The organism is Lacticaseibacillus zeae subsp. silagei (assembly GCF_030770335.1).
GTDB lineage: Bacteria > Bacillota > Bacilli > Lactobacillales > Lactobacillaceae > Lacticaseibacillus > Lacticaseibacillus zeae.
This window is the reverse complement of the sequence record NZ_CP132484.1, coordinates 1325827-1441169: the sequence shown is the minus strand read 5'-3', so window position 1 is coordinate 1441169 and position 115343 is coordinate 1325827. Positions and strand designations below refer to the sequence as shown.

Below are 115343 nucleotides of genomic sequence, written 5' to 3'. Positions count from 1 at the left end.
GTAGGCGATTTGGAGCTCAGCCGTGGAATTGTTGTTGGTGGGGCGCTCTTTGCCCCGCCTACAACAAGGCCGAGCTTCGAAACCGCGGGCTTTGCGGGTTCGAAGTCGTGCCCACAGCGTTCCAGCCCCAAATCGCCGGAGATTGCGGAGTTTGACACGACGTGGAACTTATTGTCTAACCTTTTTTCTTCATTAGTCGAAGTTCGTTAAAACTTGAACATCCTTAATGGAATTAAGCCCCAGCCTCGTCTTTTGTCAACTCGTCACGCCTCAATCAAACAACACCGCCATCACCGATCAAAAGCATGCCGATACGCTTCTTCAAACCACTTCGCCTGCTTTTCATCGGGACTGATGACCACGATGGTATCATGGCCGGCAATGGTGCCGACGACCTGATCAAAATCGATATCGTCGATGATGGCCGCCAGCAAGTTGCCATTGCTCGGCAGTGTCTTGATGACATTCATAAACTGAACCCGGGTGATCGACAAGCCGACTTCACGGATCGAACGGCCTAGACGCTCGAGTTGGGATTCCGCCGAGCCACGAAAAATCGTATACCGCAGTGTTCCTGTTGCATCTTGCGCCTTCACGATTTTCATTTCGCGAATGTCGCGGGAAATCGTTGCCTGCGTGGCATCAATGCCCGCCGCTTTTAAAGCTGCCAGCAGCTCTTCTTGGGTGGCGATTGGCTTTTGGTTAATAATTCGCGCCAACGCTGCCTGCCGTTCATTTTTGTTCATCCCAATACCTCCACCATGACGCTGTCGTTAATAGCGATGGTATGACGGACTACATCTCTTCCGGTGCGGCCACACCGAGCAAATGCAAGGCATTCTCCAAAACCTGCGTGGTCGCCTTCACCATCGCGAGCCGGGCCGGCAATTCACTGTCTTCAACCAAAACTTTGACGTTGGCATAATACTGATTAAACGCCTTGGCCAAGCGCAAAGCATACTTGGCAATCACGGAAGGCTCATACTCCTTAGCGGCCCGCACAAGAATGGCCGGGAAATCACCCAATGCCCGCAAAACATCCCATGCAGCCGGATCACTCAAAGCCACTTCCGGTGCTGGCGCAATGTCGGCTTTCCGCAAAATGCTATGCGCCCGGGCATTGGTGTATTGAACATAAGGACCGGTTTCGCCTTCAAACCGAACAACCTCTTCCAAATTAAAGTCGAAGTTATCTAACCGTTCATTTTTCAAGTCATGGAAAATAACCGCGCCGACGCCCACTTCATGAGCTACCTGTTGGGCATTCGGCAAATCCGGATGTTTTTCGGCAATTTGCTGCTTAGCTAGATCAACCGCATCGTTTAAAACTTTTTCTAGTAAAATAATGTTGCCGCGGCGGGTTGACAATTTCTTGCCATTTGCCGTAATCAGACCAAACGGAATATGGTGAATATCATTGGCCCAGTCATAACCCATTTCCAGCAAGACTGCTTTCAGCTGCTGAAAATGCTCGCGCTGTTCGTTACCAACCACATACAGGCTTTGGACAAAGTGATAATGATTCTTACGGAAAATTGCCGCAGCCAAGTCACGCGTCATGTAAAGCGTAGCCCCATCGGACTTCTTAATCAGTGCCGGATTAAGGTTGTACTTGCTTAAATCGACAATTTCGGCCCCTTGACTGGTTTTGAGCAAATGTTTGTCTTCAAGCGTCTTAACCACGCTGTCCATTTTGTCGTTGTAAAAGGCTTCCCCGTTATAGGAATCAAAATCCACTCCGAGAATCTTGTAAATGCGATTGAACTCGGCCAACGACACGGTTCGGAACCACCGCCATAACGTGAGCGCTTCGTCATCGCCATCTTCAAGGCGTTTGAACCATGCCCGCGCTTCTTCTTCCAATTCCGGATCCTTTTCGGCTTTCTCATGAAACTCCACATAATACTGAAGCAGATTTTTGATCGGATCGGTTTTCACCGCTGCTTCAGAGCCCCATTTCTTATAAGCCACAATTAACTTGCCGAACTGGGTGCCCCAGTCGCCGAGGTGATTGATTTTAATCGGGCTGTATCCGACTTTTGCCAAAATATTGGCCAGCGCATTCCCGATAACCGTCGAACGCAGATGACCCATTGACATTGGCTTGGCAATATTCGGGCTACTCATATCGATCGGAACATTGCCTTTCCCCATTTTGGCATTGCCGTAATGGTCGCCTTCTTGGGCAATGGCTTTCAAGACTTCGTGGGCAAAACTAATCTTGTCCAAATAAAAGTTGACATAACCGCCTACCGCTTTAACCTGTTCAAATGGCGCCGCATCGATTTTTTCAACCAAATCGCTGGCGATCATTTTGGGTGCCCGGTGCAGGATTTTGGCTAATGAGAAAGTGGGAAAAGCATAATCACCTAAGTCAGATGATTTAGGCGTTTCGACTAACGCGGCAATCTTTGCTTCATCCAGTTGACCCGCCAAGGCTGGCTTAAGGGCATTGACAACAAGTTCTTTGAAATCCATAAGTTCCTCCTAAAATGATGATGCCACGAAAAAAGACCCATCTCCCCCTTATCGAAGAGACGAGCCTTTGCCCGCGGTACCACTCTACTTGACATATGTCCACTCAAAATACTGATCCTCAAAAGCGCGCCGCCTGGTCTGACGTGATCGTTTGCACTAGCCGATCTCACTGTTAAAACGCCGATTGACCTGACATCCTCTTTCTCTTCGGACCTATACAGCGGTCGACGAGAATCGAACTCGCGACACCAGCTTGGGAAGCTGGAGTTTTACCACTAAACTACGACCGCAAATCAACGCATATAAGTGTATCACGGCAATGCACATTTGCAAAGCCACAATCGGTCTTTTTTTCTATGATTTCAATGAGAAAACATCTTAAAAATGAGTACGCGTAATTTTTTTGTTAATCTTTCTCACCGTGTTATAATAATAGGAAAGAAGAGGAGTGGTCGAGATGGCAAAAACGGGACGTCACTATTACTTCGTGGCGCGCAACGAGAAAACCAAAACTGGTTATCGCATTAGTTTCCCTAATATCCCTAATGCTGAGGCAGTCGGGACAACGTATGAAGAAACCGTTTATTATTCATATCGGGTCTTGGCTGATTTCTTAAGCCATCTGCCAAAAAAAGAAGCCGAGATCCGCGCCTATACACTGTCAGATATTCCGGATACTGTTTCAAGTAACGTTTTCTACTCGTTAGTGAGCGTCACGCCAGACTTTGATCCCCACAAGATGGAGACACACTTTACCTTACCGCAAACGCCGCCAGACGATATTCGGCAAAAAGCCGCCAAACTAGCGGGATTGGTAACGCCGAATGACAATGTTGCTTTATAGGACACAAATAAGATGCGAACTTTTCAAATGATCTTGTTGGCAATCTTTGTCATCGGGGTTCTAGCGGCTTTTATCGGTTTATTGAGTTGGTTGATGTTAATGCTTAGGCATCAGCCGCCTGATCGCGCTCGTCGTTTAACGCTGATGAGTGGTGCGGTTGCTTTAATTGCTTTGATTTTAAACGCCTTCACTTAATGATTAACGCTCCGTACGCCATCTTTTCCGCGATGCCGGGGCGTTTTTGTTTGGCTGGCGAGCCAGTGACTGGTTTCTGGCGCTTTTCTATGCTTAAATGGGAACAGCAAATATTGAAGGAGTGGGCACATGACTGATCTGCATACAAGTATTGATGAGTTTCAATTTGACAACGTGTTTATGAATGCAAGTGGCGTACGCTGCTACACCAAAGACGAACTGGATGAACTGGCAGAAAGCGATGCCGGAACTTTGGTTACCAAGAGCGCGACCCAGGCAAAGCGACTTGGCAATCCCAGCCCGCGATATGCCCGCTTAGAACTAGGATCGATTAATTCCATGGGGCTGCCTAATGAAGGTCTCGAGTATTATTTGGATTATGCGTTGAGCTTTCAAAAAGCCCATCCGGACAAGCCGATTTTTCTTTCGGTTGCCAGTCTTTCCATGGAAGAAAATCTGGCGATGGCCCACACCATTGAAGATTCAGACTTTAACGGGTTGGTTGAGTTCAATTTAAGCTGCCCGAATGTTCCCGGCAAGCCGCAGACCGGTTATGACTTTGACCGGACACAGGAAGTTTTGACCAATCTCTTTAGCTTCTTTACCAAACCGGCCGGTGTCAAGTTGCCGCCTTATTTTGACCTCGCGCAATTTGACCAGATGGCGGCGATTCTCAATCAATTCCCGCTTAAATTCGTCAATTCGATTAACAGCCTCGGCAACGGCCTTATGATTGATCCGGAAACCGACACGGCGTTGATCAAGCCTAAAGGTGGCTTTGGCGGCATCGGCGGTGCCTACGCCAAACCAATCGCGCTTGCTAACGTCCGGGCTTTTGCGCAGCGCCTCGATCCTAAGATTCGACTGATCGGTACCGGTGGCGTGACCAACGGCCGGGATGCTTACGATTTGATTCTAGCCGGCGCAAGTCTTGTCCAGGTAGGTACCCTCTTGCAAGAAGAAGGCCCAGCTGCGTTCACGCGGCTTACCCGCGAGTTACGCGCTGTGATGCAAACTAAAGGCTACAATGCCATTAGTGACTTCAAAGGGCAATTAAAAGTCTTATCATGAATGAAAAAATCAGAGTCTGGACTTACTTCAAGCACAACACAAAAGATTTTGCCCGGCACTGGGGCGCGTATTTTCTACTCATTAGTGTGACCAACTTGGTCGTTGGCCTCGCGATCATCCCGTTGCTGACTTTCGGTGCCCAGCAAGTCTTGCGCTTGGGAAAAGTGCCTTACGTGACGTTGACTAATTTAGGCCAGATCGTCACAACCAAACCTGTGACGGCGCTCTGGTTACTTTTGATTGGATTATTGCTGTTACTGTTTGTCTACTGGCAATTCGCATTCTTGTTACTCGGCATTCAAAACATTCATCGCCAGACGCGCTTAAGCTTTCGCCAACTTGCTAGGGTTACGCTCAGGAAAACTCGGCGGTTGACGCCAACAACGATTGTCATTCTGATTGCCTATTTTGTTTTAGTCTTTCCGTTTTCGAGTATTGTTTTTAAAACCAGTCTCTTGGCCAAATTGACCATTCCTGACTTTATCATCGATTATATTTTTGGACACTGGTATTTGACCGTGTTGATCATTGTGCTTTATTTGTTAGGCACTTGGTTAGCCATCCGACTTCTCCCCTTGTTGCCAGCGTTAATTCTCAATGATCAACCTCCGCGGGCGACGGTGGTTCGCAGTTGGCGGGCCACTCGGGGACAAGCATGGCGAACCTTATGGGCAGTTTTACTCATTGTGATCCCGGTTCTAATGCTTTCGATCTTGTTGGTTGCAGGTTTATATGCATTTCAAACCTATCTAGATCAACAATGGCAGCAATGGGCGCTGCTTGGTGCCACGATCAATCTCGGTTTTTTACAGGTTGCCATGCTACTAATCACGGTCTTTTTCACCGTGATGCTTTATCAATTGGCGACATCGCAAGCGGAAACTTTTCACTTGATTGGTAATCAAGACCGCATTGTCCAAGCGCCAAAACAGCGACGTACCCTCCTTTTCCGAATCAGTGCATTTGCATTGATCTTGGTCATTATCAGCGGCACTAGCCTGTTCTATCATGATTATCTGACCGGAGCATTAACTACCCAGCCATTAACGATTTCCCACCGCGGCGTCGATGATGGCAACGGCGTTCAAAATACGATTCCCGCACTTTTGGCAACCGCCAAAGAAAAACCGGATTATGTCGAAATGGATCTTCATGAAACCAAGGACCATCAGTTTGTCGTCATGCATGACGAGAATTTAAAGGCGTTAACCGGCAAAGACGCCACACCGCATCAACTTACGCTGGCGGAAATCACGCAATTGACTGCGCGCGAAAACGGCCACGCTGCCAAAGTCGCTAGCTTTGACCAATATTTGGCGGCCGCTGAGAAAGTGAATCAAAAACTACTAGTGGAAATCAAAACCACGTCACAGGATAGTCCGCAAATGATGGATCGGTTCATCAAACGCTATGCGCAACGCTTATTGGTCGACCGCGATCAAGTGCATTCGCTTGATTATCGCGTGGTGAAAACGCTACGCCAACGGGTACCAAAGCTTAAGACGTTCTTTATCCTACCGTATACGTTGGTTTTCCCGGAAACACCGGCTAGTGGCTATACGTTAGAAACGACCACACTTTCAAGCACCGTGACTGATCAAGCGCACGCCCACCATCAAGCCATCTATGCCTGGACTGTTAACGATCCTGATGATATGCAAAAAATGACGTTTATGGATGCGGACGGCATTATTACCGATCAATTAGGTACGTTGAAAGCAACGCTGCGTGAGATGAATGATCACCCCACCTATGCTGATCAGCTTTTGGATTATTTGAATGGCTACTCAACAGAGGACAATTCGCCGTTTTAAGTCATTGAGTCATGTGTCACCCTTTCTCAAAGAACAAGCAAAGTAAAAGCCGGCACCATTTCTATTTTGGAAATGATGCCGGCTTTCTTTAACCGATCAATATTGGTCAGTCACTGAAGCTATTTTATTTATTTAAAGTAATAACGTGCCGTCTCTAAAGCACTGGTCTCCATCAAACGCTTACCATATTCTGACAGAACCGCAGATGACAATGGTGAACGATCGCCAAATTCCAAGGCAACCGCCATTTCGTCATGGGCTTCGTTAGAGGAAATCTCATTGGGATAGAACGTTAATACGAGGTAATAATTTTGCTTATACCGGTAAAGATCGCTCTTTCCGCCTTCCAAACGCAGCGTCTGCGCAAGGCTGATAAAGTCTTCAAAGTCCTTTAATTTCAATACGAGTTCGGTTTGCGGAGCTTTTTTGGCGTCAATATAACCGCCTTCGTCGACTACCTGTTGATCATGTTGATCGTTGGCGTCTAAGCCTTGCAGCTGCTGACGAATATAATCCGGTACTTGGGTGTCCGTACTGTCATCATCAGAACCGGTGTCGCTATCATCGTTCTTTTGACCATTCTTACTGATCAACAATTCGAGCCCGGATTGACTCGGCATGACCTGAAACGTCACGGCCTCGTTTGTGGCAAACGTATGGTCTTTGTCGACTTCATCGAGGATGCTGTAAAAGAAGCTCTCAATCTGCTTGTGATTGCCAAGTAGATCCAATACCGTAATTCCCCGCTGCGCTAGATCATCGTTGCCTAACATGACCCGGATCGTATTTGCATTAATCCGTTCCATTTCCATGATTGCTGCACCTCACTTTAGTCACGGAACCCTGAGTTCTGTGGTTCATCACATGACCACTTACTACATTATAGCAGATTTACTACGTCAAGGCATTCTACCGCACGTAAACGCTATGATCAAGTCTGGTGCCCAGAGTGTGAACTGGCGCGCTTAGAAGTCGGAGTATAAGTGGCCTTAGACGTGATGGCCCGGTTTTGGCCATTGCGCCTAAGGTCCTTATACGTGCAGACTTCTGCGCCAGTGAACGCGTTTCAGAGCGTGAGCAAGGCCGGTTGTAAGCGGCCTTGGGCGTGCCTAGCCATCACGTCTGAGGCCACTTACCCGCAGACTTCTGCGCCAGTGAACGCGCTTCAAAGCCCAAACCACCCCAATAAACACGCTTTCAAAACCCGCTCCTGTCTAAAACCTTATCCTTCAAGCCAAAATAAAAAATGCCCCAACACTTCTACACGTGTCGAGACAATTTATTTTATGATTAATGACCAATTGGCTGTTAGCTTGTTTAAGTACAACAGTCACGCGGGTAAAAGACCACGACTTATCAAATTAAAATCCTGCCAATAATTGCGCCTGTTGAAGTTCCAAGGTACGCACAGACCGCGGCAAAAAGCGCCGGATCTCATCTTCGTTATATCCAACCTGAAGACGCTTGTCGTCCATCATGATCGGCCGCCGCAGTAAACCCGGATATTTTGCTACCAGTTTAATCAGCGTGCCAGTCGATAACTCATCGATGTTAATCCCTAGCTCCTGGAAGATCTTCGAACGTGTTGAAATAATTTCTTCGGTACCCTCTTCGGTCATCATCAATAACCGCTTGATTTCATCAACGTTCAATGGATCAGAAAAAATATTACGTTCTTTAAAAGGAATCTTATTTTCCTTTAACCAGGCGCGCGCCTTCCGACAAGATGTGCAACTTGGGGACGTGTATAAAATAACCATGAGCGCTCGCTCCTTTTTCTTTGACGAGGAATCCTTCTCAACTACAGGTATAGTATACGAGATTGCCTCGAAGCGGCGCAATCATATTCAGAAAAATAATTTTTTAAAAATTGAAAATCCAATTTTGAAATCTCTGTAGATCTCTGCACAATCAACGTTTTTATAAGTTTTCTTGTGAAAAATAGCTCAAGTTATAATAACTAATTTTTTAACATTTAGTTCTCATTTTAAGTGAACATTTATGATCACTATCAGACATTAATTGTCAAGTCATCTGCCGCTAACAAAATTGGTATGCCCACTGCTTGTTTTGCAGCCTGCTGTTTTAAGGTATCAAGGTCGAGTTGTTGCGGCAAATGTGTCAACAAGAGTTGCTTGACGCCGGCATCCTTTGCTAACTGGCCGGCCTCAGGTGCGGTTAAATGCCACCGTGGTGACGGTTGATCTGCCAGAAAATTGGTATCTGCCATTAAGAGATCGGCATTTTTTGCAAACGGTACCAATCCAGAAAAGTAACGGGTATCACTTGTGTTGACCAGCACTTTATTGGTCCCTGATTCAACAATACGCACCGCAAAGGCTGGCACCGGATGCTGCGTCTCAAGAAATGTTATTGTGAAGGGTCCCAGATGCAAGGTACTGTCAGCGGAGTAGCCCATGCCTTGCGTATACGGGCCAAAGGTTAGACTGCCAAAGTTTAACGGATCCATCGTATGGCCGTAAATTGGCAAGGGCGAGACTTTTTTGTCACCCTTACGCAGCTGATAGTAATATTGCAACACGCCGACATCCGCCGTATGATCGTGATGATAATGGGTTAGCAAAACCGCATCTAGTTGCAATGGATCAAAAACCTTCTCCAAGGCAAGCAAACCGCCACTGCCTAAATCCATTAATAAATGATAATCACCACTTTCAACTAAGTACGTGCTGGTTGCGTGGCCGGCATCTGGATAACCGCCGAGATAACCTAAAACTGTCAATTTCATTTAGTTTTTCCTCCCTTTCAACCTGAAAAGCCACTAAGAAGTTTATAATAAGTGTGGAGGTGGTCGGTATGTCCACAATACAAACAGTCTTCGGTAGCAAGTCGTTCCTTGTCAAATTGCTCGATGAGCGCCATGATCCCCAACTAAAATTGCTAAAACCGGCACAAAGCGGCTTGGATTACATGATTTATGATCCGAGCGGCCGGGCGACATTCAGCGCGCCATTGCGTTACGACGTCATTACGAGCTTAGGTCCAACCGAACAAAATGGCTATGTGCAGTTCATGTATTTTAATTTGGACACGGACGATGTTAAAGTGTTCTTATCAAAAATCAAACAATTGATCGATAACCATGACATCTTGCTTGGGGAAAATCATATCCTGTTGGCGCAAGAAGTCAAACACCCTGATAATTTTCTGATGGTTTCTGTCTGGCAATCCAGCAATGACTACTACGAGTTCAAGAATACCCCAGCGCTCTCGTCAGTCAAGGAATTCATTCGCCGCGCCGCTTCGGCCAATGGCTTTCATGAAGCGGGTTATACCGTCATTGACCCCCATCAAAAAGATTAAACCGAGCCGGCCATGTAACCGGAAAATTTCTAACATGTCAGTCCTGTGAGCCGGCAAGTATTCGTCTAACATCAAAGCACCAGAATTCGCCAGAACCGATCTCCAATAACAAACCACCGTTATCGCTGATCTTCGCTGGTCATTCTGGTGCTTTTTGATGCATTTTCATTAGTCGCTGACCCACCGGCTAACCGGCCCGTCAACCATGCGAATCATGACATGCACAGTCGCCTGATAAAACAACCAGTCAATCCCGGCATAAATGGCAATCATCAGTCCTAGATAACGCGATGGCGGATTATCAAGATAATTGGTCATCACACTGATCACACACAGTGCCATCATAATGCCGAATACAAGTGGGACCGCAAAAACCACCGCAGCCTGACGGTAAATCGTGTGCCGAATCTGTTGCGGATCCATCCCCAAATGCTTTAATATCTGAAAATGCCGCTTCTCCTGACGCACGGCGATGACTTGTTTGAGCAATAAGATACTGCCTGTCGCGACCACAAAAACACCGCTTAGCAGCAAGATCAAAAATAGCAAAAAGCCATATAACGTACTGACAAAATTCTGTTCCGACGCTTGCAGCCCGATCGGATTACGCCAGAAGTTCATTTTGGCGCTCACCCGATTAGTGACTTTCAGATCGTTGCCTGCCCGTTCATTGGCACCAATATTGACGTACTCCTGCAGATTCTTGCTATTGTCCAAATGCTGCAGTTGTGTCAGTGCCCGGCGTGCAGATCTTGTTTTAGGCAGCTTAGCCATATATAACCGGTCCGGAGTGCCTTCTAACATGTCAAAGGTTCGATCACTAACCAGTAATCCCCGGTCAAAATAATTATTACTCCCGGTTGGAAAAAGATTAGTCGTTCGGGTGAGCCGAAGTGACGTGTCACTACCTGGTAACATAATCGCTCGATCCGGATTACGCCGCGCGCCAACCGGTCGAAACCCGGTTCTGTTTGGCAACATTAACTGAGCTTCCTGTTGTCGTAATCGAACTGGGGGTAAACTCTTTTGCAGTCGCGCTACCCGACGATAATCACGCATTGCGACGACATTGTAAACACTAGGCTGATCGCGAATCTGGCCAACTTGATTCCTTAACCTAATCTCGGCATATAATAATTTAGTCGACATGGTGACCGCGTGCGTCGGCTTGACCTTGGCTTTTTTTAAAACGTCCGTCACATTATCAACGCCGATTCCGGAGGCTACGACAGTCGTCGGAATTTCACGTAACACCAATTCTTGTTCGTATTGAAACAACATGACCGAACTGCCAAGCATCGTGATCGTCACAGCACAAAGCAGCGTCGTCAACCACAATGAGTGGGCATTGCCTTGCAACCTTTTGATAATCAGATGGCGCGAAATGCCACTTGCATTGCGGGTCTGCATCTCATGACGACGCTGATACCACGCCACCAATCCGGGCAAAAAGTCGGCAAAAACAAGAAAAAGTCCCAGCAGCAGCGCTGTCACAAGCACAACTAAGAGAATTGGGAGTATCATTCGGCCCGGAATCCATGGTAGTAATCGCATTAAACTACCACTAATTGGCAACAAGCGCAGCATCGTCAACAGACTACCAACCAATAACGCAAAGCCGCCTACACCAAGCCAAAAACGCCACCAGGTTTGCGGCTTGGGCGGGGCAGGCACATCTTGTTGCCGAATGAATTGGCGAAGTGGATTTTGAACATAAATGGCATTAACGGCGCCAACTAACAGATAAACCACGCCCATCAATGTCAAAACGTCCAGCAACGCTGATGGGGACACCATAAAACCAATCGGAGTATGCAAAGCCATCAAGCGGATCAACACCATGCCTAACAATGGCGATAGAATAAATCCAAGCAAGACCCCGGTTATCAATCCGATCGCACCGACAATCAGACTTTCAATAAACACCGTCACTCCCAGTTTGGCACCGGATAATCCCAAAAGTCGGTATAAGCCGATCTCCTGATCACGACGGGCAATTAACAGGCTATTTAAATACAATAGGAAACTGATCGAAAACAAAGCCAGCAGGACCATGACAATCATTAGCAGGCTGGGTACAATATCCAAACTGCCTAATCGTTTGCTGGCATCACTTAAAATCGACCGATTATTCGCAACCGCGCCAATCGCATACATAATCGCGTTGATCAATGCAGCAATCATGATCTGCAAGCCATCTTCGTGCCGATGACGCACAAGGTTGGTCTTAATCTGTTGCCACACGTGAATGGCCTCCTCCGCTTACTGTCGCTTCCATATCAATGATGCGATCAAAGAACTGCTCACGGGATTTGCCGCGGGTTACTTCAGCAAAAAACGCCCCATCTTTAATGAAAATAATCCGACTGGCAAAACTGGCCGTAAACGGATCATGGGTAACCATCAAAATCGTGGTTTTCTCTTGCTGATTTAACTGCTGGAGATACCGCAAAAAATCTGTTGCTGCCAATGAGTCGAGACTCCCGGTCGGTTCATCGGCCAACAGTAGGCTCGGCTGTGTGATCACCGCCCGCGCCGCCGCTACCCGCTGACGCTGACCCATGCTTAACTCGCCCGGGAACGCCTTCAATAACGGATCTAAATTGAGATGCTGGGACACCGTCCGGAGACGTTCAGCGCGATCTGGTTGAACATGACGCTGTAACGTCAGTGGTAAAAGGACATTTTGCGCGACCGTCATATCGTCTAACAAATTAAAATCTTGAAAAACAAAACCCAGATGATCGCGACGGAATGCAGCTTGTTGACTTTCATTCAAAGCTTCCAGATCATATCCGGCAATTTTGACCTTACCTGTGCTAGGCGTTTCAATCGTTGCCAAAATATTCAGTAAAGTCGACTTTCCCGCACCACTTGGCCCCATGATGCCGATGAATTCGCCGGCTGCAACCTGAAAACTGAGGTCATTTAAAGCGCGAACCCGATCATGTCGCTGTCCAAAGATTTTACTTAAATTAGATACTTCTAAAATTGCCATGGCTTACCTCCGTCATCATTCTACCAAAAACCAGTGGTGACTGCTGTTCATCGTCCTCCCTGACAAATTGCCATGTCGGCGACATTTTCTTATTAATCAACTGTTCTCGCGGCTTGTGCTTCCTGGCCAAAACTTATACGATAAGTGCAGGAATGGAGTTGATCACGTGTTTAAAATCATGATCGTGGAGGATGATCAGACCATCAGCGGCCTGATCGCTGACAACCTAAAAAAATGGCAGTTCGAACCAGTCGTTGTGACTGATTTTAACGCTGTCTTCGATGATTTTCTGCAAGAAAAGCCGCACTTGGTTTTATTGGACATCAATCTGCCGGTTTTCGACGGTTATTATTGGGTCCAAAAGATTCGCGAAGTCTCTAAGGTGCCGGTTATCTTTATCTCAAGCCGCAACACCAATATGGACATGGTCATGGCCATGAACATGGGCGCCGATGATTTCTTAAATAAACCGTTTGCGATGGAAGTTTTGATCGCCAAAATCAACGCACTGTTGCGCCGAACCTATAACTACGCCGATCAAGGAACGGATGTTTTGGAACACAACGGCCTTATGTTGAACCTGAAAAACGGGATGGCCCAAGTTAATGATAATGAAATCAACCTTTCAAAAAACGAGTACAAGTTACTACAGATTCTCATGCGCCAACATGGGCAGATCGTCAGCCGGTCCCGTCTTCTGAAGGATCTCTGGCAAGATGAACGTTTTGTTGACGACAATACGCTAACGGTTAACATCAATCGGTTGCGTAAAAAAATCGAAGAAGCCGGCTTAAAAGATTATATCCAAACTAAAGTCGGTCAAGGTTATATCGTTCCTTAGGAGGCCGCTATGCGTTTTCGCGATTACGTCAAAGACCACCTGTGGCCTATTGGCGGTTACATTTTATGTGTGGGGTTAGCGGCCATGATTATCTGGCTGGATCCCCAACATCGAGTTAAAATGTCAACACTCTGGTACGCAGTGTTATTAGTAACACTTGTTGCGAGCGCTTTTTTTGTGGCCCACTTTGGCCGGATTCGGCGCTTTGCGGCCCAACTTCATGACCGTCAAGAGGCCAAAGATGCGGCGCTGGACTGGCCGCTGCCTGGTGGTGAATCAGGCCTCGAAGAAGTCGTTGCCGATACGTACAATCAAATGCTGACGCTGCATCGCCAACAGATTACTGCCTTATTGGCCCAGCAACAGGATCAAAAAGATTTCATTGATTCCTGGGTCCATGAAATTAAAGTGCCGTTAGCAGCAGTTTCGCTTTTGGCTGAGAGTTTTGAAGGCCAGGTACCCGACGACAAACTTGACAATCTGAATTTGCAGTTAGACCACATCGAATTTTATGTCGAACAAGTTTTGTATTATTCCCGACTCGACAGTTTTTCCAAAGATTATCTTTTGCACAATACGCCACTAAAGCCGCTTGTAAATGATGTTGTTGCCAGTCAGCGGAATGGATTTATCAACAAACGCTTGTCATTTAAGCTCAATGGCGAGGATCAAACCGTACTAACCGATAACAAGTGGCTGCGCTTTATTTTGGCGCAACTGATCTCGAATGCCGTGAAATATACACCTGAAGGCGGCCGCATCAGTGCCACCATTCGCAATACCGGCAAAGAAACCCAGCTCATGATTACCGACACTGGCATTGGCATTCCTAAAGATGAACAGCATCGGGTTTTTGAAAAAGGCTTTACCGGGAGCAATGGGCGAATATCGAATCACAAATCAACCGGTTTGGGCCTCTTTTTGGCGGAAAAGCTATCCGAAAAGCTTGGCCATCATTTGACACTGACATCTGTGATTAACCAAGGGACCACGGTTACCATTCATTTTCCATATGTCAGCTATTACAGTGATCCCAGCCAAACAGTCCATCATCCCAAAACAAACCACGAGCACTCCTCTAATAGCTAAATGCGTCTTTTAGTCAGCAAAATCCAACAAAAAAGAACGAGTGACTTCTGACATGCAGTTTCCTGCAGCAAGCCACTCGTTCTTTTTGTGATGTTACCGAATAAGATTCTTCCAAAGCTTAATCTCGCCAGCCGCTTGGGTTGCCGGCACGTCAATAATGCGCTGATTGGCGCTGCCGCGAAACTGTAAGGTTAAATCTTTTTGCGCCAATAAGAAGCGGCCATCGACCAAGATGTCAATGAGTCCTAATAACGTCAACTTATCTTCGGAATCCTGCATCAGTTCCTCGTATGTGTACCCGCTCCAACTCCAGATGTCTTTGTCGTGGCCAAATTCTTGCCGAATCCGGCGGCACAGCCGAATGCATACCTGCGTGTTCAAAAACGGTTCGCCGCCTAATAACGTCAGCCCTTGGACATATGACTGACTAAGATCTTCAATAATCTGATCTTCTAACTCCTGAGTGTAAGGTTTCCCATATCGAAAATTCTGGGCAACCCGATTGTAACAGCCGGGGCAGGCAAACCGGCAGCCAGATACGTATAAACTACACCGCACGCCTTCGCCATCCACAAAGTTAAATGGCTTGTAATCCGCAATGCGTTGCTGGGAAAGGTCGCTAGCGAGCCATTCCTTAGGTTTAGGATTCTGTGGTAAGCGATTGGTGGTCATAACAATATCTGCCTCTTTCTGAAGTCATTGTAGTGATGCTGTGTAAGCCTTGATTTCTAACGAAGTGTTGGTCGGTAAACCGGCACCTTGCTTGATAAGTCTTTTTTATCGTATCATCTTTTAACCCCAATATATAGTATTGGTTGTACACAAAATACCGGCTTGTCATCTATATCTTGATGGCGAGCCGGTATTCATATCAGAGCTTGATTATTCTAAGCACGGTTCAAATGCAGCGTCATGGCATTTAACGCAACCACGATCGTCGATAACGACATGATCGCCGCGCCGACTGCCGGACTGAGAACGAAACCAATCGGCGCCAGGATACCAGCTGCCAACGGAATGGCTAAAATGTTGTAGCCAGCGCCCCACCAAAGGTTCTGTACCATTTTGCGGTTTGTCGCCTTTGCCAGCGATAAGAAGTTAAGAATATCAGCTGGGTCGCTGTGAACCAGAACCACATCGGCCGTATCAATGGCAACATCGGTACCAGCACCGATTGCTACCCCGATATCTGCTTGGGCTAGACTAGGCGCATCGTTGACACCATCGCCGACCATCATCACAACGCCAAGCTGCTGATAAGCCTTGACCTGAGCAACTTTATCTTCAGGCTTGAGCTCTGCCTGAAAATCGGTTAACCCCAGCTGGTCCGCAACCTTCTTGGCGGTTTCATGATTGTCACCAGTCAACATAACTGGTGTGATACCTTGGCGCTTCAAGGCCGCTACGAATGGCTTGCTTGATGGCTTCAACTGATCGCCTTCAGCTACCATCCCTAAAACCTGATCCTTCTGTAGCAAGAAGGCCAATGAATTCCCCGCAGCCGCCAGTTGATCGGCTTGGGCCTGATCATAACTTAACTGATGGTCTTTCAAGTAACGCGCGTTGACGATGGTATAAGCTTGGCCATCAACTTCGCCTTGAAGACCAATACCCTTGAGTATCTGAACATTTTGAGCAGCAGGTACGTTTAATTGCTGTTCCTTAGCCGCGGCTTTAATACCGGTTGCCAGTGGATGCTCTGAATGACTCTCAAGTGCGGCCATTAAGGCTAAGACTTGAGCTTCATCATGATTGGCAAATGCAACGGTTTTGGCAACGGTAAATTTACCTTCAGTCAACGTACCGGTTTTGTCCATTAAAATAAATTTCGCATGTTTGGCAGTTTCAAGTGCCTGACGATTACGAATCAATAAGCCATTGGTTGCGCCAATACTGGTGCTGCGCGCGATGACCAAGGGAATTGCCAGCCCCAGTGCGTGCGGGCAGGCAATGATGAAAACGGTGACCATGCGTTCAAAAGCAATCGCCGCTCCGTCTGATAGCCAAATGAAGAATGCCAGAATACCGACTGCTAATGCTGCGTAGAAAAGCCAGCCAGCAACTTTGTCGGCCATCCCTTCCGCCTTACTTTTATTGGCCTGGGCACTTTGAACCAGCTTCATCACTTGCGACAGGTAGCCGCTTTCGCCGGTACCGGTGACGTTGATTTCAATGACACCATCACCATTGACTGATCCGCCAATGACGCGATCGCCTTCAGCTTTATGAATGGCCTTGGCTTCACCGGTAACCAGTGATTCGTTCACGCTACTACTGCCACTGACAATCTGGCCATCAGCCGGCATCTGTTCACCTGCCAGGACGCGCAAACGCGTGCCGACCTGAACTTCTGCTAACGGCATATCCATCACGTGATCGCCATGCACGACATGCGCTTGGCTTGGCAGCAATGCCGCGAGCTTCTCGACCGCATTGCCCGCTGCCATGACCGCATTCATTTCGATCCAGTGCCCTAACAGCATGATCACGATCAATGTTGCCAGTTCCCAGAAGAAATCCATGACCATACCATTCGGCGCGATAAAATGATTCATCACAAACGCGTAAAGTGAATAACCATAGGCAACGGTAATGCCCATTGCAATCAGCGTCATCATCGCTGGCTGCCGCTGTTGCAATTCGGATTTTGCTCCGGTCAAAAATGGCCAGCCACCATAGAAGAACAGAAATGACGATAAAATCAGAACCAGCCAATCAGATCCGGGAAATACGATCGGTAGTTGCAAAGCCCCTAGATGGATATTCATCCCCATAAACTGGGAAAGCAATAGCACCGGAATCATCACAATCAGGCTGACCCAGAACTTTTGCTTGAGATTACCCATATGCATCATATGGCCACCACCGTGATCCATGTCCATATGCGACATATCGCCGTGATGCATATCGATATGGCTCATGTCACCATGGCTCATATGCATGTCACCATGATTCATTTGCCCATGAGCCATAGCGCCCTGGTCCATGGCCATGGTTTCCATACCAGCTTGATGCCCCATCTGGTCATGATCCATTGGCATATCCGCCATATCATCATGTTGCATCTCACTGGTTTTTCCAGTCGCTTCGTTTGCATGTTCCATCTTACTATCCTTCATGAACTTCCTCCTTACACCCTTCTGGCAAGCAATTGCAGCTGACTATTGCCGGTGCATCCGGTAACTTGGCTGTCAATGTTTGTTGTAGGTCGTTGATGTCTTGTTTTGATAAGGTCACGTGCGTTATCAAGTGATCCAAGGTCTTGCCTATTTTCATCTGGCATAAATGGCTAAATAACTCAGTCGCTGCTGCATCCATGGATGCTTGCTCGCCGACCGTAGCATGGTACAAAAATTCACGACCTTGTTTTTCCGTTACAAGTGCGCCTTTTTTAACCAAGCGTCCTAAAAAGGTTTTGGTAGTTGCAACCTTCCAGCCCATCTTATCCGCCAAAATAGCGGCAAGCGTGCTGCTTTTTAAAGGTCCGAGTGTCCAAATAATACGCATGACCTCCCATTCCGATTGGGAGATGTCGACTGTTGGTGTTTCCATAATTGCCTCCGTTTACACTTGTAATCTTTCAACACTTATAATTTACAACTGTAAACGATGAATGTCAATATCAATCTTTTAATTTTATTTGGAAGTGCCTGCGCATACTGAAAAAATGAACATACAAATAGGCACCGCAACAAGAAACTGTCACAGTGCCTATTTCGTAAATGCTATTCGTCAAAATCAGGTTTTAACGCTGACTGTTTTCCTCAGGATTTGACCGCATGGAAGCCAATGTCGGTGCGATAATCCAAAACTCCTTGGATACTTTCCATGGCCTTTTTAGCCTTCATAACAGCTTCAGAAAGCGTTGATGCCGCCTCTACAACCGAGAAAATTCGGCCTGAACTGCTAACCCAGCCGTTTTCCGTTTGGTTAACGCCTGCTGGCAACCAGGTGCCAATAGGCCAGTCTTTTGGCACAATCACCGGGACCTGCTTTAATTCTGAACCGGGATAATCCGGATTCACCGCAACAAAGCACGCGTAAGCTTGGCCATTCAACTTCAAATCCGGTTGTTGGCCGTTCAACAAATCCGTTACCAACTGATAAAAATCATTTTCTATCTGAGGTAACAACACCTGCGTTTCCGGATCGCCGAAGCGCATGTTGTATTCCAGAATTTTAGGACCATCAGCGGTAAAAATCAGGCCGATGTACATCACACCTTGTCCACTGAGACCATCCTCCTGCATCCCTGCCAACGTCGTATCAACTAATGCCTCAGCTGCCTGTACTTGGTCGGTAGTGAACTGTGGTAGCGGGCTAATGGCGCCCATGCCACCTGTGTTAGGCCCACGATCGGCGGCGAACCGGCGTTTATGATCCTGTGATAATGGTAAAATCACGCGGTTTTGACCGTTGAAAAGCGCCATTACCGATGCTTCTTCGCCGTCGAGGTATTGTTCAAGAAGCACCGTTGCATCTGGGTGCCCCTCATAAAGTCGATCAATCGCATCGTCCAAGGCAGCAGCGTCTTGGGCAATGATGACCCCTTTTCCGGCGGCAAGGCCATCTTTTTTAAGAACAACTGGTAATCCCATCAGCGTTGCCTCGGCATGCGCTTCCAGTTCACTATGGACGGTTTTGCTGGCAGCAGTCGGAAGATGGTGGCGGTGCATAAAGTTTTTGGCAAATGTCTTACTGGACTCGAGTTGAGCGAGTTTTTTTGTCACCCCAAAAATCGGCAGATGTGCTTCTTGGAATGCGTCGACAATCCCTGCCGCCAGTGGTACTTCAGGGCCAACAAAGGTTAGATTGATTTGATGGTCCTGGGAAAATTTAATCAATTCCGGCACCTGGTCTTCTTTAATGCCAACTGGCTCAACGCCTAAAATCGTCATGGCCGGGTTACCGGGTGCCACGTAGACATGGTCAACTTGTGGCGACTGGTGGAATTTTAGCGCAAGGGCACTTTCTCTGGCACCGCCGCCAATGACAAGAACGTTTTTCATAGAACCTCCTCGCGCGTATGGGCGCATATTTGTGGGTGATGAGGGTGGCATTTACGCGTTTGCTGGCGTAAAAATTTTGTGTGAGGGTGTTGAGCATAAATGACCCAAAAATCGCACTGCAGCTTTCTGGCGCCAAAACGCGTTCGCCAGCCCAGAAACCTGCGTGTAAGGACCTTGACCGCAATGGCCAAACCCGGGCCATCACGGTCAAGGCCACTTACACTCCGGTTTCTAACCGGGCTGGCTCACGCTCTCCGCTCTAATGTCTAAAGTGCCGCACTCCCGTTGTGACCATGGCGATGCCGTATTCATCTGCTTTGGCGATGGAGTCTTTGTCGCGGATGCTGCCGCCTGGTTGGATGATGGCTTTGATGTCGTGTTTCGCGGCGTAATCGACGCAATCGTCCATTGGGAAGAAGGCGTCACTGGCCATGACGGCGCCGGCAAAGTTTTCGTTTTGTTGCGCCTGCGTCAGTGCCAATTCGACTGACCCGATCCGATTCATTTGACCGGCGCCAATGCCTAACGTCTGATCCGCTTGGGCAACCACAATGGCATTACTCTTTACGTGTTTAACCACCGTTTGGGCAAAGGCTAAAGCTTTTAATTGATCAGCAGTCGGCTGCACCTTGGTCACGACAGTCATGTCCGCCGGTGTTTCGGTTTTATCGTCACGCGTTTGTACCAGTAAGCCGCCAAAAATCGAAACCGTTTCGGTGCCCAGTTCTTCCGGTGTATCGGCTGTGTTAATCGTCAGCAGACGCACATTTTTCTTTTTGGCCAGAACCTCGTAGGCATCGTCGTCAAAGGCCGGCGCCATAATAATTTCAAGAAAGAGCTTGTGCATTTTTTCGGCCGTTGCTAGGTCTACCCGGCGATTTAGCGCGATAATGCCACCAAAGATCGACATCGGATCTGCCGCATACGCCTTGTCCCAGGCAGCTTCAATCGTTTCGCCCAAGCCAATGCCACAAGGATTCATATGTTTAACTGCCACAACTGCCGGCTGCTTGAACTCACGCAGCATCGCCAAGGCAGCATCCGCATCTTTAATATTGTTGTACGAAAGCTCTTTACCGTGCAACTGCTTGGCAGCTGCCAGACTCGTCGGATCCGGATCCGGTTCAACGTAAAACGCCGCTTGCTGATGACTATTTTCTCCGTAGCGCAGGTCTTGGCGCTTGTGGTAAGTCGGGGTGAATTGCTCCGGGAATGGTTCAGGATCTAAGTAATGAACGATTTGGGCATCGTAAGCCGCCGTTACTGCAAAAACCTTAGCTGCCAGTTTCTGCCGCAACGCCGCATCATCTTGATCAAGGCCGGTCAAAACTGCTGAATAATCAGCCGGGTCAACCACTGCCCAGACACTATCGCTATTTTTAGCCGCAGCGCGCAAAGCAGAAGGCCCACCGATGTCGATTTGCTCGATAGCTTCGGCGCGGGTCACGTCAGGCCGTTTAATGGTTTCGGCGAATGGATACAGATTCACACACACCACGTCAATCGGCTGGATGTGATGATCGGCCAACGCCTGCATATGCTTGGGATCATCGCGGCGCGCGAGGATACCGGCATGAATTTTAGGATGCAGTGTCTTAACCCGGCCATCAAGCATCTCCGGAAAACCGGTCACATCTTCAACACTGGTCACGGCCACACCTGCTTCGGCCAGTTCACGATGAGTGCCGCCAGTTGAAATCAGTTCAAAGCCTCGTTCAATCAATCCCTTAGCAAAAGGTACCAAACCGGTTTTATCAGAGACGCTTAACAATGCTCGTTTCACTTAAATCGCTCCTTCTTGAATGAGTTTCTTGACAGTTTCCGGAAAAGTGTGATGCTCCTGATGGTGAATGGCGGCTTCCAATTCGGCTAATGTCATGCCGGGCAGTACCCGGACAGGATCCTGGGCAATGATTTCGCCGGTATCGATACCCGCATCAACGTAATGGACGGTCACACCAGTTACTTTCACCCCATAATCAAAGGCATCCTTGATCCCTTGGCGCCCGGGAAAACTTGGCAACAGTGCCGGATGCAGGTTGATAATGCGCCGCGGAAATGCATCTAACAAGGTCGGGCCGATAATGCGCATGTAGCCTGCCAGAATCAACGCGTCGACCGGCGGAAGCTCCGTCAAAATGTGAGCTTCGGCTGCCGCTTTATCGGCATAGTCCCTGAAATTCACGACAATGGTTGGAATCTGATGATGAGCTGCTTTGCGAATCACCGGGGCACGTGCCCGATCACAAACCACCACCACAATACGAAAATTGCTATCCTGCGCCTGCGAAGCCGCAAACAATGCTTCAAAATTAGTTCCGTTCCCTGATGCAAAAACAGCTAATGCCTTCATTCGCCTGCCACCTGCCAGTGAATCTTTTCCGCTGGATCTGCGACAACTTCGCCGATCACTTTACTGCTTGGCAAGGCTGTCTGTACTGCGGAAACCGATTCCTTGGCGACCACCAAAATCATACCGATACCAAGATTAAACGTCATCCGCATCGTAGTTTCACTCAAATGACCGGCATGCTGCAATCGATCAAAAAGTTCCGGCCGATGCCAAGCTTGCGGATCAACGTGGGCACTTAAGCCATCAGGGATCACCCGCGGTAGATTCTCGGTAATCCCGCCGCCGGTAATGTGCGCTGCCGCATGGATCAGGCCCTGCTGCATCAAGGGCAGCACCTGTTTAACATAGATTCGCGTCGGTCGCATGAGCGCTTGCATCATTTCAGAGCCGTCTTCCAGTGTCTGACTGCCCAAATCGGTTTCGGCCAACAATTTCCGCACCAGCGAATAGCCGTTACTATGAACCCCGGAACTTGGCAACCCAATCAGCAGGTCTCCTTCAGCGACATGCTGTGGTAATCGCTTCGGTGCCGAAACAACCCCAACCGCAAACCCAGCCAAATCGTAATGATGTTGCGGATACATATCCGGCATCTCAGCAGTCTCACCACCGATGAGCGCCATCTCTGCCTGTTGACAACCAAACGCAATCCCGCGAACCACGGACTCGGCCCGCGCAACATCCAAATGATCCACCGCCATATAATCAAGGAAAAATAACGGTTGCGCTCCTGTCGCCAGCAAATCATTGGCCACCATCGCCACCAAATCAATGCCGACGGTTTCGTGGGCATCGCATTGTAAGGCCAACAATAATTTGGTTCCCACGCCATCGGTAGCGCTAATCAAGGTCGGCTGTGGGACAGACGGCAACCGATATGCCGCTGCAAAGCCGCCAACACTAGCTAACACATTTTCGTTCGTTGTTTCCTTGGCTAACGCGGCAATTCGCTGCACCGCTTCGTCACCAGCTTTAATATCAACGCCAGCGTCTTTGTAATCTGTCATGCGCTAACCTCCGCAACATTAACTTTGAGTGACGCAACTTCTTTATTCAGGTCGGATTCATAATCGTCAAGCGGCGTTGGATATTTTCCGGTGAAATAAGCGACGCATAACCCGCCATTCGGAGCCGTGGTCGGTAACCCGATACTATCTTCAAGCCCTTGAGTCGAAAGAAATCCAAGTGATTCAACATTCAACAAATCACGCATTTCCGGAACCGTGTGATTGGCCGCAAACAACTCGCTGGTCGTTTGAAAATCAATGCCATAAAAGCATGGAAACCGCAACGGCGGACTGGCGATGCGCAGGTGAACCTCCGCAGCGCCGGCTTCTTTGAGTAATTTAACGATTTGTTTGGAAGTGGTTCCGCGCACAATCGAATCATCGACCAAAACGATCCGTTTCCCGGCAACGACCGGTTTGATGACGCTCAGCTTCATTTTGACGCTTTTTTCACGCAAGGCCTGTGTCGGCTGAATGAATGTCCGCGCCACATACTGGCTCTTGACCAGCCCCATTTCATAGGGAATCCCGCTGGCCTTGGCATATCCGATCGCGGCTGACAGTGATGAATTAGGCACCCCGACAACAATATCGGCGCCGGCCGGTTGTTCCTTGGCCAAACGCTCACCCATGCGTACGCGCGCCTGGTGAACGTTGATGCCATGAATGTCAGAATCCGGCCGGGCAAAATAAATATATTCCATCGAGCAAACAGCCAGCGTGGTATCGGTCGTGAAATGATTAAGGTGCAACCCGGCATCGTCAATTGTAATTAATTCACCAGGTTGAACATCGCGAACAAAGTCGGCGCCCACTGCATCCAAGGCAGCCGTTTCACTGCAAACGATGTAACCACCATCTGGCATCACGCCGACCACCATCGGCCGAAAGCCATGGGGATCAACGGCTGCATACAAGCCATGCTCGGTCAGCAAAACAAACGCAAAACCACCGTGTACTTCATTCAGTGCCGTTTTTAGCTGAACCAACCAAGGCTTGCCGACTTGGCGCCGAATCAAATGCATGAGCACTTCGGTATCCGAAGTCGATTGAAAAATGGCCCCTTGATCTTCGAGTTCCCGCCGCAAGCTAATCGCGTTGGTCAAATTGCCATTGTGCGCTAAGGCAATTGACTCATCAGAAAACCGGAAAAGCAGCGGCTGGATATTTTCCAAAACGCGACCGCCCGCCGTCGAATACCGAACATGACCTAAAGCAGCCCGACCCATCAATGGCCGTAACTGATCGGTGTTAGTAAACACTTCACTTAACAGTCCCAAACCATAATGGCGCCGCATGCCTTCTTTGGTAAGGCCAACGATACCGGCACCCTCCTGTCCACGGTGTTGCAGCGTGTGCAGGCCTAGATGGGTAATACTGGCAGCGTTGGGGTTGCCCCAAATACCAAAGACGCCGCATTCTTCATTTAAGCCTTTTGGTTCATGTACCATGGGAGTGCCTCCTCAAATGCAGTTTGCAGCTGGCTCAAGGCCACCGAAAATTGATGACTGACGGTTGTGACGTCAAATTCCGGTGCTGCTTGGACATGGCCGATCAGTTTTGCTGGCCCGTTTAAGGCTTCAAAGGCTGCCTGATTTTCTGGTGCCACCGTCATCAAGAAGCGGCCTTGGGTCTCGGAAAATCCCCAGCTGGTTGGCAGTGTCACCTTAATCTTGGCACCTAGGCCATTGGCAAAGCCCATTTCTGCAAGTGCCACCAGCAAACCGCCGTCGCTTAAATCATGGGCAGCAGTGACCAAATGCTGGCGAATTGCGTTTAAAACAAACGCCTGATTGGTCTGCTCTGCTTCTAAATCAAAGTCGAATAATCGACCGGAAACGCCGCCGGTTTGCAGTTTTTGTAACTCACTGCCGTTAAAGTCGCCATGCGTTTCACCAACCAGATAAATCAAATCATCGGCGTGCTTAAAGGCTGCTGTCGTGATGGTGCTGAGATCTTCAATCAGCCCAACCATTCCGATCATCGGCGTCGGATAAATCGCGTGCCCATTCGTTTCGTTATAAAGTGACACGTTACCGGAAATCACCGGTGCGTTAAACGCTTTGGTAGCTTGAATAATGCCTTTAGCTGCCTCGGCAAGTTCGTAAAATGCCTCCGGTTTGGTTGGATCGCCAAAGTTAAGGCAATCGGTAATCCCCAATGGCTCTGCCCCGCTGGCAACCAGATTCCGCGCGGCCTCGGCGACACTCATTGCAGCACCGACTTGCGGATCGAGATAAAGATACCGGCCTTTGCTGTCGGTTGTCATCGCTAATGCCCGATGCGTCCCGCGCACGCGAATCACTGCGGCATCACTGCCTGGCCGCACGACCGTATTGGTTTGCACTTGCGCGTCATAGCGGCGATACAAAGACGACTTATCGGCAATGGTTGGCATCGCCATCATCGCTTTCCAGGTTGCGACCGGATCTGTCACAATCGGATCAAAATCAGGCGCCGGGTTAGCCAGACGCTCCGGCTGCTTAGCCTCTTGTTCATAAACCGGTGCATCATCGGTCAAAGAGCTAACCGGCACATCACAAACCAATTTGCCATGGTGATAAAGTTTGTATTGATGCCCTTCAATCACATGGCCAACAACTGCTGCATCCAGATCATAAGCTGCAAAGACATCCAAAACTTCTTGTTCAAAACCGGCGCGAACACAAAGCAGCATACGTTCTTGAGACTCGGATAACATAATCTCAAATGGGGTCATGTTGGCTTCACGCTGCGGAATTAAATCAAGATCCAAGGCCATCCCGCTATTGGCTTTACCGGCCATTTCAACACTGGACGAAACCAACCCTGCCGCACCCATATCCTGAATGCCGACAAGTGCCTGCTGATGTTGTTGGGTAATCTCAAGGCACGCGTCCATCAGTAGTTTCTCCATAAATGGATCGCCGACTTGAACGGCTGAGCGATCAGCTGCCTCATCGTCGGAAAATTCACTGGACGCAAAGCTGGCACCATTAATGCCATCCCGCCCGGTCTTAGCGCCGACATAAATCAAGGCATTACCGACGCCGGCTGCTTTGCCTTTTTGAATCTGATCCTTATCCATGATGCCCACACACATCGCATTCACCAGCGGATTGCGCGTATAGCTACCATCAAAATTGGTTTCGCCACCCACTGTCGGAATGCCGATCGCGTTGCCATAACCGCCAATGCCGGCAACAATCCGGTCAACCAGATGCTGGGTGTGTGGCTGAGTGAGGTCACCAAATGCCAGTGAGTCCAACATGGCCACCGGCTTAGCACCAATGGAGAAAATGTCGCGGATGATCCCGCCGACACCGGTTGCGGCACCTTCATAAGGTTCAACCGCGGAAGGGTGATTATGGCTTTCGGCTTTAAACACCACCGCTTTGCCTTCACCGATATCAATGACGCCGGCACCTTCACCCGGCCCCATCAAAACCCGTTCGTTCTTGGTCCAGAACTGACGCAGGATCGGTTTGCTGTACTTATAAGCACAGTGTTCACTCCACATGCCACTTGCCAAACCGATTTCGGTATCATTGGGCTGATGGCCGATTAATTCGGTAAAACGTTCGTATTCTGCTTCGGTTAATCCCAAGTCAAGATAGGATTTCTTTTCGGCAATGGCCGTTGGACTCATTTCAACGTGCGCCACGAATGTCGGCTCCTTTCGTTTGTTGGATAAGCGAATGAAAGACGCCTAATCCATCAGTACCGCCAAGTAAGGCTTCAACTGCACGTTCCGGATGCGGCATCATCCCTAAAACATTTCCCGCCGCATTGGTCACGCCCGCAATGTCATGAACACTACCATTCGGATTGTCGACGTACCGAAACACCACTTGACCATTAGCTTCGAGCTTCGCCAACGTTTCCGGATCGGCATAATAATTGCCTTCACCATGGGCAATCGGCAACGTCAATTGTTCACCAACCTGATATTGATTGGAAAACGCCGTGTCCGCACGATCAACGGTTAACGCCACCGGCTCGCAGATAAAGTTTAGATCGCGATTCCACTGCAACGCGCCAGGCAACAAACCGGCTTCAGTTAAAATCTGAAAGCCATTGCAGATACCAAGCACATAACCGCCGGCATCCGCAAAATCTTTTAGCGCCGTCATGACGGGTGAAAAGCGGGCAATAGCACCACTCCGCAGATAATCACCGTAAGAAAAACCGCCGGGTACCATCACGACGTCGTAACTGCTTAAATCGGTTTGATCCTGCTTGATCAATTCACAATCAGCACCCGCAATTTGTTGAACTGCCCATTGCAAATCCAGGTCACAATTGGATCCGGGAAAAGAAATAACAGCCGCTTTCATGCCTCATCCTCCGTGATTGGCTCCAAGTCAAAGCGATAGGTTTCCATATTGACGTTGGCAAGCAACTGATCACAAATCGTATCGACTTGCTTGCGTACCGCTGCTTCGGTGCCGCTAAGTTTTAATTCAAAATATTTGCCATACAAGACATCAGCAACATTGTGATAATCCATCCGGCTTAAGGCTGTTTTAATGACTTCGGCCTTGGGATCCAGTACAGAAGGTTTATAGGTCACGTAAACTTTAGCTTTAAACATGAGCAGCTCCTTTTTCTTGTAGTCGATTAAGCACTTCTTGATATACCGGTGTTAGTGGACCCCGATTTTGGCGAAAAACGTCTTTATCAAGCGACGCGCCTGTTTGTTGATCAACCAAGCGGAAATTATCCGGTGACAATTCATCGGCTAATACCAATGTGCCGTCTTTTAACGTTCCATACTCAAGCTTGAAATCAACCAAGGTGATGCCAACTTCATTGAAGCGTTTCGTGAGATAGGCATTAATGCGGTCGGTTAATGCACGAATTTCGCGTAACTGTTCAGGCGTTGCTTCATGTAAAGCAAAAATCTGGGCCTCATTCATGAATGGATCGCCGAGTTCATCGGACTTGTAATAATATTCGTGGATCGGCGGGTCGAGCTTCATCATCGGCTTCACATTGAACTTCGTGACAAAGTGCCCTGATGCATAATTACGCACCACCACTTCCAGCGGCAGCATCGTCGCTTTTTTGACGATCATTGTGGTGGCATCCGGTGAATCAATGTAGTGGGTTGGGATACCGGCGGCGGACAACTCCTTAAACAACAAGGTTGAAATGGCCCGATTCAGCTCACCTTTATGATCAATCTGCGCTTTCTTCTCCCCGTTCAATGCCGTGGCCTGATTGGTGTAAGCCATCCATAAAACATCCGGATCTTCGGTTGCAAAAACCTGCTTGGCTTTGCCGGTATACAGTAACGTTGTCTTCTTCACCATGCTGCCTCCATTTGTTTGAGTATGTCCAAAACATTGCGATCATCGGTCACCGTGATATGCCCCATCTTGCGGCCAGGGCGAATCTCGGCTTTGCCATAATCGTGCATGTGCCACTCGGGATGTTGCGGCCACTTGGCTTTTGCTTGGGTTAAATCATCACCGAGCAAATTGCGCATCACCGCTGGCTGCTTCAATTTAATTGGCGGAATCGGCAGGCCGCAGATACTTAGAATGTGCGCATCGAATTGGGAAAAGTTACATGCTTCGATCGAATAGTGACCAGAGTTATGTGGTCGCGGTGCCAGCTCGTTGGCAATCACGTTATCCCCTTCAAGGAACAGCTCAACGCCCAGCACACCGCGTAAATCAAGTCCTAAGGCAATTTTGGTCGCTAGGTCATCGATTTTGTGGGCCAAAACCGGGGAAATGTTCGGTGCTGGTGCTAAAGTGAGATGCAAAATGTGGTTTTTGTGGCGATTTTCGACAATCGGGAAAACTCGGACTTGATCGCGACCATCACGCGTGATCATCACGGAAGCTTCACGGTCAAATTGCTGCCGTTTTTCCAAAATGCAAGGGCCATGCGCAAGCAACTTTTCTGCCACCGGTACATCTGCCAGTGTGTTGATATCCTGTTGGCCGTGCCCGTCATAACCGCCTGTTGTGGTTTTCAGAATCGCTGGCAAGCCGATCTTGGCAATCGCGGTTTTCAATGTTGTCAGTGAATCAACTGCCGCAAACGGGGTCACCGGAACGCCGTGGGTTTCAAGAAAACTCTTTTCCTTGATGCGGTCCCGAGTCGTTGCCAAAATTGCCGTGCCTTGAGGGATCCGAGTTAAATGTCGAACAGCCTCAAGTGCAGCTAAGTCAACGTTTTCGAACTCATAAGTTAAAACATCGGATTCCTTGGCTAACTTGGTCAACGCCGCTTGATCATCGTAGGGCGCCGTAATTTGAAAGTCAGCGACCTGCCCTGCTGGTGAATCAGGTGTGGGCTCGAGAATGCCGACACTATAACCCATCGTCTTGGCGCTTTGGGCTAACATCCGACCAAGCTGGCCACCGCCGATAATGCCGATTGTTGCCGGAGACGTCACCACATCAATCATTTGAGTGCAGCCTCGCTTTCTTCGGCGCGTTTGGTCTGCTCGGCGCGAAAGGCTTCGAGACGTTGGGTTAATGTCTCATCCGTCAACGCTAGGATTGAAGCGGCAAATAAAGCAGCGTTGACAGCACCGGCATCACCAATGGCCATGGTTCCGACTGGCACTCCGCCGGGCATTTGGACAATCGATAACAAACTATCGACGCCATTTAATGTTCGTGTTTTAATTGGAACTCCGATGACAGGCAAAAGGGTGTTGGCTGCAAGCATCCCCGGTAAATGGGCCGCGCCGCCTGCTCCAGCAATAATCACTCCAAAGCCTTGATCAGCCGCTTGTTTACCGAATTCCGCAAGCTTATCCGGCATCCGATGAGCCGAAATAACGTGCTTTTCATAAGGAATCGCCAACGCCGTCAATTGCGTCGTAACCTGTTGCATCGTCGGCCAATCCGAGCTTGAGCCCATGACCACAGCTACTTTCTGCATCTTGTTCCCTGCTTTCTTTAAGATATTTTGAGAATAGCACGTTCAGAAACAACATTCAACCGTAAAATGGAACTATATTTGACTATCTTCAAATTAATGTTCGTGTTTAGAGAGAATTATTTGTGCTGCCTACGTCTAAAAACGGATCCTCGTTCAGCCCAATGGGAAAATTTGGATCGGTAATGTGCTTCAAATTCAGCAACTGCCGCGCTAATCATCTTCAGTTTTCTTGAAAACAAAAAAATCGGCTCCAAAGATTTGTTTCATCTTTGGAACCGATTTAAGGCCTAGATGCCTAGCCCCTTACAATGCGGGGAGACAAGAAACGGCCAGTCATTTTTATGAATGATGCAACGGCTTAAGCTGCTTTGGTAGAAAGCGACTTGCCGTCTTTGGCGATAAAGAGTTGTGGCGCGACTGTTAGCAAAATGCCGACAACGACAATGGCCAATACGGTACTGAACAGCGCAGATCCGCCGTTAACGATCAACGAATAGATCCAGGCATTCATGCCTTTTGGTGCATAACTGCCCCAGAAAACAACGCCAGCGATAAAGTGAATGAAGTACTTAGCAAAAGTACCGATGATAATACCGGCGAAAGCATAGCCGCTAGCCTTTACCTTTTCACCGCCGCGAACGTTCTTTTGAAAGGCAGCATAGGTCAATCCCATCAAACCAACCAGCGTGAACGCGATTGGATATTCAAGGAAGCCCTGAATCGGGTTCAGGACACTGCCACCGCTCAGGCCACGTAGAATCAAATCAAGAATGCCCCAGACAAAGCCAGCCCATGCGGCAGGAATCGCCCCACGCCGCATCGCCAGCACCGCGATCGGAATCAAGCCATAATTCAACTCAATCGCCGAAACCCCGGTGGTATGCGGAATATACGTCAGCGCCATCGCAAACGCGGCAATAATCGCTGTTTCCAAAATAACAACCAGACGCTTATGTTGTTGCATAAAAAAAGCCTCCTAGTGAATCCCCACTCACAAAGAAGGTCGCTTCCGACCGTTCACAAATCCCTACGCTCGCATTAACGAACAGGTTCGAAGGGTCCGGGTCTCCCCGATCTCAGCCAATGGCTCCCCTTTGTGAAGGTTCATCGAATTAATTGATACAACTTTATCCTACCAGACTTTGGAGAAAGGGCAAATATTTTACCCAGAGCAGAGCGTGAACCAGCCCGGTTAGAAACCGGAGCATAAGTGGCCTCAGACCTAAATGGCCGGGCTTTGGCCATTTAGGTCTGAGGTCCTTATGTGGAGGTTTCTGGGCTGGTGAGCGCGTTTAAGTGCATCAGGAACTGATCTGTCTTTTACCATTTATGCTTGAGAGGTCCTTACACGCAGGTTTCTGGGCCTGCGAACGCGTTTTTGGAGCGTGAGCGTACTTCAGAATAGCTGCTATCTTGCAACACGAATTTTCTCACTCACCGACTCAACCGCGTCTTTTCCTCCCGGTGCAAAGCCTCCAACGACTTCCCTGCCGTTTCCGGGACAAAGATAATGACAAACAGCAAGGACACAATGTTCGTCACAATGAAGCAAACGAAGGTCCAAAACATCCCCATTTGTGCCAAGCCAATCGGGAAAAGCACCCCGACCGCAAAATTACCTAACCACAGGAAGAAGGTCGCTGTGCCCATACCGAGTCCACGCAACTGCTCCGGGAAAATCTCCGACATAAGCAACCAAGTCATCGGGCTAATCGCTCCTTGGAAGAAGGCTAGAAAGAGCATCATCATCAGAATGGTTATAAAGGCACGCATTGGCGATCCTGCGGGCAAACGGGTAGCGAACGTGACGCCGGTAATCGCCAGTGACGTACCGATTAAACCAATAATCAGTAATGGTCGGCGCGGCACATGTTTAAGTAATTGCATCGTCACAATTGTGGCAACAACCGCCGTGACCCCATTGGCAATGTTGGCAACCAAAGCACTGTTGCGGCCAAATCCGGTCATCTGCAAAATTGACGTTCCGTAATACATCATGACATTAATCCCGGCAATTTGCTGGATAACGCCTAAACTGATACCGATCATCAACAGTCGCCGAATCCACTTAACCTTAAGTGCATCAACCGGCTTAACTTTTTTATGTTCTGCACTTTTCGCAATCGTCTGTTTTAAATGTTCAAGCTCATTTGGAACCTCTTGTGGCGTTCGCAAAACCGCGAGACTGTTTTCAGCATCCTTTTGACGGCCCTTCATCATTAACCAGCGTGGCGATTCAGGAACAAAATGGGTGCCAACACCCAAAAGGATAGCCGGGATCACGGCTAAGACGATCATCCACCGCCAAATACCGTGAACATTACCAAAATTCGTCCCTAAAACGGCATTCAGGATGAACGCAAGCAGTTGACCCGAGACGACCATTAATTCATTTTGGGTCACAAGTCGACCGCGCCGATTCGTTGGCGCAATTTCGGCCAGAAAACTAGGAACCAAAACTGAAACACCACCGACTGCCAGCCCCAAGACCATCCGGGCGCCAATCAACCAACCAGCACTAGGCGCTAGTGAAGAAGCGAGTGTGGCGAGAAAAAATAAACCGGCTAATCCGGTAATCAAACGTTTACGCCCGTACCGGTCACTGACACGGCCGACCAACACCGCACCAAAAGCCGCGCCTAACGTTAAACTACTGGTAACCCATCCCTGTAAACCAGGTGCTAATTTAAGTTCACTGGAAATAAACGGCAAAGCGCCATTAATGACGCCGGTATCATAGCCAAAAAGAAGACCGCCCATTGTCGAAATGAGCGCCACTAGTCGTAACCGAACACGCGCAGTGGAAAAAGCACCGGCCCTGCGCTGCAAGCCTGTTTTTGTTTGATGTTGTAAATACATGCAATTCCCCCTCATTCGGTGAACCACCATACTTACTATCACAGATCTGCATCGCGGCTCGACCTTTTTAGTTTACATAATAACCATACCACTTTTCTGAAAATGCTGCATGCGCGCCAAGTGAATACGACCAGCGCATGCATTACTGTCTGCTTATCAAGCTGCCCTTAAAAGAAATGACAAAGCTATCTCGCCAAAGCTTTAAAGCAATTAAAAAAGACCGCCACCCTGTTTGGGATGACAGCCTTCTTCAAATCATGACGTCATTACTGACCGGTTGTTTTTTTAACCAAATCTGCATTTTCGTCATTTGAAATATTTTCATTTAGAGCAACATCGGCCATCTTAGCCATGTCCTCAGTGGATAGCCGCTTCATCAAGCTGCGCACCTTAAGAACAGAAGTTGCAGACATGGAATATTCGTCAAGTCCCATACCAAGCAGCAGCGGAACCATGATCGGATCACCAGCAGCTTCACCACACATGCCAGCCCATTTGCCTTCCTTGTGGGCTGAGTCAATCACATGCTTGACCAGCCGAAGGATCGATGGGTTGTATGGTTGATACAGGTAAGAAACATGTTCGTTCCCACGATCAGCCGCCATGGAGTACTGAATTAAATCGTTAGTCCCGATCGAGAAGAAGTCGACATACTTAGCAAACTGATCAGCCAAAACTGCCGCAGCAGGAATTTCGATCATGATGCCAAGTTGAATGTTGTCGGATACCTTAACGCCATCCTTAACCAGCTTGTCTTTTTCTTCTGTGAAGATCTGCTTAGCCTGTTTGAACTCGGAAATGGTTGCGATCATCGGGAACATGATCCGCAGATTACCGAATGCAGACGCCCGCAACAAAGCCCGTAATTGCGTACGGAAAATATCCTGACGATCAAGACTGATCCGGATCGCACGATAGCCTAAGAATGGGTTTTGTTCTTGCGGTAGTGGCAGGTATGGCAAATGCTTATCCCCGCCAATATCCATTGTCCGAACAACAACCGGCTTCGGATTCATGGTTTCAAGAACCTTCTTGTAAGCCTCGAACTGATCGTCTTCAGTCGGCAATTCGGAAGAATCCATGTAAAGGAATTCGGTACGATACAGGCCGATACCTTCAGCACCATTTGCCAGCACACCATCGAGATCCTTAGGGGTCCCGATGTTAGCCGCAACATCAAAATGCTTGCCATCAGCCGTCACGGATTTCGCCGTCTTCAGTTGTGCCCATTCAGCCTTTTGCTTGGCAAATGCTTCAGCAGCTTGCTTGAACTTGGCAACTTCATCCGTCGAAGGATCAATGACAACTTCGCCGGTAAGACCATCAACGGAAATCAATTGACCATTTTTGGCCTTTTTGGTGACGTCATCGGTTCCGACAACAGCAGGAATTTCCAAAGAACGCGCCATGATCGCACTATGGGCCGTCCGACCACCGATGTCGGTGACGAATGCCTTCACATACTTCTTGTTGAGCTGTGCCGTGTCAGAAGGGGTCAAATCGTGAGCCACGATAATGACTTCTTCATCAATCAATGCCGGATTCGGCAATGTACGACCCAACAAATGCGCCATAATACGCTTTGTTACATCGCGAACATCGGCAGCACGTTCCTGCATATACGGATTATCAGTCATGCCCTCAAAGGTCTGAATGAAGAATTCGGAAACTTCTTTCACAGCTTGTTCGGCATTTACTTTTTCGTCCTTGATCTTGGATTCGATCTGACCGGTAAAGTCAGGATCAGCCAAAATCATCATATGGGCATCAAAAACTTGAGCCTCTTCTTCGCCAAGCGATTCAGCGGCCTTTGCACGGATAACCTTTAACTCATCATTACTTTGATCAAGTGCCTGCTTCAGCCGATTGATTTCCTTTGAAGGATCATCAACCGTTTTTTTGTCAAATGATAAATCAGGTTGAACCAGTAAATAGGCCTTCGCTGTGGCGATCCCATCACTAGCAGCGATTCCCTTCAAATGTTCAGCCATTATTCAGCCAAGCCTTCTTTTTTCATAGTATCGGTAATAGCAGCAATTGCGTCTGCTTCGTCAGCACCTTCAGCAGAAATGGTAACATCGGCGCCTTGGCCAACACCCAAACTCATAACACCCATAATGGACTTCAGGTTAACGCTCTTACCTTTATATTCCAAGTTGATGTCTGAGTTGAACTTGCTGGCTGCTTGTACCAACAAGGTTGCCGGACGTGCGTGGATCCCGGTTTCTGCAATAATGTTAAATTCACGTTTTTCCATGACTGATCTGCTCCTTCATATTAACTAGATTTCTAGTGTTTTTCCGAATAGTTTATAGGCACACTAACACCTAAAACAATTCATGTAAACCTTACCATTTTTTGTAGCTTGCCACAAGCGTCACATGAGATTTGACGCTTATTTAGCGGGAATCAACTGACCGGTAATGGTATTCGATGACACCATCGCGTTTGGCCGTCCCCACAATTTCTTCACGATCGGGATAATTTGTCCATGCCGCCCGAAACGCCATGAATGTTTCGGGCGTCACCGTGATCTTGTCACGCTGACCAGTCTTTAACTCATCCATTAAAGCGACATAATCCTGAGTCATCTATTTGCCTCACCTCACTCCATAAGGTTAGCATAAAAGTAGGCATTGAAAAAGCGCTAATGCCTGATATCACTGAAATATTTGGAACTTTTTAGCACTCTTGTGTGTCGAGTGCTTGCATTCTCGCTATGAGGGTGTATACTATTGCCATAGGTCAAGAAAGGTCAAACCTTTTTCGACTATATGTGGCACCTATTTAGACAGGAAGGTTGTGACAAAATGTTATGTGAAAACTGTCATAAGAATCCAGCCACTATTCATCTTTCAACCGTTGTTAACGGTACGCGGCAGGAGATCAATCTCTGCCAAAACTGTTATCAATTACTCAAGAAACAAGCAGGAGGAAATATGAATCCAACAAATGCTACTGATCCGTTTGGGTTCGGGAGCTTAGATGATATCTTCCGTGCGATGAATCAGGGAATGGATCGGCCGCAACAGCCCAACGCGCAAATCCCGCCTACTCAGGCAGGACGCGGCGGCAATGGTAACAACGGCCGCAATGGCAATGGTGGTAAGGGATTACTGGGTCAATTCGGTGTTGATCTGACCGAACAGGCACGCAAAGGCCAAATTGATCCGGTCATCGGCCGCGACAAGGAAATTTCACGGGTGATCGAAATCTTGAATCGCCGGACGAAGAATAATCCGGTTCTGATCGGTGAAGCCGGTGTCGGTAAAACCGCTGTCGTCGAAGGCTTGGCTTTGAAGATTGCCAATGGCGACGTACCGGCAAAGCTCCAGGATCGTCACGTTATTCGCCTCGATGTCGTTTCCCTCGTTCAAGGAACCGGTATTCGTGGTCAATTCGAGCAGCGGATGCAACAATTGATCGACGAACTCAAACAAAATAAGAACATTATTCTATTTATTGATGAAATTCACGAAATTGTCGGTGCCGGCAATGCTGAAGGCGGCATGGATGCAGGCAACGTTTTGAAACCTGCCCTCGCTCGTGGCGAATTGCAGCTGGTTGGCGCAACCACCAGCAACGAGTATCGGCAAATTGAAAAAGATTCCGCGCTTGCTCGGCGACTCCAGCCAGTCATGGTTGAAGAACCTAGCGTTGACGAAACCATTAAAATTCTGAAAGGCTTGCAGCCGCGTTATCAAGACTTCCATCATGTTAAGTATACGGAAGCCGCGATTGAAGCCGCAGCTACACTCAGCAACCGCTACATTCAGGATCGCTTCTTACCTGACAAAGCCATTGACCTGTTGGATGAAGCCGGTTCTCGCAAGAATTTGACGATTGCAACCGTTGATCCTGAAACGATCAAAACCAAGATTGCGGATGCCGAGAATCAAAAGCAGGCAGCGCTTAAGCAGGAAGATTACGAAAAAGCCGCCTTCTATCGCGATCAAGTCACGAAATTAGAAGACATGGCCAAGAAACAATCAAATCTACCTGAAGATGAAGTGCCAACCGTCACCGAAAAAGACATGGAAAAGATTGTCGAAGAAAAGACCAACATTCCTGTCGGTGAATTGAAAGCACAAGAACAGGCACAGTTGAAGAACCTCGCGAGTGATCTTGAAAAACATGTCATCGGCCAAAATGAAGCAGTTGACAAAGTTGCGCGGGCCATTCGCCGTAACCGGATTGGCTTCAACAAGACGGGCCGGCCAATCGGTTCCTTCCTCTTCGTTGGGCCTACCGGTGTTGGTAAAACGGAACTGGCCAAGCAGCTTGCCAAAGAGCTGTTCGGTTCGGAAGATGCCATGATTCGGTTTGACATGTCGGAGTACATGGAGAAATTCAGTGTCTCCAAACTAATCGGTTCACCGCCAGGCTATGTTGGCTACGAGGAAGCCGGTCAGTTAACTGAAAAAGTTCGGCGCAATCCTTATAGTCTGATTCTGTTAGATGAAATTGAAAAAGCCCATCCAGATGTTATGAACATGTTCCTGCAGATTCTGGATGATGGCCGCTTGACGGATTCGCAAGGGCGTACCGTTTCCTTCAAGGATACCATCATCATCATGACGTCCAATGCCGGATCAACCGATGCCGAGGCTAATGTTGGTTTTGGTGCAACCTTGAGTGGCAAGACGCACAGCGTTCTGGATCAGCTTGGCAATTACTTCAAGCCGGAATTCCTCAACCGTTTTGATGACATTGTTGAATTCAAGCCACTGTCCAAAGATGACTTGTTGAAGATCGTTTCCTTAATGATCACTGACACCAACAATAATCTCAAGAGTCAGGGCCTGACGATTCATGTCACCGATCCGGTCAAAGAGAAGCTGGTCAGCCTGGGTTACAATCCATCCATGGGTGCGCGGCCATTACGGCGGGTTATCCAAGAACAGATTGAAGATCGGGTAGCCGACTTCTATCTGGATCATCCGGATGCCAAGGAACTTGAAGCCCGCATCAGCAATGGTGAAATTACGGTTGGCGAACCAGCCAAAGCCGAAACGCCTTCAAAAACCAGCAAAAAGTAAACACCATCAGTCATCAACCGATCATCGCGATCAAGATGAGTGATGCAAAGACAGAAAGCCCGCGGACAAATTGTTCGCGGGCTTTCGATTGTACATAATATTATTTTTCCTTAAATTGTTTTATAATAAAACCAGTAGGAAGAGAAATGGAGGGCCTGACCATGCGACTGATTAATGTCACCAACAGCTTTAGAAATTTGGTAAGCCAGCAACTAAGCGGCACTGATGCCCGACTTGTCAAAGTTTTTTCACTCGGTCAAACCACCGTTGTTTATACAGAGGCACCTTCGCACATCGAGATATTGTTCACCAACGAACGCCGCAACATTCAGCGTGAGGAAATTGCTTACACGCTTGATCGACTGCTCAAAAAGTCCATTGACGATGTTTCGCCAATCATAGGCCACCACTTAGCCGAGATAACGATCCCTAAGTTAGAACGTCAGGCTGAATAAAAGAGGCATTTTGTTCATTCGATAGGCAATCAAACGATGTTTCGTAACGGTTATCATGTATAAGCAAAAAGGCGCCTCGAAATCCAGAAACAAAAAAGCGGCCAATAGCCGTTTTTTTTGTGCCAAGATTAAAGCTTAGCCGTCAATTTCACATCCGGATACTTGTCCGCAAACCACCGCTCGGCGTATTGGTTTTCAAACAAGAACAACGGATCGCCGTGAATATCCTGCACCAGCAGGTTACGCGAACTGCTCATCTTTTCGTCCATCTGATCCGGATCAATCCAGCGGGCAATGCGCGAACCGATCGGGGTCATCACAACCTCGGAGTGGTATTCATGCAACATCCGGAACTGGAAAACTTCAAACTGCAGTTGCCCGACCGCACCGAGAATGTAGTCATTTGTATGATAAGTCTTATAGAGCTGAACTGCCCCTTCCTGGACCAGCTGCTGCATGCCCTTATGAAATGACTTTTGTTTCATGACATTTTTGGGGGTAACGCGCACGAAGATTTCCGGGGTAAACTGCGGTAACTTTTCGAATTGAATAGGCGTTTTTCCTTGATAAATGGTATCGCCAATCTGAAAATTACCGGTATCATATAAGCCGACGATATCTCCTGCAACCGCAGTCGAGACGGTTTCGCGGCTATCGGCCATAAACTCGGTCGAATTGTTCAGCCGCATCGTTTTACCGGTACGATGTAAGACGACATCCATGCCGCGCTCAAATTCGCCGGAAACAATGCGCACAAACGCAATCCGATCGCGATGAGCCGGGTTCATATTCGCTTGGATCTTGAAGACGAACGCTGAGAATTCCGGATTGGTCGGCATCACTTCGTCACCTTGCTCGGTTTTTTTAGGTCCCGGCTCAGGCGCATATTTAACAAAGCTATTCAGAAAAGTTTCGACGCCGAAGTTAGTCAGGGCTGACCCGAAGAAAACCGGCGTCTGATCACCTGACATGATTTTCTTGAGGCTAAATTGATTACCCGCATCGTTCAACAGCTCAATGTCATCCATTGTTTGCGTGTAGATAGAGTCTTGAGTCAATGGTTCACTGGCATCCAGTTCACCTTTGTCATCAAGCGCCAAAAACCGATCGTCACCTTCTCGTCGGTACAGTTCGATCCGGTTATTTACCCGATCGTATAGACCTTTCAAGCCTTTGCCCATCCCAATCGGCCAGTTCATCGCATAGCCTTCAATACCCAGCAGGTCTTCTAATTCAGCAATCAAATCCAACGGTTCGCGCCCGTCACGATCCAATTTATTCATGAAGGTAAAAATAGGAATACCACGCTGCTTAACAACTTTAAACAGCTTCTTAGTCTGGGCTTCGATCCCTTTAGCTGAATCGATCACCATCACGGCAGCATCGACAGCCATCAGTGTCCGATACGTATCTTCGGAAAAGTCTTCGTGCCCGGGGGTATCCAAAATATTAATACGTTTGCCTTGATAATTGAATTGCATCACCGAACTCGTGACCGAAATACCACGTTTCTTTTCGATTTCCATCCAATCCGATTTGGCAAAATGTCCGGACTTTCGGCCTTTAACCGTCCCGGCTTCACGGATGACACCGCCAAACAGCAATAGCTGCTCGGTAATCGTCGTCTTCCCGGCATCCGGGTGAGAAATAATCGCAAACGTCCGCCGTTTTGCGACTTCTTGTGCTAATTCCTGTGGTTTCATTATCTGGTTCCTTCCAAAATGTTCAAAGTTACTGCCAGCATCTGCCCATGTTATCTTGAGCCGAGCTAGCTATCGGTCTCCTTGGACGATACTTCTGTCGATGTCTCTAACGTCGGCATATCAGTTAAATGAATGTGAACGTTGACAAGCCGTGACCCTTCTACTTTGCCGGTCGACAAAACAACCCCCGGTGCTAGCTCAAGTTTTTCGCTATGATGCGTCGATGGAATCGCGCCAAGCTGCGTCAACACATAGCCGGCGATCGTATCAACATCCGGCACATCCAGACTGGTCTTGAATAAATCATTGAACTCGGAAATCGGCATCCGCCCAGAAACGACATAGTCATGCTCCGTTTGTTTCGTATAAAGCTGCTCCGCCTGATCCGATTCATCATCAATATCGCCAACGATTTCCTCAAGTAAATCCTCAATCGTGACAATGCCAACAACACCGCCATACTCATCCAAAAGAATGGCGATCTGCTGTTGACGAGTTTGCATTTCCTTTAGCAGTGCATCCACGGTAATGGTTTCCGGCACAAACACCGGTTCCGTCATCACCGATTCGATTTTAACATGCTCAAATCCAACTCGCCGCGCCTCTTTGAGTAAGTTCTTGATATGGACAATCCCGATAACATGGTCCTTATCCTCTTCGTAAACCGGGATTCGTGAGTAAATATTTTTTAAAATCGCGTCGATTGCTTTTTGATCAGGCTCTTCGGCATCAACCATGAAGGCATCCGTTCGTGGTACCATCACTTCGCGGGCCATTGTGTCTGACAACGAGATAATGCCTTCAAACATTTGATATTCATCAGGATCAATGGCACCGGCATTCCGACCATTTTCGATCATGGCAACCATTTCTTCGCGCGTAACCGATTCGCCTTGATGAGTAAATTCCATTGGGGTCAGCTTCATCAGCAGTTGAGTCGATGCTGACAAAAGCCAAACAAACGGACGCATTAACGTTGCTAACCAACTGATCGGCGTCACGCTCAGCTTGGCCACGCGTTCTGCCCGTTGAAGCGCCACCTGCTTGGGATAAAGTTCACCGAAGACAAGCGAAAAATACGATAAGATCAACGTGACTAAAATCACCGCTGCTTCATGCGCAAAAGACCAGTTACCAAAAATCGGCGCAATCCGATCAGCCAACGTGGTTGCGGCCGAAGCTGACGCAAAAAATCCGGCAAAGGTAATGCCGACTTGAATTGTCGCCAAAAACCGGCTGGAATCCTTCATAATGGCAACCAACTTAGCTGCTTTTCGATCACCCTTGTCTGCCTGTGCTTGCATTCGGGTACGTGAGCTTGAAACGACCGCAATTTCTGCGGCAGCAAATCCTGCATTAATTAAAGTCAAAAAGATAATGAGGATTAACTGTCCCCATATCTGACCGTCTGGGTCACTGCCCATTCAAAAACACAACCTTTCGTAAAAAAAACGGGGACTCATCCCCGTAGTTCGATCACTTCAGTATAGCAAGTCCTTATTTCTTTTTCAATTCAGAATCGTGCTGCGCGCCGTCCTGTGGGGTCGGCTCGGGTAGTTCGCGCTCATCATCAAAATCTTCGTCATCCTTATGTTCTTGATGGAACCGATATAGTTCGTATAAGTAAGTAATGACGGTTTTGATCACGGCATAAGTCGGTACAGCCAAAATAGTGCCCAGTAGCCCCCATAAATTGCCCGCCACCATCAGCAAAATGATGATGGTCAACGGATGAATGTCCAAAGACCGCCCGATGACATTAGGATAGATGAAGTTCCCGTCAGTCATCTGAATAATGACGACGACCAAGACAACCAGCAAAACTTTGGTCCATCCCTGGGTTGCAGCAATGACCAGCGCTGGGGCAATGCCAATATACGGTCCCAAATAAGGAATGATGGTGACCACACCGGCAATGAAACCCAGCAGATACGCGTATGGCATGCCAATGATCAGATAGCCAATAAACGTAAAGGTGCCAACGAATAAACATTCAATTGCCTGACCACCGATATAATGCGATAGTGTGGCATTCAAGCGTGTGAACACTGTTGCCACCTCCGCATGATACCGCCGCGGTAAGAGTCGCTGAATACTTGGCACGAAGTTTTCGCCGTCTTTAAGGAAGTAAAAGAGCATCACCGGAATCGTAATAATGCTGACCACAATACTTGCCAAAGAACCGATCATACCCGGCAATCCACTTGAGAAGCTGCCTAGCACCTGACTCAGCAATTTGCTTGGCGATATTTGTAAGCTTGCCACATATTTGCCAATGTTAAGCCGCTGATACCAAGTGTAGTGCGAAGCCTTACTGATAAAGGAACGCAACCCCTTTAAGAAATCCGGAATATTGGTAATGAATTGGGTGACCTGGTAAATCAGATTCGGCAGGACCGCCATGACAATTAAGACGATGGCGCCAATAACCACCAGGAAAATCAAAAGAATCGAAATATTGCGACTGATATGCAGCCGTTGCAACAGCTTCACAATCGGATTAAATAAATAGAACAAAAATCCAGCCGACAGAATCGGGATCAGCAGCGTTGAAAAGAACGTTGCAACCGGCGCAAATAAGAACGAGACCTGGGTTAAGCCGATCACCACGAAAATCAGTACCAATAACTCGACTGACCAGAACATTAATTTTGAATGGCGTAACTTATCAAACATAATTGGCCTCCCCAACCTCTTCTCGCTAGTGTTATAATAGCAAACAATTTATCAAAACGGAAAGAAGGTTCGCACTTTGGAATTAAAGACAACAACTGCTTTAGATTCAGCGATTCACCAAGATAGCGTTCAGATCCGGACACATGTTTTCGTCAAGGAACAGCACGTCCCGGCAGATCTGGAAGTCGACAGTGATGAAGGAAAAGCCACCTACTTTGTCCTTTATGACGCTGGCTTGCCTGTGGCTACTGCTCGAATTTTACCGGAAGCAAACGGCTATCACGTTCAACGCGTTGCCGTGGAAAAGGTCTACCGCAAGCATGGCCTTGGCAAAATGGTGCTAACCGCCATCATCAAATATGCCCGCCAGCATCATGTGGCGTTTCTCAAACTCGGCGCCCAGATTCAGGCAGTTGGTTTTTATAAAACTTTAGGATTTGAATTAACGAATCGACCGGAATTCCTAGATGCCGGCATTCGCCATCGTGAAATGATACTGAAATTAGATTAAGCGGTGCTTCAGGTTAGTCCGATTAAACCATTCAAATTTGAAAAAAATACGCTTCTAATTTGAATTTATTAGAAGCCCATCACTGCAAGCAGGTCATGCCGCGCTTGCTTTTTTATTCATATTCGTCAACCCCGGTCAACTGGTTCGGATCAATATAAAGACGATAAGCCACCGTTTTGACCGCCGTTCCATCAAGCAGGTAACTTTCCAGATAATAAGGATGATCCGTCTGGCCTAAACGTTCGGGCAGTGGATACCCTGCCTGTTCGATGATCTGTAAGCCTTTATTAAAGCTGGTAGCCAACGGTAATTCTTTTGCCAAAACTTGACTGGCCGGTTGCTTCACTTGCCCGGCCGTCGCTGCTGGCAGCGAGAAGCAATCATAGGCTTTTGGTACATCTGTCCCCGCCGGCAATAAGCTGCCAATCCAGTACAGAAAGGTATCATACGGCGAAAAGATCACCATCGCCGTTCGGTTAGGCGTTTTGGCCAACTGATCAAGCGATTTAAATCCCAGTCGCTGTTCGAAATCTGTCCACGCAGGGCGAAACGTGCCGAGTTGATCGCTACTTTCGGTTGTATAAGCATGACCTGCAAATAATTGTGCAGGTTGTTGCGGAATTTGTTTCATATTGCCTCCAACATTCATACCGTCTTCAGATTCGATGGGCCAATTGTAAGTACCGGCGATACCACAAATCTACATAGGCTTGGCAAAAGGGCCCCTTACCGTGGTTGATCCAATCGACCAGCACTTTAACGTTGGCTTTCAAAATACGATCCGTCGTGGCGGGGTACTGCCACATTTTGCGGTGGGCTTCATATTCATCAACATCCAGCAGGCGCTTTTCCCCGTCCGCAAACACTTTGACATCTAAGTCGTAATCAATATATTTCAGTGCTTCCTGATCCATGGTAAAAGGAGTCGCCAAGTTGCAATAATACGAAACGCCACCTTCACGAATCATCGCAATCACATTGAACCAGTAATGCTTGTGAAAGAAAATAATTGCCGGCTCCCGCGTCAACCAGCGACGCCCGTCAGACTCGGTGACCAAGGTATGATCATTGCAGCCGATCAAGGCGTCTTCACTCGTTTTAAGCACCATCGTGTCACGCCAGGTGCGATGCAAACTGCCATCATGTTTATAACTTTGAATGGCGAACGAGTCGCCTTCTTTAGGGATCAGCATACAAAACCCGCTTTCTAAAATTCCGATTTTCATTATAACAAAGCTTATCGGATACCGCTAAAAAACTAGAGCTCTAGTTCTCTTCTGCCAAATCCGCCAAAACATCATCGATGGCATCCAAATCGAACCCCTTGCGAAATAAGGCCGACTTGACCTTTTGCTTACGAATTCGCGCTTCGTAATGTTGTTTTAACCGCCACTGTTTCGCTGCCTCGGCTTTTAAAAGTGCCAGCTCACTTTCTGCATCCGGTTGCGGATCGAGAATTTCAATCGCAGCAGCAATCGTTGCTTCATCAAATCCTTTTTGTATCAAGGCAACCCGCAGTCGCTGTAATTGATCCTTAAATGCCCGGTTTTGATGGTGGCGCAGATTTTTTTGACCCGCACGCACCGCTGCTTCAGTCCATGTTGCTGAAGGAATGGTGGCCAGTTGCTCGGTTAACAAATCGGCCGTAATGCCTTTCTGCTCGAGCTTATGACGCACCATGCGTGGTCCGGCTTCGCCCATTTTGCTATTGGCTTCTAAATAGCGCTGAACATACTCAACATCGTTTAAGAACCCCAGCTCCGTTAAACGCTGTAGGATTTGGCCGATGACGTCTTCCGGAAAATCTTCTTTCGCCAACCGTTCCTTGACTTCATGGCGAGTGCGACTTTGATGGTTGATATAATTCAAACCGATTTCCAAACCCATGGCAACGACTTCGCTGTCCTTGATCTGGGCCTCCTCCGCTGGTGTGAGTGTCATCCCTTTGGCGAGCTGATAATTCACCAACGTCGTCTCACTGACCGGAAAGGCATACTCACCGTCCAGAAAAATATTATAGCGTCCCCGCCGTTTTTGCGCTGTTATCTTTGTAATTTGCCCCATGCGCTTTTGACCACCTTTCTAATCATGCCATCACTTATGTTATACTTTTCATAAATAAGATGGAGGTCTGTTATGTTTGAAGCTAGTTTTTTTGACCGTCATAGTTTGATTAATTATCAACTATTTCGGGCAATGAAGACCTTGCCACAAACAACCATATCGATCAATGCACTTAGCCGCACAACAGGTTTATCATACTCGCAAACCTACACGGCATTTCAGACCGTTTTGGTTCAGCTTAATAAAATCATTCCTGACGAAGCCGTTGACGAGGCAAATTTTACCCAATTTTTAAAACGGGTCACGCTCAACCAATACCGCTTTGCCTTGCTTAAAGACAGCCTGCCGTTTGAATTCTTTGATGACGTGTTTAAAAATCCGCATCCTGATTTTCACCGATTTAAAGAAAATCACCAGACAAGCGTTTCAACCTTGCGACGCCGCATCACCCCATTTCGGGATTACTTGGCGGACAATGGCGTTAATCTCAACAGCACAACTTGGGCAATCGAAGGTGATGAGCTACATATCCGCTTGGCGATGTTTACTTTTTTTATGCTCGCTTATCGCGGTGCCGGCTGGCCATTTTCGGCTGCCCAAGAGCAACAGGCAAAGACGCTTTTGGCTGAGATCAATCAGGTTGCGCCAACATTTTTGCTGGTACCGGTGCAACCGATGTCCAAAGAAGCATTGGTCATTCTTGCCATTCAGCTGATGCGGATCAAAGCAGGCCATGCCCTATTGCCGAATCGCCGCATGCAGCTGCTTTTTTCCGGACACGATGACCTGCCGGATTTGATTTTTACCCAATCACGGTTTCCTAATCTGTCAGCGTCAGAACTAAAGGCGGAAAAACAATTTTATTATTTTATGCGCATGTATTTTATGACCGTGACTCGGCAACCGCAAACGCTTGATCGGCAAATCATCGAACATTTCGATGAAACCGATAACCTCGTGAATCGATTTGTTTTTGGGTTGCTCAGCCACTTGAACGATCAGCTGCAAGAAACGGATCGCCAGCTGATTGCCGAAAGCCAAGTCATGATTGCTAATTTATACCGCCTTAGTTTTAACGAATATGTACTCGATGGACGATTTAGCCAGCGCATTGATTTTGCCCAGTCACCTTATGAAGAAGCCGACAGCAGTCAATTAGCTGCGGAAATTCAGCGGTACCTCAAAAAAATTCCTAAATCGATGCCTGAATCCATTTTTGCTGACTTTCCCGAGCCCTTCATCAGCGGCTTATATCTTTTGGTGAAAGACAATTATCCTGAACTTAACCGAGACATGCAGATGGTCGTTAACGTTCTCATCGAGCATGACTCGTTTGCCAAACGGGATTTGCTCAACTTTCTGGATGATTTGGGCTTTATCCGGGTTGTGCCACCTGATACAGCAGTCAAACCGGATTTGATCATCACCAGCCTCACCAAACCAAAACGGGTGATCCCGCGTTTGGGCCACCCGTTTGATCCCGCAACCCCGCTGATTACTTGGATGCCGGAACCGACTGATTTAGATTATTTCAATCTTTATCGCCGACTCAAACAATTACAGCGTCAACACGGCTCATCGGCGCAGGCCTAAACCTTTTTATTTTAGTGAAACGGTTTGGCGGTATAGCCGACAAAATAAACCAACGCCTCATATCCGGCCAATCCCAGAACGACCGCGGTAACCAGCATCGTGTTGTTCAGGTTACTATTGCGGTTAAACCACAAAAAAACCACCATCAGAAACATCACAACAAAATAAGCATTTTGCAGACTACGATTGATCTGAATTTCAAACTTGGCTTCCGGACTTTGGTAATCAATCGCATGTACCTTGTTTAATCGGCCAACTTTATAGGTTATTTTGTCACCGCGTTGAACTTTAAGATCTAGCGTTTCGCCAACGTGTATGACATGTGGCGTGTCGTTTTGCCAAACGGTCGCCGTCATTTTTTTGCTCATGGTATTCGAATAAGTAATTTTCACAGTCAATCCTCCTGAAAGTACATTATACTAGAATTTTTCAGGGATCGTCACCATTTGTCAGCGTAAAGGAGTATTTCATGGCAACCACGGTTAAAATCAGACAACGTTTTCCATTAACTATCAAGCGTTTGGATATCAACGGCGCAGGTATCGGGTACTATCAACGCAAAATTACTTTTGTTACCGGTGCGCTCCCCGGCGAAATCGTTGTTGCTGAAGTGACGGCGATTCATGACCGCTATCTTGAAGCCAAGGTCCACAAAATCCGTTCGGCCTCATCTGATCGAGTGAAACCCACGGAACCGCTCTATGGACAAATTGGCGGCGTTGAATTAAACCACCTTGCTTATCCGGCTCAATTGCGCTTCAAACGGGATGTCGTCGCACAGGCCTTAGCCAAGTTCAAACCAGCCGGCTGGCAACATTATGACTTAAAACCAACCATCGGCATGACGCACCCGACGCATTATCGCAACAAAGCTCAGTTCCCGGTTCGAGTCATTGACGGTCATGTTCGCGCCGGTTTATACGCCCCTGGATCACATCACCTTGTCCCGTTAACCCATTTTTTGACACAGGCGCCGTTGACCATGAAAGTCGTGACTGTTTTGTGCCAGCTGCTTGAAGAGCTCCAGATTCCGATTTACGAAGAAAAAAAGAACGCTGGCATTGTCAAAACGTTGGTCGTTCGGGAATCTTTTGCAACTGGTGAAGTACAAGTCACATTCATTACCAACAGCGCTAAACTGCCCCAGCAAACCAAATTGGTCGCGGCCATTGCAACGCGTTTGCCTATGGTCGTCAGCATTGCCCAAAATATTAATCCTGGCAACACTTCAATTATTTGGGGCAAGGAAAGCCGACTTTTGGCTGGCCAACCTTATATCCATGAGACGTTGTTAGACCGCACTTTTCAGGTTTCACCGCAAGCCTTTTTACAACTTAACCCGGCGCAAACTGAACGGCTCTATACCATCGCAAAAGACGCCCTTGAACTGGACCGAAGCGATACACTGGTCGATGCGTATTGTGGGATCGGCACTGTCGGCATCAGCCTCGCCGACCAGCACCAGACCATCTACGGCATGGACACGGTGCCTGAAGCGATTGCCGACGCGAAGTCCAATGCGGCTCATAATGGCTTTACCAAGGCACATTACTTTGTTGGCAAAGCCGAGGCCCTGTTTCCTAAGTGGCTGGCAGAAGGGATTCACCCTGACGCCGTGATTGTCGACCCACCGCGTGCCGGCCTTGAACGTCCTTTTATTAATGCCTTGCTGAACCTTAACCCTAAGAAGTTTGTTTATATTTCCTGCAACCCCTCAACATTGGCGCGTGATCTCGTTCCGCTGGCCAAACATTACAAGGTTGACTGGGTCCAGAGCATCGACATGTTCCCGCAAACTGCCCGCTGTGAGGCAGTTGTCAAGTTTACGCGACGCTAATCGCGTTAAATGAAGCAGCGTCTTCACTATCCGCATTCTTCCCCCAATTCATCCATCCAAAGCGAGGTCCCTGCCATGAAAATTTATTTTGCCAATGCGCTTTTCAGTCACGCCGATTTTGACTACAACGCAAAATTAGCCGCGCAAATTCGCGCCGCCGTGCCTGACGTCGATCTGTATGTGCCTCAGGAAAACGCGGCAATTAACAATAAAGAAGCTTATGCCGATTCCAAAATGATCGCCCAAGCTGATACTGATCGCCTAGAGGCTGCTGATTTGTTGGTGGCAATCTTGGACGGTCCGGTCATCGACAATGGCGTGGCCACTGAAATCGGGGTCGCCTATGCCACCAAAATCCCGATACTCGGCCTTTACACCGACAGTCGGCGTCTCGGCGCTACTAATCAGCAAAAGCTCGACGCCTTGCAACGGGTTGCCGAAAATCAATTTCATTATCTGAATCTTTATACACCAGGGCTAATCAAACTCAACGGTGCCATCTACACCGATGAAGCAGCGTTGGTTGCGGCCATAAAAGTCCGGGCAAACGCTTAAATCAAAAAAGCTTCCGCCACCAGATAACAATCTGATGAACGGAAGCTTTTTATGACTCACCTAAACATTCGCAGTGGTTTTTTCTGCATCTTCAAGCAATTGCCGGAATGGGATCAGACTCTCAGCATGATACTTCTTCACGAAAGCATCGACTGCTTCGGGATCCTGGGTTTGCTTGTCGAGAACCAATTGCTCGACCGGAATCGGCCGCAAATTTGAAATCTTCACATCAATCACAACCGGGCCCTTGCGATCCTTCGCCTTGGCAAAGGCATCCTTGAGTTCGTCCAAGGTGTGGACTTCAAAGCCCTGCGCGCCCATTGCTTCGGCAGCTTTGCCATAATCGGCACCGATCAGATCAACTCCTGAGTGTGGCTGGTGCGTATCATCCTGCTCTGCTTCGATGAACCCTAGGCTTTGGTTCGTCAAAACCACGTTAATGATCGGAAGGTGATACTTCACTTGTGTCATAATGTCTTGGATCACCATCGCAAAGCCACCATCACCAGAGATTGACCATACCTGACGATCCGGGAACTCTGATTGTGCCCCAATCGCTGCTGGCAAGGCATAACCCATCGTCGCATACCAGCCGGACGTAGTGAATGCCTGATCGTCGTTAGCCTTAAGATAGCGCATTCCGTTAATCGTCACGTTACCAACGTCGACTTGGAAAATGGCATCCTTTTCCGCCATCTCGTTGATGAGCTTGAAGATTGGCTCAACCCGCAGTGGCGTTTCAGCGCCATCTTCAAAGGACTTCATCCAATCAACCCAGTTTGCCTTATTAGCTAATGAAGCGCGATACCAAGCCGTTTCCGGTAATGGCTCAGCGACCGTAGTCAATGCTTTGATGAACTTCTTGGCATCAGCCAGAACCGCTAAGTCAACGGTGTGACGCCGGCCAAACTTGCTGGCATCAATATCGACTTGAATATATTTGGCATTCGGTGCGATAAAGTATGGCTGGAATGGAAAATCCGAACCAAGGAACAAGACCATATCGGCACCACGGGCGACCTCAACGCCAGGTTTGGACGCGACCCGTCCGGCAGAACCCATATTTGCCTTGTAGTCGTCAGGAACAACGCCTTTTGCCAAAGCCGTGGTAATGATCGGAACATGCGTTTTCTCGGAAAAAGCAATAATCTCGTCCCGAGCACCACGCGCGCCATTACCAACGTATAAAATCGGCTTCTTGGCACCTTTAATAATGCTCCAGGCTGTTGCTACCTGTTCCGGATCCGGCTCAGGTAAAAGCGGCTTCTGGTAGAGATTGGCTGATGAAACATAATTGTCGTCAATCTGTTCCCAACCAAGATCTTTAGGAATCGTGACCACTGCCACACCCTGATGCTTGTATGCTTGGCGAATGGCCTCGTCAACCACATGTGGCAACTGAGCAGCCGTCATCGCCGTCCGATTGTAAACCGAAACATCGGCAAACATCGGATTCTCGTTCATTTCCTGGAAATAGTTGGTGTTCATGGCAGCAGTCGGCACCTGCCCGACCAAAGCCAAAACCGGCACATGATCGTATTGAGCATCATACAACCCATTCAGCAGATGTACTGCCCCAGGCCCAGCAGAACCAAACGTTGCGCCAATGCGGCCAGTTACTTTAGCTTCACCGGCTGCGGCTAACGCACCGACTTCTTCATGCCGAACCTGAACATAGTTGATCGTGTGACGCCGATTATAAAGTGCATTCATCGTGCTATCAAAAGAACCACCAGGCAACCCATAAATGTTATGAATGCCCCAGTCTTCGAGCACCTTGATCATTGCGTCTGCAGCGTTGATTTTTTCTGTCATGACACTTGCCTCCATTATTACTTACATTTTGTAAGTTCATTACAAAAGTGAGTATAACAATTAATCGTCCGCAATGCAAGCCTTTTCATCTCAATCAATCTTGCAAAAACGCTAAAAATCCAGAAATCGCTTCCATGACCGGCATAATAAGCCCATGGGAACCATAACAGTCAACCAAATTGACTAATACAGATTGGTAGATTCTTCACCGCTCGCCGAAAATAACCGTCATAAAATAACCAGCTGCAAATCAGATTAATGTGGCAAAGTCGATGAATCAGCCGGCTGCTTTTCGTACAAGCGCTCTTGCCCGACGACACCGGTCAATACAAATTGCCCCCGGAAGTATGCCGGATCCGGCCGATAATCTTCGGGATCATAAGGTACCTTGTCGCTAAACAGTGCCTCGTATTCCGGCACCGTCAACTGTTGCCGCTCATCTAACTGACGCGCGTGGGCGGCCGAGTTTAGTTGATCCTTAAAGCCCGGCTGCAAAATCCCGCTGAAGAACTCCGCCACGGCACCCGAGCCATATGAAAAGAGCCCGATACGGTCGCCGGCCTGCAGTGTTGCATCGTGATCCAATAAGGAAAGCAGACCCAAATAAAGCGAACCCGTATAAATATTGCCAATCCGGCGGCAATAGCGGGTGCTAGCGTCAAACCGTTTCCCTAACCGCTTCACAGTCTGGTCATCAGCTTTGGGTAAGACTAAATCCAACGCCTTTTTGCCCATTTTGGTGTAAGGCAAATGGAAGGTCATCCCCGCAAAATCAGCTGCGGTTAAATGGTTTTCAGCCTGATAACGATCCCAGACCGCCTGAAAGAAGGCCAAATACTGCTCGGTAGAATATTTTCCTTGAGCAATCGCTGTATCCTGGTAAACCGGCCGCCAAAAATCATTAATCGATGCCGAGCGATAAACCGAATCCGACTCAATCGTGATGAGTCGCGGATCCGCCTTGACGATCATCGCCACGGCACCGGCGCCTTGGGTGACTTCACCTGCTGTCGCCAAGCCGTACCGGGCAATATCAGCGGCAATGACCAGCACACTTTTGTCTGGGTGTCCGGCCACGTAATCCCGTGCCATCATCAAAGCCGCGGTGCCGCCATAACAGGCTTCTTTTAATTCAACTGCGCGCACCCATTCAGGCAAGTCCAGCAACTGATGAATAAACAAAGCAGCCGACTTGCTTGCATCCACGCCACTTTCGGTTCCGACCAGCACCATTCCCAGGCTGTCCCGGACTGCCGGGGTCACCAATGACGCTGCAGCATTGGCGCCCATGGTCACAATGTCTTGACTTGAAGGCGGTACCGCCTGTTCATCTTGGCCGATGCCGATGGTGTATTTGTCCGATTCATCTCCCCGAACCTTTGCGAGTTCCACTAAATCGACGTAAAAGCCCGGTGTATCCATTGCAATGGCATCAATCCCGATTTTCATTTTTTGATTGGCCTACTTTCTGATTTGATCGAATGTTTGCTAAATAAGTTTTGGCATGTGCCAGGTCCATTTGCCCTTCCCGTAATGCGGCGACCAGCGCCGGAAGTTCATGTTCGTCAGCACCAGCCGCAATCGCTAAGGCATTGGCTTGCAACTTCATGTGCCCGGCTTGAATCCCTGGACCGGCCAGTGCCCGCAATGCCGCAAGATTCTGGACCAAGCCTAATGCCGCAATCACCTGCTGCATAGTGGCTAAATCGCGATAACCACCAAGCCGGCGGGCAGCTTGTGCCAGTGGCAAGGCACCGATTGCGCCACCGACCGCTCCAAGCGGCAACGGCATTTGCAAGGTTCCTTCTAACTTACCGGCATGCATCACCCAGCGCGACAAAGGTTGGTATTGACCGCTGGCAGCCGCAAAAGCTCCCGCACTCGCAGCAACTGCCCGCGTGTCATTGCCAGTTGCCAAAACTGCTCCAATAACGCCATTAAGAATCCCTTTATTATGCGTCACGGCCCGTTCCGGATCGACAAAAGCCAATTCGCTAAGTTGCACGATTTTTTTGGCAATCACCTCACCTGGCACTGTCTTCGTGGCAAGGGTCGTCGGATCCAGTTGCACCGTCGCGGTCACTAACTCGGCTGGGGCATTTGTTAAAATACTGACCAAAATCGTTCCATCGAGCCAGGTTTTAATCACTGCTGCAACTGCTTCGGCTACCGTATTGGCATAATTGGCGCCCATCGCCTCTTTAGGATCAAGGGTTAAACGAATCTTCAAAAAACGTTTGGCTAACACTGACACGGCAACTGCAACTAACCCGCCACCACGCTGAATCATGGAAGGATGGGCGGCTGCCGCGACCGCTTTGATGTCTGCTTGATGGGCCAAAACCGTTTGCTTGGCAGCTTCCAAATCGGCTAAGTCTGTCAAAACCACCTCAGCGACTACCTGATGCGGATCAACCCGTGCCGCGATCCCGCCATTTTCCGCAGCAATCCGCGCACCATTACTGGCAGCTGCTACAACAGAAGGTTCTTCGTTGGCCAGCGGCACCTGATGCAATTGGCCATTCACTAACAAGTTGCGTGCGACTCCTAAAGGTAGTGAAAATTCACCGATTGAATTTTCGATCAACCGTGCTTCGGTCGTGGCAGGAAGTGAAGATGTTGCTGCGAATAAACGGGCATCCGTCTGCGTCAGTGAACCTTCGCGAATCAATTGCGCACGCCTTTCTTCAGGCATTTTTTCATAAAATTTCATCACGTCCTCCTAAACCTGCCGGACGATCTGCATCGCAATGCCGATACCACCGCCGACACACAAAGCCGCGATGCCGGTTTTTTCATCGCGTTCAGCTAGGTTATAAAGTAATGAAACCATAATGCGCGCACCGGAAGCTCCAAGCGGATGCCCTAACGCTAAGGCACCGCCATTGATATTCACCTGTTCATCGGTTAAGCCCAAGTCACGCATCACCGCAACGCTTTGGGAGGCAAAGGCTTCATTAAGTTCTACTTGATCAATAGACGCGATCGAAGTGCCATTGGTCTGAAGCAATTGATCAATCGCCAATTTAGGCGCATAGCCCATGATATCCGGATCAATGCCGACTTCAGTATAATCGGTAATCGTCGCTAAATAATGTAGTCCTAGTTGCTCGGCTTTACTTTTGGCCATCAAAACCAAAGCCGCCGCACCATCATTAATGCCGCTTGCATTGCCGGCCGTCACCGTACCACCCACTTCAAAAACCGGCGGCAGTTTAGCTAGCTGAGCCAGCGAAGTGTCTGGACGGATGGCGGAATCCGTTTCGACGGTGACATCGCCATGGCGACCGGCAATCGTGACTGGCGCCATCTGCGATTTAAATCGACCTTCAGCCGCTGCCGCTGCCGCGCGTAAATGTGAGCGCAGGGCAAACTCATCTTGGTCGCGACGGCTAATCTCAAAGCGCGTGGCAATATTTTCCGCGGTGATCCCCATAGGTTGCTGACTGAAGGCGTCATTTAGACCATCGCGGCTGAGTCCGTCAACAAATGCCGTGTCGCCAAATTTATGACCGGCACGCATGGCTTCTGCGTAATAAGGAACCTGGCTCATACTCTCTGTGCCGCCAACCAACACGGCGGTGGCTTCGCCTAATTGAATCGCCGCCTGCCCCAGTCGAATCGCCTTCAATCCGGATCCGCACACTTCATTGACCGTCATGGCCGTGGAACGGTTTGCCATCCCGCTTTTTAACGCAATTTGCCGCGCCACATTCTGACCGGAACCGGCCTGTAAGACATTCCCGAAAATAGCCTGATCCAATTGCTCAGGGTCAACCCGCGCCGCTTTAATAGCTGCCTGTGCCGCTGCAACACCCAAATCGACCGCACTGGCACCAGCAAGCTCGCCGCCCAACTTCCCAATCGGCGTTCGCTTGGCACTGAGAATGACAACTTCTTCCATGATGACCTCCTAAAATACAAACAATTCAACACCATCCGCCTGGAGAAAATTCCCTGTTCCAGTCGAATCGTGCTCTTCAGACAAACCGTTATAGTTTATCACAGTCTCAAAAGCAAAACAGTGAGCTATAATTTAGAGAGCGTGAGCAGGAGCGCTTAGAAATCGGAGTGTAAGTGGCCTTGGGTGCGATGGCGCTCTTTGCCATTGCGACCAAGGTCCTTACACGGAGATTTCTGCGACTGCGAACGCGTTTATGAGCAGAGCGCGAACTGGCGCGGGTAGAAGCCGAAGTGTAAGTGGCCTTGGGCGTGATGCCGCTTTTTGCCATTGCAACCAAGGTCCTTGTCCTTACACGTAGATTTCTGCGACTGAAAACGCGTTTTATGAGACATAGGCAGAAGCTCGCACCCATAAAACCTGCGCAAGTTCTTCTAAGTTCATCAAACTAAGCTTGCTTAAATTGTATGCGATTGTTCTGATAAGCACCAACCGTCTTCATGAATCCTTAACTTTTGCTGTCAGAAAGGAGGCATCATCATGCGAGTGATTGATTTACTCGCTTTGTTAGCCGACCAAAACAAAAACGCCTCTGTGTTGCTGGACACGCAACCGACACCGAGCCGTTTTGATGATTTTATCCTGACAACCGCGGACGATCAGCCACAACTGATTTTTAAACCCAACTTGACCCGCAAAGCGCCTTTACGAGTCTGGGAATTGCAACTCTTGTTGAAAAAGCCGGACCTCCAAGCGCGATTTTTGTATTTGACTGACGCAAATGGGCCACGCGCTCTTTTTGGGTTCATCAAGCGCCAGAACGGTTTAATACTTAATTAGGCTGGATGCTTGGCTGCGGCTAATTCCTCGGCCACCTTTTCTAAATAGTGATGGCTGGCAATCATTTCTTCGCAGTTGAATTGATCCTTCAATCCGATTTCATAAATCCGACTGGCCTTAGGGTTGAGCAGCGGCAAAACCCGCGCCCAGTCAATCCGGCCTTGCCCCAGTGGCAGGCTGTCATGCGTTTTGCCCATCGAATCGACAAGATGATAGTGCCGAACCAAAGGCTTTAGATTCGCCAGACTGGCCATGAGCCGATCATTATCGCCGTGAAGCGTGATGAAGGTGTGGCTGGTATCATAAGCTAGCGGTAGTTGCCAACGCAATATCCGTGCCTCAAAATCAGGATCACCATAACGAAAAATGGGGGACATGGAGTTTTCAAAGACAACGTGTCCCGGTGCCTCCTGAGCAAACGCAATCATCCGCGCTAAAGCAACATCCTGCGCTTTGGCAACATCCGTCCACCCGGCATAATCGCCTGGTGTATCCACGCGATAACCCCCATGGATCAACGCCGTCGCATTCACCTTTTTGGCCAGATTCATGAGTTTAATCGAACTAGTCATCATAAAATCATAACGCGTCGGATACTTGGTTGGATTCATGGCTAATTCATTGCGTTGACCACGGAATCGCATCGGATGATGGAAAACCACTGTAGGCACCTGGCCGCGAACCCAAGTCACCATTTTTAAAAAATGGGCCCATCCTTCAGCCGAAAAATCATTTTCAGTTAAGTGAAATTCAAATACGTTAGGATGGTACTGTAACCGATCACGAATCTGACGTTCATCTGTACTAGCTTTTAATCCCAGTAACATTGATTATCCGCTGCCTCCTCAAACTGATCACACACAGTTGCCAACTTACCATAACGTCATAACGCGTTCGCCGGCGCAGAAGTCTGCGTGCAAGGACCTTGGTCGCGATGGCCTAAGCCCGGGCCATCACGCCCAAGGCCACTTACACTCCGACTTCTAAGCGCGCCGGCTCACACTCACCTCAACTTGGCAGTCTTCTCATAAGTCGCTTGAGTTTTTTACGATCAATCAGCATGACCCCCAGATCATCTGCTAAGGCGATTGCCGAATCGGAAAAATCGCTATTGGTGATCACCGCAGCTTGATCAAGTTTATAAAATTGATGGCCAGCCCAAACCTCTTGCACTGCCTTGTTACCGACAAAACCGGTATACCGCTTGCATTGAAACCCAATGGACTGCCCCTTCTTTCGGGCGATAATGTCGATTCCCTGATCACCGGAAGCTTGTGTCAGTTGAATATGTTTAAACCCGTTTCGCTTCAACAAGTATGCACAAAACTCCTCAAATTTCTCGCCTTCCATGATGTCGACATTTTCCATTTTCAAATCACGGAAGCGAAAATGATGATGGTAAAGCAAGATGGCATTCACCACCACAAACAGACTAATAATCACAAAACTTGCCGGATCACCATATGGTCGCAACTGCCGGGGCAGAATGTCGCGAGCCCAAAAACTGTAAGCAAGTGCCAGAATAAACAGTGCCCACAGTAATTGATAGGCCTTCTTAAGTAACGTTCTCATGGTTCCACCCTTCTCTTTCCTTATCAAGCCTAGCAGATTCAAGTCATGATTGCATTGAATCTGGAGCAATTTTTCTGTAGGCTTAAACTATTGAGAGAGGAAGCGTTTTCGCCATGAAACTAAGTGCCAAAATTTTTGCCAAAGTCGGTCAGGAACGGATCACCCAATATACTTTGGTGAATGATCATCACATGACCTTACGCTTTTTAACGTTCGGTGCCCGGGTTCAACAGGTTCGTCTGCCTAATGCAACCGGGTTCGACCCTAACTTACTGCTTGGCTTCGTCACTTTAGAGGACTATCTGCATCAGCCAGGGTTTTTCGGCGCCATGACCGGTCCGCTACAACCAGCCGAAGCCAATGTCTCTGGCGCATGGCAAAACTGGAACTGGGCGGTGAAAACCAGTCAGGATCCTGATTTAGTCATCACGTTCTCGCTAGACTTGCCAGAAGGTGCCGATGGCCAACCTGGCACGCGTCAACTTAGCGTTACCCACCGGCTCAACAACGCAAACGTCTGGACAATTGACATGGCGATCCAAACCAGCGCTTCAATTCGTTTACATCCCCGCCTGGTATTGCCTTGGTTGCTCACGGCTGATCCCGCGCAAACGATGATGCAGGCTAAATTAACAATTGCCTCTCAGCCAACCGCAATTGGAAAGCAACCAAAAGTTTATTCCGAGCAGGACTATGGTTTGGCAGCCGCTGACTGGCAACTCCATTACCTGACTGATGCGTCAGCTACCCGAATCGATCCGTTCGCCGACATTGGTACGCAAAACAACTTCAACGGCATTCTCGGACAGCCCCATGTGGCAATCGGCTTTGCCCCTGAAGCTAATCTGCAGGCACAAGCCTGGGAACTTCCGGCAGGTGCGACATGGCACCATCATGCTGAATATCACCTAGGCATTCGGCAGAAGTCGTAAACCAGACTCAATTGCAAACAGCCAACGCATTTAGTTAATCAAAAAACCTTGTACGCATGCACGCACAAGGTTTTTTGATTGCCAATATTCTGATTAATAGTTCAGGAAAACATCTTTATAAACTTTCACACTGTCAAAAACATCTTGAAGCGCCACATATTCGTTGGTCTCATGTGATGTATCATTTCCCGGCCCATAAATTGCCAGATCCAACCCATCGTGATGGAACAAGGCCGCATCCGTAATCCCGGTCCGATACGCCACTGCCCCGCGATCGAGTCCGATACGTTGCCGTGCCTGCTGAACTGCCTCAATCAAGGCATTGTCAGGCGAAGCAGCAGCCGCGCCCAGTACTGAGTCAATTGAAAGTGACAGATGCACACCTTTTGGCACAGGCGTTTTCGCTGCTTGTTTTAGCGCCTGAATAAACGCATCATTGTCGGCAATCATGGTTGTGCGAATATTGCCACGCAGATAGGCAGACTCAGGGAGCGAGTTGATCTGGTTCCCGCCATGAATAATATCAATATTGTGCGTAGCATGTCCCAAAATCGGATCATCCTTGGCCTGCAACGGCGCTGTTGCGGTCAATGCCGCATTGGCAAACGCAAACAGACCGTGAATCGCATTGGCCCCAAGATCCGGTCGCGATGAATGGGCCGCTTTACCATGCGCCGTCAACGTATAATCGATAATCCCGCGCTCAGCCGCATCCACGTTGCTATTGCCAGGCTCTGCCACTAAAAGACCATTAAGGCGGTCGCCATAACCCGCTGCGGCCAATTGCCTGGCGCCATAATTATCGATTTCTTCACCGACCGTGGCCATCAACTGAATGCCGTGATCCAAGTGCGTATGCGCAACCTGTTTCAAAGCAACAACCACCGCTGCCAGACCGGATTTCATATCCGTTGCCCCACGGCCATATAACTTGCCGTCTTTTACCTGTCCTGAAAACGGCGGAAACTGCCACTTGGATTCATCGCCAGCATCGACGACATCCATATGCCCATCGACACCTAGCCACCGTTCGGCATTTGGATCGCCAACGGTCAAAACCAGATTATCGCGTCCGGGCGCATACGTGATCCGCTCCCGTTTGATCAAACCTGCCTGCAATTCAGGAGCCAAATAAGTTTCGATTAAATCGGCAACTTGGCCTTCTCTTGCGCCGACACTCGGCACTTGTACCATTGCCTTCAATAAATCAACGACTTGCTGCTCTTCATCTGTCAATCCAAAACCTCCGCTTCTCAAAACTCATGATTACCGATTCTAAAGCTATTTTCGCCGAAAACGTAGTAACGCATGCCCTAAGATTGGTGTGACAATACCACCTAGCAAAGCTTCAGCAACTGCGTTAATGGCCAGCGCCGTGATCAACAGCCACCCGAGATTGGAGGCGTTGGCACCTGGTACAATTTGCGCGGCCTTGCTCGAAAAAAGCAACCAGGTAAACCCGATAACTAAAAGTGTGTTGGTCAGGGCACCGGCCACGCCGGCAAATACCATTTTGACGGTTTGCGCCAACGCACTTTGGTGACGCTTAAACATTTGGTGAAAGATAAACGCCGCCACAAGACCAACCATGACGCGCGGCACCAATGCAATAATCGGATTACGAAAAAGCAATAAAGTCACGGGATCGGTTGCTGATGTGTAAGCACGAATCAGGCTCGTCAATCCCCATAATAGGCCAAGACTGGCACCGCCGCCATATCCTAGAACAATGCCACCAATAATGACGGTCAGATGAATCGTTGAAATGGCAGGCCAAGCTGGAAAAATCTGAACATAACCCACCATCGGAATATAAGCCTGGAGGATAATTAAAGCACCGAGAATTCCAATAATAGCAATGTTATACGCTTTCCCTCGACGCGTCATGCTGGACACCCCCTATTTGTTTACAGTTAGCTCTATCAGATTATACACGTTCCAAGCAGCACCAAACAAGTTCAGCTTTCAGTCAGGACTTGTCAACTTTTCGCCACTCTGCGGGTTGAACCGAATAGTAAATTTTTGTTGACTTTGATCATCTGATTTTCTATAATATTTCTTGTGTTTAAATAGCCATGCGGGCATGGCGGAATTGGTAGACGCGCAAGATTAAGGATCTTGTGAGCATTTTTGCTCATGGAAGTTCGAGTCTTCTTGCCCGCAGCGTAAAAAGATCCGACCAACAACGATAACTTGTTGATCGGATCTTTTTTAATGATTGGTTATCCGTAACCGCTTAATTCGAATGGATAGGAGTAACTTAAAATGCTTCGTGAAGCCCAATTTGTTGATCTGTCTGCAATCGTGGATCTTTACCAACAGCTTACAACGGAAATGGCGACATTGGCGCCGGACACGTATCGACCATTAGCCACTGATAACCGCCAATATTTTGCCGATTATCTGCAAAACGATCTTGCCCGGTTATTTGTGACCGAAAGTCAGGGGAAACTTACCGGTTTTGCCTTGGTTGTCTTAGCACAAACCAGTGCCAGTCCTGAATTCGTGCCGCAACATTTTGCCCAACTCATCGATCTCTTCGTCATCCCTGATCAGCGTCATCGCGGCTTGGCGAAGCAGCTGATGGCGGCGGTTGCGGCTTTTGCCAAAAGTCACCAGGCATCTTTTATCCAACTTAATGTCCTCAGTGCTAATAAGACGGCTCGTGAAGTATACGCCAAGGCCGGTTTTGAACCAGTCAATTTAACGTTACAAAAGCCACTCAGTTGATCACCGTTTTTTGTAGTCGTAACTTACCTCGGCAGTGGCCACAGGCATACCGTCTGACGTCAATCCGGCGACGACGAACGAACTGCCGGCCGCATTGCGTACAAACATAGATGTATTGCCGACCAGTCGTGGGCAGCGGCGGTGCAAAGCGGGAGCCACCAACTGCTGCCAGTAATTGGCGGAAATCATGATCGCGGTGTTGGTACCCGCGATGCTGGGCGTACAAATGATAATGCACCAGTTCATGCTTGATGATGCCATCGGTGATTGCCGAGGGATAAGCGGCAAAGAGTTTGGGGTTAAAGTCCAAATTCATGTCAGCTGGATGAAACCGGCCACCAGTTGTTTTAAGCCGCGCATTGAAAATGGCACGGTGGCGGAACGGTTGGTGAAATGCCGCCATAGAAATAGCTTCCACGCGTGCCTGCAGTTCTTGGTTTGTCATCGTTGAACATTACCTCCGAGCCAACAGTGTACATCAAGTCATGCGCGATTGCACGATCGACACTGACCGCTAACCTGCTCACAAACAATCTATACCAACAATACAAAAATCGGTTCCAGATGGATTGGTTCGTGCATGATTAATGTGCACGATCATCCGGAACCGATTTTTTCGTCATTCTAAAATTGAATCTGACTCACGCGCCCCGCATTCATAATGCGCCGAGACGAACTTACTTGAATGCTTCAGTTAACTAAAAAATATTCTTTAGCTAAAGAACGCCAAAACATCGTCACGAGTTAGCGCGGCTTTTCTCTTTTGATCAAAATCAGTCACAATTTGGCCGGCATCCAAAACAATTAAGCGTGTGCCATAACGTAACGCATCTTCGACTTGATGGGTAATCATCAAGCAGGTTAATTGTTGATCCGAAACAATCTGATTGGTGAGTGCCATGATTGATTGACTCGTGTGCGGGTCTAACGCTGCCGTGTGCTCATCAAGTAATAGCAGATCAGGCTCGCGCATGGTGGCCATTAACAGACTCAGTGCCTGCCGTTGCCCGCCGGAAAGCTGTTCAGTCGGCTTATCAAGCGCTTCAGCCGGACCGTTGCCGGTTGTGGCCGCAAGCTCTTTTAGCCGATCCTTTTGCGCATTAAGTCCCCGCGAGCGCAAACTTAAGCGCTGGCCACGGTGACTGGCTAATAGCAGGTTTTCTGCAACTGTCATCCGCGGGGCCGTGCCCATTTTCGGATCTTGGAAGACTCGGGCAATGTGACGCGCCCGTTGCTCCGGACGCTGCCCATTCAACTTTTTACCCGCTAAGGTCACCGTTCCTCCACTCACCGGCAAATCACCGGTAATGGCGTTAAACAGCGTCGATTTTCCGGCGCCGTTATGGCCTAAGACCGTTACGAAATCACCGGTCTTGACCGTTAACGTGACGTCTTGAAGTAACGTTTTTACTTCCGTTGCGACCGGGACGTTGACTGTGACGTGATCCAATATTAATTCAGCCATGTGCCTGCACCCCTTTTTGTAAGACTCGCCGTAATCGCAGTTGATGATCGATTTGCGGCACCATGATGGCAATAGCTAGGACTACTGCCGAAATCAATTTCAGGTCGTCGGCGTTGAATCCCAGCGCCAAAACCACTAGCAGGACAAATCGGTAAAGAATACTGCCCAGAATCACGGCCACTAACCGTTGCGACAAGGTCAGCTCGCCGAAAACGACCTCACCGATGATGATGGCGGCAAGACCGATAACAATGATCCCGATGCCCATATTGACATCCGCATAGCCATTGTTCTGTGCTAACAAGCCACCGGCAAGCCCAACGAGTCCATTACCAACCATTAAGCCAAGCACCATTTGATGATCAGGGTCGATCCCCAAACTACGCGCCATGTTCGGATTATCTCCGGCAGCAATGAAGCCTTGGCCCAACTGCGTGTTTAAAAACAGCATCAGTAATCCGACTACAACGACCGCAACCACCAGCCCAATCACAACGCTGTTAAAGTATGGCGGCAGATCCTTCAAAAACGATTCCTGAAAAAGATTGGCTTGGTGCAACAAGGATAAGTTCGCCCGCCCCATAATTCTTAAGTTAATCGAAAACAAACCGGTCATAACCAAAATACCAGCGAGCAAGACCGGAATCCGTCCCTTTGTGGTTAATAAGCCTGTTGCTAAGCCCGCCAGCATCCCCGCTCCGGTAGCAAGCAGTGTCGCAATGATCGGCGAAATGCCATGGGTAATCGCGCTGACCGCGACTGCCGCACCAAACGGGAAAGTCCCTTCAACCGTCATATCAGGAAAATCAAGCACACGGAAAGTCAAAAACAATCCCAAACCAATTAATCCATAAAGTAATCCTTGACCAATTGCCGAAACGCCTAAACTCATTTGATCACCGTTCCTTTCGTCTCTGCCTGTTTGACTAACGCACTAGGTAAGGTCAACCCTAACTGTTTTGCTTGTTTCTCGTTTAAAATAAGCTCGCCAGTTTTTTCAAAATGAATAGGCGTCGTTGCGGGTTTGGCTTTGCCTTTTAAAACATCCGCCAACATGTGTCCGGTTACGACACCTAGATGAAACTGATTGATCCCGATCGTGGCGACCCCGCCTTGTTTAACCATTGTATCGACAGTCGGGAAAATCGGCACTTTACGCGCATTGGCCGCCGCAACCAGCGTTTGCATGGCACTGGCGACCGTGTTGTCAGTCGGTACGAAAACCGCATCAACTTGGCTGACCATTTGGCTTGCCACCTGGTTTAAATCATTGGTAGAACTAATCGCATACCGTTTTACCGTAAAGCCTTCTTTGGGCCCGAGTTTTGCGACCATTTTAGCCTGTGTCTGAGCCGAATCGTCACTAGAGGTGGCAATGACACCCAGCGTTTTAGCATCCGGCATGATTTGCCGAATCAGCTTTAGTTGGGCTGCAATCGGCGCCTGGTCCGAAACGCCGGTTATATTGCCACCTGGTTTTTTGACATTTTTGACCAATTTAGCCGCCACAGGATCGGTAATGGCCCCAAGAATGATCGGCGTTTTCTGGTTAACATTGGCCAGTGCCTGAGCCGCCGGTGTTGCAATTCCCACAGTGGCCGCCGCATTTTCTTGGGTAAACCGTTCCGACATTGACTTCAGATTGCTCTGATCATTTTCAGCATTCTGGAAGTCGATCTTAATGTTTTTTCCGTTAACGTAACCCTTATCTTTTAGTCCTGAAATAATGCCTTTATGAATCGCATCTAACGCCGGGTGAGTCGTCAGCTGTAAAATTCCTACTGTTGGCTTTGTTTGCGTCCGTTGCGTTGTCGTACCGCTTTGAAAATAGGCAATGCCTAAAAAGCCGAAGATGATGATGATCAATCCAAGCATTCGCTTCATGCGGGTTCCTCCAATTGTTGTGATTTTTTGGTGTGGTGGTGATGTGGTTGTGTCCGTGAGACGTTTATCGACATGTAAGGGCCTTGTGGTCGCCATGGCTCATGCCTTTCCAACCATGGCAGCTAGTTCTAATGACGTCTAGTCGATAAATCCTGCTTCCACTTTCTATAACGCGTTCGCAGTCGCAGAAACCTGCGTGTAAGGACCTTGGTCGCAATGGCCAAAGCCCGGCCAAGGCCACTTACACTCCGGTCCCTGAGCGCGCCGGTTCACGCTCAGCTTTCCATAACGCGTTCGCCAGCCCAGAAACCTGCGTGTAAGGACCTTGGTCGCAATGGCCAAAGCCCAGCCATCACGCCCAAGGCCACTTACACTCCGGTTTCTAACCGGGCTGGCTCACGCTCACACAAAAATTGCCGCGGCAGGTTTAGACCTTCGCGGCAAATAAAAAACCGCATAGTCCCGTTGTGGGGTATCTATGCGGACAAATTGATCAGAAGCCAACATAGACACAACCTGCGCGTCTGGCAGGTTGCGTCTGCAACCTACCTAAAGTTGGCTTTGCCAAGTTTTTAAGGTAAGCAGTGCTTTCATGTTGGTTTCCTCCATTCGTTTAAACTTGAAATAAGTTGGTAAATTAAAGATACGTGAGCAAACTTCTCATGTCAAGCGAAAATGATCCTTTTCACGAAGAAAAATCACTGTAAGATCGCTGAAATCTTTTGAATTTGCTTGGTGAATTTTTGGATCGCTTCGTCTTGCGCTTTTTCGGCTGCATTAAACGCTGTGACATCCACTTCTAAGTCAGACTTGAGGCTTTCGGTCATAGCTTCACACGCCTCCGTGAAGGCCGCAAAGTTGTGAATTAGTGTACGGTGTGGCCCGACCAACCGTGCAGGAACCGCGACTTCTTGTAATCGAGTGAGTAACTTTTTGTATGCATCGGTACCCTCACGAAACACGACCCGCGTGTCATCATAGGTGTCCTGATCATAATCGGCCAATTTGCCCGCATCAATCGCTTCACGTAATGGCTCAAACAAAGGCGCCATCTTTTCCTGATTGTCCTGGGTTTGTTCCACCACATCATTGATCGTGGTACCATAGTGCGCCATTTTAATTTGTTGCTTGTTCATGAAAAGCACGAATCCTCTCTTGAAAACTAATCCATCAATTTTTTCCGAATGCTGAAGATTTACAGACCGCGCCGCTTACGCCGAGCACGTTCGAAGATCTTGACGATTTCGACGAGCACAATCATGGTAACCCCGGCACTTAAAACCGTTAACCATTGGTGCCAATCCAGCGTTGTTACGTGGAATAGTCCATTGAATCCCGGTACCAGAATGGTGACAGCCAACAACACAAAGGAGGCAAGGATCGCCCAGTTGAAAGCTTTATTTCTGAAGGCACCGACTGTGAAGAGGCTTTGATGAATGCTTTTGACGTTAAAGGCATGGAAGAGCTGAATCAAGCCCAAAGTAGCATACGCCATCGTCAAAGCGTCCGCATGCATCGCTGCTTGACCACTGTGAACCGGATACGTGATGGCAAACCAGTAAACGCCTAAGGTCAATAGGCCTTCAAGAATACCCTGCCAGATGACCGCTGGACCGACGCCGCCTGAGAAGAAGTTGGATTTGCGACCGCGTGGCTTTTGCTTCATGATCCCCGGCTCTGTCGGTTCAACCCCAAGAGCAATCGCGGGGAAGGTATCCGTCACCAGGTTAATCCAAAGAATGTGCACCGGTGCCAGGATATCCCAGCCAAGCATGGTCATCATGAACAACGTCAACACTTCGCCAAGGTTGGCAGACAACAGATACTGAATCGCCTTTTGAATGTTGGAAAAGACTTTTCGGCCTTCTTCAACGGCCACAACGATCGTGGCGAAGTTGTCATCGGCTAGCACCATGTCAGAGGCACCCTTGGAAACTTCTGTGCCGGTGATCCCCATGCCAATGCCGATATCGGCGGCCTTCAAAGCAGGCGCATCATTGACACCGTCACCGGTCATCGCAACAACTTTACCTTTTTTCTGCCAGGCGTTGACAATACGAACTTTATGCTCTGGTGCCACTCGTGCATAAACGCTGTAATTACCAACATTTTTGGCAAATTCTTCGTCACTTTGCTGATCAAGTTCGGCGCCGGTAATGACAGCATCATCATCGCCTTGATCAATGATCCCCAGCCGAACCGCAATTGCTTCAGCAGTATCGCGGTGATCGCCGGTAATCATCATTGGCCGAATCCCGGCTGATTTTGCTTCTGCAACCGCTGCTTCTGCTTCAGGCCGCTCCGGATCGATCATCCCAACCAAACCGGCGAAAATCAGATTATTTTCAACTGTCTCCGAATTGACCGGTTCAGGAACTGCATCAATGACCTTATACGCCATGCCTAACACCCGCAAAGCCTGGGTAGCCATATCTTTATTGGCCTTTAAAATGGCATCACGTTCGCTGTCAGACATCGGTGCTGCCTGATCACCGGTGGCCAATTCAGTCACCCGCTTGAGCAATTCATCCGGCGCACCCTTGGTTGTCACCAGAATCTTGCCATCTGCCCGCCGATGAAGGGTCGACATCAATTTACGTTCAGAATCAAATGGTACTTCATCGATCCGCGGTTCGTCTGCCAAGGCGTGATTCAGATCAAACGATTGGGTCTTCCCATATGCGACCAGCGCGGTTTCGGTTGGATCCCCCAGTAATTTACCATCATCCTGAACCTGCGTATCATTAGCAAAATTCATAATGGTCATCAGCGGATTGCCGCCGTGGATGCCGTCACTGGCATTATTTAGCTGACCGTCGTAATAAACCTTTTCAACGGTCATTTTATTTTGCGTCAGCGTTCCGGTTTTATCACTGGCAATAATATCGGTGCTACCTAAAGTTTCCACAGCTGGCAGCTTGCGGACCAAGGCGTGGCGCTTGGCCATTTTCTGGGTTCCCAGTGCCAGAATAATCGTTACAATTGCTGGCAGTCCTTCAGGAATAGCCGCAACCGCTAAGGACACCGCCGTCAGGAACATTTCCGGCAGACTTGCCGCATTCCGCCAAATACCGACTGCAAACACAATGACTGCAATGACCAGAATCATCACGGTCAGCGTCTTACCCAGACTCTTAAGGTTTTCCTGCAGCGGGGTCGTGGTTTCTTCTGCAGCATTGATCATCCCGGCAATCCGGCCGACTTCAGTTTTCATTCCGGTGGCAACAACGACGCCGACACCACGTCCGTAAGTGATATTACTGTTCATGAAGGCCATATTGGTTCGGTCACCGATGCCAACGTCATCAGCGTCCAGTGGTGCCGTGGATTTATCAACCGGCACACTTTCACCCGTTAAGGCACTTTCTTCGATTTTTAGATTGGCGCTCTCCACCAACCGTAAATCGGCCGGAACCACGTCACCGGCTTCCAGCAACACGATATCGCCGAGAACCAACTGACTGCTTGGAATCGTCAAAACCTGATCGCCACGCCGAACGTGTGCATTCGGCGTCGACATCTCCTTGAGGGCATCGATCGCTTCTTCGGCCTTACTCTCCTGAAAAACGCCGAAAACGGCATTCAGTAACACAACAGCCAAAATAATCCCGGCATCTGCCCATTCGCTCAACAGGAACCCGGCAATCAAAGCAGCAGCAAGCAAAACAATGATCATGAAATCCTTGAACTGATCCAAAAAGCGCGCCAACATGCTCTTTTTTTCGGCCTGAGCCAGTTCATTCGGCCCGTTTTCACCCAACCGGGTTTGTGCCGTTTCTTTAGATAGTCCAGTCAATTGGGTTTGTTCTTCTTGCAAAACTTCTTGACTGCTTAATGCATATGGCGGTTTCTTTGCCAAGATAGTGCCTCCTTCTTTGTTTGGGCCGGTAGCCAAAAAGAGACTTATGGCCTACCAGCAGTAGATCCATAAGTCTCACTATTTAAGACAACACCAGACATAGCCTTGTTGGTGATGTTGTCGCAGAAAAGCTCTGCTAGTTACTCCCCTATGTTGCTTCAAGTATATCAGGTCAAAGCAGCCTTGCGCAAGCCCAAGAGCGTGAACGGGCGCGCTTAGAAGTCGGAGTGTAAGTGTCCTCAGGCGTTATGGCCCGGGCTTGGCCATCGCGATCAAGATCCTTACACGCAGACTCCTGCGCCAGTGAGCGCGTTTTTTCAACAAGCCGAACTAATTCACAAACAGGGCGGCCTATCCCTTTTGCCGCAACGTTTGGAACAAGCGAACGGCTTCATCGTGAAGATTGAGCGCATGTGAATTATAATTGCTCAACAAAATCACCGCATCTTTGCCATCATGGCTAATAGCAGTTGATGCCATTTGCCCGGCCACAGTGCCATTCGTTGAGTAAAAATCGCTATGATTATAAATGCCTGCCGTATAAACCCCGTCATCGCGATTGCGCAAGGTCTTTAACGCTGATAATGGCAAAACTTTTCCATCATCGATGCCCCGCAGCAATCGATACAAATCAGCAACAGTCGTATACATATTGCCGGTACCCAGCTCGCGGTTGTACCACAGTTCTGGTTCGCCAATGGAGGTTTGATAAGGATTCGTTACCGGCCCCGTGTACGTCAATGAGCGGTTGGTATCTGTCAGCATTCCCGGCAAGAATCCGGTGTGTCTAAGCCCCAATCGGTCAATAATCGTCTTTCTGATCTGCTGCTCATAAGAACGGCCAGCGACTTTTTCAACCACACCGGCGAGTAATTGGTAATTAACCGCCTGGTACGCGTAGTTTCGCTGCGGTAAATAGGTCATATTGCCGATTGCCCAGCGAATAATACCGGCATCGTCCATAACGGAAGGCTGATACTTTTTAAGCGCAAAACCACTACGCATATCGATCATCATGCGCAATGTTACCTGATCACCGGTTTTGATGCCGGATAAATACTTGCCAACCGGATCATCCAAATGCAACTTGCCTTCTTCAGCCAGCTGCATGACGGCAACTGCAGTGACCGCTTTTTGGATCGATCCGATCTGGAACAAAGTCGTTGGCCCATTAACGCGTTTCGCTGCGGCATCGGCGTAACCCACGCCGCCATTGAAGATAATTTCACCCTGTTTGATGATCAAAGCACTGCCAATAAATTTATCGTTTGTTAAGGTTTCTTTGAACGATTTGCCTGCCGATGTGTCGATCGGCCGGTCCAGACGCTCATCAAAATGCGTTGCTGCTGTTTGCACGGCTTCACGGTGAGTCGCCTGCTCATGCCGCTGCGACGACAAAACCTTAGCCTGTCTATCCGGAATAGCTATCTTCTTCTGCCAAACAAAAGCCACAGCGCCTAATAAAAGTGCACTTAATGTCACAATGCCTAACCAAAGAGCCCAACGATGACGCACTGCGTTTCAACCTCCTACTGCCATGTGTACCAAAGCATACCTTAAACCAGCGCAAAAAAACAGCCATAACACCTTTGAGCGAAACTTCGCCGATGTTGGCTGTTTGCCATGCTTATTTCCAAAAAGTATCAAAAACCGTAATCGGCAGATGGCGCTTATGTGCGGTTTTCTGGTACCAACGTTCGATCGTCTCGGCAGCATGGTCACTCACTTGCTTACCTTCCAGATAATCATCGATGTCCTTGTATTTAACGCCCAGGGCAACTTCATCTGGCAAAGCCGGCCGATTGTCTTCGAGATCGGCAGTCGGCGCCTTCTGATAAAGATGTGCCGGTGCGCCTAACGTCTTCAACAACGCCGCACCTTGGCGTTTGTCCAAGCGATAAAGCGGCGTCAAATCAGCACCACCGTCACCAAATTTGGTATAAAAACCAGTGACAGCTTCCGCGGCATGATCCGTACCAATGACGGCACCGGACATATTACCGGCAAGCGCATATTGAGCAATCATCCGCATCCGGGCTTTGATATTGCCCTTGTTAAAATCGGAAATGGCTGATCCGTCGGCTTCCACTGCCGCGACCATGGCATCGACACTAGGTTTGATATTGACCCGTTTAACCACGTCTGCCTGCATGAAGTCAATCGCTGCCATGGCGTCCGCCTCATCGGCTTGTTCCCCATAAGGTAGACGAACGGCGACAAATTGATACGCTTGATCGCCAGTCTCGGCGCGCATCTCCTGCATGGCTTTTTCCGTCAACGTCCCGGCAAGCGTCGAGTCTTGGCCACCTGAGATTCCCAACACATATGTTTTCAAAAACGGATTTTTCTTTAGATAGTCTTTTAAAAAGTCAACACTCCGGCGAATTTCCGTTTCAGGATCAATCGTTGGCTGTACGCCTAATGCTTTAATAATCTTTGCTTGTAATGGACGCATTACTTCACTCCCTTAATCATGTCATGATAAAGTGCTTGTGCTAGATCCCGCGTCACCTGATCCGTATTTGCCAACAGCACGACCGCATTTTGACCGCTGTTATCCATGACAGTTGCGGCTGATTGTGCGGCAACAACGCCATGTGTCAGCGTGTAGTCGCCAAAATTATACACACCCGCCGTGTATTGGCCTTGATTCAGATCACGCAACGTGGCAACCGATGAGCGCCGGATAATCTTGCCTTGATTGATGGCCGCCATAATCTGGTATAAATCACCGGCACTCGTGTAAATATTACCAGTCCCCAATTCCCGATTATAATTCAAAGACGGCTCGACGTAACGGCGCGAATAAGGATTCGCCTTGGGACCATTATACCCAAATGATTGATTCGGTTCACGATACAATTCAGGCATAAATCCTGAATGTGTCAATTTTAACTTTTTAAATATTTCCTGCTGAATTAAGTCGGCATATAAATGACCGGTCACTTTTTCAATCACTCCGGCTAATAAAACAAAATTAACCGGTTCATACGCGTACTGTTTCGCACCATAATTCAAATTGGCAATTGACCAGCGCACAATTCCAGCATCTGATAGTCGGGTCGGTTGATTACGCTTCAATGAAAAGCCACTTCGCATATCCAGCATCATCCGCAACGTTACCTGTTTGCCTGTGCGAATGCCTGGCAAATAACGACTAATCGGATCCGTCAGGTGCACCTTGCCTTGTTCCACAAGTTTCATGAGCAAGACCGCAGTGAACCCTTTTTGAATCGAACCAATTTGATACAGACTCTCAGGCCCGTTCAAACGACCAGATTCAGCGTCGGCATAACCCAACCCCGTGTTCAGGATCACTTTTCCCTTGCGCACCATTAAAACGGTACCGCTAAAATGATCGGCTTCCAGTTTTTTTAAAAAAGGTTGCGCTTCTGAAGGGATAACCTGTTGCATCAGCCGATCAGTGGTACTCGTTGCCTGACGGGTGGCATTTTGTAAACGCTGCTCGATTGCACGATGCCGATTCAGCTCAGTTTCATACTTGCGCCGGGCGCGTTCTTCTTTGACTTCGGTTTGCGGGCGGAGATAAAAGTAATCATAGCTGCCATAAACCGCGATGCCGATGACGAGGCCGGCGAAGAGTCCCAAAATCAGCCAACGCTTCCAACCCCATTTTTTTGCGTGTTTCATATTATTCCTCGCGGTCAGCAACCGCCGATTTCACTTTTTTAATTAAGTCCATCTTGTTATCCCACACCCGCTGCGATAAGTCGACCGGATAGTCTTGCGGATTCAAAATGCGCCGATATTCATCCCACAAGGCATTGGTGCTGCGGGTGGCATAGGCCTGGACCTCGGCGAGCGGCGGCGTTTGATAAACCTGTTTTCCTCGATCATAAATCAGCTGCAGCAATGGCTTGGCTTCAAAGTTTTTAACTGTTTTATTGATGTACGGGAAGTTGGGGTGGAACATGTACAGGCTACGATCTGTGTCAATTTGCTCATTAGCTAATGCTACGTAATCGCCTTCCGACTTACCGTCATCCCGACGTGTAATCCGCCAGACCTGTTTCTTGCCTGGCGTCGACACCTTTTCAGCGTTATTCGACAGTTTAATCGTGTCATGCATGTTACCGTTGGCGTCTTCAATCGAGACGAGTTTAAACACGGCTCCCAAAGCTGGCTGGTCATACGCGGTGATCAATCGGGTCCCAACGCCCCAGATGTCGATTTTGGCGCCTTGCATTTTCAGATTCTGGATCGTGTTTTCATCAAGATCATTCGATGCATAAATCTTCGCCGAAGTGTAGCCGGCATCGTCTAATTGCTGACGAACGCGCTTGGAAATAAACGCCATATCGCCGCTGTCAATCCGCACCCCAAGGAAATTGATGCGGCCTTTGAATTCATTAGCCACCTTGATTGCCGCGGGAACCCCGGAACGCAATGTGTCATAAGTGTCGACTAAGAAAACCACGTCTTTGTTGCTCTGTGCATAGGCTTTAAAGGCGTCGTAGTCGTTGCCATAGGCCTGAACCAGCGAGTGGGCGTGGGTGCCGCTAATCGGAATGCCGAATTCTTTACCGGCCAAAACGTTGCTCGTCGCATTAAACCCGCCGATGTATGCCGCACGGGTGCCCCACAACGCTGCTGCAGTTTCCTGCGCCCGGCGTGTGCCGAATTCCATCAGCGGATCAGCACCGGCAACACTGCGAATCCGCGCCGCCTTAGTAGCAACAAGTGTTTGATAATTAATCATGTTCAAAACAGCGGTTTCAACTAATTGTGCCTGCGCCAGTGGCCCTTCGATTTGCCAAATCGGTTCATTATTGAAAACCAGATCGCCTTCTAAAGCTGATCGCACTGTGCAGCTAAATTTAAACTTTCGCAAGTAATCGATAAACGCATCCGAATAATTTGTCTGCGCCTTAAGATAAGCCAGGTCGTCTTCGGAAAAGCTGAGATGATTCAGGTAATCAATCACATGTTCTAGTCCGGCGAATACAGCAAACCCCGAGCCAAATGGTAACTCCCGAAAGAAAACCTCAAATACGGCGTGACGTTCACTGATACCTCGTTCAAAAAAGGTGTTCATCATATTCAATTCATAAAAATCGGTGTGGAGTGTCAGTCCTTCACCCAATTGCGTAGCCATCATCTTTCCCCTTCCAGCAACATACAAAAACAACGTACGTTAACTTTTGAGCATTTAATTCAGTCATATAGGTAATGATTATATACCACTGCGGACCGCTTTGCAGAAAGCATGCTGTACCTTTTTTCTCATCATCGCAAAAGGCCAGAAAACAATAAATTATGTTTTCTGGCCTTTTGGTCGTGCTAATAATGTTTCATTACCGTTCTAGATAAAACTCAAATCGCTCGCCAACATACTGCGTGCGGACGTATTCAAACGGTGTGCCGTCGTTTAAGAACGAAACCTGGCGCAACCGTAAAATGGCATCGCCACGCTTGATTGCCAGATATTCGGAAATCCGTTCGCTGGCTAACATCGCGCTTACGGTTTGCTGCGCGCCACCAAGAACGTAGCCGCCTTTTTTCTCCAAGGTGTGATAGAAACTAGCCGTCATTTCTTTTTTGGTGAAGTTCTTGACTAGATCGTATGGAACAGCAGCTGTTTCAAAGCTGATCGGCACCTTGTCGGCATACCGGATTCGTTCCATCCGCAGCACTTGCTCGCCTGGAGCCAGCTTCAACTTTTCAACTTCCGAACTGGTTGGCTGGGCCACGTGATAAGATACCGTCTTGCTGGATGGTACCTTACCTTGGGCCTGCATCAAATCCGTGAAGCTAGTGACGCCGGACATTTTTTCCTGAACTTTTTGATTCGCGACATACGTTCCGGAACCCACGCGCCGTTCTAAAATACCTTCGTCGACTAAAGTTTGAATGGCCTGCCGCAACGTCATTCGGGAAACATTAAAGGTCACCGCGAGATCGCGTTCGGAAGGAATACGATCGCCGACCTGCCATTTTCCGGCTTCGATATCAGCCCGAATCGCGTTATGAATTTGAATATAAACCGGTACCTCCATCAATCATCATCTCCAATACGTGGTTCAGTCCTCAGTGTCATGTTTGACGCCATAACTATAAGTGGCAACGAGATCATGGTTGCGATCCAACATGTTAATGTCGGCATCCTTACCGACTTCAAGAGTTCCTTTGGACGTCAGATTGAATTCGCGAGCCTGATTGACTGACGACATTTCAACCGCATCAAACAGGGAAGCATCCATGAAGCTCATCGCATTTTTAAAGGCATCCTTGTACATTAAAACGGAACCGGCAAGCGTACCATCGGCTAACCGCGCCTGTTTATCTTTAACATACACCGTCTGGCCGCCTAATTCACTTTTTCCTTCCGGCATCCCTTTACTGCGCATTGAATCGGTAACCAATTCAATCCGTTCCGGGCCTTTTTGATCAAAGGCCAAGCGTAACATGTCAGGCACAATATGAAAGCCGTCGCAGATCAATTCGCAGTACATATTGTCTTCAAGCATTGCGTGGCCGGTGACGCCTGGCTCACGGTGACGTAACCCACGCTGTGCATTGTATAAATGAGTCACATGGGTCGCTTTACTTTGCAGCATCTGTTCGCGCGTCGCATTACTGTGGCCAACTGATGGCACAATGTTGTGTGCTAAAAGATAATCTTCAAATTCGCGGGAACCTTCATCTTCCGGTGCGTAAGTGATCAGCTTAACCAGACCGCCGGATAATTCCTGCCATTGCTTAACTAAATCGATATTAGGATTCTTGATATATTCTTCTGGTTGGGCACCCTTGAAGACCTTGCTGATAAAGGGACCTTCGAGGTGGACACCTTGGATAATGCGATTGCGTTCGGCTGCCTGTTTCACGCCGCGCATGGCCTTATCAATATTTTCGGTTGATTGTGTCATGGTTGTAGCAAAAAGGGTGGTAACCCCTTCGTGCGTCATCATCTTGGTGGCCATTTCATCGATTTGATCGGCATCACCATCCATGGCATCAAAGCCATAACCGCCGTGAGCATGGACATCAATGAATCCCGGTATCAACGTTTTACCTTGAACGTCAACGACCTGTTCACCAGCCTGAGCCTTGTAATCAAACATATCGCCAACCGCCAGAATCTTGTCGTCAAAGCGGATATACCCATCTTCAATGCGTTCCAACCCTGTATAAATTGTTGCGTGTTTCAATACCGTAACCGTCACAATACCACTCCTAATCATTTAATGTCCTGACTATCACTAACCAGTATAACCGGTATAGACCAGAGTTGCAAGGTGGCCTACCTCCTATTTACAGGAAGTTTAATTATTTTTCATCCCTGCCGATCTTTGGCAATCGTCGCATCGACGCCTTTGACCACAGCGGATATCAGCCCGGCTTCTTCCATGGCCAACAATCCGGCAACAGTGGTACCACCCGGGCTGGATACCTGATCGATCAAGTCAAACGGTGATTGGGTACTTGCCAGAACATTTTTAGCACTGCCCATGACGGCTTGAGCAGCAATAGCGGTTGATTCACTTTTTTCCAGGCCGTACTTGACACCGGCGCGGGCAAGACTGTCGATGAATAAGTAAACAAACGCCGGAGAAGACCCAGCCAATGCCACGAACGTTGAAAATTGGTCTTCCGGTAACGACATGGTTTTGCCTAAAACATTCAGCAAGTCCAAAAGGCCATCCAGTTGACCAGCTACCGCATCATTCGCGGCGTAAGCGATCATGCCGGCATTAATTGCGACGTTCACGTTTGGCATGATCCGTAAAATCGGTTGGTCATGATCGTTCAATGCTTCTTCTAACGCCGCCAGCGAAACGCCGGTTAACATTGAAATCACGGGTACATGCCGTTTCTTCAAGGTTGCCCCGATGGCACTTAAAATCGGTGCCCCCAGTTTCGGCGCGACCGCCAGAAAAACAACGTCTGAAACCGCGGCAACAGCCTGATTGCTGTCGACAGCTTTGATACCGACTTTGGCTGCGTATGGTTCATAATGCAGCGGATGGCCACCGTGAATAACGATGTCCGCCGGGTCAATGGCCTTTTTGGCTAGTAATCCGCTAATGATCGCCTGGGCCATGTTACCAGCACCGATAAATCCAATTGTCATCCTTATTCTCCTTTAGCTTTTTGCTTTGATTGGTGGGCATCAAACCAGTCCGTAATCGCGGTCAGACGTGCAACTCGCAAGTTAGGCAAGCCACTGCGGGATAAGTCATGGTTTGATTTCGGGAACCGCATGAATTTGGTTTCAACTCCATGCAGTTTCAACCCGATATAAAATTCTTCACCTTGGCCGATCGGACACCGTTGATCGTCTTCACTGTGCATCACCAGCGTTGGCGTTTTGGCAAAATCGATATGTGCCAATGGTGAGAAGTCCCACAGTCCTTGCACATCCGACAGATCACCGCTCCACTTGCCTTCCAGTTCCCAAGGCGTGAAGTAATACCCGATGTCGCTGGTGCCATACATACTTAACCAGTTAGCAATCGAACGTTGGGTACGGGAGCTTTAAAGCGATGTGTGTGCGTCACGATCCAGTTAGTCATAAAGCCGCCATACGACCCTCCGGCAACAAATAAGCGTTCGGGATCAATGGTCGTATCCAGTTTCAAGGCCTCATCAACCGCAGTCAGGCAATCTTGATAGTCATCTTGGCCGTAGTGTTTAATCACCGCTGCCGTAAATGCCTCACCATAACCTAATCCGCCCCGCGGGTTGGGACAGATAACGCCATATCCCTTGGCAGCCAGATATTGCATTTCATGAAAGAAGGTATACCCATAACCAACTGCTGGGCCGCCATGCACATATAAAATGGCCGGATGCGATGCGGCTGCTTTTTGCGGTGGGAAATACCAACCCTCAATTTCAAAACCAGCACGATTGAAATTAAAAGTCAGTGGCGTAACCAACCCAAGCGTGCGCGTAACCTGCCGATTTGGGTCATATAAAACCGTTTCCTCTTCGGAGGCCAGATCAAAGTACACTAATCGACTCGGAATGGTCATCGTGCTTTCAGTGAACACGACGCCACGGTGATCAGGTGTCAAGGCAAAATCCGTCACGTGCCGTCGACCATCAATCAACGGCGTCAAGCGCTCATCCGGTCCACCAGCGTATAGGCTCGTCTTCCCGTGGTCAAAACCAATCGTCAAATAATAATCGGCTGTGACAAAATCGGCCACTTTGCCTGACAGGTCCTGCTGAAAGTCACCATTAACATAGCCCGGAATGTCAAAATCAACGTCATCAGCAACATCCTGCAGTTTTTGGCTCGCTAAATCGTAATGCCATAAGTGCCCTTGCGACACATTAGGTAAATGGTTGTCAGAACCATGCAGCAGCAATTGTTGCGAATCCGCTGAAAAGGCGGCTGGGGTTAACGCCGCTTGCGGCAAATGCTCATTCACCATCGTCACCTGCTGACTGGTTAAATCGAGCAAATAAGCGGCTTGGCTAAAGTCGTTGGGATCATCCGGTAACCGTTCCGCGGCAAACGCAATTTTCAGACCGTCCGGCGCGATCGCACCAATTTGGAAGTCATGCTGGCGCTGCATCACGATATGGCTAGTTTTTTGGCGTCGTTGCTGCACCCGCAATTCGTAAGTCACGTTTTCCGGCAACAAGCCAACACCATTGAGTTTGTACTGCGCGCGCGTGACCGTCACCGGCTGCGGCTTTTTGGCATCTTCCTGTGATAGCTTCTTTTTGGCGCCAATCGTTGTTTGAAGAAAAACAGCCTTGCTATCAGGTCGCCAAACGAAATCCGTTACGTCCTCTTTTTCAGCCGTCAACTGGTGGGCCACGCCGCCATCAACTGCTTGCAGGAAGACCTGCGTTGTTTTGTCTGCAGCTTGACTCAGAAACGCCAACCATCGCTGATCGGGGCTTAGTTTAGGATGCCGGTCGTGTTTTTGGTCAGTCCCATAAACGGTCATCTGGCCACGCGAATTCACAAAACAAAGCCGCTGATAATAGGCATTGTCCGCTTCCGAAATCCGGTTTTCCTGAACAAAATAGCCCCGATTTGTTGCAATTGGATACGATAACGATACCAATTTGAAAAGATCCATCGCTTTTATTGCCATGCAATCACACCCTTCATTGTCTTGCTTTAAGCGTAGCGGTTGGGCTATACCGTGTCAAACTACTGGACCGGTGAAATTAAAAAACAGCCGAGATGTGTTGGCATCTCGGCTGCGAGTGATAAAAGTTAGTAATCGTTGGCACATCACCCGACACCTGCTTAGTTGGCCTAAACGTTTAGTGCGAGCGCTTCTTCCGGGTAAAGAACAAACTGGAACCTAAGCTTAACAAGCCACCTAAAATCACCATCAATAGTGACTGCTGCTCACCGGTTTTAGGAAAATGATCCTGATTGGCGGCAGGTTTGGCCTTGGATTTAGCTTTAGTCGCAGGGGCCGCTTTACCAGCTTGATATTGTGCATCAATGGCTTTAATACCATTGTCTTTCGCCTGCTCAATGAGATCTGCACTGCCGGCTGCGTCGATTGCCTGTTTGGCTTTCGTTGCTTGCGTTGTGACGGCCTGTTTTTGCGCGGCTTTTTGGGCATCGCTCAACAAGTGATCACGAGCAATCTGAGCCATCACTTTAGCGGCTTCGGCGTCAATTGCTTGCTTGGCTTCGGTTTGGCGAGTTGCGATGGCTATGGCTGACTGATGTTGAGCATCAATCGCTTTAATCCCGTCAGTTTTAGCTTGATCCACAGCATCGGCATGCCCAGCTGCATCAATCGCTTGCTTGGCCTTAACTGCTTGCTCTGTCACAGCTTGTTTCTGAGTGATTTTTTGCGCATCGTTCAAGGTCTCATCCTGATCAATAGCTGCAACAACGTTCGTGGTTTCTACATCAATTGCTTGTTTTGCCTCAGCCTTGCGAACCGCGACCGCTGCACCTGACTGATGTTGGTCATCAATTGATTTGATACCGGCAATCTTGGCTTGATCAACGCCATCGGCATGCCCAGCTGCATCAATCGCTTGCTTAGCTTTATCCGCTTGCGCTGCGACTGCTTTTTTCTGGGCAGTCTTTTGTGCACCCGTCAATGTGGCATCCTGATCGATCGCTGTAGTGACATTTGCAGCCTCCACATCAATTGCTTTTTTAGCCTCGGCCTTGCGAAGCGTGATCGCCGCGCCTGACTGGTGTTGAGCATCAATGGTCTTGATACCTTCAGTTTTGGCGTTTGTAACAGCTTCGATGTTTTGGGCATCGTCAATCGCCTGTTTAGCCTTGACCGCTTCAGCAATGACCGCTGCCTTCTGTTGCTTTTTGGCAGCTGCAGTCAACGTTGCGTCTTGATCAATTTCATGCTGAACTTTCGCGGCTTCGGCATCGATCGCCTTTTTGTTGTCCGCTTTGCTACGATCCATTGCCTGACCGGATACATGTTGCGCACCGATTGCCTGAATGCCGGCATTCTTTGTCTGATCAACGCTGTCGGCATCCTGTGCCGCGTCAACAGCTGCTTTGGCTTTGGCGGCTTTATCAGCAACCGCTTGACGTTGCGCTGTTTTTTCAGCGGTAGTTAATGTCGCATCCTGATCAATTGCTTGCGTCACTTTGGCAGCTTCCGCATCGACAGCGACTTTAGCGTCATCTTTGCGGGTTGCCAAGTCGTTGCCAGCTTGATGAGTCGCATCGATCATCTTGAGGTTCTGGTTTACCGCTTGATCCACACCATCGGCATCCTGCGCTTGATCAATCACCGCTTTAACTTTAGCAGCCGCATCAGTCGCCGCCTGTTTCTGCTTAGCCTTTTCAGTAGTGGTGAGCGTTACATCACGATTAATGCTGTCAATGATTTGTGCAACATGGTCATCAATCGCCTTTTTTGCTTCATTTTTGCGCGTTGCAACCGCTGTTCCTGGTTGATGTTGCCCATCGATTGCTTGAATCCCAGCTGTTGTGGCTTGATCGGCCGCATCGGCGTCAGTTGCGGCGTCGATGTTTTGCTTGGCCTTGGCTGCTTCGGACGCCACTGCCTGTTTCTGAACAGCTTTCTGAGTGCCGGTCAGCGTTGCATCTTGATCAATGCTTGCCGTCACCTTGGCAGCTGCCGTATCAACAGCGGTTTTATGCGCTTCTTTGTGGGTCGTTAAATCAATGCCGGACTGATGCTGATCATCAATGGTTTTAATGCCTTGCGCCACTACCTGATTAATCTGATCAACATCTTTGGCTTGTTCAATCTTTTTCTTGGCCTTGGAGACTTCGGCAGCGACGGCCTGTTTCTGCACTGCCTTTTCCGCGCTGGTCAACGTCACATCCTGATCAATCGTCTGGGTGACTTTAGCGGCTTCAGCATCAATCGCCTTTTCGGCAACTTTCTTGTGCGCCTTTAAAGTGGCATCTGCTTGATGTTGTTCATCAATGTGCTTAATGCCGTGGGTTTTGGCATTATTGACCTTATCGGCATCGGTTGCAGCACCAATTGCTTTTTTCTCTTTTACCTCCTTGTCTTTAACGGCGCGTTTTTGCATCGCCTTTTTAGTACTTGTCAAGGTAACGTCTCGCTCAATCGCGTTGATAACTTTAATTGCTTCGTCGTCAATCGCTTTTTCGGCTGCGGTTTTTCGTGTCGCCAAATCAGTGCCGGCGTGGTGCTGGTCATCAATGGCCTTGATTCCGGCGGCTTGTGCCTGATCAACCGCATCCGCATCTAAGGCGCCGTCGATATTATTTTTCGCCTTGACTGCTTCATCCGCAACCGCCTGTTTTTGCGCCGCCTTTTGGTCAGTCGTCAACGTGACATCCTGATCAATGGCCTGCTCAACCTTGCCAGCTTCAGCATCAATGGTTTGTTTGGCGGCGTCCTTCCGAGTAGCCAAAAGGGTGCCGGATTGGTGAACGCCATCAATCGCCTTCACACCATCAGATGTCGCCTGGTTAACGCCATCAATATCTTGCGCCTGAGTGATCTCAGCTTTAGCCGCAGCCGCTTTATCAGCTATGGTTTGTTTTTGCGTTGCTTTTTCGCCGCTGGTTAACGTCACATCTTGATTAATCGTATCCAGTTCCAAAACAGCTTCAGCATCAATGGCTTTTTGCGCTTCGGCTTGGCGAGTTGCTAAATCGGTACCGGATTGATGCTGATCATCAATTGCACGGATACCGTCGACTTGCGCTTGTTCAACCTCGTCGGCATCTCGAGCACCATCAATGATCGCTTTGGCTTTAGCAGCCTCATCTGCAACGTCTTGCTTTTGCGCCTGTTTTCCGGCGGCAGTCAAGGTGTTGTCTTGATCAATATCACCAGCTACTTTAGCGGCTTCGGCATCAATGGCTTGCTTCGCACCATCTTTGCGCGTTGCAAGTGCAGTACCGATTTGATGCTGATCGGCGATGGCTTTGTTTCCGTCTGCAATCGCCTGGTCAACTGCATCAGCACTTTGCGCACCGTCAATGGCCTGTTTAGCCTTATCCAGTGCCGCCGCGACTGCCTGCTTTTGCGTATCCTTTTCAGCCTTCGTCAACGTCACATCGTGGTCAATCGCATCCACAATCTTACCGGCTTCACTGGCGATCGCTTTTTTCGCGTCGGCGCGCCGATTTGCGAGGGCCAGACCGGAACGATGTTGATCTGCGATAGCGTTGGTGCCGTCTGCCTTCGCTTGATCAACCGCATCTGCACTCTGAGTAGCGTCAATCGCTGTTTTGGCTTTGGCTGCTTCATCGGCTACCGCCTGCTTTTGTGCTTTCTTTACAGCAGCCGTTAACGTCGCATCGCCATCAATATCATGACTGATTTTAACGGCTTGCGCATCAATGGCTTGCTTAGCGTCGGTTTTACGGACGTCTAAAGCGATTCCTGGTTGGTATTGCGCGTTAATGTGCTGAACGCCGTCGTTTTGACTCTGATCAACCGCATCAGCGTCCTTAGCCGCGTCAATGACAGCCTTAGCTTTGGTCGCTTCATCGGTAACTGCCTGTTTTTGAGTCGTCTTTTCAGCGTTCGTCAATGTGGCATCTTGATCAATCGCCGCAACTACTTTAGCAGCTGCAGTATCAATCACCTGTTTGACCGTTGCTTTGCGGGTATCCAAAAGTGCACCAGGCTGGTGAGCCGCAGCAACTGCTTTAATGCCGTCAGCTTTAGCTTGGTCTACCGCATCGGCATCATTAGCCGCGTCAATAGCAGCCTTGGCTTTCGTCGCCTCATCGGCTGCGGCTTGTTTTTGCGTTGCTTTTTCCGCGGCGGTTAATGTGACATCTTGGTCAATCGCCTGCTGAGTTTGACTAGCTTCAGCATCAATTGCCTTTTTGGCTTCGGCTTTGCGCGTGTCCAAAAGTGTGCCAGATTGATGAACGTCATCAACGGCTTTGATGCCAGTCGCTTCAGCTTGATTGACGCCATCGACATCCTGCGCTTTGAGAATCGTGTCTTTGGCTGCCGCTGCTTTGTCAGTCACGGCCTGCTTTTGGGCGGTTTTTTCATTGCTCGTCAACGTCACATCTTGGTCAATGGCATCCGCTTCTAATACGGCTTCGGCATCAATGGCTTTTTGCGCTTCCGCCTTGCGAACAGCCAAATCCGTACCGGCTTGGTGCTGGTCATCAACGGCTCGAATACCATCAGTTTGCGTTTTGATCACGCTGTCAGCATTTTGAGCCGCGTCGATCGCCGCTTTGACCTTGGTAGCTTCATCGGCAACGGCTTGTTTTTGCGTTTGTTTGTCTGTAGCCGTCAAAGTGACATCTTGGTCAATATCACCGGTCACTTTAGCAGCTTCAGCATCGATTGCTTGCTTGGCAGTTGCTTTTTGCTTGTTTAGCGCCACCCCTAATTGATGCTGGCCATCAATGGCTTTGATCCCATCAGCCTGTTTCTGCTTCACTTCATCGGCATTTTGTGCCTGGTCAATCGCTGTTTTGGCTTTGGCAGTCGCATCAACAACTGCCTGTTTTTGGGCCTTCTTTTCGGCTGCCGTTAATGTCGGATCCTGGTCAATCGCAGTAGTGATTTTGGCTGCTTCAGCATCAATTGCCTTTTTGGCGGTATCTTGCCGAGTCGGCAGCGCAACGCCAGCTTGGTGCTGAGCATCAATTGCCTTAATCCCATCCGCTTTAGCCTGATTCAGATGATCCATATCCTGCACTTTGTCAACGGCAGCTTTGGCACTGTCTGCCGCCTTAGCAACTGCTTGTTTTTGGCTTTGCTTTTCCGCAGCCGTCAACGTGGCATCCTGATCAATGGCAGCGGTGACTTTCTTAGCTTCAGCATCAAGTGCTTGCTTAGCCTGCTCTTTTTGCTTATCAAAATCAGCGCCTGATTGATGTTGAACGTCGATAGCCTTGATTCCATCCGTTTTAGCCTGATTAATAGCTTCAATCGTCTGCGCCTGATCAATCGCGGCTTTGGCTTTCGTTACTTCATCGGCCGTTGCTTGCTTTTGCGCGGTTTTTTCCGCGGTCGTCAGAGTATGATCCTGATCAATGGCTGCAGTGACTTTCGCAGCTTCGGCATCAATGGCCTTTTTCGCATCATCTCTGCGAACATCCAAGGCGGTACCTGGCTTGTGTTGCGCGTCAATGGTCGCAATCCCGGCAGCCTTTGCTTGCTGAACGCCAGTATCGTCTTGTGCTTGATCAACAACAGTCTTGGCTTTTGTGGTTTCAGCGGTCACGGCATCTTTTTGCTTCGCCTTTTCGCTGGCAGTTAATGTCGGATCGCTGTCGATTTTGGCATTAACAGCAGCAGCCTCGCCGTCAAGATCATCTTTTGCCTGTTCCTTGTGCGCACCTGTCACCACTTGCGGTAAAACCTTGGCAAAATCATCGTCAACTTTGACTTGATCGATCTTTTTCTTAGCCTCGGCTTGAACGGCCTTGGAGTCAGTGGCCACGTCGGCGACAGCTTTTTTCTTCATCGCTTCAAGCAGCTTGGCGTTGAGCGCCGGACCGAAGTCTTTGTATTCGAGAACTCGGGTTGAGTTCCAGGCAGGACGTACCGGTGTTTTATTGTTTACCCGACTGCTTTCCATCTGGACCGCAATCCAGTCATTAGGCGTGATTTTATGCGCCTGCATATAGATCACGGCATCGGCAGTACCACCTACTCGGGTTTTAACGTCCCACTGATGCGTAAACTGATGTGTCAAGGGATCCATGTGATTAATAACCGCTGTATCTAAACCGTCCGGCGAGATCACAACTCGTTTGACTTTGCCTTCCAGTTCGTCATTGAATGAGTATGAAAATTTCAGATAACGATCGAGTCCACCCGCAATGTTCTTCGATCCGAATCGAATCGGAATCTTAAACGTATCCGTTTTTTGATCGTACACAATCGTATCATTGCTGTAGCCAAACGTGAGGCTCTTGACCACTTCGTCAAATGCATAGCCGTGGTCCCCTCCGAGGTAGACGTTGCCGACCTGTGGCTTCACGGCCGCCTGCACCACAATTGTGGAATCCCAAAGGCCAATTGTGACAATGCCAGTTGCCAAAAAGAATGTTAATGTTCCTTTTTTCAATTTATTGTCGCTCCCCCTCTTGCTAACCCCCAAAACAGCACGCATTTAAAATGGTTGCCCATTATTAAAATATTAATATCATTTATCATCTTTCAATTGTCAATGCGTGACTGTTGAAATAAATCTCTCCGTGTTGCTATAATTCATAACGATTTAAATGTCGTTAATGCAGCACGCAAATTAGTATAAGTAAATCGTTGGGTGGTATCAGGTCAAATGTTGCCTAACGTTAGGCAACATTTGAGAAATTAACAAACATCAAGGGGGTAAGGGTTATGGAGGAACTGCTAGAGAATAGTTTGCTGAAGCACTATTACATTATTAGTTTTTTGTTGAACAAAGACTGGATGACCATTGACCGTTTAGCCCAAGAAATCAAAATTCCTGCGCGGACCATCCGACAAGATATCGGGAATATCAATCAATACATTGCCCCGGCTAAAATCGAAAGCAGTCAACGTTTCGGCATCCGACTCACTTACGACGCATCACACAATCCGCTTTATATCTACGCTGCTATTTATCGGCAGTCAACCCGCTTCTTGATCCTTGAAGAACTTTTTCTACACCGCTTTTCATCGATGACCCAATTAGCCGAGGAACTGTTCATCAGTGAGTCAACCTTAAAACGACACGTACTGGCTATTAACCAAGTATTGGAACATGAAGGCTTTAGAATTGATACGCAAACGTTGGATATTGTCGGCGATGAAAAGAAAATTCATTTTTTCTATTACTGCTATTTTCTGGAAAGATACTGGTTCATTGATGCCTTTTTGTCTCAAGATGAATTACAGCTTATTGATGAGATCATTGCCGACTTTTCTACACATTTCCCAGTTTTGAAATCGCCAAGATATCAGTCGTTTTCGTTTTTAAACAAACTGCGAACGACCGTTTTTATCTGTCTCACCCGCAATAGTCGCGGCCACACTTTCAAAGATGCCAGTTTGGTGAAGGAAAATGACACGTTTTCGCCTGAGTTACGGCAAAAGATTACGCGAATTTATAGGATTAATTGCTCTTCGTTTGTCTTTTCACATTTGTTTTATCTCTTCTTCAATTCACGCAACGCCCTGACTTACCAGGATCTCCTGGTTAAAGCCCGCCATAATCCAGTGATTCATTCGATTTATCAAGCACTGTCGCACTTTCTTGATGTGACGGCTGCATCGCGAAAACTGAAACTGGCTAATCGCGATTTGGTGCTGCTGCGGCTGTATAATGCCATTGAGTACACTTGGGGACCGACCAAGATTCTGTATAATCCGGATGAGGCGTTCTTCATGAATATGAACAAATTTGAGCAGACGTTCATTAAACAAACCAAAGAAACGTTAATCGCCATTTTGCGCGCCGAAAAAATCTGGAAGCAAATTGACGAGGCGTTGATCACCCGCCTGCTTTTCATCTTGGTCACGTCTTGGGACAACTTGACCATTCAATTAGAAGAAAAAGCGCCGAAAGTCCGAACCGGTCTCTTCTTCAATACAAGTTTTGAGCACAGCCAATTTTTATTGCAGGAATTAAGCTATCACATGCGTTCAAGCTTGAAACCCGAGTTGATGCACGTTAATACGCTCGCCAAATTAAAAGCTGCCGCCCCGCATTTTGATATGATTATCACCAATCTGCCGCTGCTGAATCTACCAAATTGTTATATTGTTTCAATTCAGCCGCATCCCACCCCTGAAGATTTCGACAACATCCTATCCGTTTACAACAAAATTATTAGTGCCAAAACCGTTAAAACGTCTGCCTCTTAACCATTGCGCTAAACCTATTGTCAATTTCGACCGGCTTTATTCATTGCTTACAAACTGAAATCATCAATCTTTCTTTAACCACAGATTGGGTCATAAAGACTCACAATTGCATCAAAAAAGCCGCCAGACGCAGATCGCGTTAAGCGGCTTTTTCATGTCGGCAGTAAAACTAAGCACTGCGCTTAAAAAGTGGAGGAGATAGGATTCGAACCTATGAACCCGAAGGAGCGGATTTACAGTCCGCCGCGTTTAGCCTCTTCGCTACTCCTCCATGTGTTGGCAAATAACCGACTCAAATAGTGTACAAAAACAGGTTATAAAAAGCAACCATTTCAGGCAGTTTTTATAACCCGTTTTGCATGTCATTGAGGATTTCAGAATTTAGCCAGTGTCGGCACATGTAGCGTCACCAAAGTGTTTCGCCACTCCGTCAGCCAGTCATGACTTTCCCATTCAAACAAGCGCTTCAGACCATACCCCAGCGGCTGATGGTAATAGGCTGTTTTGCCCAATAACTTAGGTGCATCGCGAAAGTGTTCATGACCAAATGCCACCGCATCAACCTGGCCTGTCAACAGTTCGCCAAGCTTGGCTGAGCCCATCAACGCCGTCGCCATTTGCCACGCCGGCCGATCCACCGCATAGACCATGGCACCGCGAATCGGCACAAAATGCGTTACATAAATCATTTGCCGCCCTTGATTAGCATCAATTGCTGCTTGGGTTGTCTGTAAAACCCGCCGCATTCGCTCAGCGTCACTCAGCGGTGAATCAATCGCACTATCGATCCAAAAAGCGCGTTTCCACTGGGCATAAGCTGCATCCGTTTTCGTCTTTCCCAACTGGCCAAGCGAATAATCATACCAGCCATTGTTGCCAATGATCACGGCATTGGTGGACGGAATCGGTAACACCTTTTCGTGTAAATAAAGTGGATCAACATCTGACTGAATTTCGGCATAGCTGGCACCTTTGACCATGTCGTGATTGCCGGCCAAAAACCGCACGATAACCTGATCGCCAAGTTCACGCTGCAAAGCGCGGTAGTAATCCAGCGTTTTGGTGAAATCATTGTACGTATCGCCGGCATTAACATAAATCCGATATCCGTGGTCAACCAAATAGGCTGCCTGGTACTTCAGCATCTCAAAGCCATCGACATGGTTCACATCAAAATGATTATCGACACTGATTGCAACTTTTACCATGAGGACACTTCCTGTTAGCGACTAACGCAAAAGCGAGTCTGACGCCATTAATTGACCCCTTGCATGAGCTTCTCGATGCGCGGCGTGTAGAAGGCTAAGATGATCGCAAATGCCACTGAAACCAGCCCGACGATCGCGAAGTAAGCCACTTCATGACTCGGTGTGTAAAACCGCACAATTTGCGCATTGACCGCCTGCGCCGACGCATCAGCCAAAAACCACATACTCATCATTTGGGATGAATAAGCTTTTGGTGCCAGCTTAGTCGTCACCGAAAGTCCGACCGGTGAAATCAACATTTCGCCGATTTCAACAATGGCCCAGCTCATCACCAGCCACAAAGGCGAAACCTTGGCGCTACTGCCAAACAACATCACCGGAATGACCATCCACAGATAAGACGCTCCGGCAAAAATCAGCCCTAAATAAAACTTTTTCGGAGATGTTGGCTGGCGCTTGCCGAGCTTCATCCACAGCCAGGCAAACAACGGGCCGTAAAGCAAAATGAACAATGGATTCAGAGTCTGAAAATTCCCGGGAAGGATTTTGAAGAAACCGAAATCTAGTTTCGTCTGCTGTGCAGCAAACAGTGCCAACACAACCGATCCCTGTTCTTCGATGGCCCAGAAAATCATCGCCGCCAAAAATAGCGGGATATAGGCAATGACCCGTGAGCGCTCGGTTTTGGTCACCTTTTTGCTGCGAATCATCAAAATGAAGTACCAAACCGGCAAGCCGATCGCAACAACCGTGATAAGAGTAATCACGTTGGCAATCGTCAACGCTTTGAAGCCAGCCATGACTGCCAAAATGACGCCAACAATGACCACGGCCCCAACGACACGCAACACCAATGGCCGTACATCTTCCGATTTTAACGGATCCGGGGCGACATTGTCAGTAGGATTAATATACTTACGGCCATCAACCACGTAAAAGATCAAGCCGATGAACATCCCGATAGCAGCCAACGAGAAGCCAGCGTGGAAATTGACTTTATCAGCCATCCATGGGACAAAAATCGGCGCAATCAACGAGCCAAAGTTAATCCCCATAACGAAAATGCTGAACCCGGAATCGCGCCGTAAGTCCTCTTCAGGATAAAGGCTACCGACCATCTCGGAGACGTTGGGCTTAAGCAACCCCGTGCCCAAAACAATCAAAACAATCGAGCCAAAAAGCCCAATCGAGCCAATTGGGATGGACAAAACGATGTGCCCCAGCATAATCAGCACACCGCCCCAAAAGACGGTACGCCGGGAGCCGAGCAACCGGTCACTGATGAAACCGCCGATTGTGGAACTCAAATAAACCAATGACCCGTAAATCGACATAATCGACAAGGCAGTCGGTTGATCAAAACCTAAGCCGCCCTTTTCCACTGAATAGTACATGTAGTAGATCAGGATAGCCCGCATGCCATAGTAACTGAACCGCTCCCAGAATTCGGTCATCGACAGCGTTAATAGCCCACGGGGATGACCCATAAACGTGCGGCCCTCTGAATTATTCAATTGAAATACATCCTCTCGCTAGAAAAATAATCCTCCTAGCTGCTCTCATGACACTTCCCTCAAAATGCCAATCAATGAATCTTCATTATAATAGTTACGCCCGCCCAAAACAAATTTATGCAACTTTACGTCTTGTGCAAATGTCAGCTTTCCGGACATAGGCCCAATTGGAAAACAAAAAGCAAACGCACCCATCGTTATTCGCAGGTTTGTTTGCTTTGACATTGAAGTCGTAGATGATGAACAGATTAATCAGCACGTAACGCGATCGCTGCATCCTTGTTCGCCGCCATGCGCGCTGGAATATGGCCGCCAAGAACCGTTAGAATCGTACTGATTAAGATCAGAATCACCGCGTGAATCGGATTCAGCTGCGCCACATTCGGCAACTGGGTCATGTTATATAAGATGACGTTGATCGGGAAGGTCAGGAGCCAGGCAATGATAATCCCTAGCACCCCGGAACTCACGCCGAGAATGATGGTCTCGGCATCAAAGACCCGCGTCACATCCTTGCGCCGCGCACCCAATGCCTTAAGCACCCCAATTTCCTTGGTTCGTTCCAGAACCGACGTATACGTCAGAATCGCAATCATAATCATCGAGGTCACCAGCGAAATCCCCGCAAAGGCGACCAAGACAATCGTAATTGCCGACATAATCCCACCGGTCATACTCGAAATCGTACCCGCCAAATCCGTGTAAATGACTTGATCGGCTTTTTTCTTGCCGTGGTTGAATTTATCCAGGTAGCTGAGAATCTTATCCTTATCTTTGAAACTCGTCGGATAAATCGTGATTTGCGTTGGCGTTTCTGAGCCGCCTAAACTGGTGATCAGCTGATCTTTAGTTGCATCGTCAATTTCCTGATTGGTGAAAATATTCACATCACTATTGCGTTGTGCTTTGACAACTGCAGAATCTTTATTCATCGCGACCAGATCTTTGGTTAACCGATCAGAGTAAGCAAATCCTTGGCTCAAAAGTCCGTCACTGGTCTTGGAACGCGTCCGGAGCACCCCGGTCACGGTTAGCTCGCGATTGCCGCTTTGTTGATAGGCATCCGCATAGTTCTTGGTCGGCACATAAACACTGCCACCAACATTTTGATAGTAGTGATCATTGGCAATGGCCTTTAGTTTTGTCCCTACAATATCGCTGAACTTAAGCTTCTGACCATTTTTAACTGAAAAGCCAAGGTTCTTCAACGCGTTAATATTCGTTGAATTGTCCCGATCAACAATCAAAATGACATCGCTGTCTTTCTTGGGATAACTTCCGGCAACGACTTCATAATTTTTCTTCAGATAACTGGTGCCGCCTTCGCGATCGACGGGATAAACCGATGAACTGACACTAGAAAAGCCGCGTTGTGATTGGTTATTTGTCGGTTTGGCTGTTGAAAATTGGACTGGCTTCACCTTCCCGTTGACGTCACGCAGTAAGTTCATTCCGGTGCCATACGTATAGCCAATGTTGTCGGTCAGGCGTTTGCTGATGCCATTCACATAATCAATATACTTTTGATTTAATTTGTTCGTGTGCTGCGCTTTGTCGCTAGCACTTTGCTTTGCCAGCACCGTTTTGGTCGTCTTAAACGTTGACGTCTTGGTATTATCTTGTGCCCCGGCCGTCAGATTGGTCGCGTTCGTTGAAATTGTGATGGGAAACTGGGCCAATGTTTCTGCTTGGGTATTATCAATTTGCTTTTGAAACCCGGATGAAAGCGCCAGGACGACCGCAATGCCAATGATCCCGATGCTGGAGGCAAACGCCGTTAGAAAAGTGCGGCCTTTTTTGGTCATAATGTTCGTAAAGGACAGCTTCAGGGCCGTCAAATAGCTCATTTTCGTCCGGCGCAGATCAAAATGACTGCCTTGTTCCTCCGCATCATACGGACGCGAATCGGACAGAATTTTACCGTCCTTGAACTCGATAATCCGCTGGGCATAATCGTGTGCCAGTTGCGGATTGTGTGTCACCATGATGACCAAACGCTCCCGCGACAAGTCAGCAATCAACTTCATGATTTCCTGACTGGTTTCGGTGTCCAAGGCACCAGTCGGCTCATCGGCCAACAAAATCGACGGTTCCGAGACAATCGCGCGAGCAATGGCCACCCGCTGCATCTGCCCACCGGAAAGCTGATTAGGCTGCTTGCTCATGTGCTCTTTTAGGCCAACTTTAACCAGCGCGGCCTCTGCCTTTTTGCGCCGTTCCTTGGCAGAAACGCCGCTCAACGTTAAGCCGAGTTCGACGTTTTCCAAAATGCTCAGGTGCATGATCAGGTTATAACTCTGAAAAATAAACCCGACAGAATTATTCCGATAAGCATCCCAATCAGATTCTTTGAAGTTTTGGGTGGACCGACCATGCAACAATAGATCGCCTGAATCGTAGCGATCAAGGCCGCCAATCACGTTCAGCAGCGTTGTTTTCCCGGAGCCGCTGGGGCCAAGAATGGCTACGAATTCCTGTTCACGAAACTGAACCGAAACATCATCGAGGGCCTTCGTGGTGTAGTCACCGGTTTGGTAATATTTTTTAATATGCTTTAGCTCTAGCAACGTTTGCTCCTCCTCTTGCTGTCTATGGCAAGGCGTTGAAATGAAATAACTTGCCATATCTTAGCATACTTAGCGGCTACTTGATAATCGGTCTAAAGCCTAAGACGTTGCCGATTTGTCAAAAAAGTCAGCTTTTAGAAGGCGGCGCCTGCGTAAATAAAAAGAACCTGCCTTAAAAAAGGAGGTCCTCCGATAGATCCTTGCCGATCAATTTAGGATGGCACACTGAGCAACGGTCGCCAATAAATCAAGTCCAAACTATGATCCGGATAAATGTAATAAGTAATGTTCAATTTGGAAAAAGGATTCGCCATTGCCATTAAATAGATCCGTTGCGGTGCGTGAGCCAATCCCGCAACAGAAACGAGAATATACTTGGCCATTTGTTCAAACAACGGTTGCGTCAAACCAGATGTTAGCTCAAAATCCAGATCCACATAAATAAGTTCTTTGGTTTGCCGCGTCAGCCTGATATGGTGAATCGGCATCCCCCCGAAATTACCTTCTCGGCTTAGTTCATCGACCATTTGTTTAATCTGGCGATGTTTAAACTGCGGGCGGGCAAACATCATGCGCCAAACTGCCAAGCACTCACCCCCTCTGCTTCAATTATGCCACATTGAAGCCGGGAAGCGGACTAAAAAATCGGATCAAGGATCTTGGAAAAGGCCGAATCGATCTGCGCACGAGCAGCTTGCTGCTCAGCCAACCCCGCATCGAAGCGTTCGTGATCGATTTGATCTGGGCCAATCGCCTGCAGGATGTCTAACACGCCACTGCGAATACCACGCAGGCCGTTGACCAACACGCGATGAAAGGCTGCATAATTGCACGGTGCAGCTTCAGCATCAACGCTGTCAACGAAACTGCAGAACTTAATCACATTCTTGGTGAAATACACACGCAACCGATCGAGACTTTCGCTGGCATAGCAATTGCCCTTCTCGATGTTCTTGCATGTGTGGACGTATTCTTTGAAAACTGTCTCAAAAACAAGGAGCCGTTCCAGATTCTGATTAATTACTTCAACATAACTAGGTGCATTGCTCGTCGCGTACATTTAAAAGTCCCTCCTAATCTTGTGCGTTCATCAACTTACACACTTAATTATACGTGTTAATGGCTTATAATCAATATAATTATTGACTAATATTTAAATACCTAACGTTATATAACCCGTTTAAAGGCCATTATTAGTGGACTTTGCATACATTACACCAGTCTGTGAAAACCCTTTTCTTTGACATTGTACGCAATGTATCTTTTTGTGAAAACTGAACTTATCAACGCGCAAGCCCCCTGTCTTGACATCCTGACTGCAACACGTCTTTTGTTGGCTAAGCGCTTCCATCAAAAATAAGATAACGAAAATATTTTTTAAATATTTTGAACTTATATTTCAATATTTCTCAACAATCGTGCAAATACTGGCTATAAAGATTCTTATTTCAACGTTGTTATAACTTATTTTATTTTAACGAAGGGAGTTAATAGCAAGTTTTCACAACATCACCTATAATCGAAGAGAGAGCATGATGCGGGCACTGCTTGAGGTTAAGCGCTTCATCGGTTGAGTGAAGCTTATCCCGTATGACGCGTCATGACCGTTATTCCTTTTTGGAGGGTGCAAACATTGAAAGACTATCCAAAGAACTACCCCCTTGATCCGCGTACTTTTTTTGGAATCAATACCATGGGGCTCATTAGCACAACGGCGTACTATCTTTATACGGCTGTCTTAATGATGTTTATTACCGATTATTCCGGGATTTATACAGGCGTCCCCGGTAAAGCGGCAGCTGTTGCAACGACCTTATTATTTGTGGGTCGGCTTTGGGATGCGGTGAATGATCTGTGGACAGGTTATGTAATCGATATTTCACCGCGAACCCGCTGGGGCAAGTTCAAGCCCTATGTACTGGCAGGCACTTTTTTTGCAGGCATCTTGGGCATGATGCTGTTTCACATTCCTCAAGGCATCAGTGATTTTGGCAAGGAAGTTTACCTTTATGTTGTCTATTTTCTGTTTATGCTTGCTTATACGATCATCGTCACCGTGCCGTTGACCAGTACGATGTCCGCAGATCAGGAAATTCGCTCCAAACTTATTTCATGGCCCCGAATTACCAGTAATGTTGTCGGTGTCGTATTTGCGTTCTTCATGGCCATTGCCACCTTTCTTGGAACTAAGAAGAGTCCCAATATCCCGCTGACGGTGGACGTGATCGTCATCCCCTTTTTGATCATTGCCTTGATCGGCGGCTTTATGGTCAAAGAAGGGCCGGTTGCTGAAGGAACCAAACCACCGAAACTGCGGGATATCGGCCGGATGGTGAAGATCAACAAGCCTTTTCGGGTCAACTTGTACTTTACTTTTGTCGGCGGCTTTGTCTGGGCCTTGCTCACCGCGACATCCCTGTACTACATCAAATACGCGTTTGGCGTGGCTAATCTAGGGATTCAGTCTATGTATTTTGGCTTGTTAACCTTGGTCACGTTGGTTGGTGGGACGTTCATCTCGCAAAAGGCCATGAAATATATGTCGGCACTTCGCGGGATTCAACTTTGCTATTTAGGCATGGCACCGTTCCTGCTCTTAATGTTCGCCATCAATGAGTTTCAGGTGATCCACAATCCTTGGCTGTTCTACACCCTGATTGGGATTGTCATGACGCTTGCTGGCGCGCAATTTGTTCCCGCTAACCTGATCATCATGGAGACGATGGATTATAATCGTCTCAAGCTGAATTCAGGGATGGAAGCTACCATCAATGCGGTCAACATGTTCTTACAGAAACTTCAATCCGGGCTGGCTACGATTGGCGTCGGCGCAGCACTCTTACTCGTCGGGTACAACGCGCAAACCCTTGAAAAAGCGACGCAGGTACCTGATAGTCTGCTTCAGAGTTTAGGCGTCGTGTTGTTTGGTTTACCGGCCATTTTCTCGTTTGTCGCCTATCTGTTGACCAAGCAATATCCGTTACAAGGCGAAGCCCGTACCAAAATGTATGCCGAACTCGCCGCCAAAACTGCTGCAGCCCAAAAGAAAGCCGCTCAGTCTTGAGCCAAAGTTGTTTCGAGCGGTTGTCGGCTGTATTTTAAAACGCCATCAAAAAGACGCTAGCGATCAAAGAGATTTGTCGCTAGCGTCTTTGGTGTATTTGCGGATTAACTCTCCCGCATTATTCGCCCGCGTGCATCGCCGGCATGTTGATTATCCTAGCCGATTAATCGCTGCCCAGCTTGCGAGAGCCTCGGGATGAAAACCATTCCAGGTGGCCAAAACATCGCCGGTTTCATCGTCGCGCACCCGCACAATCGGGAAGCGATCATAACCATCCTGCCGAAACTTCACAACTTTTTGCGCACTCCAAGCACGCTTGAGTAGATCGTCCGAATTGGGATCCACCAAATTCGTTTCACCACGGCGGTTGGTTGTGCGAAAATGCTGATGATGCGTCAACAGCCAACGTCGCGTCAACCGGCAAGCTTCGCAATGGGGCTTTTCGTAAACTACAAAATGAATTGCCATACGCATATCCTCCATAAATGGCCTAGTGCCGCTGTCATGCATTTGATACGAGGCGTATGTCCTGTCGTTTATACTATCCCCTATTTTAAGCGAGCGTGCAATGATGGAAATTGAGTTTACCTTTTGTGATGTCGCACCTCAACGCCAAAAGTCAGTCCGACTCTGAAAGCGCGGTAAGAACCTTTTTCAGTGCGTGAGTGGCAGCTTCCGGCAACTTATCATAGCCACCATCGGCTGTCTCTTTGGTGGCCAAAAATGCTAGGCGAGCTTCCAACCGCTTGCGCAACAAAGCCCGATAATCAGGTGCCGTAAAGTCTACTTTAAAAGCTGGTAACACCAAATAACTCATATCTGGTAACGGCCCAAATGGTTGAAATTGTGCAGTACCATCTACAATCGCCGCAATTGCATCCAACGTGTCAGCCGGTTTCACTTTTTTTCCGCGATAAAAACCGGTATTGAGAATGTAGCAAGCCGTACCACGTTCTCGAAAGAGTTCATAAAAATCCTGGTAGTCTTCGGCTAGCGGATAACAGCGAAACGGATTGGCAAACGGTTCAATGACCAATTGATTGCGGTCCACATGAGCACCGACGTTTTCGGCAGTTGATCGCTTAGTTGCTAACGTTGCCCCAAATGCCGCCGCCAAGTCAGGATGCTCAATCCGAACAACCGGTGGTAACGTGTCGTCTTTCATGATCCAGAAAACCGCGTCAATACTTTCGGTCAGATGATCGACCCGATTTGGCGTCACATACCGCGACTTGACCGTCCGCCCGTTACCATTACGGATATCCTCGGTGACTAATGTCTTTCGGCCTTGGTCATCCAAAGTAACGCCCACATTTTGCACTGTCAGGAAATACCGAATTCCTGGATCGCTTAACGGATAATCCTGAGTCTTGTCAAAATATGCCGGTTCCAGCGCAGTCGTGGCGCCGGTTTCGCGATCAATGACGAACGCGTCGTCGTGTAGCACTTTAACTGGATAACGATCACCGTGACTGGTCAGTGTGATCGTTGATTTACCCGAGCCAGACAGACCAAACGCTGCCATGGTAAACGTGCCGTCTTGCCGCTGATATTGTTTCATCCCGCCATGACAGGCAACAAAGCCATTTCGATGTGCCGTCGCCCACGCCAACGTCAAGGTGCCCTTTTTCAATTCGCCAAAATAGCGTAAGCCCAAGATAATCGCCGCATTGTGTAGCGGATCAAAAATCGCCAGGCCATCCGGATACGCCAGATCGTGCCAATCAGGATCGGCATAAAGATAAAGGTCATCTTCTGGAAGCGGGCGCGACTGGGCGTAGTGCTTTTCGGCTTCATCCGTCATGATTTGAAAGTTCAATAAATAGCTGTAGAGGTTATTCGCGTAGGCTTCAGGCAACATCATATGCGCTTCAACAGAAAAATCCGGCGATAGACCAACCACAACCCGGCCACTCAAGAACCGCTTACGGCTGCCTTGAAATACGGCTTCACGCGCAACTTTTGCCATCGTGCCCGCATCAACACCAGGCTGTCCGATAATCCGCCGGGCAGCAGCGGTTCGACCGACAACCAGACCATCATTTGCGACCAAGATGCGGGCGTCTTCAGGCAGCCCGAGATCACCGGCATGCTGAATCGGCAAATCCGTGATGATGACACCTGGTGCGGCTTTGGCCAATTCGTATGCCTCTGTCAATGTGGTCACCGGCTGGACATTCGTGCCATAAAATGCCGTCTCGACGGTCGCTTTGAGTGGTGAAAAATAGCCACTCGCTGCGGTCACATCACTGATCGGAAATTGTTGTTTTGTTGTCATGGTTGCATCCCCCTTGTACATCCGGTACACCGCAATGGTTCTTACCCCTGCGCCGCTATCTCCTCCGTTTTATGCAACGGTCGCCGAAGCGCAAACAATGTACGTTCAGTCGTTTTTTGTAAAGGCTTTCACAACTCAATTATACATAGTTCACTTTAGCAACGCGAGTTTTAAAAATTCACCGGATCACAAAGGCTATTTCAATCACAAACCACATTCACTTACCACTCAAGCGGCATTGAAACTCGTTATGCTTTACGCCGTTTGTTGGCCTGAACCATTTTGGCCTGATCAATCAACGGACAGCCAACATCTTCACATTGGCTGCAACCGCCTGCTTTGTTTTTTCGAAAAAAAGTGCGATATAAGACGAGAACGATCGCCAAAACGACGACACTGCCAATCAGCCATGTTGCCATGATAAAAGATCTCCTTTTTAAATATCCGTGCTATAACCCGACGCAACCACGGGGTGTGGACGTTTGAGCCACAGACCGTAAATAATGAGTGTCACTGCCACTGCGACCAAGCCGATACTAAGCACATTGGCCTGACCACCCACAATGAGACTGCCTTGATAAATCAACATCGTCAGCAAATACGCCACGCCTGTTTGATACCCAACGGCACGCCACGTCCAGCGCGCATCGCCAAACTCCTTGTACATAGTGCCAATAGCCGCAAAGCACGGGGCACATAAAAGATTGAACATCAAAAACGCATACCCTGCCATCGCCGGATAAGTCGCCCGCAATGTCTGCCCAAAACCGCCAGTCCCACCGAAGCTAATGTGCAGCGTGCTGACACAATTTTCCTTGGCGATCAACCCGGCTAAAGTAGCCACTGTGGTGTGCCAATCACCAAACCCAAGCGGTGCAAAAATCGGGGCAATGATCCCACCAATCCCCCGTAACATACTCTTATTTTGCTGGACCATGCGTAACGTAAAGTCAAAGTGCGAAAGGAACCATAACAAAACACACGATAAGAAAATAATTGTGCCGGCCTTATGCACAAAGGCGCGTGCCCGAGACATGACACTGCGATAAAGGTTGGTGACGCGCGGCAAATGATACGCTGGTAACTCCATGACAAACGGGGCTGGAGGTCCGGCAAATAAAGCAGTCTTTTTTAGAAAAATGCCAGAGCAGACAACGGCAATAATGCCCATGAAATAAGCTGACGGCGCAACCCAGCTGTTATTCGGAAAGAAGGTTCCGCTAACCAGCGCAATAACAGTCAATTTAGCGGAACACGGCATAAAGGTCGTCAGCATAATGCTCATTCGCCGATCTTTTTCGCTTTCAATCGTTCGGGTCGCCATGATACCCGGGACGCCACAACCAGTTGCAATCAAAATCGGGATAAAACTTTTGCCGCTAAGATTAAACCGGTGAAACAGCCGATCCATCACAAACGCGATTCGCGCCATATACCCGCAGTCTTCAAGAATACCCAGACATAAAAACAACATCATAATCTGCGGCAGGAACCCTAACACTGAACCAATCCCACCGATCAACCCGTTCACGATCAGACCCGACAACCACGGTGCCACGGCCCAACCCTTCAATGCCCCGCCGACCACCGCCGGCAACCATCCGCCAAAGACCGTATCATTGAGATAATCACTGCCGATGGTTCCGACTGTCTGGATCGAAAGGTAATAAACCACCCACATCACCAGTACAAAAATCGGTAAGGCCAGATAGCGATCCGTCACGATGCGGTCAATCCGATCGCTGACCGACATGACAAAATCTTCTTTATCAACGACACACATCGCCATGACGCGGGCGATGAAATCATATCTTGCATTCACGATGATGCTGTCACTCGCATCGTCAAAAAGATGCTCAGCCGTATGTAAAATTTCCGTGACCTGTTGCTGTTCAGCTGTTGTAAAAGCCAGCTGCTGCACGATTTGCGGATCTTTTTCAAAAAGCTTGATGGCATACCATCGCAAACGATCGGCGGGTACCCGTTTGCCGATGACTTCCTCAAGCATGCTTAAAGCGGATTCGAGCCGCGGATCATATTCCGGAAAAGCATATGGTTTAGGTAATGGCGCCTGGATGGCCTGAACAAGTTCCTTTAAAGCTGCCGGTTTGGTGGCAGTGGTGCCGATGACTGGTACCTGCAAGGCATAACTTAACTTTTTCAAATTGATCGTGCGGCGATGGGACTTTTCAAGGACATCCATCATGTTGAGTGCCACCATCAATGGCCGCCCGGTTTCCATCACCTGCAAGGTTAAATACAGATTGCGTTCGAGGTTCGTAGCGTCGACGACATTAATCACTAAATCCGGTTGCTTTTCGAGCAAAAAATCCCGCGTCACAATTTCTTCACTGCTATAAGGCGAAAGTGAATAGGTTCCCGGCAGGTCTTCGATGATCACCGCCGGATTGGCTTTAAGCCGACTGGATTTTCGTTCAACTGTGACCCCCGGCCAATTACCAATATGTTGTTTGGCGCCGGTCAGCGCATTAAACAAAGTTGTTTTGCCACTATTAGGGTTGCCAACAAGCGCTAAAGTCTCATCCATGGTCATCAGCGGTCACCTCCGTCACCAGCACATGCGCCGCGTCTTGCTTACGAATACTCAACTTATAACCACGTACCGCTAGCTCGATGGGATCGCCAAGCGGTGCAATCTGGTGAATTTTCACCAACGTTCCCTTGGTTAAGCCCATGTCCATCAGACGGTGTCGCAGCGGTGGATCTCCTTGAATCTTCTGCACCAACCCAGTTCGCTTGATTGGCAAGTGGGCTAACGGTATCGCCGGCTTATCAGCATCTGCGGCAAACGGTCGCACCACCAGCAAAGCAGCAATCTCGTCACTGATAGCCAGTCGCTGCCCCTGAAAGAAAATCACCAGACCGGTCACTTTGCTCGCAGGTTGCACCACGGTCAGCTTCTTGCCGGCGACCAGTCCCATCTCAGCCAAATGCCTGCGCAATGCAGCACTGCCGCCGACACTCATTAACAAATAAGCTCCCGGTTGTTGGGTATCAAGCAATGCCTGCATCTGCTCACCTCCACGATGATCGCCAGCGATAGACGATCATTAATCTGTCTCGATGTCACCGGTATTTAAAATACTGTCATGAGAACATCTGTTATCATTTTTCCGCCTGGTTACTAACCATCAACCGCCCAGCACCCGATCAGGCGTCGAAAAAGGTCATTGTGCTTTTGCCAAAACGGCTTTTGCAACCGTCGCAACATAATGCGGCTGACCATCAGTTGACGGATGGGTTTTGTCGGCTGTCAGCCAATCATCATGACCGGCAGAAGCACCATGCCAATCAACAATATGCAAATTCTTGTAACGCTTGGCCATTTTGACCAGATCGCGATTGACCTCATCCGTCCATTTCGCATCAGAACGGACATTAATCCAATAAACCTGACGCTGATCACCAATACTTGTCATAATGGATTGAAATGCCTCATTCGTAAACGTGCCATTCGTGCCCAAACCGATGATCACGGTATTGGCCAATTTGCCAGAAGCGGCCAGCGACTTAAACAAAGCCGGAACCTGATAGATTTGGCGGCTAACCGTCGCATCAAAATAGATCTTTGGGAACAACTCTTTATACAAATACTCACTGCCAAGCATGACGGAATCACCGACCGCCGTCACGGATAATTCCTTGGCGGCTTGAACTTGATGATAGCTGAGTCCGTCAGCGGCAAAATCTTTATAAACTGGATCCGCTGCCTTTTGGGAAGCTTCAACCGCCTGACTGGCCTTGGCAGCTGAACGTGACTCGGCAACCGAACGTGCCTTGGAACGCGACACGGATGAAGCTTCTTGAGCTCTTACCTGCGCCTGCCGATTAAGGCCAAACCACAAACCGCCCGCCACTAAAATGACCGCTAAAATCACAATCGTCCAAATCAATCCCGCTTTTGAACTTGTTTTCTGTCTATGCATACTGCACCCCTTCAACCAATCACTTACCGTACGATCATAGCATACAAGCGCTTAAAAAAGGGCGATAAGTTGCTTGGGATAGGGATTTCGGAGAAGATTCTAATTTTTCGCTTTTCTTGGGATTCCATAAGCTCGACCTACAAATGATTGAACTCTTGTGATCCTAAAGATAGAATTAAATCATCGTTAAAGACGCTGGGTTATTTCGTTCGCGTTGGGTATGGGGCAACTATGTAATTGGGGATGGCATTTTGAAATTAAATTCACGTTTTATTCGTTACTACAATGTTGTGATTGCACTACTGGCGGTCATTTCTATTGTGATGGTTATTTTGGACTATTCATCAGTCATTAGCCTGACAGCCTTTCCCTACGATGTGGTAGACAATGCGATACTCGCTATCTTTACCGTCGATTACTTCGCACGCCTCTTAACCGCAGACAACAAGTTTAAGTTCTTTAAAACTCACTTGCTCGATTTGTTGGCAATCATTCCCTTTAACGCCATTTTTTCGTTTTTCCGGTTTGCCCGAGCCTTTCGTATCGTCCGACTCAGCCGCGCATTTCGTATCACCCGACTTGCAGGTATTATCAGCATTTTACAGGGACGAACCAGGAAATTTCTCCACAAAGGCGGTCTCATTTATTATCTGTGGTTATCGGTCATCCTAGTCATCATCGCGGCCGCCATCTATTCGTTGGCCGAGGGTGCCTCGTACAGTGATTCAATCTGGTGGGCAATCGTCACCGCCACCACCGTTGGCTACGGCGACATTTCACCTCACACGCTTCTAGGAAGAATTGCCGCTGTTCTACTCATGTTCAATGGTATCGGTCTCATCGGCGCTCTCACAAGCTCTATTACTGCTTATTTAGCAGAAGACAACAACACTGTTTCAACGCAAATTGACGATCTGGTGAAACTTAAAAAGCTGCTTGATTCCGGAGGGCTAAGCCAAGACGAGTATGCGCAGCTGAAGCATCATATTTTGGCAAACGCAAGTCAACATGACACGGATGGATAAAATCGATTTTCTCAAGTTTCTGCTATCAAAAGTCATCTTTGGTCCCATTTTGGTCCCAAAGTCTCAAAAACAAAGCCCTCCTAAGGTAACCTAGGAGGGCTAAATCGTTGATATATAGGCATTTCACTTTCTAAGAAAAACTAAAACACCCTATGAAATGCCGGCTGCAGGACTTGAACCTGTGACCCTCGGTTTACGATACCGATGCTCTACCAACTGAGCTAAGCCGGCATACTGACCCGTACGGGATTTGAACCCATGTTACCGCCGTGAAAGGGCGGTGTCTTAACCACTTGACCAACGGGCCATTGCTGAACAACAAGTAAGATTATACAGGAGCAATATAGCACTGTAAAGCCTTTTTTCTCACACAATTTCGATTCCGAAAAGTGCCCCGAAAAGTACGTTGAAAAGACAGCGGAAGATTTAATTTTGAGCCAATTTAATTGTCTATCTACTTTTAGTAAGTGTATCATAAACCTTGAACCGACTCGTTATGAAAGGATGTTGTTATAGATGAAGATTGCAATTATTGGTGCGACTGGCAATGCAGGATCAGCGATCTACAAAGAGGCGCTCAAGCGAGGCCACGAAGTTACCGGTTACGTTCGTCATCCAGACAAAGGTATCGGCGTTCTTCCGCCTGATGCCGAACTCGTGCAGCAAGACGCTTTCACCCTCACCCGCGATCAGCTGCTAGGCTACGATGCGGTTGTTGATGCCTTCGCAACAACCGTTGAACAAGCCTATCTCCATATTGATTTAGCCGATCACCTGATCCACGAGTTACGGGAGACCACCTCCCCGCGGCTAGTCTTTATTCTAGGAGCAGGCAGCCTGGAAACTGACGGCAAGCTCCTGTATGATTTACTTAAAAATGATCCGCATGCACCGGCATTTATCAACACGCCTAAGAACCAGCTCAGAGAATATCAGCTACTGCAGTGGACCGACAATGTCAACTGGATTGGCATCTCGCCAAGCATGAACTTTGAACATGGGCCGGCAACTGAATACGTTCGCGGCGACAATACACTGCTAAAAGACGATGACGGTAAATCCGTTCTCAACAGCGGTACACTGGCAGTTGCGTTGTTGGATGAATTGGAAAAGCCAACCATTAATCAAGCACGCTTCACCGCCCGCAACGCTTAGTTCTTTTTTAAATCATCGAAAAGGATGTGAAATTATTTGGCACAAGTCACTTTAACCATTCATTATGTCGATGAAAACGGCAAGACATTAGGCCCAGACAATCACTTAATGAATACGCCAGAACATCATTTTCGACTCACTGCTCCGACCTTAATCGGTTATGATTTTCAAAAAGCCGTTCTCCCAGACGGCCAGCATGTCGGTGATCCAACTGTCACCGGTACCATGACGGGTAATGCCCCGCAGCTAACCTTTATCTACACAACGGCACCATCACTGGTTCATCACCCGGTTCCGGCAACATTGGTTATTCAGTACTTTGATAATCACAACCGGCCATTGCGTGACGCTCAGGTGCTGCATACCAAAACTGGTCACCAATATGAACTAACAGCACCGGACTTCCCTAATTTTCGGTATCACCACGCCATGTTACCCGGTGGCATGATCATGTCCGACAAAACCGTCTCTGGTCGCCTGATTCAGCCACACAATGAACTGACATTTATGTATGAACCTAAGTAAATTCTTGTTTCAATCAAAAACAGCTTCCGTTATGGCTTCATTGCCATGCGGGAGCTGTTTTGTTTTTACTGACCGGTCAATAAATTCTGTAACGTACTAGTGTTACCTTGTTGTTGCAACGATTTGACATCCTGATACGCTCGATAATAGTCACCTGAAGCGATCGCTTGGCGAACCGGAGTGATCGATTCCTCTTTGAACAACAACGCTGCAGCTAGCTTAGCTTGCGCCTGATTGGCACCAGTTGCCTTTTGCAGTAAAACTGCTGCCTGATCCTGATCTTGCGCGGCTTTCATGATCGTACTCATTTTGGTCTCTTTCAATGTATCAGCTGCGCGCTGGAGTGCGGCATCAGTCGTTGCATTCCCCGTCTTCTGCGCAGTAATTTCCGACACCAAGCGAGATTTAACCGCGGCATCTGCCGGCGTATCATTGCCCGTCACATTACGAATCGTATTGTTGATCTGCGGAAAAAAGAAAACGCAAGCCACGATCAACAAAAGCAAGACACCTGCGATAATTCCAAAAATTTTAAGTCCCCGATGACGAGGCTTTTTCTGCTGGCGAAGTTGAATCCGATTATTCATCACGATACCTCTTTCATTTTTACTGACGATGTTCTGTATCAACATTATGCGGATATTACCAAGCCCGGTCAAGTTTGACCATTACACATTGGCAATAACCACGTACCCGCTAAGCTACTACGTTTTTAAGCATCTTTTCGTGTATTCAAATGACAGATCAATCTCAATACATGGTGACACTGTGTCACCCCTTGTTTCATCATGTCATTAATGATCACTTACATCAATTTTTTGTAGAAAAAAACACCCGTCAACGACGAGTGTTTCATGAGCTCCGGTTGTCAGGCTCGAACTGACGACAACCTGATTAACAGTCAGGTGCTCTACCAACTGAGCTAAACCGGAATAAACAGCGTGGCAGCTTCCTACCCTCGCAGGCAGTTTCCCACCAACTACTCTCGGCGTGAAGAAGCTTAACTTCTGTGTTCGGCATGGGAACAGGTGTATCCTTCTTGCTATCGCCACCACACTTATGAGAACTTTGCGCTCTCAAAACTGGCTATCATTGTTGTTGTGTTGTCGGGAACCAGTGTATTTCATCGAAACGCGTTCGCAGTCACAGAAACCTCCACATAAGGCCCCTGAGTCCATTGGCCAAAACCCGGCCAACGAACTCAGGCCCGCTTATGCTCCGGTTTCTAAGCGCTCCTGCTCACGCTCTACTTGGTTAAGTCCTCGACCGATTAGTACTGGTCCGCTCCATGCATCGCTGCACTTCCACTTCCAGCCTATCTACCTGATCATCTCTCAGGGGTCTTACTTCCATATAGGAATGGGAAATCTCATCTCGAGGAGGGCTTCACACTTAGATGCTTTCAGCGTTTATCCCTTCCGTTCATAGCTACCCAGCGATGCGCCTGGCGGCACAACTGGTACACCAGCGGAACGTCCATCCCGGTCCTCTCGTACTAAGGACAGCTCCTCTCAAATTTCCTGCGCCCGCGACGGATAGGGACCGAACTGTCTCACGACGTTCTGAACCCAGCTCGCGTACCGCTTTAATGGGCGAACAGCCCAACCCTTGGGACCGACTACAGCCCCAGGATGCGATGAGCCGACATCGAGGTGCCAAACCTCCCCGTCGATGTGGACTCTTGGGGGAGATAAGCCTGTTATCCCCAGGGTAGCTTTTATCCGTTGAGCGATGGCCCTTCCATACGGAACCACCGGATCACTAAGCCCGACTTTCGTCCCTGCTCGACTTGTCAGTCTCGCAGTCAAGCTCCCTTCTACCTTTACACTCTGCGAATGATTTCCAACCATTCTGAGGGAACCTTTGGGCGCCTCCGTTACATTTTAGGAGGCGACCGCCCCAGTCAAACTGCCTACCTGACACTGTCTCCCGCCACGATCAGTGGCGCGGGTTAGAGTGTTCATACAGCTAGGGTAGTATCCCACCAACGCCTCCATCGAAACTAGCGTTCCGATCTCTACGGCTCCTACCTATCCTGTACAAGCGGTACCAACACTCAATATCAAGCTACAGTAAAGCTCCATGGGGTCTTTCCGTCCTGTCGCGGGTAACCCGCATCTTCACGGGTACTATAATTTCACCGAGTCTCTCGTTGAGACAGTGCCCAAATCATTACGCCTTTCGTGCGGGTCGGAACTTACCCGACAAGGAATTTCGCTACCTTAGGACCGTTATAGTTACGGCCGCCGTTTACTGGGGCTTCAATTCTGGGCTTCGCTTGCGCTAACTCATCCTCTTAACCTTCCAGCACCGGGCAGGCGTCAGCCCCTATACATCATCTTTCGATTTAGCAGAGACCTGTGTTTTTGATAAACAGTTGTTTGGGCCTATTCACTGCGGCTGACCTTGCGGTCAGCACCCCTTCTTCCGAAGTTACGGGGTCATTTTGCCGAGTTCCTTAACGAGAGTTCGCTCGCTCACCTGAGGATACTCTCCTCGACTACCTGTGTCGGTTTGCGGTACGGGTAGTTTATTTCTCACTAGAAGCTTTTCTTGGCAGTGTGACATCAGGAACTTCGCTACTTTAATTTCGCTCCCCATCACCGCTTGTCCTTATGGTCGCAAGCATTTCACTCGCCACCAGACTTGCGGCTTGGACGCACTTTTCCAGCCGTGCGCTTTCCTTAGCCTCCTGCGTCCCTCCATCGCTTAAACAAAATAAACTAGTGCAGGAATCTCAACCTGCTTGTCATCGACTACGCCTTCCGGCCTCGCCTTAGATCCCGACTAACCCTGGGAGGACGAGCCTTCCCCAGGAAACCTTAGTCATACGGTGGATCAGATTCTCACTGATCTTTCGCTACTCATGCCGGCATTCTCACTTCTAAGCGCTCCAGCCGTCCTCACGATCGACCTTCAACGCCCTTAGAACGCTCTCCTACCGCGCACCCTTACGGGTGCACCCACAGTTTCGGTATTATGCTTAGCCCCGGTATATTTTCGGCGCAGTGCCACTCGACTAGTGAGCTATTACGCACTCTTTAAATGGTGGCTGCTTCTGAGCCAACATCCTAGTTGTCTGTGCAACGCCACATCCTTTTCCACTTAGCATAAATTTAGGGACCTTAACTGGTGATCTGGGCTGTTCCCCTTTCGACAATGGACCTTATCGCTCACTGTCTGACTCCCGGAGTAAGATCGATGGTATTCGGAGTTTATCTGAATTCAGTAACCCTTGATGGGCCCCTAGTTCAAACAGTGCTCTACCTCCATGATCCATCCTCCGAGGCTAACCCTAAAGCTATTTCGGAGAGAACCAGCTATCTCCAAGTTCGTTTGGAATTTCACCGCTACCCACAACTCATCCCAGCATTTTTCAACATACATGGGTTCGGTCCTCCAGTGTGTTTCACCACACCTTCAACCTGGTCATGGGTAGGTCACTTGGTTTCGGGTCTACATCTGCCTACTCATTCGCCCTGTTCAGACTCGCTTTCGCTCCGGCTCCGACTTTTCATCTTAACCTCGCAGGCAAACGTAACTCGCCGGTTCATTCTACAAAAGGCACGCCATTACCCCTTAACGGGCTTTGACTAATTGTAGGCACACGGTTTCAGGAACTGTTTCACTCCCCTTCCGGGGTGCTTTTCACCTTTCCCTCACGGTACTGGTTCACTATCGGTCACTAGGGAGTATTTAGCCTTGGGAGATGGTCCTCCCGGATTCCGACGGAATTTCACGTGTTCCGCCGTACTCAGGATCCTGGACGGAGGGTCCGCCGTTTCGTTTACAGGGCTTTCACCTTCTATGGCGCAGCTTTCCAGCTGACTTCGACTACGTCGAACTTTGGTAACTCCAATGTCCAGTCCTACAACCCCGAGAAGCAAGCTTCTCGGTTTGGGCTCTTCCCACTTCGCTCGCCGCTACTATGGGAATCGAGTTTTCTTTCTTTTCCTGCGGGTACTGAGATGTTTCAGTTCCCCGCGTCTGCCGCCGACAAGCTATGAATTCACTTGCAGGCAATACACTGCTGTGTACTGGGTTCCCCCATTCGGAAATCTCCGGATCAAAGCTTACTTATAGCTCCCCGAAGCATATCGGTATTAGTTCCGTCCTTCATCGGCTCCTAGTGCCAAGGCATCCACCGTGCGCCCTTTGTAACTTAACCTGTACTGACTTGCGTCAGCGGTTATGCGATGCGAATTTCTATATTAGAAACTCATACAAATACGCTGTGTTCTCGGCAATTTAAAACATTTACAACAATGATATCCAGTTTTCAAAGAACAAAGTCGCCGACTTGCGTCGGTGAATTGGCCTGACGGCCAATGGAGGATAACGGGATCGAACCGATGACCTCCTGCTTGCAAAGCAGGCGCTCTCCCAGCTGAGCTAATCCCCCATAAGGGTTGTTCAATTAACAAGCGAACGCTTGATGGGCCTAGATGGACTTGAACCATCGACCTCACGCTTATCAAGCGTGCGCTCTAACCAACTGAGCTATAGGCCCGATAGGCGTAAAAAGAGAGGTCATCCTCTCAAAACTAAACAAAGTTTCGTATGTGCAGGTTTCCGTCAGACTTACGTCTGTTTCCTTAGAAAGGAGGTGATCCAGCCGCAGGTTCTCCTACGGCTACCTTGTTACGACTTCACCCTAATCATTTGTCCCACCTTAGACGGCTCGCTCCCTAAAAGGGTTACGCCACCGGCTTCGGGTGTTACAAACTCTCATGGTGTGACGGGCGGTGTGTACAAGGCCCGGGAACGTATTCACCGCGGCGTGCTGATCCGCGATTACTAGCGATTCCGACTTCGTGTAGGCGAGTTGCAGCCTACAGTCCGAACTGAGAATGGCTTTAAGAGATTAGCTTGACCTCGCGGTCTCGCAACTCGTTGTACCATCCATTGTAGCACGTGTGTAGCCCAGGTCATAAGGGGCATGATGATTTGACGTCATCCCCACCTTCCTCCGGTTTGTCACCGGCAGTCTTACTAGAGTGCCCAACTCAATGCTGGCAACTAGTCATAAGGGTTGCGCTCGTTGCGGGACTTAACCCAACATCTCACGACACGAGCTGACGACAACCATGCACCACCTGTCATTTTGCCCCCGAAGGGGAAACCTGATCTCTCAGGTGATCAAAAGATGTCAAGACCTGGTAAGGTTCTTCGCGTTGCTTCGAATTAAACCACATGCTCCACCGCTTGTGCGGGCCCCCGTCAATTCCTTTGAGTTTCAACCTTGCGGTCGTACTCCCCAGGCGGAATGCTTAATGCGTTAGCTGCGGCACTGAAGGGCGGAAACCCTCCAACACCTAGCATTCATCGTTTACGGCATGGACTACCAGGGTATCTAATCCTGTTCGCTACCCATGCTTTCGAGCCTCAGCGTCAGTTACAGACCAGACAGCCGCCTTCGCCACTGGTGTTCTTCCATATATCTACGCATTTCACCGCTACACATGGAGTTCCACTGTCCTCTTCTGCACTCAAGTTTCCCAGTTTCCGATGCGCTTCCTCGGTTAAGCCGAGGGCTTTCACATCAGACTTAAAAAACCGCCTGCGCTCGCTTTACGCCCAATAAATCCGGATAACGCTTGCCACCTACGTATTACCGCGGCTGCTGGCACGTAGTTAGCCGTGGCTTTCTGGTTGGATACCGTCACGCCGACAACAGTTACTCTGCCGACCATTCTTCTCCAACAACAGAGTTTTACGACCCGAAAGCCTTCTTCACTCACGCGGCGTTGCTCCATCAGACTTGCGTCCATTGTGGAAGATTCCCTACTGCTGCCTCCCGTAGGAGTTTGGGCCGTGTCTCAGTCCCAATGTGGCCGATCAACCTCTCAGTTCGGCTACGTATCATGGCCTTGGTGAGCCGTTACCTCACCAACTAGCTAATACGCCGCGGGTCCATCCAAAAGCGATAGCTTACGCCATCTTTCAGCCAAGAACCATGCGGTTCTTGGATTTATGCGGTATTAGCATCTGTTTCCAAATGTTATCCCCCACTTAAGGGCAGGTTACCCACGTGTTACTCACCCGTCCGCCACTCGTTTTAAGTTGAATCACGATGCAAGCACCGTTCATCGACCAAAACTCGTTCGACTTGCATGTATTAGGCACGCCGCCAGCGTTCATCCTGAGCCAGGATCAAACTCTCATATAAATATGAGCTGTTCGAATAGCTCGATTTGTTGTTCTAGCGAATTGACTTCGCAAATGTTACTTTTTGCCTCGACACCGAAGTATCAAGGACCCTGCACATTTAAACGAAACTTTGTTCAGTTTTCAAAGGACGACCTTGTCAAAAGACAACTTTGATAGATTATCATGACCAGCAAATCATGTCAACAACTTTTTGAATAAACATGCATTTGTTGAATGCCCTGATGTGCTATCAATTTGACAACGAATAATATGATAGCAACTTTGTTGAACGCCGTCAACACTTTTTAAATGAGGTTTTGCTAAGAAATCGAAGGCCGAACATTCAATCAAAAATGCAGCGAATCATTAACAATCCGCTGCATAAACATGCATTTTCTCAATTAATTTTCTTGTTTGATGACAGTTTGCCCATGCATGTAAGGAACCAAAACATCCGGAATCTTAACGGTGCCGTCTTCTTGCTGGTAATTTTCAAGAATGGCTGCTACCGTTCGGCCAACTGCGAGTCCTGAACCGTTGAGTGTGTGGACAAACTGCAGCTTGCCTTCGTCGTCGCGATACCGAATCTGGGAACGCCGCGCTTGGAAGTCGGTGCAGTTGCTACAGCTTGAGATTTCCCGGTAGCGATCCTGGGCCGGGAACCAGACTTCCAGATCATTTGTCTTGGCGCTGGTGAAGCTAGCATCGTTGCTGGCTAATGTGATGACATGGTAAGGCAATCCGAGTTTACGCAAAAGATCCTCAGCATCATGAATCAAATTAGTCAATTCTTTCCAGGAATCTTCCGGTTTGCAGAATTTCACCATCTCGACCTTGTTAAATTGGTGCATGCGGATCAGGCCGCGGGTGTCGCGGCCGGCACTGCCAGCTTCAGAACGAAACGCCGGAGTTAAGGCCGTAAAATTGATTGGCAGTTTATCCGCATCAATAATGTCGCCACGGTAATAGTTGACCAGTGGAACTTCGGCGGTCGGAATCATGGTCAATGGCTCGCCGTCATTGGTGATGGTATAAGTAGCATCGGTAAACTTGGGAAACTGACCAGTTCCAAACATGGAATCGTTGTTAACCAAGTAAGGAGGAATAATTTCTTCGTAACCTTCTTTTTGATGTTCGTCTAAAAAGAAATTGTAAACGGCACGTTCTAGGCGGGCTCCGGCTCCTTTATAGTAAACAAACCGACTGCCTGAAACTTTGGCGGCTCGTTCAAAATCCAAAATGCCAAGACTCTCACCGATGTCCCAGTGATGTTTTGGTTCAAATTCAAAACTTGGAATCTTGCCCCACTTGTACTCTTCTCGTGAATCATCTTCGTTCAGCGACATTGGCACGTCATCTGCCGGGAAATTCGGTAAACGTACTAGAATATAAGTCACTTTGTCATTAAGTGCCGCCAGCTCTTTGTCTAAAGCACTAATCTTCTGGCCGACTTCGCGCATCGCTGCAATTTGGTCATCCGCGTTTTCTTTGTTGCGCTTCATGACGGCAATCTTCCCGGAAACTTCATTGCGCTGAGCTTTTAGTTCCTCGGTCTGCACTGTCACTTTTCTGCGCTCTTCATCCAGAGCCAGTAGCTCGTCGATTTCTTCACCCTTAATTGCCCGGGCGGCTAATTTTTTCTTCGCCCATTCAGGCTTTTGCCGAATCAATTTCAGATCTAACATACTCTTCCTCCCTCATCATTTTGATGTATCTGACACGTTAAAGTTTGCCTTGCCTCGTTTGCCGGCGCAGGAGCTGGCTCACGCTCAACCATAACGCGTCCCCCGGCGCAGGGGTCTGCGTGTAAGAACCTTGGTCGCAATGGCCTAAGCCCGGGCCATCCCGATCAAGGCCGCTTACACTCCGACCCCTAAGCGCGCCGGCTCACGCTCAACCATAACGCGTCCCCCAGCCCAGAAACCTGCGTGTAAGAACCTCGGTCGCAATGGCCAAAACCCGGCCATCACGACCGAGGCCACTTACACTCCGGTTTCTAACCGGGCTGGCTCACGCTCAACAAAAAAAGCCCTTCATCTCCAATGGGACGAAAGGCTTCTTTCCGCGGTACCACCCAAGTTTGGCGCATAACGCCACCCTCTTAGCCGATAACGGTCGGCTTCCGTGCAGCTCATCACTGCCCACTCAGGCGCTGGAATAAGGATGATTGTCAGCTTGCACCAACCGCTGACTCTCTAAAACATCCACTTAGGCGCTTCAGACGTGTTAACTATACATTGCTAAAATACCGCATCTTGACGCGGGATACAAGAAAACTTTGTATTTTTATGACGAATATACCCGTGATCTAACAACTTGCACAGATTGGTGTTAGGTTCTAGTAAATAAAACGCGCTTCCTTGAGCATCTTTTCATCCCAAAGTTCCCGCAGCAAACTATAAAGCTGGCCGTAGTGGTCATTGGTGACATTGATGTGCCACGGGAAAATCTGCGTCTTACCGACATTGTCTTGAATGAGTCCTACCGAAGTAGTGATGACCAGATCAACATCCTTGAGATTAGCATCAGGCGACGCTAACTCAACGAACGGAACAGCATGCAAAAACGCCAAGAGATCGATATAGCCAGTCATTGTTTGTTCGATAATCGGAGCAACCAAGACCTTTTTGCGTGGCTGAAATTGAACTACAAGTTGATGGAGGCTACGATAAAATGCCTCGGTCAAAACTTCTCGGCAATTTCGAAACGATGACAGCTTCTTGCGCCCAATCACTTCGTCAAGCGTGACCTTAACCTGTTGATAAAAGGCAGGATCATCCTTGGTTTGCTGAATGTTTGAACTGAACTCGGCTAACAAACTGGTCGTAAAATCCTTATTAAACGCCAGCACGCTTACCGTCACACTCAGCATATTGACGAACAGCAAACGGTAAGTATCATCGGGTAGGTGAATATCACGCTTGAAGCTGTATGGAAAATGCTCGAAAAATCCGCTGATCAATTGATAAATCTCGGGATTATAGTTGTTGTAGCGCTCGATCATCCGCTTTTCAACTTGCTCATCCGTGATAATATATAGCGGTGCAAAATTAAATAGAAAATAAAGCGCATCACTTTCGCTCTGTTGCTGCTGGGTGGTCAGATGTTCAAATTGTTTTGATTTATCCAGTAGTCGCGAGGCGGCGTCGCTGAACAGATTGGGAACCGGGTAATGCAGCACCTCCGATTGCGCGTCATGCACCAAAATGTGGCCGCTTAAAATGCGCTGATGCGAAATCGCCACATAATACATTAATAACTCGCGCGTGATGGTGTTGACCTTGCCGCCATCAAAAACGACCAGTAAGCCATCTAGAATCTGGCCAGCTTGCTGGTGCGTTAAATTTTCAAAAGGCCATGCCACGCCATTGGTTGCCAACCAATAAGCAATTGTCATAAACAGCCGGATGTTTAATTCCGGGCCGGTAAATGATAGTGTTTCATACGAGAACTGCACTCCGCTTTGCCGCGCATAACCCCGAATCGCCTTTAAATGGCGCAAAACCGTGGCTTTAGAGCTATCGCAGGCTTTCAAAAAATCATCAAGGTTCTCATACCGTTGATATAAGACAGCGTCTAAAAATTTGTATGGATGTGATTGGGCAACAAGATGATAGCGAAATTCGTCAGGCGGCACCGCAAATAGTGTTTTCACCGAACTATGGTGCCGGCCAAGCATTGCCTGTAATGAACTAATCAGGCCGTTATAAGTATTATAGACGCTGCCATAATTGCGGTTCGTAAGTGCTGCTATCTGTTTGAGATTAACCTCACTTACCAAAGGCCGATGACCACGATAAGCCGCTAATTTTGCCGTAACTGGTGTCTGCGCTTCCCGTACCTCGATAATGGTACGAAACAACCCCAGTTTCTCAGCGTCAGACATTGACAAAAAAATATCATGATTGTCTTTCATAAAATCTCCCTACTTCAGATAATTTACCCCATTTCCCATGATTATACTTCATCGAACATACAGCGTCAGGTTTCAAGCTCGGCACAAAGCTTGTCTATACCATTTTTATAGCAGTTTCTTATCTTAACAGATGGTTTTACGCATGTTTAAAGTTCAATAGTTCACTAATAAAACGTCATACTCGTCATTCTTTGTTATAATTGATATTGAAGCGAACAAAATTGTCTTCAGATTGGGGGATCACGATGCTTTACGAACAAACTTTTCTTGACCGCGCTGATTTCCAAAAATACCAAATGTTTTCAGCTATCAAGGATAGTAATGTCCAAACCTACACCATTAATACCCTCAGTCGCCACCTAGACCTTTCTTATCAGCAGGGCTACAACATCTTACAGGAACTCTTTCGTGATTTAACCGAATTAACGGCGCACCCGGAAAACCTTAAACGTAAGCAAATCAACCTTTTAATGGAAATCGACGTAACGGTTGATGATTATCACCTTTATTTGCTAAAACATGCGATTGCGTTTCAATTTGTTGACTACATTGTTCAGGCTAATCATCCCTCTACCGAGCAGTTTTGCCGTGCCCATTTCATCAGCCGCTCAACGTTGGTGCGGAAAACCGTCGCCTTGCGCGCACTGCTCGAACGGTTCCAAATCAAGTTGTCCTTTAGTGATTTGTGCTTTATCGGTGAAGAAAGCCGAATCAGGCTGTTTCTGTTTGATTTTTACTGGCTAGGTTACCATGGTGTTGACTGGCCATTTAAAGTCCTGGATGAAAAGCAAATCGTCAAAGAATACATGGCCCTGCCCAATGCCAAAACCAATCCGGTCGATATTCTTGAAGAGATCCTCTTTTGGGCAATTTGTCGGGTGCGGATCAGTGGCAATCATTTTGTTACCGGCAACGAACCGTTTGACCGGATCTTCAAGGATTACCCACCATTTCAGCATTCCGTTTATACGCAAGAAATGTTCCCGGCGTTCAATAAGCAATTCATGAAAGCTGAAAATGATTTCTTCTATTTTCAGCAACATCGAACGATCACCTTCTTGCGTGACACACCAGCCGATAAAGACTTTATTCATTACGTTCTTAGCCAAAAGACAGTTGCTGCCGATTTCGTTAAACGACTTTTAGCCTTTTTAGGTGATCATATTCGGCATCACACGGTCTTTGACCTTCAGCACGAACAGGGGTTGATCCTCAATCTGACCCGAATCGCATTGAACAATGAAATGCTGGGCGGCGATTTCATGCATTTGGTCGACTTTTTCAATCCCCGTGCGTTGAATTACACCAAAACCAATCTTTATCAAGGCCTCGAGGAATTCATTGCCACGCTGCCTGATACGCCGGCATATCGACATTTTCTTGGTAAGCAGCATCTATTTTTGCGCACGCTCTACTATTTGCTGACGCCTTATCTGCGCTACTTTGCGGAAACACCTACCGTACGGATCAGATTGGCCTATCTCGACCACAACTTGCTTAACCGCCGCCTTGTCAACTTCTTATCTGATCTACCAATGGTTC

91 protein-coding genes, 8 tRNA genes, 3 rRNA genes, 1 pseudogene and 1 riboswitch (1 of these 104 running past the window's edge) are annotated in these 115343 nt (G+C 48.4%); of the genes and pseudogenes, 23 read left to right on the top strand and 80 right to left on the bottom strand.

The annotated features are described in order from the left end of the window. Positions 1-290: 290 nt before the first annotated feature. The 3 genes from argR to LACZS1_RS06840 form a co-directional block, all read right to left on the bottom strand. Positions 291-746 (bottom strand): arginine repressor, encoded by a 456-nt coding sequence (gene argR, locus LACZS1_RS06850; protein ID WP_010487841.1) that lies wholly within the window; start codon positions 744-746, stop codon positions 291-293. A 49-nt stretch (positions 747-795) separates the two neighbouring features. Then, the gene (gene argS, locus LACZS1_RS06845) at positions 796-2478 is read right to left on the bottom strand and encodes an arginine--tRNA ligase (protein WP_070650504.1); all 1683 of its coding nucleotides are present in this window, start codon (positions 2476-2478) and stop codon (positions 796-798) included. A 219-nt stretch (positions 2479-2697) separates the two neighbouring features. Further along, a tRNA-Gly gene (locus LACZS1_RS06840) sits at positions 2698-2768 on the bottom strand. A 167-nt stretch (positions 2769-2935) separates the two neighbouring features. Here LACZS1_RS06840 and LACZS1_RS06835 point away from each other — a divergent pair. From LACZS1_RS06835 to LACZS1_RS06820, 4 genes are all read left to right on the top strand, one after another. Continuing rightward, the gene (locus LACZS1_RS06835) at positions 2936-3322 is read left to right on the top strand and encodes a hypothetical protein (RefSeq protein ID WP_047107557.1); all 387 of its coding nucleotides are present in this window, start codon (positions 2936-2938) and stop codon (positions 3320-3322) included. A gap of 12 nt (positions 3323-3334) precedes the next feature. Further along, positions 3335-3517 carry a hypothetical protein gene (locus tag LACZS1_RS06830; RefSeq protein WP_070650505.1) on the top strand — a complete coding sequence of 61 codons (183 nt, stop codon included), beginning with the start codon at positions 3335-3337 and terminating at the stop codon, positions 3515-3517. 129 nt (positions 3518-3646) lie between these two features. Beyond that, on the top strand, positions 3647-4588 hold the full coding sequence (locus LACZS1_RS06825; protein ID WP_274804338.1) for a dihydroorotate oxidase: 942 nt from the start codon (positions 3647-3649) through the stop codon (positions 4586-4588). Further along, on the top strand, positions 4582-6402 hold the full coding sequence (locus tag LACZS1_RS06820) for a glycerophosphoryl diester phosphodiesterase membrane domain-containing protein (protein WP_172493506.1): 1821 nt from the start codon (positions 4582-4584) through the stop codon (positions 6400-6402). The genes LACZS1_RS06825 and LACZS1_RS06820 overlap by 7 nt, the downstream gene beginning before the upstream one ends. A 128-nt stretch (positions 6403-6530) precedes the next feature. On the opposite strand, the gene LACZS1_RS06815 is transcribed toward LACZS1_RS06820, so the two are convergent. From LACZS1_RS06815 to LACZS1_RS06805, 3 genes are all read right to left on the bottom strand, one after another. Then, complete coding sequence (locus LACZS1_RS06815; RefSeq protein ID WP_070650508.1) at positions 6531-7214, bottom strand: adaptor protein MecA; 684 nt, start codon at positions 7212-7214, stop codon at positions 6531-6533. Positions 7215-7763: 549 nt separating this feature from the next. Further along, positions 7764-8162 (bottom strand): transcriptional regulator SpxA, encoded by a 399-nt coding sequence (gene spxA / locus LACZS1_RS06810; protein WP_010487825.1) that lies wholly within the window; start codon positions 8160-8162, stop codon positions 7764-7766. 251 nt (positions 8163-8413) lie between these two features. Next, entirely contained in the window at positions 8414-9151 is a 738-nt protein-coding gene (locus LACZS1_RS06805) for an MBL fold metallo-hydrolase (RefSeq protein WP_070650509.1), read from the bottom strand. A 68-nt stretch (positions 9152-9219) separates the two neighbouring features. Between LACZS1_RS06805 and LACZS1_RS06800 the strand changes: the two genes are divergently transcribed. After that, entirely contained in the window at positions 9220-9726 is a 507-nt protein-coding gene (locus tag LACZS1_RS06800) for a hypothetical protein (RefSeq protein ID WP_010487822.1), read from the top strand. 168 nt (positions 9727-9894) lie between these two features. On the opposite strand, the gene LACZS1_RS06795 is transcribed toward LACZS1_RS06800, so the two are convergent. Both LACZS1_RS06795 and LACZS1_RS06790 read right to left on the bottom strand, forming a co-directional pair. Then, entirely contained in the window at positions 9895-11970 is a 2076-nt protein-coding gene (locus LACZS1_RS06795) for an FtsX-like permease family protein (RefSeq protein ID WP_070650510.1), read from the bottom strand. Beyond that, the gene (locus tag LACZS1_RS06790) at positions 11954-12724 is read right to left on the bottom strand and encodes an ABC transporter ATP-binding protein (protein ID WP_010487818.1); all 771 of its coding nucleotides are present in this window, start codon (positions 12722-12724) and stop codon (positions 11954-11956) included. The genes LACZS1_RS06795 and LACZS1_RS06790 overlap by 17 nt, the downstream gene beginning before the upstream one ends. A 166-nt stretch (positions 12725-12890) precedes the next feature. Here LACZS1_RS06790 and LACZS1_RS06785 point away from each other — a divergent pair, with 166 nt between their 5' ends. Both LACZS1_RS06785 and LACZS1_RS06780 read left to right on the top strand, forming a co-directional pair. Continuing rightward, on the top strand, positions 12891-13565 hold the full coding sequence (locus LACZS1_RS06785) for a response regulator transcription factor (protein WP_010487816.1): 675 nt from the start codon (positions 12891-12893) through the stop codon (positions 13563-13565). A gap of 9 nt (positions 13566-13574) precedes the next feature. Beyond that, positions 13575-14654: a sensor histidine kinase gene (locus LACZS1_RS06780; protein WP_070650511.1), complete on the top strand. Its 1080-nt coding sequence runs from the start codon at positions 13575-13577 to the stop codon at positions 14652-14654. Positions 14655-14747: 93 nt separating this feature from the next. Here LACZS1_RS06780 and nrdG read toward each other — a convergent pair whose 3' ends face one another. The 19 genes from nrdG to ykzS all read right to left on the bottom strand — a co-directional run bounded on the left by nrdG (position 14748) and on the right by ykzS (position 35358). Next, positions 14748-15326, bottom strand: coding sequence for an anaerobic ribonucleoside-triphosphate reductase activating protein (gene nrdG / locus LACZS1_RS06775; protein WP_049171719.1), 579 nt, complete (start codon positions 15324-15326; stop codon positions 14748-14750). A gap of 215 nt (positions 15327-15541) precedes the next feature. Beyond that, complete coding sequence (locus tag LACZS1_RS06770) at positions 15542-17704, bottom strand: heavy metal translocating P-type ATPase (RefSeq protein ID WP_420889569.1); 2163 nt, start codon at positions 17702-17704, stop codon at positions 15542-15544. Positions 17705-17762: 58 nt separating this feature from the next. Continuing rightward, the gene (locus LACZS1_RS06765; protein ID WP_047107567.1) at positions 17763-18206 is read right to left on the bottom strand and encodes a CopY/TcrY family copper transport repressor; all 444 of its coding nucleotides are present in this window, start codon (positions 18204-18206) and stop codon (positions 17763-17765) included. Between the two features lie 212 nt (positions 18207-18418). Next, entirely contained in the window at positions 18419-19663 is a 1245-nt protein-coding gene (purD, locus tag LACZS1_RS06760) for a phosphoribosylamine--glycine ligase (protein ID WP_047107568.1), read from the bottom strand. Between the two features lie 259 nt (positions 19664-19922). After that, positions 19923-21446, bottom strand: coding sequence for a bifunctional phosphoribosylaminoimidazolecarboxamide formyltransferase/IMP cyclohydrolase (purH, locus tag LACZS1_RS06755; protein ID WP_070650513.1), 1524 nt, complete (start codon positions 21444-21446; stop codon positions 19923-19925). Further along, on the bottom strand, positions 21447-22016 hold the full coding sequence (gene purN / locus LACZS1_RS06750) for a phosphoribosylglycinamide formyltransferase (protein ID WP_093997789.1): 570 nt from the start codon (positions 22014-22016) through the stop codon (positions 21447-21449). Then, positions 22013-23023 carry a phosphoribosylformylglycinamidine cyclo-ligase gene (purM, locus tag LACZS1_RS06745; protein ID WP_070650515.1) on the bottom strand — a complete coding sequence of 337 codons (1011 nt, stop codon included), beginning with the start codon at positions 23021-23023 and terminating at the stop codon, positions 22013-22015. Before purM ends, purN begins: the two co-directional genes overlap by 4 nt. After that, positions 23020-24474, bottom strand: a complete 1455-nt coding sequence (purF, locus tag LACZS1_RS06740; RefSeq protein ID WP_070650516.1) for an amidophosphoribosyltransferase — start codon at positions 24472-24474, stop codon at positions 23020-23022. Before purF ends, purM begins: the two co-directional genes overlap by 4 nt. Then, on the bottom strand, positions 24450-26666 hold the full coding sequence (purL, locus tag LACZS1_RS06735) for a phosphoribosylformylglycinamidine synthase subunit PurL (RefSeq protein WP_070650517.1): 2217 nt from the start codon (positions 26664-26666) through the stop codon (positions 24450-24452). The genes purF and purL overlap by 25 nt, the downstream gene beginning before the upstream one ends. After that, the gene (gene purQ / locus LACZS1_RS06730) at positions 26653-27339 is read right to left on the bottom strand and encodes a phosphoribosylformylglycinamidine synthase subunit PurQ (protein WP_070650518.1); all 687 of its coding nucleotides are present in this window, start codon (positions 27337-27339) and stop codon (positions 26653-26655) included. Before purQ ends, purL begins: the two co-directional genes overlap by 14 nt. After that, positions 27336-27596, bottom strand: coding sequence for a phosphoribosylformylglycinamidine synthase subunit PurS (gene purS / locus LACZS1_RS06725; RefSeq protein ID WP_010487780.1), 261 nt, complete (start codon positions 27594-27596; stop codon positions 27336-27338). The genes purQ and purS overlap by 4 nt, the downstream gene beginning before the upstream one ends. After that, positions 27589-28317 (bottom strand): phosphoribosylaminoimidazolesuccinocarboxamide synthase, encoded by a 729-nt coding sequence (purC, locus tag LACZS1_RS06720; RefSeq protein WP_070650519.1) that lies wholly within the window; start codon positions 28315-28317, stop codon positions 27589-27591. The genes purS and purC overlap by 8 nt, the downstream gene beginning before the upstream one ends. Then, the gene (gene purK / locus LACZS1_RS06715) at positions 28311-29426 is read right to left on the bottom strand and encodes a 5-(carboxyamino)imidazole ribonucleotide synthase (RefSeq protein ID WP_070650520.1); all 1116 of its coding nucleotides are present in this window, start codon (positions 29424-29426) and stop codon (positions 28311-28313) included. The genes purC and purK overlap by 7 nt, the downstream gene beginning before the upstream one ends. Further along, a complete protein-coding gene (purE, locus tag LACZS1_RS06710) occupies positions 29423-29908 on the bottom strand; it encodes a 5-(carboxyamino)imidazole ribonucleotide mutase (protein ID WP_070650521.1) in 486 nt (161 codons plus the stop codon). Before purE ends, purK begins: the two co-directional genes overlap by 4 nt. A 358-nt stretch (positions 29909-30266) precedes the next feature. Next, the gene (gene thiT, locus LACZS1_RS06705) at positions 30267-30872 is read right to left on the bottom strand and encodes an energy-coupled thiamine transporter ThiT (RefSeq protein ID WP_010487772.1); all 606 of its coding nucleotides are present in this window, start codon (positions 30870-30872) and stop codon (positions 30267-30269) included. A 42-nt stretch (positions 30873-30914) separates the two neighbouring features. Beyond that, positions 30915-31012: riboswitch (TPP riboswitch) on the bottom strand. A gap of 330 nt (positions 31013-31342) precedes the next feature. Further along, positions 31343-32767 carry a sugar porter family MFS transporter gene (locus LACZS1_RS06700; RefSeq protein WP_070650522.1) on the bottom strand — a complete coding sequence of 475 codons (1425 nt, stop codon included), beginning with the start codon at positions 32765-32767 and terminating at the stop codon, positions 31343-31345. Positions 32768-33033: 266 nt separating this feature from the next. Further along, on the bottom strand, positions 33034-34758 hold the full coding sequence (gene ptsP / locus LACZS1_RS06695) for a phosphoenolpyruvate--protein phosphotransferase (protein WP_047107579.1): 1725 nt from the start codon (positions 34756-34758) through the stop codon (positions 33034-33036). Continuing rightward, complete coding sequence (locus tag LACZS1_RS06690; protein WP_003566007.1) at positions 34758-35024, bottom strand: phosphocarrier protein HPr; 267 nt, start codon at positions 35022-35024, stop codon at positions 34758-34760. Before LACZS1_RS06690 ends, ptsP begins: the two co-directional genes overlap by 1 nt. 142 nt (positions 35025-35166) lie before the next feature. Beyond that, complete coding sequence (ykzS, locus tag LACZS1_RS06685; RefSeq protein WP_010487689.1) at positions 35167-35358, bottom strand: protein YkzS; 192 nt, start codon at positions 35356-35358, stop codon at positions 35167-35169. 219 nt (positions 35359-35577) lie between these two features. Between ykzS and LACZS1_RS06680 the strand changes: the two genes are divergently transcribed. Then, complete coding sequence (locus LACZS1_RS06680; RefSeq protein WP_162829146.1) at positions 35578-37806, top strand: ATP-dependent Clp protease ATP-binding subunit; 2229 nt, start codon at positions 35578-35580, stop codon at positions 37804-37806. A gap of 161 nt (positions 37807-37967) precedes the next feature. Further along, positions 37968-38261: a DUF1827 family protein gene (locus LACZS1_RS06675; RefSeq protein WP_010487685.1), complete on the top strand. Its 294-nt coding sequence runs from the start codon at positions 37968-37970 to the stop codon at positions 38259-38261. Positions 38262-38389: 128 nt separating this feature from the next. Here the strand turns inward: LACZS1_RS06675 and LACZS1_RS06670 are convergent, their stop codons facing one another. From LACZS1_RS06670 to LACZS1_RS06660, 3 genes are all read right to left on the bottom strand, one after another. Next, positions 38390-39964, bottom strand: a complete 1575-nt coding sequence (locus tag LACZS1_RS06670) for a peptide chain release factor 3 (RefSeq protein WP_070650523.1) — start codon at positions 39962-39964, stop codon at positions 38390-38392. Positions 39965-40029: 65 nt separating this feature from the next. Further along, entirely contained in the window at positions 40030-41388 is a 1359-nt protein-coding gene (locus LACZS1_RS06665) for a hemolysin family protein (protein ID WP_070650524.1), read from the bottom strand. A 73-nt stretch (positions 41389-41461) separates the two neighbouring features. Beyond that, complete coding sequence (locus tag LACZS1_RS06660) at positions 41462-42640, bottom strand: AI-2E family transporter (RefSeq protein WP_047107583.1); 1179 nt, start codon at positions 42638-42640, stop codon at positions 41462-41464. 76 nt (positions 42641-42716) lie between these two features. Between LACZS1_RS06660 and LACZS1_RS06655 the strand changes: the two genes are divergently transcribed. Continuing rightward, positions 42717-43151: a GNAT family N-acetyltransferase gene (locus LACZS1_RS06655; protein WP_047107584.1), complete on the top strand. Its 435-nt coding sequence runs from the start codon at positions 42717-42719 to the stop codon at positions 43149-43151. 112 nt (positions 43152-43263) lie between these two features. Here LACZS1_RS06655 and LACZS1_RS06650 read toward each other — a convergent pair whose 3' ends face one another. From LACZS1_RS06650 to recX, 3 genes are all read right to left on the bottom strand, one after another. Beyond that, positions 43264-43782: a hypothetical protein gene (locus LACZS1_RS06650; protein ID WP_070650525.1), complete on the bottom strand. Its 519-nt coding sequence runs from the start codon at positions 43780-43782 to the stop codon at positions 43264-43266. Positions 43783-43807: 25 nt separating this feature from the next. Then, positions 43808-44344 carry a nucleoside tri-diphosphate phosphatase gene (gene ntdP / locus LACZS1_RS06645; protein ID WP_070650526.1) on the bottom strand — a complete coding sequence of 179 codons (537 nt, stop codon included), beginning with the start codon at positions 44342-44344 and terminating at the stop codon, positions 43808-43810. A gap of 73 nt (positions 44345-44417) precedes the next feature. After that, positions 44418-45215, bottom strand: coding sequence for a recombination regulator RecX (gene recX, locus LACZS1_RS06640; protein WP_070650527.1), 798 nt, complete (start codon positions 45213-45215; stop codon positions 44418-44420). Between the two features lie 72 nt (positions 45216-45287). Between recX and LACZS1_RS06635 the strand changes: the two genes are divergently transcribed. Beyond that, positions 45288-46808, top strand: coding sequence for a helix-turn-helix domain-containing protein (locus tag LACZS1_RS06635; RefSeq protein WP_070650528.1), 1521 nt, complete (start codon positions 45288-45290; stop codon positions 46806-46808). 11 nt (positions 46809-46819) lie between these two features. On the opposite strand, the gene LACZS1_RS06630 is transcribed toward LACZS1_RS06635, so the two are convergent. Then, positions 46820-47200 carry a hypothetical protein gene (locus LACZS1_RS06630; protein WP_047107588.1) on the bottom strand — a complete coding sequence of 127 codons (381 nt, stop codon included), beginning with the start codon at positions 47198-47200 and terminating at the stop codon, positions 46820-46822. A gap of 77 nt (positions 47201-47277) precedes the next feature. Here LACZS1_RS06630 and rlmD point away from each other — a divergent pair, with 77 nt between their 5' ends. Both rlmD and LACZS1_RS06620 read left to right on the top strand, forming a co-directional pair. Then, entirely contained in the window at positions 47278-48645 is a 1368-nt protein-coding gene (gene rlmD / locus LACZS1_RS06625) for a 23S rRNA (uracil(1939)-C(5))-methyltransferase RlmD (RefSeq protein WP_274804341.1), read from the top strand. Positions 48646-48720: 75 nt separating this feature from the next. Beyond that, entirely contained in the window at positions 48721-49200 is a 480-nt protein-coding gene (locus LACZS1_RS06620) for a nucleoside 2-deoxyribosyltransferase (RefSeq protein ID WP_070650530.1), read from the top strand. A 60-nt stretch (positions 49201-49260) separates the two neighbouring features. Here LACZS1_RS06620 and spxB read toward each other — a convergent pair whose 3' ends face one another. From spxB to LACZS1_RS06600, 4 genes are all read right to left on the bottom strand, one after another. After that, the gene (spxB, locus tag LACZS1_RS06615) at positions 49261-51015 is read right to left on the bottom strand and encodes a pyruvate oxidase (RefSeq protein ID WP_274804342.1); all 1755 of its coding nucleotides are present in this window, start codon (positions 51013-51015) and stop codon (positions 49261-49263) included. 255 nt (positions 51016-51270) lie between these two features. After that, positions 51271-52464: a hydroxymethylglutaryl-CoA synthase gene (locus LACZS1_RS06610; protein ID WP_306402912.1), complete on the bottom strand. Its 1194-nt coding sequence runs from the start codon at positions 52462-52464 to the stop codon at positions 51271-51273. Next, complete coding sequence (locus tag LACZS1_RS06605) at positions 52448-53728, bottom strand: hydroxymethylglutaryl-CoA reductase, degradative (protein ID WP_070650533.1); 1281 nt, start codon at positions 53726-53728, stop codon at positions 52448-52450. Before LACZS1_RS06605 ends, LACZS1_RS06610 begins: the two co-directional genes overlap by 17 nt. Before the next feature lie 9 nt (positions 53729-53737). Continuing rightward, positions 53738-54919, bottom strand: coding sequence for a thiolase family protein (locus LACZS1_RS06600; RefSeq protein WP_070650534.1), 1182 nt, complete (start codon positions 54917-54919; stop codon positions 53738-53740). Positions 54920-55456: 537 nt separating this feature from the next. Here LACZS1_RS06600 and LACZS1_RS06595 point away from each other — a divergent pair. Beyond that, positions 55457-55756, top strand: coding sequence for a hypothetical protein (locus LACZS1_RS06595; RefSeq protein WP_070650535.1), 300 nt, complete (start codon positions 55457-55459; stop codon positions 55754-55756). Here the strand turns inward: LACZS1_RS06595 and LACZS1_RS06590 are convergent. Both LACZS1_RS06590 and LACZS1_RS06585 read right to left on the bottom strand, forming a co-directional pair. Beyond that, on the bottom strand, positions 55753-56583 hold the full coding sequence (locus tag LACZS1_RS06590; protein ID WP_070650536.1) for a TIM barrel protein: 831 nt from the start codon (positions 56581-56583) through the stop codon (positions 55753-55755). The two genes, LACZS1_RS06595 and LACZS1_RS06590, sit on opposite strands and share 4 nt — an antisense overlap. A 181-nt stretch (positions 56584-56764) precedes the next feature. Then, positions 56765-57328, bottom strand: a complete 564-nt coding sequence (locus LACZS1_RS06585) for a restriction endonuclease (protein ID WP_010487642.1) — start codon at positions 57326-57328, stop codon at positions 56765-56767. A 113-nt stretch (positions 57329-57441) separates the two neighbouring features. Here LACZS1_RS06585 and LACZS1_RS06580 point away from each other — a divergent pair, with 113 nt between their 5' ends. Beyond that, positions 57442-58260: an aldose epimerase family protein gene (locus LACZS1_RS06580; protein ID WP_070650537.1), complete on the top strand. Its 819-nt coding sequence runs from the start codon at positions 57442-57444 to the stop codon at positions 58258-58260. Positions 58261-58353: 93 nt separating this feature from the next. Here the strand turns inward: LACZS1_RS06580 and LACZS1_RS06575 are convergent, their stop codons facing one another. Next, the gene (locus LACZS1_RS06575) at positions 58354-59496 is read right to left on the bottom strand and encodes a M20 family metallopeptidase (protein ID WP_274784897.1); all 1143 of its coding nucleotides are present in this window, start codon (positions 59494-59496) and stop codon (positions 58354-58356) included. Positions 59497-59541: 45 nt separating this feature from the next. Continuing rightward, positions 59542-60147 (bottom strand): ECF transporter S component, encoded by a 606-nt coding sequence (locus tag LACZS1_RS06570; protein ID WP_047107598.1) that lies wholly within the window; start codon positions 60145-60147, stop codon positions 59542-59544. Positions 60148-60337: 190 nt separating this feature from the next. On the opposite strand from LACZS1_RS06570, the gene LACZS1_RS06565 reads away from it, so the two are divergent. After that, positions 60338-60423 (top strand) — tRNA-Leu (locus LACZS1_RS06565). Between the two features lie 102 nt (positions 60424-60525). Further along, on the top strand, positions 60526-60990 hold the full coding sequence (locus LACZS1_RS06560) for a GNAT family N-acetyltransferase (protein ID WP_010487633.1): 465 nt from the start codon (positions 60526-60528) through the stop codon (positions 60988-60990). Here the strand turns inward: LACZS1_RS06560 and LACZS1_RS06555 are convergent. The 15 genes and pseudogenes from LACZS1_RS06555 to LACZS1_RS06485 form a co-directional block, all read right to left on the bottom strand. Beyond that, complete coding sequence (locus LACZS1_RS06555) at positions 60983-61435, bottom strand: SprT family protein (protein WP_070650538.1); 453 nt, start codon at positions 61433-61435, stop codon at positions 60983-60985. The two genes, LACZS1_RS06560 and LACZS1_RS06555, sit on opposite strands and share 8 nt — an antisense overlap. A 267-nt stretch (positions 61436-61702) precedes the next feature. Then, a complete protein-coding gene (locus LACZS1_RS06550) occupies positions 61703-62455 on the bottom strand; it encodes an ABC transporter ATP-binding protein (RefSeq protein ID WP_306402911.1) in 753 nt (250 codons plus the stop codon). Next, positions 62448-63347, bottom strand: a complete 900-nt coding sequence (locus tag LACZS1_RS06545; protein ID WP_010487627.1) for an ABC transporter permease — start codon at positions 63345-63347, stop codon at positions 62448-62450. Before LACZS1_RS06545 ends, LACZS1_RS06550 begins: the two co-directional genes overlap by 8 nt. Next, positions 63344-64339: a tryptophan ABC transporter substrate-binding protein gene (gene trpX, locus LACZS1_RS06540; RefSeq protein ID WP_070650540.1), complete on the bottom strand. Its 996-nt coding sequence runs from the start codon at positions 64337-64339 to the stop codon at positions 63344-63346. Before trpX ends, LACZS1_RS06545 begins: the two co-directional genes overlap by 4 nt. Positions 64340-65037: 698 nt before the next feature. After that, entirely contained in the window at positions 65038-65475 is a 438-nt protein-coding gene (locus tag LACZS1_RS06535; RefSeq protein WP_047107603.1) for a hypothetical protein, read from the bottom strand. A 59-nt stretch (positions 65476-65534) separates the two neighbouring features. Then, positions 65535-68198 carry a cation-translocating P-type ATPase gene (locus LACZS1_RS06530; RefSeq protein WP_070650541.1) on the bottom strand — a complete coding sequence of 888 codons (2664 nt, stop codon included), beginning with the start codon at positions 68196-68198 and terminating at the stop codon, positions 65535-65537. 351 nt (positions 68199-68549) lie between these two features. Beyond that, on the bottom strand, positions 68550-69713 hold the full coding sequence (locus LACZS1_RS06525) for a serine hydrolase domain-containing protein (RefSeq protein WP_049170072.1): 1164 nt from the start codon (positions 69711-69713) through the stop codon (positions 68550-68552). 112 nt (positions 69714-69825) lie between these two features. Continuing rightward, positions 69826-70653, bottom strand: a complete 828-nt coding sequence (gene nadE, locus LACZS1_RS06520; protein ID WP_070650542.1) for an NAD(+) synthase — start codon at positions 70651-70653, stop codon at positions 69826-69828. Beyond that, positions 70653-71849 carry a serine hydrolase domain-containing protein gene (locus LACZS1_RS06515; RefSeq protein ID WP_070650543.1) on the bottom strand — a complete coding sequence of 399 codons (1197 nt, stop codon included), beginning with the start codon at positions 71847-71849 and terminating at the stop codon, positions 70653-70655. Before LACZS1_RS06515 ends, nadE begins: the two co-directional genes overlap by 1 nt. A gap of 1 nt (position 71850) precedes the next feature. Continuing rightward, positions 71851-73314, bottom strand: a complete 1464-nt coding sequence (locus LACZS1_RS06510; RefSeq protein WP_093997800.1) for a nicotinate phosphoribosyltransferase — start codon at positions 73312-73314, stop codon at positions 71851-71853. 199 nt (positions 73315-73513) lie between these two features. Next, positions 73514-74215 carry a GntR family transcriptional regulator gene (locus LACZS1_RS06505; RefSeq protein WP_047107608.1) on the bottom strand — a complete coding sequence of 234 codons (702 nt, stop codon included), beginning with the start codon at positions 74213-74215 and terminating at the stop codon, positions 73514-73516. Between the two features lie 24 nt (positions 74216-74239). Next, complete coding sequence (gene nagA, locus LACZS1_RS06500; RefSeq protein ID WP_047107609.1) at positions 74240-75385, bottom strand: N-acetylglucosamine-6-phosphate deacetylase; 1146 nt, start codon at positions 75383-75385, stop codon at positions 74240-74242. A gap of 110 nt (positions 75386-75495) precedes the next feature. Continuing rightward, positions 75496-76293, bottom strand: coding sequence for a pyrroline-5-carboxylate reductase (proC, locus tag LACZS1_RS06495; RefSeq protein WP_070650545.1), 798 nt, complete (start codon positions 76291-76293; stop codon positions 75496-75498). Between the two features lie 2 nt (positions 76294-76295). After that, positions 76296-78277: pseudogene (locus LACZS1_RS06490) on the bottom strand (S9 family peptidase). Between the two features lie 175 nt (positions 78278-78452). Next, positions 78453-84686 carry a DUF1542 domain-containing protein gene (locus LACZS1_RS06485; protein ID WP_083311561.1) on the bottom strand — a complete coding sequence of 2078 codons (6234 nt, stop codon included), beginning with the start codon at positions 84684-84686 and terminating at the stop codon, positions 78453-78455. 275 nt (positions 84687-84961) lie between these two features. Between LACZS1_RS06485 and LACZS1_RS06480 the strand changes: the two genes are divergently transcribed. Next, on the top strand, positions 84962-86452 hold the full coding sequence (locus LACZS1_RS06480) for an AcpB/EbpR/MafR family transcriptional regulator (RefSeq protein ID WP_070650546.1): 1491 nt from the start codon (positions 84962-84964) through the stop codon (positions 86450-86452). Positions 86453-86642: 190 nt separating this feature from the next. Here LACZS1_RS06480 and LACZS1_RS06475 read toward each other — a convergent pair. From LACZS1_RS06475 to LACZS1_RS06450, 6 genes are all read right to left on the bottom strand, one after another. Then, positions 86643-86723: transfer RNA gene (locus tag LACZS1_RS06475), tRNA-Tyr, on the bottom strand. Positions 86724-86826: 103 nt separating this feature from the next. After that, the gene (locus LACZS1_RS06470; RefSeq protein WP_070650547.1) at positions 86827-87660 is read right to left on the bottom strand and encodes a metallophosphoesterase; all 834 of its coding nucleotides are present in this window, start codon (positions 87658-87660) and stop codon (positions 86827-86829) included. A 47-nt stretch (positions 87661-87707) separates the two neighbouring features. After that, a complete protein-coding gene (locus LACZS1_RS06465) occupies positions 87708-89174 on the bottom strand; it encodes a peptide MFS transporter (protein ID WP_070650548.1) in 1467 nt (488 codons plus the stop codon). Between the two features lie 248 nt (positions 89175-89422). Beyond that, positions 89423-91741 carry an ABC transporter ATP-binding protein/permease gene (locus tag LACZS1_RS06460; RefSeq protein WP_070650549.1) on the bottom strand — a complete coding sequence of 773 codons (2319 nt, stop codon included), beginning with the start codon at positions 91739-91741 and terminating at the stop codon, positions 89423-89425. 212 nt (positions 91742-91953) lie between these two features. Further along, positions 91954-92328, bottom strand: a complete 375-nt coding sequence (locus LACZS1_RS06455; RefSeq protein ID WP_010487585.1) for a hypothetical protein — start codon at positions 92326-92328, stop codon at positions 91954-91956. A 50-nt stretch (positions 92329-92378) separates the two neighbouring features. Then, positions 92379-92801 (bottom strand): hypothetical protein, encoded by a 423-nt coding sequence (locus tag LACZS1_RS06450; RefSeq protein WP_047107617.1) that lies wholly within the window; start codon positions 92799-92801, stop codon positions 92379-92381. Positions 92802-93374: 573 nt separating this feature from the next. Between LACZS1_RS06450 and LACZS1_RS06445 the strand changes: the two genes are divergently transcribed. Next, the gene (locus LACZS1_RS06445) at positions 93375-94805 is read left to right on the top strand and encodes an MFS transporter (protein WP_070650550.1); all 1431 of its coding nucleotides are present in this window, start codon (positions 93375-93377) and stop codon (positions 94803-94805) included. Between the two features lie 150 nt (positions 94806-94955). Here LACZS1_RS06445 and LACZS1_RS06440 read toward each other — a convergent pair whose 3' ends face one another. The 6 genes from LACZS1_RS06440 to LACZS1_RS06415 form a co-directional block, all read right to left on the bottom strand. Next, complete coding sequence (locus LACZS1_RS06440; protein WP_070650551.1) at positions 94956-95273, bottom strand: thioredoxin domain-containing protein; 318 nt, start codon at positions 95271-95273, stop codon at positions 94956-94958. Between the two features lie 151 nt (positions 95274-95424). Then, entirely contained in the window at positions 95425-97083 is a 1659-nt protein-coding gene (locus LACZS1_RS06435; RefSeq protein ID WP_070650552.1) for a phosphoenolpyruvate carboxykinase (ATP), read from the bottom strand. Between the two features lie 248 nt (positions 97084-97331). Continuing rightward, positions 97332-97502, bottom strand: a complete 171-nt coding sequence (locus tag LACZS1_RS06430) for a FeoB-associated Cys-rich membrane protein (RefSeq protein WP_083311562.1) — start codon at positions 97500-97502, stop codon at positions 97332-97334. 17 nt (positions 97503-97519) lie between these two features. Next, entirely contained in the window at positions 97520-99637 is a 2118-nt protein-coding gene (feoB, locus tag LACZS1_RS06425) for a ferrous iron transport protein B (RefSeq protein WP_070650553.1), read from the bottom strand. Continuing rightward, positions 99624-100115 (bottom strand): FeoA family protein, encoded by a 492-nt coding sequence (locus LACZS1_RS06420; protein WP_070650554.1) that lies wholly within the window; start codon positions 100113-100115, stop codon positions 99624-99626. Before LACZS1_RS06420 ends, feoB begins: the two co-directional genes overlap by 14 nt. A 156-nt stretch (positions 100116-100271) precedes the next feature. Continuing rightward, positions 100272-101030 (bottom strand): SGNH/GDSL hydrolase family protein, encoded by a 759-nt coding sequence (locus LACZS1_RS06415; protein WP_070650555.1) that lies wholly within the window; start codon positions 101028-101030, stop codon positions 100272-100274. A gap of 251 nt (positions 101031-101281) precedes the next feature. Here LACZS1_RS06415 and LACZS1_RS06410 point away from each other — a divergent pair, with 251 nt between their 5' ends. Then, positions 101282-102055 carry an ion channel gene (locus tag LACZS1_RS06410; protein WP_070650556.1) on the top strand — a complete coding sequence of 258 codons (774 nt, stop codon included), beginning with the start codon at positions 101282-101284 and terminating at the stop codon, positions 102053-102055. Positions 102056-102213: 158 nt separating this feature from the next. Here the strand turns inward: LACZS1_RS06410 and LACZS1_RS06405 are convergent. Together LACZS1_RS06405 and LACZS1_RS06400 are read right to left on the bottom strand one after the other, a co-directional pair. Beyond that, positions 102214-102286: transfer RNA gene (locus LACZS1_RS06405), tRNA-Thr, on the bottom strand. 4 nt (positions 102287-102290) lie between these two features. After that, positions 102291-102362, bottom strand: a tRNA-Glu gene (locus tag LACZS1_RS06400). Between the two features lie 209 nt (positions 102363-102571). Here LACZS1_RS06400 and LACZS1_RS06395 point away from each other — a divergent pair. Continuing rightward, the gene (locus tag LACZS1_RS06395) at positions 102572-103210 is read left to right on the top strand and encodes an NAD(P)-dependent oxidoreductase (protein ID WP_047107626.1); all 639 of its coding nucleotides are present in this window, start codon (positions 102572-102574) and stop codon (positions 103208-103210) included. Between the two features lie 36 nt (positions 103211-103246). Beyond that, positions 103247-103735, top strand: coding sequence for a MucBP domain-containing protein (locus tag LACZS1_RS06390; RefSeq protein ID WP_070650557.1), 489 nt, complete (start codon positions 103247-103249; stop codon positions 103733-103735). A 65-nt stretch (positions 103736-103800) separates the two neighbouring features. Here the strand turns inward: LACZS1_RS06390 and LACZS1_RS06385 are convergent, their stop codons facing one another. From LACZS1_RS06385 to LACZS1_RS06345, 9 genes are all read right to left on the bottom strand, one after another. After that, positions 103801-104322, bottom strand: coding sequence for a hypothetical protein (locus LACZS1_RS06385; RefSeq protein ID WP_070650558.1), 522 nt, complete (start codon positions 104320-104322; stop codon positions 103801-103803). Positions 104323-104594: 272 nt separating this feature from the next. Further along, positions 104595-104667, bottom strand: a tRNA-Asn gene (locus LACZS1_RS06380). 7 nt (positions 104668-104674) lie between these two features. Further along, positions 104675-104791, bottom strand: a 5S ribosomal RNA gene (rrf, locus tag LACZS1_RS06375). A gap of 194 nt (positions 104792-104985) precedes the next feature. Then, positions 104986-107903, bottom strand: a 23S ribosomal RNA gene (locus tag LACZS1_RS06370). 161 nt (positions 107904-108064) lie between these two features. Then, positions 108065-108137: transfer RNA gene (locus LACZS1_RS06365), tRNA-Ala, on the bottom strand. Between the two features lie 34 nt (positions 108138-108171). Next, positions 108172-108245: transfer RNA gene (locus tag LACZS1_RS06360), tRNA-Ile, on the bottom strand. Positions 108246-108334: 89 nt separating this feature from the next. After that, positions 108335-109904, bottom strand: a 16S ribosomal RNA gene (locus LACZS1_RS06355). The 16S, 23S and 5S rRNA genes sit together here with 3 tRNA genes alongside, the layout of an rRNA operon. Positions 109905-110286: 382 nt before the next feature. Further along, a complete protein-coding gene (serS, locus tag LACZS1_RS06350; RefSeq protein ID WP_070650077.1) occupies positions 110287-111570 on the bottom strand; it encodes a serine--tRNA ligase in 1284 nt (427 codons plus the stop codon). Between the two features lie 653 nt (positions 111571-112223). Beyond that, positions 112224-113801 (bottom strand): helix-turn-helix domain-containing protein, encoded by a 1578-nt coding sequence (locus LACZS1_RS06345; protein ID WP_010491314.1) that lies wholly within the window; start codon positions 113799-113801, stop codon positions 112224-112226. 245 nt (positions 113802-114046) lie between these two features. On the opposite strand from LACZS1_RS06345, the gene LACZS1_RS06340 reads away from it, so the two are divergent. Then, positions 114047-115343: the 5' portion of a helix-turn-helix domain-containing protein gene (locus LACZS1_RS06340; RefSeq protein ID WP_070650078.1), read on the top strand. The gene runs 233 nt beyond the window's last position; the window shows 1297 of its 1530 coding nt (coding positions 1-1297); its start codon is at positions 114047-114049; the stop codon falls past the right edge of the window.

Bases quoted from the DNA above. Each gene is read 5' to 3' on its own strand.
- argR (WP_010487841.1), bottom strand. From the start codon at position 746: ATGAACAAAAATGAACGGCAGGCAGCGTTGGCGCGAATTATTAACCAA.
- argS (WP_070650504.1), bottom strand. From the start codon at position 2,478: ATGGATTTCAAAGAACTTGTTGTCAATGCCCTTAAGCCAGCCTTGGCG.
- LACZS1_RS06835 (WP_047107557.1), top strand. From the start codon at position 2,936: ATGGCAAAAACGGGACGTCACTATTACTTCGTGGCGCGCAACGAGAAA.
- LACZS1_RS06830 (WP_070650505.1), top strand. From the start codon at position 3,335: ATGCGAACTTTTCAAATGATCTTGTTGGCAATCTTTGTCATCGGGGTT.
- LACZS1_RS06825 (WP_274804338.1), top strand. From the start codon at position 3,647: ATGACTGATCTGCATACAAGTATTGATGAGTTTCAATTTGACAACGTG.
- LACZS1_RS06815 (WP_070650508.1), bottom strand. From the start codon at position 7,214: ATGGAAATGGAACGGATTAATGCAAATACGATCCGGGTCATGTTAGGC.
- spxA (WP_010487825.1), bottom strand. From the start codon at position 8,162: ATGGTTATTTTATACACGTCCCCAAGTTGCACATCTTGTCGGAAGGCG.
- LACZS1_RS06805 (WP_070650509.1), bottom strand. From the start codon at position 9,151: ATGAAATTGACAGTTTTAGGTTATCTCGGCGGTTATCCAGATGCCGGC.
- LACZS1_RS06800 (WP_010487822.1), top strand. From the start codon at position 9,220: ATGTCCACAATACAAACAGTCTTCGGTAGCAAGTCGTTCCTTGTCAAA.
- LACZS1_RS06790 (WP_010487818.1), bottom strand. From the start codon at position 12,724: ATGGCAATTTTAGAAGTATCTAATTTAAGTAAAATCTTTGGACAGCGA.
- LACZS1_RS06780 (WP_070650511.1), top strand. From the start codon at position 13,575: ATGCGTTTTCGCGATTACGTCAAAGACCACCTGTGGCCTATTGGCGGT.
- nrdG (WP_049171719.1), bottom strand. From the start codon at position 15,326: ATGACCACCAATCGCTTACCACAGAATCCTAAACCTAAGGAATGGCTC.
- LACZS1_RS06770 (WP_420889569.1), bottom strand. From the start codon at position 17,704: ATGGCGGATATGCCAATGGATCATGACCAGATGGGGCATCAAGCTGGT.
- LACZS1_RS06765 (WP_047107567.1), bottom strand. From the start codon at position 18,206: ATGGAAACACCAACAGTCGACATCTCCCAATCGGAATGGGAGGTCATG.
- purD (WP_047107568.1), bottom strand. From the start codon at position 19,663: ATGAAAAACGTTCTTGTCATTGGCGGCGGTGCCAGAGAAAGTGCCCTT.
- purN (WP_093997789.1), bottom strand. From the start codon at position 22,016: ATGAAGGCATTAGCTGTTTTTGCATCAGGGAACGGAACTAATTTTGAA.
- purM (WP_070650515.1), bottom strand. From the start codon at position 23,023: ATGACAGATTACAAAGACGCTGGCGTTGATATTAAAGCTGGTGACGAA.
- purF (WP_070650516.1), bottom strand. From the start codon at position 24,474: ATGGTACATGAACCAAAAGGCTTAAATGAAGAATGCGGCGTCTTTGGT.
- purQ (WP_070650518.1), bottom strand. From the start codon at position 27,339: ATGAAAGCGGCTGTTATTTCTTTTCCCGGATCCAATTGTGACCTGGAT.
- purS (WP_010487780.1), bottom strand. From the start codon at position 27,596: ATGTTTAAAGCTAAAGTTTACGTGACCTATAAACCTTCTGTACTGGAT.
- purC (WP_070650519.1), bottom strand. From the start codon at position 28,317: ATGGTGAAGAAGACAACGTTACTGTATACCGGCAAAGCCAAGCAGGTT.
- purK (WP_070650520.1), bottom strand. From the start codon at position 29,426: ATGATTGATGTGGTGACGTCTCCGGCAACAATCGGCATTATCGGCGGT.
- purE (WP_070650521.1), bottom strand. From the start codon at position 29,908: ATGCAGAAAGTAGCTGTGGTCATGGGCTCAAGCTCGGATTGGCCGACG.
- thiT (WP_010487772.1), bottom strand. From the start codon at position 30,872: ATGCAACAACATAAGCGTCTGGTTGTTATTTTGGAAACAGCGATTATT.
- LACZS1_RS06700 (WP_070650522.1), bottom strand. From the start codon at position 32,767: ATGTATTTACAACATCAAACAAAAACAGGCTTGCAGCGCAGGGCCGGT.
- ptsP (WP_047107579.1), bottom strand. From the start codon at position 34,758: ATGGCTGAACATTTGAAGGGAATCGCTGCTAGTGATGGGATCGCCACA.
- LACZS1_RS06690 (WP_003566007.1), bottom strand. From the start codon at position 35,024: ATGGAAAAACGTGAATTTAACATTATTGCAGAAACCGGGATCCACGCA.
- ykzS (WP_010487689.1), bottom strand. From the start codon at position 35,358: ATGACTCAGGATTATGTCGCTTTAATGGATGAGTTAAAGACTGGTCAG.
- LACZS1_RS06680 (WP_162829146.1), top strand. From the start codon at position 35,578: ATGTTATGTGAAAACTGTCATAAGAATCCAGCCACTATTCATCTTTCA.
- LACZS1_RS06675 (WP_010487685.1), top strand. From the start codon at position 37,968: ATGCGACTGATTAATGTCACCAACAGCTTTAGAAATTTGGTAAGCCAG.
- LACZS1_RS06670 (WP_070650523.1), bottom strand. From the start codon at position 39,964: ATGAAACCACAGGAATTAGCACAAGAAGTCGCAAAACGGCGGACGTTT.
- LACZS1_RS06665 (WP_070650524.1), bottom strand. From the start codon at position 41,388: ATGGGCAGTGACCCAGACGGTCAGATATGGGGACAGTTAATCCTCATT.
- LACZS1_RS06660 (WP_047107583.1), bottom strand. From the start codon at position 42,640: ATGTTTGATAAGTTACGCCATTCAAAATTAATGTTCTGGTCAGTCGAG.
- LACZS1_RS06650 (WP_070650525.1), bottom strand. From the start codon at position 43,782: ATGAAACAAATTCCGCAACAACCTGCACAATTATTTGCAGGTCATGCT.
- ntdP (WP_070650526.1), bottom strand. From the start codon at position 44,344: ATGCTGATCCCTAAAGAAGGCGACTCGTTCGCCATTCAAAGTTATAAA.
- recX (WP_070650527.1), bottom strand. From the start codon at position 45,215: ATGGGGCAAATTACAAAGATAACAGCGCAAAAACGGCGGGGACGCTAT.
- LACZS1_RS06635 (WP_070650528.1), top strand. From the start codon at position 45,288: ATGTTTGAAGCTAGTTTTTTTGACCGTCATAGTTTGATTAATTATCAA.
- rlmD (WP_274804341.1), top strand. From the start codon at position 47,278: ATGGCAACCACGGTTAAAATCAGACAACGTTTTCCATTAACTATCAAG.
- LACZS1_RS06620 (WP_070650530.1), top strand. From the start codon at position 48,721: ATGAAAATTTATTTTGCCAATGCGCTTTTCAGTCACGCCGATTTTGAC.
- spxB (WP_274804342.1), bottom strand. From the start codon at position 51,015: ATGACAGAAAAAATCAACGCTGCAGACGCAATGATCAAGGTGCTCGAA.
- LACZS1_RS06610 (WP_306402912.1), bottom strand. From the start codon at position 52,464: ATGAAAATCGGGATTGATGCCATTGCAATGGATACACCGGGCTTTTAC.
- LACZS1_RS06605 (WP_070650533.1), bottom strand. From the start codon at position 53,728: ATGAAATTTTATGAAAAAATGCCTGAAGAAAGGCGTGCGCAATTGATT.
- LACZS1_RS06600 (WP_070650534.1), bottom strand. From the start codon at position 54,919: ATGGAAGAAGTTGTCATTCTCAGTGCCAAGCGAACGCCGATTGGGAAG.
- LACZS1_RS06595 (WP_070650535.1), top strand. From the start codon at position 55,457: ATGCGAGTGATTGATTTACTCGCTTTGTTAGCCGACCAAAACAAAAAC.
- LACZS1_RS06590 (WP_070650536.1), bottom strand. From the start codon at position 56,583: ATGTTACTGGGATTAAAAGCTAGTACAGATGAACGTCAGATTCGTGAT.
- LACZS1_RS06585 (WP_010487642.1), bottom strand. From the start codon at position 57,328: ATGAGAACGTTACTTAAGAAGGCCTATCAATTACTGTGGGCACTGTTT.
- LACZS1_RS06580 (WP_070650537.1), top strand. From the start codon at position 57,442: ATGAAACTAAGTGCCAAAATTTTTGCCAAAGTCGGTCAGGAACGGATC.
- LACZS1_RS06570 (WP_047107598.1), bottom strand. From the start codon at position 60,147: ATGACGCGTCGAGGGAAAGCGTATAACATTGCTATTATTGGAATTCTC.
- LACZS1_RS06560 (WP_010487633.1), top strand. From the start codon at position 60,526: ATGCTTCGTGAAGCCCAATTTGTTGATCTGTCTGCAATCGTGGATCTT.
- LACZS1_RS06555 (WP_070650538.1), bottom strand. From the start codon at position 61,435: ATGACAAACCAAGAACTGCAGGCACGCGTGGAAGCTATTTCTATGGCG.
- LACZS1_RS06550 (WP_306402911.1), bottom strand. From the start codon at position 62,455: ATGGCTGAATTAATATTGGATCACGTCACAGTCAACGTCCCGGTCGCA.
- LACZS1_RS06545 (WP_010487627.1), bottom strand. From the start codon at position 63,347: ATGAGTTTAGGCGTTTCGGCAATTGGTCAAGGATTACTTTATGGATTA.
- trpX (WP_070650540.1), bottom strand. From the start codon at position 64,339: ATGAAGCGAATGCTTGGATTGATCATCATCATCTTCGGCTTTTTAGGC.
- LACZS1_RS06535 (WP_047107603.1), bottom strand. From the start codon at position 65,475: ATGAACAAGCAACAAATTAAAATGGCGCACTATGGTACCACGATCAAT.
- nadE (WP_070650542.1), bottom strand. From the start codon at position 70,653: ATGCGTCCATTACAAGCAAAGATTATTAAAGCATTAGGCGTACAGCCA.
- LACZS1_RS06515 (WP_070650543.1), bottom strand. From the start codon at position 71,849: ATGAAACACGCAAAAAAATGGGGTTGGAAGCGTTGGCTGATTTTGGGA.
- LACZS1_RS06510 (WP_093997800.1), bottom strand. From the start codon at position 73,314: ATGGCTACGCAATTGGGTGAAGGACTGACACTCCACACCGATTTTTAT.
- LACZS1_RS06505 (WP_047107608.1), bottom strand. From the start codon at position 74,215: ATGGAGGTACCGGTTTATATTCAAATTCATAACGCGATTCGGGCTGAT.
- proC (WP_070650545.1), bottom strand. From the start codon at position 76,293: ATGACAATTGGATTTATCGGTGCTGGTAACATGGCCCAGGCGATCATT.
- LACZS1_RS06480 (WP_070650546.1), top strand. From the start codon at position 84,962: ATGGAGGAACTGCTAGAGAATAGTTTGCTGAAGCACTATTACATTATT.
- LACZS1_RS06470 (WP_070650547.1), bottom strand. From the start codon at position 87,660: ATGGTAAAAGTTGCAATCAGTGTCGATAATCATTTTGATGTGAACCAT.
- LACZS1_RS06450 (WP_047107617.1), bottom strand. From the start codon at position 92,801: ATGTACGCGACGAGCAATGCACCTAGTTATGTTGAAGTAATTAATCAG.
- LACZS1_RS06440 (WP_070650551.1), bottom strand. From the start codon at position 95,273: ATGGCAATTCATTTTGTAGTTTACGAAAAGCCCCATTGCGAAGCTTGC.
- LACZS1_RS06435 (WP_070650552.1), bottom strand. From the start codon at position 97,083: ATGACAACAAAACAACAATTTCCGATCAGTGATGTGACCGCAGCGAGT.
- LACZS1_RS06430 (WP_083311562.1), bottom strand. From the start codon at position 97,502: ATGGCAACATGGCTGATTGGCAGTGTCGTCGTTTTGGCGATCGTTCTC.
- feoB (WP_070650553.1), bottom strand. From the start codon at position 99,637: ATGACCATGGATGAGACTTTAGCGCTTGTTGGCAACCCTAATAGTGGC.
- LACZS1_RS06420 (WP_070650554.1), bottom strand. From the start codon at position 100,115: ATGCAGGCATTGCTTGATACCCAACAACCGGGAGCTTATTTGTTAATG.
- LACZS1_RS06415 (WP_070650555.1), bottom strand. From the start codon at position 101,030: ATGCATAGACAGAAAACAAGTTCAAAAGCGGGATTGATTTGGACGATT.
- LACZS1_RS06395 (WP_047107626.1), top strand. From the start codon at position 102,572: ATGAAGATTGCAATTATTGGTGCGACTGGCAATGCAGGATCAGCGATC.
- LACZS1_RS06385 (WP_070650558.1), bottom strand. From the start codon at position 104,322: ATGAATAATCGGATTCAACTTCGCCAGCAGAAAAAGCCTCGTCATCGG.
- serS (WP_070650077.1), bottom strand. From the start codon at position 111,570: ATGTTAGATCTGAAATTGATTCGGCAAAAGCCTGAATGGGCGAAGAAA.
- LACZS1_RS06345 (WP_010491314.1), bottom strand. From the start codon at position 113,801: ATGAAAGACAATCATGATATTTTTTTGTCAATGTCTGACGCTGAGAAA.